The sequence below is a fragment of the Pedobacter steynii genome, assembly GCF_900103665.1.
In the GTDB taxonomy this organism is placed as follows: Bacteria; Bacteroidota; Bacteroidia; order Sphingobacteriales; family Sphingobacteriaceae; genus Pedobacter; species Pedobacter steynii.
This window is the reverse complement of the sequence record NZ_FNGY01000001.1, coordinates 57,672-173,014: the sequence shown is the minus strand read 5'-3', so window position 1 is coordinate 173,014 and position 115,343 is coordinate 57,672. Positions and strand designations below refer to the sequence as shown.

The window sequence follows — 115,343 nt, the reverse complement described above, 5'->3', positions numbered from 1 at the left end:
AGTCCGCCGGTAACTTGGTTCAGCTTATTTCCGGTGTAAGTATAGCTACCCAAGGCCCCGTCTCTATTTAAGGAGACAATATTCCCTATCTCATCATAGGTCAACAGTTCACTCATTACAGTGCCTGTACTGGTTCCACTCAATAATCTGTTTAAATGATCATAACCATAGGTAAATACGTTCGGATAGCTCGTATTACTTCCCCAAAATTGATTTGCAATATTTCCATTAAATTGAGGGGTTGTTCCATCCTGGTATTTCAGATCATAGCTGAACTGAGGAGAACTATAGGTCTTTGTCCAGCCCTTTTCATTATAGGCATAGGTACCCGACTGGAGGAAGTTTGTCGTGTCTGCACTATGTACAGATTTTTTAAACAACTGCCCAAGTTCATTATAATACATTCTATTCAGAGCAATCTCTGCAGCCCCATTGATAGATTCCCAGGTGGCTAATTTCCGCCCCATATGATCCAGGTCATAGCGTCTGGCTATGGTTGTTGTTGCACCATTTCCTACATGGGTACGCGTACTGGCTTTCAGCTGTCCAATGAAATCATAGGTATTTTCCACTACATCGGTACCATTTAAATGGTTCTGGCTTTTACTTTGAACCACCCTACTTTCATCATCGTAATAATTGACCGTTAAAAGCATGGTCGTCGTTCCAAGGATATTTACTTTTGTTCCCGTCAATAAGGTTTTGGTACGGTCAGCGGGCATTTGTTCTCCGGTAGGTGCACCAAAAGTATTTCCAACAAAACTATAATTATCATAATAACTGATCACCTGTGCTTCAGTACTAACCCTTGGGAAAGCAACATTGGTATAGTCCGAGCCAACAGCATCCGGCCTGCTTTCCCAAAGGATATTGGTTATTCCATCAGTACTGACTTCGGTTTGCATGGCTGACCTGGCAAGGCTACTGGTATACAAACCCGTAGTCACCACCCTCGCAAAAGCGTCATATTTACTGTAGTTCCATTTGCCTGATCCTCTTTGAACGGAATCCTGGCTCAGCACGATTTGGTCAAGGACATTGTACACCATATACTCCCAACCTTTTCCGGGAATTTGCTTTTCGATCAGCCTTCTTCGGTCATCGTAATGATAACCATAAATAAAGTTCTTAAATACCGTATCACTTTCCATAAAGCTATTGGTGTCGGAACCATTCTCATTTACTCCCGGAGGTAGTACATAGCGAAGATCACCAAAGTCATCATACACATAGTATGTAGACAAGCTCTTGGTGTCAGTTTCCCACACCCTTTTGAGCACCACATGATCATCAAAATCTTTATATTCATCAACAGTACCTGCGTTTCCGCTTACCCAATTCTCATCTTTGATCTTGGTTTTATATAGTCTTCCAGTCGCATAGTTGGCTGCAGAGGAAGCTCCCGAAGAAGTCACCGTCCACAACTTGACCGGCTCTTCAGCTAGATTTGTTCCATACTCACTCACAACTGTTCGTCCAGTAGTAGCCGTACGGCTAGACGCAGGCTGCCAGGCGTCACCAGGAGCGCCTTGCTCTAAGACCCGGTTTAAAGGACTGGCTTCAAATACCATTACCGAAAAAGGTTTAGTTGTGGCTTTAATACCCGTTGTACCACTAAAAAAACTAGCCTGCCCCGCTCCCGGTGTTAACGCATCTGCCCGGTAACCACCACCATTGCTCACTTCAGCGTATGACTGGTATTTCACTGCCTCCCTGCCAAAAGCATCATAAACCACAGGCTGTACCATATCCCGGAAGCCTGGACTTCCCTGTATGGTTATTGCTTGAAGAGACCGGCCTAATCCGTCAAAATATTGGACTGTCTGATTCACCTCTGAGGTGTTCCGTCCTCCTGCCGCGATATCAGTATCGGTAAAGATACCCGGACGTTTAAAGGTCCTGGTCAAGATGTAATTCTGATTCACACTTACCGAATTTAGAACAGGAACATATTTTTCAAAACTCAGTCCGGTAGTATAGATCCTGACTGTTTTACCTGCCGGTATATAAAAGCCATCTTTTAAGGTTATACTGCCTTTGGCAGTGATTTCAGTTTCATTATTATAAATATTTACAGTCCTATCCTGTTCTTCCTGAGCATTGACATTTACATAAGTAAACATGGAGATTAGTCCTATAAAATAAGTGGTAATTTGATTCTTTCTATTTTCCATCATCAGAGCATTTAAGGCTTATAGTGATAAGTTGTATTTTTCAGAACGTTTCCCTTTTGGTCTTTCACATTCTTCAATCTTTGATATCCATCATACTCATAATATTCAATTCTACCATTAGGATTGGTCTTACTAGTTATCCCCACCAAGGGTTTATATATAAAGGACGTAATCTGTGCATTGGGAAGTCCGGATCTCAACTGGGCCATCTTCTGACGAATAAAATCTTCAGTCACTGAAGCATTGTTAAACTGATCAATCACCCCCTCTCCACCAAGTTTAGTTAATACATCACTATAGCTGGCGTTTACAATCTCTGCAATGGGGTACTGCCCCTTGTACCCCCATAAAAGGGTAGTTGACGGAGCTTTTTGTATACTAAACTCCAATGGATTACCATAGAGATCATATCGTTTGAAAGAAATTATCTTACTTAATGCAGCGTTAATGTGAATCGTTTGATTTTGTAGAAAAACCAGCTCATTTGACAAATTTGTATCTACAGCGTAGTTATTACTGAGTAATGTTGTAGACTGGTTGGTGGTAAAAAGTTCTTCAATAGGCTTATCCAACATATTCTTTTGTACCATAAGCTGATAAATATCTAAGCTGCTTTCCCATGGATATTTTGAAGTTTTACGATTAAGAGTACCACCTTTACTGGAAATTGATTCGACAGTTTTCGGATATGTGATCTTATCCGGGTTATAACTAAATGTTTTTATGTTTATAATTGAATCGGATAATGCATAGGTTATTTGCTGTTCACTTTTCAAGCGATAAATACCTGGATCGATATAATACTTTGCTTCATTGAAAGTAAAATCACTTGCACTAAAATGCTCCGGAAACAGCTGGAATTCCCCGCCCTGAGTACCCCATGGAATAAATTCCGGGAATGCGGGGTATATAGCATGTGTTCCTTCAACCCATGTGTTTCCATCTAAACTTGTTCCAATTCTTCGGTCGATCAACATATTTTGAATTTGACCGTTTGGATCGCTAATCCACTCATAATCATAATTTTTCCTCAAGAGCGGAGAATAACCAGAGCTCGTCTTCAGGTAATTTATTTCTTCCTTAATTTGAGGTCCGTTTTGAAACAGGCTGGAAGTTATTTGTGTAAACTTCTTCTGAAAAAATCTGGGACCTTGTAATTTCGCCACCACATCGTCTTTAAATATAAATTTGACGGTCCTCTTATTTGTTAAGGAGTACTCGGTCACTTCATCGTACCAGAACCCAGATTTACCAAAGTCGTAGCTTGAATAATCAGACAGTCCCTTAATTGTTAACAATCTGTTATAAAGGGCGAAATCACTACCATAAGCGTTATAGGTAAAGTTATAAATCTCGTCAATGAAAGAGTTGAGAGTGGGTATTAATTTTATTCTAGCCAGTCCATTTTCACCGATACCATATTTGTATGACTTCTCTAATTGTAATGAACCATCGTGATGGTAACTTTTCACTGTTTTCACCCTTAGTCCGCCTCCTTTTGTAGGCGTATTCGGAAAATTTGAACTTGGGTCAAAACCTAAATACTGCTCATTAAAACTGAATTGGTGTGGTTCATAATCATAAGTACTATAACCGCCAGTAGGGTAAATTATTTTTTCGAGCATAAATGCCTTCATTGCCAACTCGTCGACAGATTTGTCAGCAAACCCTACGGAAAGACCATTATTTACAGGAGGAAGGTTCTTAAAAGCATACTCCCAATAGTATTTTAAAAATACTTTTGGGACATGAGATTGATTCACTTTCCCATTATAAAAACCCCATAAATCGATTGAAGTACTTCCTTTGCCATATCTATTCGTGTTATATTCAAATTTGTACTTATCATCATTTACTGAAATCTGCTTTAACAGGAACTGATCTTGCTGGGCATTCCACTCTCCATAGGCAAAATCTACATTTTTAATTATACTTCCTGCAAAGTCACTAATCTTTATATTGTTGACCAGAGGTAAGGTCCTACTCAGATAAGAAAAGTCAACGCTTCCTAAAGGAAATTCAATTTTCGTCAGCATTTTACTGTCTGGATTAGTATACTCATCCATATCTATTTTTAACGCAGAAATTGATACTTCAGGACGGCTTTCCGGAGGCTTTGAGTTTGGAGACTCCCCAGCGGCGGGTGTATGTGGTAAACGTCTGCTTTTTAAATCATTTACCGTAGTCGCCACTGACACGAGTGGGGCGGAATTACTTGTATCAAAATTCGCCCAGATAAATTTTATCTTTTGATGGTTTTTTGCTTCTATTTCCCTTAAGAGCCAGGATGTGATAATTATTTCACCATTAGCTTCAACATAGTTGCTTTGGAAGGCATCGAAGGGAGCTCCGAATCTATAGATGGTTCCATCCTCATCCGTCACAGTAATGTGGTCAATAAACTCATAGACACCATGTGCGCTATTAACAAGATCTATTTTAACATAATTCCCGTAGGTGTATGCTTTGAACCCATTTAGCTCCTTCTTTATCAGGAACGTGATTGATTTGTGAGGAAGATTAATGGTAAAAATATCTTTCTGTCCATCATAAAGATCTTCTTTATACAACTGATAAGAAACAAGCTCTCCTTTATCTGAAACCATTCCTTTTAACAAAGAATAGTAATAACTTGTAGAAACCATAGCTGCTTTACCATTATTCCTATTGATCCAATCATTTTGTAGCGTATAGTTATCCTTAAAAGGATATCGTTCATCTGCTCTACCTAATACTTTCCTGGTAATGCGGGGATTGATATTTGACACCCATCCGTATCCATAGGGAAACGGCGTATCAGTAATTGAAATGCCTGAAGTAGAATAGGTCATCTTTATCGGGAGAGAAAAATCCTTTAGCTCTATATTGTATAGATCGATAGGAATACTCACTGTGCCACTACTCAAATTTGGTTCATTTCCTAAATAAGTTGTAAACTTACTCGCTACAGGTGATGGGGGCATCACATTAAACTGCAATTTATTATTGTGTTGAGCAAACACATCGGTTCCTAACAAGCAAACAATAAGAAATATAAAATACTTCATAAATAAGGTGGATATTTGGTTCATAAAAAAATCAGGGGGGGGGGATGGAATATCTAATACTTTCCTTTCTTGTTATCCTTAAACCTGAGTTCGAATAACAATTTGAGAGAAAATGTAATCAAAGTGGAATGCTTGTATGTTTAGCTTATATCCTTCTCTTTATCTTCGTAAAGTGAAATATCGATTTTTGGAATCCCCGTATCGAGCTCAATTTCTGCATTTCCATATTGTCCAAAGACAGAAGCGTCAGGAGGAGGTGTAATCACATTTTTCTGCTCTTTGTTGGTTTGAGGTACTTGCCTTAGACAACTCGCACCATAAATAGCGAGTGCAAATAAGATGAGGTAGCGTATTTTCATTGAAAATTTATAGGGAGGTTATGGTGTATTTTATAGAAGAATTATCAGTAAAGATATTTTCATATAAAAACATGCACCTGGTATAATTCGTGTAAAATCAAAAATTTAATGTTTTCTCTGCATTAATATTAAGTCATAGTTTTAAATAAAGCTCATAATTGGAAAAACAAAATATCAATCCAAATATAATAAACTGAAAATCAAATAAAATAGTCAATTAAAAAAAATTGTTAAAAAAATAAACACAGTTTATGCCATAAAAACAAAAACCCGGAATGACGCTCTGAACTTAATCAGGAACTCCATTCCGGGTCTTCGATATATTTTAGCGTATGAGCTGACTAGCTCATTTTCAGTTTCTTCTCAATGTCATTTACATAAGCTCTGAACGTCTTATCCGTCTGGATCAGATCTTCTACGGTCTGACAAGCATAAATCACTGTAGAGTGATCTCTACCCCCAAAGAATGCACCGATAGTTTTCAATGAAGACTTGGTCATCCCTTTAGACAAATACATCGAGATCTGGCGGGCCTGAACAATTTCTCTTTTACGGGTAGGCGCTTTTAATAAATGTACCGGAACCTCGAAGTAATCACAAACCAGTTTCTGGATATAATCCATGGAAACTTCTTTACTTGTGTTTTTAATGAAGTTCTTCAGCATTGATTTAGCGAGTTGCAAATCAATTTCTTTTTTGTTCATTGTAGATTGTGCCAACAGGGAAACCATTGCACCTTCCAGCTCACGAACGTTGTTGTCAATGTTGTTTGCTACGTATTCTACTACCTCATCAGGAAGGTCGATTCCATCAGCATACATTTTCTTTCTAAGGATCGCAATTCTTGTTTCCAGTTCAGGGATCTGAAGATCCGCAGAAAGGCCCCATTTGAAACGGCTCAGCAAACGTTCTTCCAGACCGGTAAGGTCTTTCGGCGACTTATCTGAAGTAATGATAATCTGTTTGCCCGACTGGTGTAAATGGTTAAAGATGTGGAAGAAAATATCCTGTGTTTTTTCTTTACCGGCGAAGTTGTGAATATCATCCATAATGATGACGTCCATGGCCTGATAGAAATTCACGAAATCATTGATCGTATTGTTTTTCAATGATTCTACGAACTGCTGACAGAACTTCTCGCAGGAAAGGTAGATCACCAGCTTATCAGGTAGGTTCTGTCGGATCTCATTTCCGATTGCCTGTGCTAAGTGAGTTTTGCCAAGACCTGAAGCTCCATAGATCATTAGCGGGTTAAAGGAAGTGGCTCCTGGTTTTGCGGCTACCGCATGTCCTGCCGAACGGGCAAGGCGGTTACAGTCACCCTCAACAAAAGTATCAAAGGTATAGTTCGAATTCAGTTGTGGGTCTACATTCATCTTCTTCAATCCCGGGATCACAAATGGGTTCTTAATATCTCTGTTTACATTTACCGGAACAGGCATTGATTGTTTCCTGTTCGTGGAAGACATGCTTCCGTTTGAAGGCATATTAGTGGTGTATGGTAAAGCCCCATTGGTAGATTTATCCACCACAATATTATACTCCAGTCTTCCTTCTGTGCCAAGCTGCTGCTTAACGGTTTTGCGCAATAACGCTACATAGTGCTCCTCAAGCCATTCATAAAAGAATAAACTAGGTACCTGTACGGTTAAAACGCTTCCATCCAGCTTAAGGGCAGATATCGGTTCGAACCAAGTCTTGTAACTCTGGGCCGGGATATTATCCTTTATGATTTGGAGACAGTTATTCCATACTTGAGTACAAGTGTTTTGCATAGTTCTTCTTTAATTTTTACGGTTTATAATAACTAAAACTGCGGATGGGCCCGTCGTTTTGGGAGTGCGAAGATCATAAAATTTACCAACATTCGGATGGAAAATCTCACCTTTTTCGTAACTCGCTCATTCCTAAAATCATACGGACTGGATAACTTTTGCTTGCTGTGGATAACTCAAAAAATGTGGAATTCGTCAGCGGGAGTTCGGGCGTTTTTTTCGTAATTTACATTTTTAATCTGAGATCTGCAGCAGCAAAAAATTAATCGATAAAAAGGGAATGGCTCACTGGAAAATTGGTATCGCTATGGTTATAGTTTTTTTATTTTCCGGTTGCGGAATTTTTCTCCGGAATAGAAAAACAGACCATGCCGGGCTCGAGCGATACGACTACGATCTGCCCATCATCCTCTACCCTTCCGCAGAACCCGCTTCAAAAAAACTAATCTTTATTCTTTCCGGCGACGGAGGCTGGCTGGATTTTGAAGATGAGCTCGCCCGCCAATTTTCAGAAAAAGGTTTTCATACCGTAGGATTCAATTCCAGGAACTACTTCTGGACACAAAGAACGCCCCAGGAACTGAGTAAAGACATCCTGCTGCTATTAAGGACTTATAGAAGAAAATATAAGGCGTCCGAAATCTACCTCTGCGGCTATTCCTTCGGCGCGGATGTAGTCCCCTTTATTTACAACCGGCTTCCTTTTCGGGCAAAAAGAAGGGTCATATCATTGCAATTACTTTCTCCCTTTGCCAGTACTGCCTTTAAAGTCCATACCGCAGACCTCCTCAACCTGGCCGGAGATGACAAGGCATACAAGGTGATCCCCGAAGTGGAAAAGATCCATATTCCGGTCTTTTGTTATTACGGGCTTGAGGAAAACCCTAAACCGCTGAATGAACTGAAGCTTAAAAATTTCAAAATTAAGCTCCTTCCCGGCGACCATCATTATGAATTCCCTGCCAGTCAAACAATTGTTTCGGAATGTGGGAAATCATTGCCACAACTTCCTTATTGATTAGAAAATTTAGGCTAAATTTGCAGATATGAGTACTGTGGACCCTTCTAATGAAATTTTTGATAAAGTCATATCGTTTATTGAATATACCAATCAAAGCATCTTTCTGACCGGAAAAGCCGGAACGGGGAAAACCACTTTACTCAGAAAAATCAAAGAAACGACTGCAAAGAAGACGGTGATCGTTGCCCCGACAGGAGTTGCAGCGATGAATGCAAAAGGAGTAACGATCAACTCGCTGTTCCAGCTTCCTCCAGGTTCCTTTTTTCCGGGTGATGTGAACCTGGCCAGCTTAAGGGCCGGTGTGGTCTCGATCAAAACCCTGCTCACAGAACTTAACTATTCCAGAGAAAGAAAAAGCTTGCTCACAGAACTGGAACTGATGATCATCGACGAGGTTTCCATGGTGAGATGCGATGTGATTGATGCAGTAGATGCTATACTAAGGATGGTCAGGAAAAATGACGCGCCTTTTGGCGGTGTGCAACTCCTGCTGATTGGCGATTTATTTCAACTGCCCCCGGTCACCAAAAGGGAAGACTGGGAGTTGCTAAGCAAAATATACCCTTCTCCCTATTTTTTTGAAGCCACGGTAGTGAAACAACACCCTTTACTGCAGGTTGAGCTCAAAAAGGTATTCCGTCAAACAGAACCTGAATTTGTAGACATCCTGAACGACATCAGGAACAACCAGATTGGTGATGCCAGACTGGACATTCTAAACCAGCGCTTCGATCCTGATTTTAAACAGGCAGAAGGATCGAATCACATTATCATTACCTCTCATAATGCAGAGGCCAATGCGGTGAACAATGAGAAACTCGATGAACTGGAAGGTGACGATTATATTTTTGAAGGGCAGATAGACGGGACACTCAATATCCAAACCCTTCCGGTAGAACAGTCCCTGCGACTAAAAATAGGTGCTCAGGTGATGTTCATTAAGAACGATACCGGAGAAAACAGAAAATTCTATAACGGTAAAATTGGAAAAGTAAAGTCTATCGCAGGAGAAGAGATCTATATTTCTTTTCCTGATGAGGAAGACCTGCTTTTAGAAAGGGCTTCCTGGCAATCATTTGAATATAAAGCCAATGAAAATCAGGCCATCGTTCAACAGCAGGTAGGAGAGTTTTATCAGTTTCCGATTAAGCTCGCCTGGGCAGTAACGATCCATAAAAGTCAGGGTTTAACCTTTGACAGTGCCATCATCGATGCCGGAAACTCCTTTGTTTCAGGACAGGTGTATGTGGCTTTAAGCAGGGTACGTACCTTAAACGGGCTGATCCTCCGTTCCAAAATCAATAAAGAAAGCCTGCGCTCAAATATAGAAGTGCTGAACTATATGAATACCGGTAATGAGGATGAACTGAGCGAATTGTTATCTTTATCACAGGAAAGGTATATCATTTATTTATTCAGTAATGTGTTCTCTTTCCAGGAGGTAATCGAGTCTTTGAATACAGTGACATCAGACCATGAAATCATGAAGTCTAATGACGCCGAACTAAGGTCAATGATTGGGAGCCTCAACAGGTCTGAAGAAGCCCTTCAGGACCTCTCTTTACGTTTCCAGTCTCAGCTTCGTCAATTACAGAAAGACAGTGGCTTAAAGGACCATAAAGCCATTCATGCGAGAATTGAAGCGGCCTTCAATTACTTTGCAAAAGAGATCAGTCTGCAGGTCATCAATCCCCTGAATAAACAGATCCGCGGAAAACCTAAAAGTAAATCCGATCAGAAACTGGTTCACTTATTCCAGCAGCATCGTTTAGCAGCAGAAAATAAGCTGTATAAAATGCGTACCGCTACAGAAATTGCCGCAGAAGCCAGCAATTGGGAGGATCCACATTTACTGATGAAAAAGATACATGAGTTGCTGAAAAAGAAAATGAGTACGCCCGCAGCTGCACAAAATGCCACTACGATACAGCTGTTTTAGTTGGATAATAGCTCTTCTTAAATACCCGGAAAAAGGCACTCAAGTTGTATTTTCTTTTCACCAGCAAGAAATCGATACAAAACAGAGCAAATCTTACTTTCACAATTTAATTAGCCATGTATAGCCCATCTTCCAGCTTTTTTCCTTCTGGTAGATACAAAAAAACACCCGGCATTAATGTTGAATCATCATTATCAATCACTAAAGCTCCGAGCCCCCTGTATTCCGGCTTTAAAGAATTTGTTAGTAAGAACACGATCTTGCCATCACCAAAAAACACCATTTTATAATTTTCTATAGGTTGTATTTTTGTATTATTTGCCTTTACATCTGCTAATAGTTCTTTCCATAACTCTTTTATATCCGGCTCTTTTTTATATAATGCAACGGCATTTCTGCTTTCCGTTCCAAATTTCAATTTCGCTAACAAATCAGCATTCTTACTTTCATATACACTTGCATATTCTTTATAAAACTTCAGTGTTTTTTGTTCAAGAACCTCCTGATCTAATTTTGTTAAATCCTGTCCTTTACTCCAACCCTCGTTTACATAGGGTACTTCAGCTTTAAAATTAAAAGTAAATTCATAATAGGGTTTCCCAGAGGCAATGAAATGGCCTTTACTATCTGTCAAATTATTATGCTTCATCACTACTTGTTCATCTTCCAGCGTTTGACCTCCTTTGCCATCCATTTTTATGATAGATATGGATATTGAAGTATTGTCTGTTAATGTTATTGAGCTATCCCCCTCGCCATATTCTTCTTTTATCAAATCACCTATGGGATATAAGCGATAGGTTAGCTTTTGCTCTCCACTCTTTAAAATGCCACGGTTTATGTCCAAGGGAGTCGCATAATTAGATAACTTATAATCTTTATGCATAGGATAATCATTGACCAATACCTCTAATACGCAATTACTTTTATTGATACGCATATAGTACATTGGCTCATTAGCATAATGTTTAACGCTTTCAACTAATTTTTGCTCGAAATTAGCAGCATTGATTTCCGGATATTGTATGTTTACAATTTTAGTATCAATCGATTTCCTTTCAGGCCCACAAGCAAGAATCAACATCAAAACACCAAACAGAGCAAATCTTACTTTCACAATTTAATTAGCCATGTATAAACCATCTTCTATGTTTCTACCCTCCGGCAAATAGAGAGATACATTTGGTATAAAAAAGGCCTCATCACCGTCCTTATCTATATAATTAACTCTTAAGGCACCGGCTCCTCTGTTAGGATATTCTAAAGAATTTGATAGTAGAAATACAATTTTTCCCTCACCAAAAAATACCATTTTATAATTTTCAATCGGTTGGATTTTTTTATTCTTATAATCGAAACGATTTAAATAGACTTTCCATAAGTCATCTATATCAGATTGTTTTTTATAAAAAGCAACAGCATTCCTTCTTTCTTCACCAAATTTTAATTTCGCTTGTAAGTCTGTACCTCTGTTTTCATAAATCTTTGCATACGCTTTATAGAATTCTATTGTTTTTTGTTCGAGAACTTTTTGATCTAACTTCGTTAAATCTTGTCCTTTACTCCAGCCTTCATTTGTATATGGCACTTCCGCATTAAAGTCAAAAGTAAATTCATAATATGGTTTACCAGCAGCAACAAATCGGCCTTTATCGTCAACCAAACTTGTATGTTTCATCACAACCTCCTCATGCTCGGTCGTTTTTTCTCCTTTGTTATCCATTCTTATGATCGATATCGAAATTGCGGTATTATCTGTTAAAGTAGTTACGATATCCCCCTCTCCATATTCTTCCTTTATTAAGTTGCCCACCGGGTATAAACGATATGTCAGTTTTTGCACTCCACTTTTTAATATTGCATCATTAATCTCCAATGGTGTTGCATAGTTCGATAATTCATAATCATCATGAACAGGATAATCGTTAATCAATACCTCAAGCACACAATTGCTTTTATTAATGCGCATATAATATAAAGGTTCTTTCGGATAGTGTTTTACACTTTCGAATATTTTCTGCTCAAAATTATTTGCATTGATTTCAGGATATTGTGTGTTCATAATTTTCGTATTTGTCGATTGTTTTTTTTCTTGTCCACAGGCAACAAACAAGTTGACTAATGTTAATATTACTAATGTTCTTTTAATCATGATTTGGGCTCATTTATTATTTTATCATCCAACAAAGATATTTTCTGTCCTTTCGCAACATAGGGCTCCATCAATATAAATGGTGTCGCAGGTATAGTAACACTTTTGCCTTCACGGTCCTTCCCACGAGTTTTAACACTCCCCGACAAAGTCCCCGCAATACCCGAAAAAATCACATTATCCACATAATAAGGTTCGGGCTTCGCATACGTATATTTACGTTCAAAAAACAGGCTGCCATGTATTTCAGCCTTACCATCAGCACGTGCTTCATTGTCTACTACCGGCATTACACCTTTAATAAACGCAGGAGCATAACGCATAATCCAGTCCGTTTTCACATGGTATCCTGCTTTAAGCTCACATGAAGCAACAGCATCTATTCCTTTTTTTCTACCAATAATGCCCTTACTATTATTTACATAATTTTCAAGACTGTCTTTTATGCTGACACTACCTACCAAATGATTGATCATCACTTCGTAATTGGCTTCATACTTTCCTTTTATCGTGATCGTGAAATTAAGTTTTTGCCCTATCTTCTCAAACAATCCATCGATACTATTTTCAATACCTTCTTCCAGATTGTCGATCCCTCTTTTGATATCGTTCGTATTAATAATCGATGGCCCTTTTTTTTCTCCGCCAGTCCCCTGATCACCTGATGCACCTCCGGAAGAACCTCCGGATCCAGTTCCAGACGAACCTGCAGAATTTCTACCTCCGAATTTCTTACCTAATTTCTTCAATAAACTAACGTGTCCAAAAATAGTCATGGCTGTCCGTGCATAGTCAAAGACTTTCGCAATTCCAGTAACACTAGTCACAAGGCTCCCCAGTGTATGTTTGTCTTCATATTGTATCCCAAACAACGGCAGTGCAAATACTTTTTCTGTCTGTACAAAGGCAATCCTTCCATCCGCTTGCTTCTCGTAATAATTGGCTCTTACCACACTGATCTTTGGGGTAATAAACTCAAAGCCTTTTCTCTTCATGGCAATGGTTACATTTCCACCATATTTGCTGGCTGCCGACGCGACTTTTCCAATTTTGGTAGCCGCTCCTTTTCCACGGGTTAAGTATAAGATGATCGCATCCACTAAAACGGAAAGAATAACACAATATATAATCACTGCTTTTGCTATCCAGGGGTATTTAGCGGTATAATCCATAATTACCGCAGGCTTATTTCCACTTTCATCAAAAGTATGATAAGCATGAATCCCGAATCCAAACTTCTGAGCAGTGCTGATAAAATAATCCATGATCATATCCGCCATAAACTTCGTTATGAAATCTGGCAGACCGGAATATTGAAACTTTATAATTTCGACAAGATAAGGGGTCAGGTATTTCAACTCATCGTCCAGGCCATTTTGGATTTTAACATCAATGGCCCTAAAAAAACCTCCTATAGGTTGATCATATTTAAAATGAGTTGCCCAGGCCACATCAGGATGAACATTAATATCCAGGAGATGTCTATAGACACAGGTAGTCAATGGTAAATTTGCCTCAATCGCAGGAGAGGGCAAAAAGTATTCTTTGAAAAAGGCGATGTAATCATTCTCATGCTTATACTTAAAATTCACATCAAATGAAAACGCATCATCTGAGTCCTTTTTAACATTCATGAACCCTGCCTTTTTCAAGGGCGCCAGGTCAAATACCTTCCCCTTATGGTTTGCACATTTACCTGGCGCCTTAGCGCCTAACTCTATCTTTATCGTTTTGTTCTTATCACTTCCACCAGCCAGATAATGCAGATGTATTACATTTTCCTTCTTTTTGCCATTGCGCAAATCAGCTTCATCAAAAACAAGCTTTTGATTCTGTTTGATCGTAATGTATTTGCAGAAACCATAACTCTGATGATTCTTGTCTGCCTGTCCGATTTTTAAAGGCGTTAGATTTGACGGGGTTTTAGTTACTGTAGAAGCAACCTTATTCTTAATCCGTAAAAACCGTGCATGCTCCGTATCCTTATTGCTATCGGTGATGTATTTTCTGTTGGCAGGATCATAAACCTTCACATAAAACTGATCGACAGGGTTTGGCCTGATCACCTGGGCATACCATTTAAAAGTATTGCTCAATTCAAGGTTGATCTCCCCATCAATCACATCCACACTCTTTTGTGTAAATATCACAGGATCATCTGTACCGGTAATGCGCCTGCAAAAATCCACAGATAGATTTACATGTCCGTTGAGTCCTTCGGTCGTTAAATTGAGGTATATGACATCCCCATAAGAAAAAACATGTTCCTTGCGTACATCTTTCCCATCGTTGCTGGTACACCATTTACTGGTTACTATTTTCGGAGGACAATATCCGCTGACAATCAATCCGGTCTGATTGGCCAGGTCTTTTTTATGATACAGGCTTGCTTCTACGTAATATTGAAAAGGACCACAAAGATTCTTCGGAATTTTAATGCCATAGGCATAACCCGCAGGCACTGATTTTTCCAGAATAGTATTTCTTTTTTTCCAGCCCTGGAACATCCAGGTTACAGCCTTCTTCTTATCAGCCTCGGGAGTACTTTCATACCACTGTCCCACCTGAAAAAACACGTCCTGGTCAGGAGCAATGACTACCTTTTGATTCGGAACTGATAGCTCATTTTTTACAATCCCCTGCCCTGTCCATTTTATTTTTTTTACGCCTTTTGCCATTTTGAATCAATTTAAAATCAACTGCTGGTATCAGTTATTCCCTCATGCTTAGCTTCTTTTTTATACATATCCCGGACATCAACCATCGGATTGATCTGGTTATGTACCTCCGGCTCTACGTTTTTAAAGTTTTGCTCAGAAGGCTCAGTAATTTGTCCGTGGTCGGTAAACTCAATACAGTCGGGCGCCCCCATCGGACAGGTAGCCTTGCTTTTTTCTGTAAGAATCTTACCGTCGTTACTTAGCGTTACCGTATCATAAAAACCACTCCATTTTGTAATTACTGCCAGGCAAGGGAGGAAATCAACTCCCGCAGGTTGTTTTTTACATTTACCAAATGTGTTCTTTTCTAATGTTTGTCCAAGTTCTTTGCTTGTGCCAATAAGTTTATCACTACCGTCTTTATCATTCGCATAATGCTTTTTATGTGTTTTCACTTTTAACTTATCCAGTTTTGGCTCTACACTAAAAATGCATTTTACGGTGGCACCTTGCACTACGATGTGTTTTTCGCTCATAATCCTATTCTTTAAAAGGGGACCATCCAGATGATTAGTCCAATATTTGTTTTACACGTGTCCAAAAAGACTTTTGTTTTTCGGCGTTCTGTTCTTCTATGTCAGCAGACAATTGCTGGTGTTGTTCCTCCCCGCTTTCCAGATCCGAAATCATGACCGTAATTTTCGGTACCTGATCTAAGTCCAGACTGTACTCGGCCAATAACGTTCTGATAAAGTTGTTTGCAGGGTCTAAAAAATACTGCACAGTATAACTTCCGGATAACTTGTCTGCAACATCCACAGCTCCGTTAGAAGGGAATTGGAAACCATTTTCAATGTCATTTCCACTGCGGAGATCTATGACCTCAGCAACGCTTGTTATTCTTTTTAAATGGTACTCATCCAAATGTTTTTCCATATAATGTGTTACAGAAAAAGCAATTTCACCGGCATCCAGTCCAAATGGGAAAGTGCTTTCTTTATGAAGGCTAAAATCAGCAGTGTAAACACCATAAATGCCATTAAAATATGACCTTAAAACATAATCATTGCGTAAACTGTTCAACAACAGCCCCTGATCTGAAAGGGTCCTGCTGGTCAGCTCAATGTATTTCCCGATCCATTCACCTGTATACTGTTTACGTAGTTTCAACTGTGCACTTGTCCATCTCCCGATGATTTCATCGAAATTCTTCAGCTCGACCAATTCTCCGGACGCACTGATCACCAATTGTAAAGGGTAAAGTGCACCTGCTGTGATGACCGCAATTTCTTCGGCAACACTGTCTGCCTCTGCATCATTGATATAGGTTGCAGATGTCTTATCCATCTCAAATAAGTGGTACTTTTCGTTGGACCTCAGCAACTTCATACTCATCTCATATTTGATGGTATTTATGGCTCCTGACTTATCAATATGGATTTCAACCCCATAATGAATGGCATTCGGGTTCTCTTTTAAATATAAATAAGGGCTATTCTCCGGAACGCGCTTTTGCAATACCTGTTTTTCTTCCGGTTCCACCTGTTCAAAAAACGTATATCTGGACTTTTTCACAGGAATAATCACCTCCTTTAAATCCGGAAAAAAGGAATCTTCAATTGAATCGAAAGGCTCACAATGTGCATTGTGAAATGTAACCATTTCCTCCACGCTATAGCCCAAGGCAATAGCCACACTTAATAAAGTATCACCTTTCCTGATCTGATATGTGGAGAAATTATTCATATTTATTGTGAAAAAAGGTCATCTGTGATCAACCCAACGCCAAGGTACCATACGAACATGTAAATCATCAAAAGCATCATACAACACAGGATGATAAAGATGAACGCATAACGCATCCAGCTGGTCTTAACTTTCTCAGACAGGAAATGAATGATTAAGTAGGAGACTACAGGAGGAATGCTTAATGGGATGCCGTAATGCAGGAAAATATGTACGATGGAATTAAACGTAAGCTCCGGAACCGCATCATGGAATGCAACGATAAACCAAAGCGTAATGATTAAAGCCGATAGTAAAAACACAAGGATTACCTTATAAATCAGGCTGGGCACTTTTTTCATAATTATTTCTTTTTATAACCTGGATTTTTACCTGAACTAAATGCACCCCGCAACCCGCTTTCTACCCCGGGCCAGAACTTAGTATGACTTAAACTATGTGCTACAGTAGCTAAATATGGAACTCCGCCTGGTCTTACCTTTAATTCAAAATCTTTTTCATCTGCTTTTGTAACCAGCTCCACATGAAATTGTTTCACCAGCGTGGAATACACCGAGATGCTTTTTCTTAGTTTCGTTACCTCATCATCTAAATCACCCGTCACAAAAACCTCGGCTGCATCGAGAACATAATATAAAATGGTCATGTGTACCGGCTTTATAAACTGACTGATCAACCGCATCAGTAATTCCTCGAGGTTGTTCTGTTGTAAAGCGCCGACCGCCCCTTTTATAAATCCATCACATAACCCTTTTTTACCACGGCTATGATAAGGATCCTTATCTGTGATGTCTATAGGGATGATGCTCAAGCCCTTTGCCTGATCTTTTGGCGTCCAGGAATTCAACTCAATGCTATCAGTTAATCCGGTATTGACGGCGAATATCCTCGCCAGCAAGTTCAATATATAACTGTCTTTCACCCCGGTCTTGATGGCAAACAATTCATTAAAAACGCCAATCGCACTCGCTAATTTAATGTCCTGCAAAAACTCTTTACGTCCATAACCACCGGCCCTGTTTGAGCTGTTCCGGACAAAAGTTCCATGCGTCTCATAAGACCAGTGTAAGAACTTATTCAGCAAACTCACAAACTGCTCCCTTTCTTTATCTAAATTAACTTTAACAACGTTAATCGCTTTGATGTACTTAATAAACTCATTGGTTAACACATTAATTGCCTGTAAAGCTTTTGCCGTTTCCCTCCATAAAAAGGGCCCCTCCGTATCGTCATTGATCCATACGTTCAGCAAATGCTTAAATGCCGAAGTATCTACCGTCTTAAAGATATTAAGCCCCTTTTCAAAATTATCAAGATGGAAGCCCTGAAGAAAAACCTCCAGGTTAACTAAACTAAAATCGGCAATCAGCTGCTGTGTTAAATCATATTGATTACGCACATTGATCAGCTGACAACTTTTATGCAGTTTAGCATGATTCAGCTGGTGTTTTTTCCTAAAAAACGGAGTGGATAAATACGTAATGCTCTTTACCTTCCACAATGCCGGAAACCGTTTATCTGTTTCAATCAGATTTGTAAACTGATTGATTACGTTTCCTCCATGAGAGTGACCAATTAAATGTAGATGGACTTCTTTTCTTTTAAAGCCTGTATATACTCTGCCCAGTAAATCCAATAACCGGTCTGCTGCAGCGTTTCGCTCTTCTGTATTATTGTCGCCGGACCAGCTAAAGAAGTTCCCCTCAATATGCAGGTTGAGGTATTGCAGCTTTAGTTCTTTGATATCTGCCCAGAAATTTGCCGGGCTTCCCTGCCAGTATTTGGTGTTTGCCTGATGCTTTAACCCTTCCGTATTAATCGGATCTGTCGTTCCGGCAACAAACATCACTACATCTATGAGCGTTTTATCTCTTGTAGCTTCAGGTATTACAAACCTCGGCTCCTTGAACTTTATATCTCCCATCTGTTTGTTTATTTAGAGGTTATACAAACTTTCTTGTTAGAAACCAAAGCCAGATTCTGGCCCGTTGCCACTATTTCCACCTTCTCTGCAGTGTCTGCAAATGTTTTCGAAGAAGCAATGTAATTCGTCTTTATGGTGATCAATAAATTCTTCGCTGTCTTGTTAATCGCCATATTAAAAAAGGTTTGATTTTTCAGCACTATTGATTTCCACTGTTTTCTCTGAGCTTTCCAGAAGCATGTTTTCCTTAGTACTGAAAATGGTGACTTTCTCCGCATATTGGGTGGACTCCATAGAACCTCTGGTATAGGCTTTCTCTACCATTTCAGTTTTATTATTTGCATTCTCTTTAAAGTCCCCTATGGCGGTCATGCTGATGTCCTGCCCTGCATATTGTGTCATGTTTCGACCCGCGTCAATGGAGATATCTTCCCCTGCACTTTCTGAAATGTTTTTACCCACATTGGTATTCATATTTTCAGTCACATTGATCTGCATATTCTTGCAGTTCAAGGTCATGTTCTCCAATGCAGTAATGGTGATGTTGTTTCCCTTAGTATCTATATGGATGATGTTTTCATGGATATCGGTAATCTTTATCCCCTGCGTGCCTTCACTGTCATCAAATTCAATTAAATGCCCGCTCCGGGTGGTCAGGCTTTTGAGGTGGTTCTTTATCTGCGGACTACTGTCTACATTACTGCGGTGATAAATACTTCCCATCACAACAGGCCTCGCAATGTTACCTTCCTCAAAACCGATCATCACCTGATCGCCGATTTCCGGGATCGCAAAATAACCCCGGTTATTCCCCCTGTCCCCTGTTCCGGCACTTGGACTCACGATGCGCAGCCATTCCGTATGGTCGTTCGTTAAACACTCCCATTTAAAGAGAACCTTAATGCGACCCAGTCCATCCGGATCATTGTTGTCCACCACCTGCGCCAATTGCATATCAGGGTTTGGATTGGCGTAATTTTTAACGAGCAAACGCTCTGTTGTAGACATTACCCCTTCAAAAGTGTTGTTGTATTTGCCGGTCCCGTTTATAGTATGGTTGATGCTGGTGATTAAAAATTTGCCGATACTATCCGTTTTAAAAGATAAGTCCTGCCTGATACTCATGCTGATTTCTGCAATAGAACCTATGCTTAATTGCGGCTGATCACCGCTGGCATGGATCTTCAGCAGCTCAGAAATGCGTGCCTTTTCCTCGTTCTCCACATGATTTTTAATGTCGTTACTATTGTCTATGCGGATAAGTGAAGGCTGATTATAAGTTTTGCTATACATTAAATTCGAAGCTTGTATCGCATGAGTAAGATCCGGCACCCCTTCCACCTTGCCTGCACTTTCGCTGTTCAACATCTGGTCTTGTTTGGAGCTATACATAAACCGTTTGTTTTTTATAGGAGCGGCCTCCATTCCATACTGGAAATTCTGCACATCTCTGCCGTAAAACAAGGCTACTTCTTTCAGCTCCTCCGGCTTACCGAAGTTGAGTTGCCTGCCATCGTAGTAAAACCATTCATGGTATTGGCCGGACAAGCGGTTTAAAAATTCAAAATCGCTTTCCTTATATTGGATCACATAATCTATCGGGGCTTTTCTGCTGGAATTGGCTACAAACCTCAAATCGTTTTGCGGGGTATCTACGGTGGCCAGATTTACGATATCATCGAGGGTTTTATCAAGGTAAGAACCTAAATCTTCGCCCCTGTCTATGAGGATGGTAGGGCTATAACCACTCAGCACCAAAACACCATGGTAACCGTGACTTTGAGCGAGTTCAACTTTAGTAATTAACCCCGCAAAATCCTGTAATTTATTCGCTTCATGCCCAAAGGATATGGTAAAAGCTTTCCCTACATAATCCCTGCTGGTATTCAGGTTAATCAGACCTGGTAACCCCATTTCATCATGATTGATCCTTAATTCAAAATAATGATGCTGGTTAAATTGCTGTTGAAGATTAAAGGAAATAAAATGCAAAATTTCCTTATCCTCTATATTGATTTTTACAATGAGTTTATTTTCCATAACGTAGAATTTGAGCCATTAAAATACCGGCAGAAGCAGTTTCGCGACCGACAGGTTTACAGATCTAATATTGTTTATGCTTTCGGCCAATCATTGATGTGATTAGCAATGCCAACCTTCAGCTTCCGGGAAGAAAGCCTTCCTTTTGCGTCTACGTCAGGATTTAGGGAATAGGCAACATGGAATACATGGTGCTCCTTGCCCGAAAAGTCTAATCTTGCTTTGAAAGCCATAACTTTTGGTTTTAGGTTTATTATACACTACACTGACAAAAATTCTGCCATTATCGTATAATAATCAGGCAAATAACTTTAAAACAACGAAAAACGCTTCACAAAGCCCGTTTAACTTATATAATTTTAAAACAAAGACATTTTATTTTCAAGACTCTAAAGATAACGTATACAGAACCAGACAGATGTCGCGCTTTTTTATTCGTATTTCAGCGCATCAACCGGATTGGTCATTGCCGCTTTATAGGCCTGCCAGCTTACGGTAAGGATCGTCAGTGAGAGCGAGAAAAATCCGGTGAGCACAAACAACAGAACAGGTACATCTATGCGATAAGCGAAACCATTCAGCCATTTGTTCATCAGAATATAAGCGATCACAAAGGCAATCACATTTGCCACCAGAACCAAGCCTACAAACTCTTTGTTCAGGAGCTTTAAGATGCCCGAAGTAGAAGCGCCAAGGACTCTTCTCACCGCAATTTCCCGGGTTCTGACTTTGGCATTATAGGTGGCTAAAGCAAAGAGACCAAGCAAAGCAATACAAAGCGTGGCTATGCTAAACACCTGCATCAATACACCTTGCCGCTGGTAGTCTTTCATGTTTTTAGCGAAAGACTCATCAAGCCAGGTTGACCTTAGCGGGAAACCAGGTTCTACCTTTGCCCACTCTTCAGTGATCTTTTTTAAAGTCTCCTGCGGATTTTCTGCATGGATGCTGAGCAGTAAATTTCCATATTGATACCAACGCTTGCTCACAATAAAATGGGATGGTTTTACGGCGGCCTCAAAGCCCTGATCATTAAAATCTTTAACCACCCCAATAATCCGGTAATTTTCCCCTCCCCGCTCATAAGTAGTGCCTATTGGATTTTTGATGCCAAGTTCTTTTACCAACGACTCATTGACCACTGCCGCTACCTTTGCCGTATCTGCCTGAAAATTTGCATTAGAAAATGCCCTGCCACTCTTCAAAGGAATACCCAGTGTTTCAAAATAATCCAGACCAACATAATAATCCTGTACCATAAGGTTTTGTCCCTGGTAGTTCAGATCCCCGGAACTTCCGCCATTACCCCATGGAGAACGGCTGGAAAGCGTCACCTGCTTTACCCCTTCAATGCGCTTCAGTCTTTGTCCGATTTGTTCAAATTTATCAGCAGACATCTCTTTAATCCGGTCGGTCTGCAGCCTGACAGACAAAACCTGAGCCCTTTGCAGGCCGACATCCTTATTCCGCATAAACTTAAGCTGACTAAACATCACCGCAAAACAAATGATAAAAGTGCAGGTAATCACAAACTGGCTGACCACCAGAACCTTTCTGATAAGTATGCCCCTTGCACTCCGGTCGAAATTCCCCTTCAGTACCTTAGCCGGTAAAAATCCGGAAAAATAAACCGCCGGATATAAACCGGCACAAAGGGTCACCAGAATAAATACAAGACTCACCTGGAATAACAAGGTCAACATGTTTCCGGCACCAAAAAAACTGAGCTGGCTACCTAATAAACTGTTAAAATATGGAAGCAATAACTCTACGAGTGTTAATCCCAATAAAAAAGCACAGGTGGTCTGTAAAAAAGTCTCAAACAGAAACTGAACCACCAGCATATTTTTTTCTACGCCTAATACTTTCTTCACGCCAATTTCACGGGCACGTTTCCCCGCATGTGCAATGGCCAGATTGGTAAAATTGATACAGGCGATGACGAGCAGAAATATAGCTAGCGCCGACAAAACGTACATGGTTGTCGTTTTGCTTTTTCCATAGAAAACAGAACCGGTGTAAACACCGCCAACCGGCTCATAGATCAGTTCTACTTTACTGCTCCTTCCTTCATTCATAATTACCTGTGCCTCAGCTATAGTCAGCAATCCTTTGGTCTTTATGACCTTATTTGCATTCCTGGCAGACCAGCGCGCCTTGGCATCCATAAATAAACGGGTAAGTTTAGGAAGCGCTATATCCGGATCTACCCCTTCTTTTAGCCTGATATAAGAGTTATAGCTAAAATTGCCCCAATGCTCGTCTTTAGGCATAGGCATGGGCGTAATTACATCTGCCCAGAAATGGGTCCGGTTCTTTTCATTGTCCCAAACCCCGGTAATCGTATGCGTTTCTTTCTTTAAACCCAACTTTATGGTCTTTCCCAGTACCTGATCAGTTCCAAATAAAAGCAATGCGGTTTTCTTGTTGATCACTGCACGCTTAGGCTGGTTAAGTGCCGTATTCATATCTCCCTGAAGGTAAGTAAAGGGAAAAGTTCTGAAAAAGGTGCTGTCCGCCTGTCTGACATTCAAGTCATAATAAAACTGTCTGTTGTGCTCGATGACTTCATCGCCCCAGCCGGTAATGCTTGCACTCTCTACATCAGGAGATTTCTCCCGGATCAATGAAATGAAGCTTGCAGGCATGGTTTCCCACCATTCATCTGCAGCACCCACACGAAAATGCACCCCTACTTTATAAACGTTCTTCAATTTTGGAGACCATTTATCATAACCTGTTTCAAAGTTCAGGTACAATAAAATCAGTATAAAACCTGCAAGTCCTAAAGACAGTCCGGCAATATTGATCAATGAAGCACTTCTGTTTTTCCAGATATTACGGAAGGCTATCTTTAAGTTGAGTTTAAACATCAGGTGAAGTATTTATGGGCAAAACGAGTCAGCAATACTTAGAAACCATTTCAATGCCAAATCCTTAAACTGTCCATAAACCCATCATCAGGTGGGTATCCCATGAAAAAAGCGTTCAATACCGAACATTCATTGTTCCATATTGAACGCTTTCGAATTAGCCTTGCTGCTCTTTCTTTTTAACCAGCACACTTACCCTGTACACGAAAATGCCACAAATTAAAACCAGGACAGATACGACCAGGCCAAGGGTATCATAATGTTGCAGCGGACTGCTTTTTGTTTCCTGAGTAACGATCAACCCAGCGCATAAAGCGGCTATTCCACCTGCTACCTGTTGTAGGGAAGCATTCACACTCATAAAAGCACCTCTGTCTTTCATATCCGGAATACTCATCGTTAACGTTGTTGCAGGAATCATCCTGCTCATGATGCCCATAAAAAGGATCATGTTCAATACCACCACTTCCCAAAGTGGAACGGGACTCAGGTTGGTATAGATCAGGATCAGCACCACGGCAAGAACCGATCCTGCGGAAAAGATCATAAACTTATCTACTTTATCACTCAGTTTACCAATCAGGGGCATCATAATGATAGAGGCCACTCCCGTCAGCATGAATACCATTGGCAATTCTGTCTGGGTAATTTTAATGTTATTGATCAGGTAAGCACTTCCAAAGGGCATCAGCATAAATCCGCCGACGCTTAAAAAAGCAGTAGCCAAAAAACCGGTTTGATAAGAACGGTTAGAAACGGCATGCCATAAATGTAAAAAGGCATTTTTATCCGATTGCACAGCAAGGTGCTGGTCGATTGGTTTCACCTTAATCAGAATCGTCAGACCGATCAGGATGGCCAGGCCGACAATCATGAAGAAGGCGGCATGCCAACCCCAGATATTGGCCAGGTAAAGTCCTACCGGAATTCCCAGAATCTGACTGGCCGCAAAAGCCATTTGTACAAAGCCCATTACACGGCCACGTTGATGAACGGCAAAAAGATCGGTCACGATGGTCATGGAGATTGCTCCGATTACGCCACCGAATAAGCCCGTTACAATTCTTGCGCCAAGCAACATTTCATAAGTCGTAGACATGGCACAGCATAAAGTACCGATAATGAATCCGCTATAAAAGAACAATAGCAGCTGTTTACGGTCAAATTTATCTGCAAAACCCGCTGCAAGGATTCCCGATGCACCGGCGCTAAACGCATAAGCAGAAACCACCAGGCCGAAACCTTTTGGCGTGATGGACAATGATTTCATTAGAAAATCGCCCAGTGGTGCCAGCACCATAAAGTCGAGCACAATGGTAAACTGAAGAAAGGCCAACAGGGCGATCACCAGCTTTTGGTAGCCCGAAAAAGGGGCGGCAATATTGATATTTGGATTAGGGAGTATTTGTTCCATTAGAATAATTTAAATTAAGTTAATTCTTCGCACTGGTATCCGTTATGGACCACCAGATTGATGACATCATGTAGTTTCAACTGGGAGGAGACGATCCTCAGGACACAGTCGATATCATCCTGGTCTACTGTCCAATTTGCAATTTTATATTCCTGCATCACTTTAGCGATCAATCGCTTATCTCCTTCGGTACGGATGTCTGTCTTAAAGAGCAGGATATCGTTCATATTAAGTTCCATAGGTTTTGGATTTTAGGTTATTTTTTTAAAGCTTTTAATACGAGATCAAAGGTTCCCCAAAGGACTTCATCGGTTAACACGAATGGTTTGCCGCCCAGGCTTCGTCCTTCATTGTGGAACCGGATCAGGTTATACAAGGGGGCGAAAGCTACAGACCAGTAGGTTTCCAATGGCATTGCTTCTATCTCTCCTCTTTGTACGGCATTGTGCATAAATCTGCCCAAAGTGGATTTAAAGGTTTCTATCAGGCGCTCAAAAATCTTTTCCTGATAAGTGGAGGTTCGCAGTTGTTCTATCATCTGTACGGATAAAGGATTTTCCAACATACATTTTGCCCTGTTTTTCCATTGTTGTCGCAAGCCAACGGCAAAAGTGGCTTCCGGATCGAAATCTTCCAGCATCAAGACACCCATTCTTTCCGTTTCCTCCATCCCAACCTGGAGAATCAGGTCGTCCTTGTCTTTGTAATAAATGTAAAGTGTAGCTACCGAAATGCCACATTCTTTGGCTAATTTACCCATGGTAAAACCCTCGAAACCGACCTTAACGAGCAACTCGATCGCCTTTTCCTTCACTAACTCTACTTTATTTACATCTCTGATACGCATCGCTTTATAATTGAATGTCCAAATATAAATGAATATTCATTTACTTATAATTTATTTGTAATAAATATTTTCAACGGCATAAAAAAAGCCAACGTTGTTCACGTTGGCCCTCTCCTTCCGGATGAACGGTTTAGGTAGGACTCAGACTTCGATCCAGCACCTGTAAGGATACGCCCAATAAGGTTAGGTCTTTCAGAATAAAGAAGTCTGTGATCGGTACTCCTTCCACCGAACGCCATACTCCCGGCGTAGTAAACAGGAAAGAAATGGTGCTGAGGAAGATGAGGACAGACAAGATGCCTCCGATTTTCCCGAGGTTTTTATTCCAGAAGGAAGCAATCAGCAATAATCCAGTTGCGATTTCAAAGACACCAATAAAATTAGATACGCCCTGAAGAGAAGCGATGTTCAACATCCAGCTCATCAGGAAACTATGTTCTACGAGTCCTTTAATGGCATTTGCTTCCGCATGGGTAAATTTAAAGATCCCGATCCAGAGCAGGACAAGGGCAGTTCCGATGACACTAAGGCCATAGCCAAATTTTGAATAATTTTTCATTTGTAAAGATTTGTTTACCTCCTAGTCGGAGGTAAACTGAAATCCTTACAATAAATTTTAAAATTTCTTTTTATCCTTTGATCGCATCTTCCAGACTGGAACCATCCTTGGTCAGGACCTGAAAATGATTTTCTTTGGCCAGTGCCAGCAAATGACTGATAAAATCTGTAGCATTGGGATAAACGCTTTTATCAAACTTTAAGATCGTTTCAATTTTATTTACCGCATTAACGTATTCATCGTTTACTTCTTTTTGATTCATAACTGTTTTTTTATAGGTGAGAATTATATCCTACAAGGTACAAATTCGGCCGTTAAATTCCTGTTACTCATTCCTTAAGCTTTTCACAGGGTTCTCCAAAGCATTCTTCACTGTTTGAATGCTCACGGTAATTCCGGTAACGAGCACCGTCAGCAATCCGGCAAGCACAAATATCCACCATTCTATTTCAGTACGGTAAGGGAAATTCTCCAGCCAGTTGTGCATGATCCACCAGGATAAAGGTGTTCCGATGACTATTGCCAGACCGACCCAACGGATAAATTCCATATTGATCAGCTTCAGAATCTGCCATGGCTTTGCACCTGATATCTTACGGATGGCAATTTCTTTTGTTCTCCGGAGCAGCATCAAACTGGCTATTCCCAGAATTCCCAGGCAGACAATAAAGATCGTCAGCCAGGTAAAGATCATGATGATTACCCCATAGGTGACATCTTCTTTATACTGGCGGTTGAAAAATTCATCCAGGAAAAAGGAATCAAAAGAAGAATCCGGAAAAACACTTTTATATTCCCTCTCCAGCATTCCTGCAATCGCCTTCGCATTGGCGCCCTGAATCTTTACCGAAACATACTGGAAATCCAGCATATTCCATGGGCTAAACATCAGGAATACTACCGGGCGGAAGTTTTCTTTCAGAGAGAGATGGTGATAATCTTTGAGCACACCAATCACTTCATACTTCTTGTTCCCCTGCCCTTCCAGGTTTATAAAACCACCTACAGCCTCCTCTTCATTTTTAAATCCAAAAAGTTTCATCGCACTTTGCGTCAGGATCAGGGAGTTATCTTTATCCGCGCCAAAACTTTTTGAGAAATTCCGGCCTTTGACGATTTTCAATTGATAAGCATCGATAAAATCATAGTCTACCCTGAACATTTCCGTCAGCACCGACACCTTTTCCGGATCATTGTCCCGCTGATTTGCAATAAAGAAATCCACCATTTCTCCAGGAACAGCGCTCGATCTGCTGACCGATTTTACACCGCCAATGGTTTTCATCTTCTCCGTGATCATTTCCAGTTTCCCTTCATAATCATCGGTCTTAGCCGGGGTTTTAAAAACCAGGGTTTGCGTCACATCCGCTCCCAGGTCTTTCCCTTGCATATAATCCATTTGTCTTCTGATGGTTACCGTAGAGACCACCAGTACGATCGCCGCGGTAAACTGGAAAATGATCAGCCCATGGCGTAGCCCTTTCCCCATTCCCACACGGAAAGACATCCTGTTCTTTAAAACTACTGCAATCTTTATCTTCCTCAGTACCAGGATCGGAACTGCACCTGTAATCAGCGTGCTCAGCAGAAAGATCAGAACCAGCAGGCCCCACACCATTGGGCGCTGCCAGAACTGATTGAACATTGGGGAGTAATATAAATCTGTTAAAAAGGGAAGCGCGATGACCATCAGGATCAGAAAAACCGAAACCGCCAGGAAGTTGATGATAAAGGACTCGATAAAGAACTGGATCATCATGTGTTTCATTTTACTGCCCACCAGTTTCCTCAGCCCGATCTCTCCGGCACGTTCAATGGATTTGGAAGTCATGATATTGATGAAATTTACCCAGCCTACAATCAGGATAATGAGGGCAAATACAAAGATAAAACGAACATTCTGTTTGCTCCCTTTCACTTCAAATTCCATAGGTTTTAGCGGATTCAGGTGAATGTCTGACAACGGTACCATATGAATTTCCCAGCTTTTATCCCTCATCGCATCTTCTGTCTTGAACTTTTCTGCCAGGGCCGGAAATTTCTTTTCAATCGTCCGGGCATCTGCTTCGCTGTTTGTCTTCACATAGGTATAAGCGGAATGCATATACCAAAAATCTCTTTCAAACTGGCTGGTACTCGCATAAGAAATGATCATGTCCAACTTCAGGTGAGACTGAGGCGGAAAGTCTTCAAAAACACCACTAACGGCACAGTGGAATACTACTTTTCGCGTCGTAATGTCCAGTACCTTTCCTATGGGATCTGCATCGCCAAAGTATTTTTTTGCTGCTGATGCGGAAATGGCAATCGTATTAGGTTCCCGCAATACCTTTTGAGGATCTCCTTTTAATAAGGGGAAAGAAAAGAAAGAGAAGAAATTACTATCTGCAAACACCACCATTCGCTCCCTGTAGATCTTATCCTGATAGCGAACGATCCGCTCATTGTCTTTAAAATTGATCCTTGTGATGGCTTTAACCTCAGAAAATTCTGCTTTCATTGCTCCGGCATAACCGAAGGAGCTCGTTGCCCAGGAATCCGCTACTGTGCCATTCAGGGTAAAATAAGATTCTGCCCGGTAGATCTGATCACTGTCCGTATGGAAGTCGTCATAATGACTTTCAAAATCCACATAGTTCATCAGGATCACAAAGGCCCCCATAGAGATCACCAGACCAATCAGGCTGATCAGGGTGTAAAACATGTTCTTCCGCAGGTTACGGAGGGCAATTTTTATATAATGCTTTACCATCTTATGCCAATATGTTTTCTGTAACCACTTGTCCGTCCAGCATTCTGATGATCCTATGGCTATACTTCGCATCATGCTCAGAATGGGTCACCATAATAATGGTCGTCCCCTGCGCATTCAGGTCAGTCATCAGTTGCATCACTTCATTGCCATTTACCGAGTCCAGATTTCCTGTCGGCTCATCGGCAAGGATCAGCTTGGGGTCATTCACTACGGCACGTGCTACGGCCACTCTTTGCTGTTGTCCGCCCGACAATTGCTGAGGGAAATGGTTTCTCCTGTGCATCAGCTGCATCCGCTCTAAAACCTCATCGACTTTCTTTTTCCTTTCCTTCTCTTTCAATTTCGTATAGATCAGTGGCAGCTCCACATTTTCAAATACCGTGAGTTCATCGATCAGGTTGAAACTCTGGAATACAAAACCGATGTTTTCTGTCCGCAGGTCCGAACGTTTATAGTCGTTAAATTTCGCCACCTCTGTGCCGTTGAAGATGAAACTTCCGCCATCCAGGTCGTCCAGCAGTCCGAGAATGTTCAACAAAGTGGATTTTCCGCAACCGGATGGTCCCATTACGGCAACAAACTCCCCTTTCTTCACTTCAAATGACAGGTCATTTAAAGCGGTGGTTTCCAGCTCTTCAGAGCGATAGATCTTTTTAAGTTCGGTTATTTTAATCACGGTTCAGCTTTCTTTGTGTGGTTGATTTGCTTGTGCAATTTTATATTATTTTAACTCAGTTTATTCATTTCCTTTTATTAATCTCCTTTCAGGACTAGTTCCTGCATCTCACCGTAGGCTTCGTAACCGGAAATAATCACCCGGTCTCCGGCTACAAGCCCTTGTTTCAATTCATAGAAGTCCGGGTTCTGCCGGCCGATGCTCAGGTCTGCACGATGGGCGGTTTTCCCATCCTTGCTCAGTTTAAAAATCCAGTTTCCTCCGGTTTTCTGATAAAAGCCACCCCGGGGTAACAACAATGCGTTCGTCGCATCGCTCAATGCGAGGCGTACCTGCAGGGTCTGTCCTCTGCGGATACCCTCCGGTGTTTCTCCAACAAATTCCATGTCTACCTGAAACTTCCCTTTGAGCACCTGTGTAAAAATCTTCTTCACCCTCAACAACGTCTTTTTATTGTTGAAGTTAAACTCTGCCTGCAAGCCCGGGAAGATTCTGGAAATGTAATGCTCATCAATTTCGGCACGGACTTTAAATCCGCTGATCACGTCGATCTGTCCAAGTCTTTCTCCTTTGTTTTTATTCTGACCGATTTCTGCATCCAGGGAAGTCAGCTGTCCTGATACCGGCGCCCGTACCGTCAGGTCTTCTACTTTCTTACGCATCACGGCCAGGGCATTTTGTGTACGCTGGAAAGACTGTGCACTTTGATACAGTTCCTGTTTTGTCAGCGTCGAATCCTGTTTCAAAATCTGTGCGGTCAGCTTTTTCTTTCTGACCTGGTAATTGTAGGCAATCTGACTTTTTTTAAATTCCTGTGTGGCAATCATCTTTTGATCGAAGAGCTTTTTATTCATCAGGTAGGTCCTTTCCGCTTCCTCCCAGCTGCTCTCTACATCGGCCATCTGGTTTAATTTCCCGATGGTATTCTGTTGCGCTGCATTCCTGGAGATCTGCATTTGGGTCAGCAGGTTAAATACTGCCGTCTCCTGATTTGCGAGGCTCAACTCGAGGTCCGTATTTGACAGCTTTAAAATGGGATCTCCTTTTTTCAGAAAAGCGCCGTCTTCGACAAACTTCTCTTCCAGTCTCCCTCCTTCTGCAGCATCCAGGTAAATGGAAGTGATAGGCATCACCACCCCATTCACCGGAATAAACTCCTGAAAGGGGCCTTTCTTAATGTCGGCAATGACCAGGTTCGAAAGCTCCACTTTCACCCGGCTTTTACCTGAACCCAACAGGTATCCTGAAGCCATTAATCCGACCATCAGAACGGCTCCTCCCAGGAGGGCTATCCGTTTAAAACTCCAACGCTTTTTTTGTAAAACTGTATCCAAGATCTTATGATTTTAAAAAGGAAAAATCTATTCAGTTTTCTTTCATAAAAGCCGTACCAACAAAACAAGAAACTGTAAACCAACAGATTAAACAAAACACAACAATAACTGTCCGTTCGCATCCGAACAATCACCGTTCGGTTTCGGTACAGTAGTACCGCTTGTTTTTTCAAAAAATAACATTGCTAAGACTGCCATTAAACCCTATACTTGTAATTGCCCTTTTTAAGACAATTCATTTTTATTTATGCAGCTGAAAAACAGATCTATTTTAGTCGTTGATGATGATCCTGATGTGCTCACCGCGGTAAGGCTTTTATTGAATACCGAGGTCGGGGAAGTAGTCACAGAAAAGAATCCTGAACAGCTCCCTTCCTTACTCTCTGCAAAGCACTTTGACCTCATCCTTTTGGACATGAATTTCAAGAGTGCCATTAACAATGGCAATGAAGGTTTTTTCTGGCTGAATAAAATAAAGGCGATGGCGGCGGATACCAAGGTCATCATGATTACCGCTTATGGCGACATTGACCTGGCCATCCAATCTTTAAAAAACGGGGCCGCCGACTTTGTCGTTAAGCCATGGTACAATGAAAAATTACTGAATACCATCACCGAAGCGCTGGATAAAAAAGAAAAAACAAAGGCCAAAGGCTTAGACCATAGTCAGGGTATCGGCAGCGATTTAATCGGTAAATCAGAGGTCATGCAGGAGATCTTTTATAAAATCAGCCGTGTGGCCCCTACTGACGCGAATATTCTCATTCTTGGAGAAAACGGAACCGGTAAAGACCTGATTGCAAACGCCATCCATCAAGCTTCTTTAAGGGCACAAAAACCATTCGTGAAAGTGGATATCGGCTCCCTTACGGAAGGCCTTTTTGAAAGCGAATTATTCGGACATAAAAAGGGCGCCTATACCGATGCGAGAGAAGACCGGACAGGCCGTTTTGAAGCAGCAGATACCGGAACCTTATTTCTGGACGAGATCGGGAACATCAGTTTACAACAACAGGCCAAACTATTGAGCGTGCTGCAAAACAGGCAGGTGATCAAGATTGGAAGTAACGATGCGGTCCCTGTAGACATCAGGCTCATCTGCGCAACCAATGTAGAGATCCGGGAACTGGCAACAGAAAACCGATTCCGCAAAGACCTGATCTATAGAATCAATACAGTAGAAATCATCGTTCCTCCGCTAAGGAAACGTGGAAAAGATATCTTATTACTGGCCAGGCATTTCAGTAAAATTTATGCCGATAAATACTTTAAAACCCAGATGGACTTTGAAGAGTCCGCAATGGATAAGCTCTTAAAGTATTCTTTCCCCGGAAATGTAAGAGAACTACAATATACCATAGAGCGCGCCGTAATTATGGCGGAAGGCCCGATATTGAAGGACACTGACCTCGTTTTCTCTCCTATAGAAACGGTAATCCCCCTCAGCGAAGACCTGAGTTTAAAATCATTAGAGAAGAATGCCATTCTACAGGTGATTGAGAGAAACCGTGGAAACATTACCTGGGCAGCAAAAGAACTCGGCATTACCAGGAACGCATTATACCGCAGGCTGAGCAAATATGACATTTAAGCACCTGATCTGGCGAACAATCTGGAGAATAGTGCTCCTGTTTATCCCCCTTACAGCTGCATCTTATTGCCTCGTACAAGGATGGTTCTCCTGGCTGATCCCTTTATCCATGCTGATCATTTACCTCGCTATCGAAAGCTATAGGTCACAATTAAAAATGTATCGGGAATTTGAACATTTTGTAGAATCGATCCGATATCAGGATTTCTCACTTCATTTTGAGGTGAAGCATGCGCCAACGGAACTGAAGGCGCTCAGAAAAGGATTTAATGACATTAACGCTGCTTTTAAACAGATTTCGAGAGAAAAAGAAACACAATATCAGTATTTAAAGAAGATCCTGGAGTTGATCGATACTGGTATATTATCCTATCAGACAACGAACGGAGAAGTGATCTGGATGAATGAATCTTTAAAAGAGATGCTGCAGATTCCTTATCTAAAAACCATCGCTTCCCTTGCTCAGAGAGATGAAAAGTTACATCAGGAGATCATTTCTTTAAAATCCGGGGAATCTAAAATTGCCGGAATTCAAAACGGGGATCAGACGTTGAAAGTATTGCTTTCTGCGACTGCCTTTCAAACCGGAGCGTTAAAATTTCAGGTGATCGCCTTTCAGAACATCAACGAAGTTCTGGATGAAACAGAAGCAAAGGCATGGCAAAAATTACTGGGTGTATTGACCCATGAGCTCATGAACTCTATTGCGCCCATCTCCTCCCTGGCCGGAACGCTTAAAAGCCGGCTGTCTGCTTTAGAAAGAACTGCGCCTTATACCGCAATTTTTGAGGACCTGGAAATGGGAATCGAAACGATACAGAGAAGAAGTCAGGGTTTATTGAGATTTGCAGAAACGTATAGAAATCTGAATAAAACAACCGCTCCGGTGATGGAACAGGTCCAGGTCAGACCCTTGCTGGAAAACATATACCAGCTGATGCACCCCACACTGCTACAGAAGAATATTGAACTGGAGTTGATTTTAGCAGATGCCAGACTCCTGATCAAAGCAGATCATGCTTTAATGGAACAGGTACTCATTAACCTCTTGTTAAACGCAGTAGATGCCTTAAAAGGTAAGGCCAATCCAAAGATCATACTTTCTGCCGAAAACAATGAAAAGGGTAAAGTGGCCATCAAGGTGACCGACAATGGTTGTGGGATTTCTCCGGAAATGACCGACAGTATATTTGTCCCTTTCTTCAGCACAAAGAAATCTGGTGGAGGGATCGGTCTTCCATTGTGTAAACAAATTATAATGCTCCATCATGGGCAAATCCAGTTCCATTCTGTGGAAGGTTTGGGTTCCAGTTTCATTATCTATTTATAGCCCGTTTTACCGGCTAAATCCATGCGCCATAACAGGTAGGGAACAGCTTAGGGAAATGCCCGAAAATGACCCGGTTTATGGTCGGTGCTTACCCGCCTTTAACACGCTTTCAAGCGTGTCTCCACCGAGTATAGACCGAGTATAGAGCCTGGTTAGAGCGCGTATAGGTAAAACACGGTATTTCGATGTTCCGAAGCTGAATTTTATCTGGTTTTTAGCTTGCTTATTCCGGACAGGACTTTACACAAAATGTGCCCGGTTTCGTTGATATTCCTAATGGATACCTACACCTGCCCGGGAGATATCCCAGCAGCAGGCAATGAGCCAGGGCCGCCGGCATTGGAAACCGCAGCGACCATTTCAGGAGTAGAAACACCCGGCATCGCTCCATGAACAACAGGATACTTCATATCGATCAGTTTTGTGATGCCGGGTGTAGAAAATATTTGTTTAAGGTTGTTCTTTCAGGTTTACATTGGAACTTAAAAAACCCAGGTATTTCTCGTCTTCCCCTTCAAAAATCTCATCAGGATCCAACAGGTAAGCCCTCAGAAGGAACTCCTTTGCACGCTCTTCGTCGGCTTGTTCCAGGAAACATTCTCCCAATCTCAACATGATGAAAGGATTAGAGTATACGTTTTCCTCTACATTGCTTTTTGCAGTCAGGAAGTACGTTAATGCAGTTTCAAAATCATCTTGCAGGAAATAGGCATCTCCTATAGAGGCGTTCAGCCAAACACTTTGAATATAATGGTTTTGTGGTTCAGGAATCATGACCAATGCCTCTTCCCAGCTGGCTACAGCACCATCAAAATCTTCTTCATCCATACAGTCGTTTCCGCTTTCTGAAAGCGCATCAATTTTTTCCAACACTTCATTGGAAAGCTCAGGGAAAGCTCCGTTTATTTCATCTTCGTTCATGATCTGATCTTTAAGTTCTCGCAGCATTCTGAGAATGCTATTTTAATAACTACAATAATCGGGTTTTAGTTTACGTAAAACAAGCAGTGCCCCGTTTTCATATCTATACGTTTTTAGCTTTTAAAGAATTACCTTTGCTGCCATATATATTAATATCACTGTCTTTTGAAAAAAGTTCTTAAAATTACCGGAATAACGATTGCATCTATTGTACTACTCTTATTTATCACGCCTTACCTGCTGCCAAATACCATTTCTAAAGAAGTGGAAAAATGGGTGAATGGAAACATTAAAGGTGAAGTTAAATTCGACAGCAGCAGTTTGTCCTTTTTTAAGCATTTTCCATCCTTAACTTTTAGCCTCCATAATTTCTCCTTAAAAGGTGCGGCACCTTTCCAGCAGGATACCTTGCTCTTTACCAAAGAATTGTCCTTTCGGGTAGACTTACGCACTGTTTTCTCCGATCAGATCAAGATTGACCAGGTCTTCATCGACCAGGCCAACATCAATATCGAAGTAGATGAGAAAGGAAATGCCAATTACAATGTATACGAAAGTAAAACAGATACGACGAAGAAAACCGACAGCAGCGCTACAGGAATAAAGATCGAAGGCATCTTCATTAACAAGAGTAACCTGACGTATAACGACCGCTCGGTACCGATGCTGGTCAGTGCCAAAGGGCTGAATTATTCCGGACAGGGAGATTTAAGCAAAGCGATTTTCGACCTGAAAAGCCAGGCGGCGATCGATACCCTGAATCTTTATTACAATGGAACGCCTTACCTGCTGAACAAAAAGGTGAATGCCAAGCTCCTTACTAAAATCAATACCAGCTCCCTGGATCTGATGTTTGATGAAAATGATTTAAAGATCAACTCCCTTCCCATCGAGTTTGTGGGCCGTTTCTCTTTTCTAAAAGACGGTTACGACATCAACTTTAAAACCAGGGCAAAGGAAACAGACCTGCACAATATTTTCTCGGCCATGCCCCCTGCCCTTGCAAGCCGAATGGAAAAGACCAATATTAAAGGATATGCAGAGATTGACGCTTCTTTAATCGGAAAATACCTTGCAAAAAGTAAAAGCATGCCTACTTTGTCCTTTAACATGAAGATCCGCGAAGGGCAGATTTCTAATCCTAAAGCTCCGGAGTCCATCAGCCACTTATACCTGAACCTGCAAACGAAATTACCCAGTTTAAATATGGACAGCTTATCGGTCAATATGGATAGCTTGTATTTCAATATGGGAAAAGACTATGTCAGCTCGGTAGTGAAATTAAACGGGCTCAAAGAACCGGAAATCTTTATCAAAACACGCGCAGCAATCGACCTTGGCAAATGGGGAAAGATCTTCGGTGTAGACCAGATCAGAGGTCATTACAACCTCGACCTGAATGCGGATGGCAAGTACACCAGAAAGGTAGTCCGCAGTGGCATCAGACAAGTAGATACCGTGATTGCTACGATTCCTAAATTCAGTTTAAAATCTTCTGTAAGTAACGGCTATTTTAAATATGCCTCCCTTCCTGCGGCGATCGACAAGATCAATTTTAGCATGAATGGCCATAATCCGGACGGTAATTACAAGAACACCAAACTGGAAATCACCGACATTAATATTCAGGCGCTAAGCAATTATATCCGTGGTTTTGCGAAAATGCAGACCGCAGAAAACAACCCTATAGATGTTCAGTTAAAATCCATGATCAACTTTGCGGAGATCAAAAACTTCTACCCCCTGAAAGACCTGGAACTGAGTGGAGAACTGAACCTGGACGTACAAAGTAAAGGTGGTTACAATAAGCTTAAAAAGCTGTTCCCGGTCACTTCTGCTACAATTAAACTGGCAAACGGAAGGATTAAAACTGCTCATTTTGATCAGGCACTGGAACAGATTGTGGTAGACGGAACGCTGGTGAACAAAGACGGAAGCCTGAGAGGGACGCAACTGAACATCAAGCCCATCTCCTTTCAAATGGCGGGTCAGCCTTTTATGTTAAAAGCAGATCTTAAAAACTTCGATAACATGAGCTACAATGTTACCTCTAAAGGCACCATAGATATTGGAAAAATGTACCAGTTATTTGCCATCAAAGGGTATAACGTTAAAGGTTCTGTATTTAGCGATGTTTCCTTTAAAGGCTTGCAAAGCGACGCGCTTAATGGCAGGTATCAAAAGCTAAACAACAAAGGACGTGTAGTCGTTAAAGAACTTACGCTGGAATCCGACCTGTTTCCTAAATCTTTCTTCATCAAAAACGGCATATTCTCTTTTGCTCAGGATAAGATGAAATTTGAACGTTTTACTGCCAGTTATGGCAAATCGGATTTTACCATGAATGGGCATTTGGGCAACATCATCAATTATGTATTGTCGGATAAAGCCATGCTTACCGGAAACTTTAACCTGCAAACCAAACAGCTTTTTGCGGATGAGTTTATGGTTTATAATGCAGCTCCTGCTCAACCGGGAAAAGCAGCAGCAGGAAGCGGTGTGATCATTATCCCGAATAATTTAAATGTATCGGTAGTGGCGGATGCTGCCGCAGTATATTACAACGGACTGAAAATTAAAGAGGCAAAAGGAACACTGGCCTTAAATAACGGAACGATGACTCTGAGTCAGACGAGCTTTAACCTGGTGGATGCGCCAATGACGATGGATGCCACTTATAAAAGTTTAAGTCCTAAGTCTGCGGTTTTCGATTACCATATCTCTGCAAAGGAGTTCGACATTTCCAAGGCTTATAAAGAGATCAAGCTCTTCCGTGAACTGGCTACTTCAGCATCCAAAGTAAAAGGTGTGGTAGGTCTGGATTATCAGCTTTCAGGTAAACTGAACAAAGATATGTTCCCTGTTTTCCCCACGTTAAAAGGTGGCGGAACCTTATCTCTAAAAAAGATCAGCCTGATGGGCTTTAAATTTATGAATGCGGTAAGTAAAGCTACCCGTCGTGATAGTTTAAGCAATCCGGACCTTTCTGAAGTCAACATCAAGAGTACGATCAAAAATAACATCATCACCATTGAAAGGTTTAAAATGCGTGTGGCAGGATTCCGTCCGCGTTTTGAAGGCCAGGTGAGTTTTGATGGCCGCCTGAACATCAGCGGCAGACTTGGTCTGCCTCCATTTGGTTTGATCGGAATCCCATTGAGCATTACCGGAACGCAGGATAATCCTAAAGTTGCCCTGAAAAGGAATAAAGAAGGAAAACTGGAAGAAACCGAGGATGATGACAAATAGAAATCAGCGCTTCCAGATATGGGTGTAGATGATGGATTAACTTATTTACTGGAATTACCGGCCATTTATTTATGGCCGGTATTTTTGTTGGAAAACGTTTTGATTACTGTGCTGGTGTTATGGTCAGGACGGTTAATCCAGCAACAGTTTTCTCCCCAGCCCGATGCTCCATATTTGTATAGCCGCAAAGAATGGCTGATCTGCGGGTTAACCAATGTCCTGAATACCATTGTCACGTATATTGGCTACTGGCTATGGAAAAATGGCTTTATCGGAATTAGTGCTGACGTTTCGGGGTTCATTTTATTTGATTTCCTGATCTTGTTCCTGGCGATGGACTTGCTGATGTATGTTTTTCATTATATCATCCATAAAACCTGGTTGTACAAAGCCATACATGGATTGCACCATGAAGCGGTCAACCCCAAACCCATAGACCTCTTTATTTTACATCCATTGGAAACCATCAGCTTTGGCGCGCTCTGGCTCCTGTTGTTACTGTTATCAACGTTTAACATTTATGCGATCATCATTTACCTGATGATCAATGTACTGTTTGGTATGATTGGACATCTGGGTATGGAACCTTTAAGTGCCGTTCTGCGCAACAAACGTTTTTTTAAATACCTGGGGACATCCAGTTTCCATCACCAGCATCATCAGGACATCAGCCATAATTTCGGTTTTTATACGAGCATCTGGGACAGGTTGTTTGGCACGTATAAAGCCTAGGTTTCCCCTCCTGCTGATCTTTCCCTCAACCACCAAAGCTAAATCAGTTAACCTTTGGATTAAAACAGAGAAACCTGTAATTTTCAGGAATCAACAACACCAATAAAAACGCTTATGAAAAATCGTCTGTTCGGGCCCTTCTTTACGGCTATATGCATCTTTGTCTGCCTGCTTTTCTGCAAAACAACCAATGTTATTGGACAAAGCCCGAAAAAGCTTTCAAAAGATGCACTGGCAAACTTATTGGCCTATAAAAAAAGTCCACATAAATTGTTTATTGGTTACCTTGTTGGTGATGGAAATGATCCTGAACCATCCTACAATATGCTCAATGTTCCCGACAGTGTGGACATTATAGAAGGTTTCGCCGGATATGATCAAAACCCCGATCACTGGCGTGCTTTACAGGCAAAAGGAACAAAAATCGTGTATTGCTCTTTCCCTAAAAATGATGCTTATTTTGACGGATCAGTAAAAGATCCTGCAACGAAGGAACCAGGTTATGTTGCCCCTCCCAATTTTGACAATACCAAAGCCAATGCCAGCAGCACCTACAACAATTGGGCAAAGGCGATGTACAACAAATACATTAAGCAAATGGGCTGGGACGGAATAGATGTAGACATCGAAAGAGGCACTTTCGGCAACGATGCACCGGCAACAAATGCGGTTGCGGTATTAACTGCCGTAGCAAGATATTTCGGGCCAAATGCGGAAGCTGGAAACCTGACAAATGCAGGTGTAAAACCGCTTTTTCTTTTTGACACTGATGTGGATACGAAAGATAGTGAACCATTGAGCTATGGCCGGATCTATACACCTTACAAAAGCAATTATGATTATGCGTTGTTTCAATGTTATGTAGGTGGTGCGCGTCGCTGGAAAGGATCTCAGGTAACCGAACTGACTCCTTTGCTTTCTGCCTTCGGCAAGGATAAATTAATTGTCATGACCAATGGAGATGAATGGTTGCATCAGAATGGTGGTCAGGATAGCCCGCCTAATGGGGATGCAAAAGCCACGCAGTGGTTACTGGATATTGCGAAATGGACTAAAGAGAACGATACACAGGGTGTCGGTGCTTATCGGATGAGCAGGGATTATAACCATACGCCACATTTCAAAGTGAGCAGAGAAAGCATTCAAATTATGAATCCTGTTAACTGATGATCAACCCCTTAAACAATAATATTACAGCCCAAATAACATTAATGCAGCCTCCAAACTAAGAAAATTTCAGTTTGTATTCTTTCAACAATAAGTTATCAAATTGGTTTAAAAATTCCTTAAAATTTTGACAATTTGATTTAATTTCATTTAGATCAAGCTTACTAAAAATATCAGGACAGTGAGATGCTTCAAACCTCTTTTTTGATTTAAAAGTTGCATTCTGAAGTTCCTCTTTTGGATTTCGAATCTGCATAGGATTTCTCCCAGGTTTAATCGAGGTTCCATATGCGCTGTTAAAACAATCAATGTCACCAAAGATCAACGCTTCCAGCTCCCATATATTCAAGAGAAAAAGGTGATGTTTTCCTCCACAATGTTCACTTGAAAGTTTAAACCATGCCTTTCTTTTCTCCACTTCATTTCCCTGAGAAGAGAATGCGTCTAAATCGCGAATAAATAGGACAAATTCACCCTGTTTCTTTTCAAGTTCAATCTTAAGCGCATTTCTAAATTTGATAGTTTCCAGCTGCGTTCCACGTATACCGCGTACCAGATTCAAAAACTTAATGCCACTACCATACTGCTTTGATAAAAGATTATTTATTGATGAAGTATCATTAGGATCCTCACCCACAAGTCCTACATTGATCATCCTTCAAGATCTGACATTAGCCAATAATCACTTAGAAAGCCAACCTCATCCATATATGCTTTAGCCTTTTCAATTTGAACTTCATCAAGATTATTCAATACCGTTCCTACCCCACCAACGTATTTTGCAATTAAAATTTTATCAAGTTCTTCCGGATCGAGATGATCAAGAGCTTTGGGCGAGTGAGTAGAAATTAGAAACTGTTTATAGGCAGACTGTTCCTTTAAAAACTGCATAATCAAATTAAACTGATGCGGATGGATACCTAATTCAGGTTCTTCAATAAGTATGAATCCTTCTTTTTTGTCAGTGACCTCTGATATAATGTAGAACATTCGTTTAGTTCCATCAGACATCTGAGACCAAGGTATCCAGCTATTATTTACAAAAAAATCAAGCCTAAGATTTTCAACGACTATTTTTCGTTCATCACGAAATACATTAATGTTCTTGTTAAAACGAATGTTCTGGATTGGACTGAATTTGCGAAGGTTATCGACAATCTCCTCATCCATAGATAACATATCATAAAGATTATCTGCTTGTATAGTTTCAATTAGAAAGTGATCAAACCTAATTCTATCTTCTTCTTCTCCAAGTGCTTCCTGATTAATTGATTCCTCGTATTCCCGATAGTAAGCATTAATAACCTTATGTTCAACCATATAAACAGCTTTCCAAAGAAAAGGGGAATCTAAATCTGTATCCCAAATATCATCCTCCGAACCTAAAGGAATAGTAATTGAACCCGCTCGATCAATCCCTGGCATCGATTCAGGGATAGAAAATTTTAAATATAAAGGAGTTGGCGAAAACTCTGTGAAACATGAGATTAGATTCCGGAGATTTTTACCAGCCATACGTCCTCTATAACGCTTGAATGAATTACGGTTAAGTTCATCGTTATCTGTATCAAAAATAAGTTCGTTGTCAAAGGTCAATTTTTGTGTTATTAAGATCTCCCTTTCTTCATAATCAATGTCATGATTAGACTTTGGAATATTTCGTGTCACCTCGTAGACAAGATCCTTACTTCCTTTTGTACAAAAGACCAAATCCACATGCTTAAAGTTGATCTTTCTATTCGGTCCTACCGACTTCAACGTTTCAACGACCACCTCTAAAAAATTTGATTTTCCAGATCCGTTAGGTCCAATGATCATATTCATTCCCCTTTTTAAATTTACATCAAGAACCTCTATCGATTTATATCCGATAAAATGTCCTGCTTTCAAAAAAGAATAGTTATTAGTCGTTGTTGTATCCATGTGTAATTCAAAGATAATTCATAAAAGGCAAACTACGAGAAATAACCCTGATTAATTAGCAATTAATGACCTACTAAAAAAGTCTCTTTTGCTATCACGTAAATAATCAAGGCTGGAATATTCCAGCCTTGATTATTTGAACCAATGTGCCGCGCAATAATGCCATAATTTCATCACTACCGCGATCAGCATAAAAACGCATAATATCCAAAAGAACAGCATTCTTATCCATCCGATATGAGAAAATAGACGCCTTTTCATCACCTGCCCTTTTTTACACCTTTAATCTCTGATAGTAACTGCGACAGATATCTGCGCATTTCAGACAAATTTTTGCGCAAATCCTGCAATGCTCCTGATCATAGCCGGAACAGACTTCCGCACACATTCTACAGGCCTTTTCGCAATTCAAAAGACGCGCATAATCCATATCCGAACTTAACATCAACAAACTTGCAGTAAGCGCACATACATCTGCATAATCTCTATCTGTAGGCCACCATTTCTTCAACGTTCCGTATTGAATCCTGGAAAAACCTACCGCCGCACAATCTTCACAAACACTGGCGCACAAGGCCAGTGTTTGTTTTAAATCTATGATTTCCTGCTTTTCCAACATCGGCCCTACTCCTCTTCGCTATTTTTCATCTTTGAAAGCAGGTCATATGCACCTTTCAGCACCACTTTATCCCGAGTATCTGTATCTGCAGGGATTTTAACCGCTACATACCCCGCATCACTTACCCCTGCTTCTACCGGAATCATTTTATAGTGCCTACCAGTACCTGTTTCTTTAGGCGCAGCAACCGCTATAAAAATGTATTTCTTTCCCTGGAAATCAACCACAGCACTTTCCTGCAGCGCGACTACCTCATTGCTTCCGGTTTCAATAAAAGCCTTCAGATAAGTTCCGGGAATAAAGCCAGTGCTCCCTTTTGCAATCGCATGTACCGTCACCGTTTTATCGGTATTGATTTCCCCTCCAACCAACTGAACAACCGCTGTTCGTTCCGTATCATCATTGGTCAGCGTAAACCTTACTTTCTGACCTTTCCGAACTTTTGCCGCATCTTTCTCAAAGACATTCAGCTCTACATGCAGGTTGGAATTGTCGACGATCTCGAACATCACATCATTTGGATTCACAAACTTTCCGGTATTTACATTCACCTTCGTGACATAACCGTTAATCGGAGAAAAGATGCTCACCTGACTCCTGATACTTCCTGCAGTCAGATTTCCAGGATTAATATTGATCAGTCTCAATCGTTGCTTTAAAGCATTTTCACGGGCCAGTGCCACCTGATATTGAGATTTTGCCTGTTGCAATACTTTCTGTGCATTCACATTTTGCAAAGCCAAAGTTTGCTGACGCTTATACTCCGAATCGGTCAGCTCCAGCTGACTTTTACTTTCCAGGTAATCCTGCTGCAGCTGAACATATTCCTGGTTTTCCAATATGGCAACCAGTTGTCCTTTCCGAACGGCAGTTCCAGGCAATAATGGAGAAGACCTGACAATCCCGCCCATTTGTGTCGTAATGCTCACCAGATTTTGTGGCGGGACATCAATGAAACCATTCACTTTCAATACACCACTCATGGATTTCATTTCCGGAGATCCTAAAACAATGCCTGCAGATTTAAATTGCTCAGGACTGATTTCTACATTATTTTCCTCCTCCTTCGGCTTCGTTTCTGTGGCCGCCGCCGCAGTACTTTCTGCTGCTTTCTTATTTCCGCAGGCAGAGAGGAATAGGGCCAGTACTACAACCATGGCCATGCTGCTGATATTTTTAACTAGTATTTTCATTTTCTTTCTTTTTATTGGTGTACAAAGCCTGCAAGACAAGCCTCATACACCATTGAGATTATAAACCTATAAGGTATTGTAAGGTGTAAACAGATTGATTGTATTGATTAATCGCCTGGAGATAGCTAAACTGAATCTCCGAATAGGTACGCAAAGCCTGTAAATGCTCTACATAGCCAATCTCCCCATTCTTAAAGGCAATCTGGCTTTGTTTCAGAATCAGGTTCACATTTGGCAAAGCATTCTTTTCATAATAAGCAATGCTTTTTGCGTTCTTCAGCAAATCCTGATCAGCCTGTTTATATTGTGCCTGAAGTCCGGTTTTAAAACCATCAAACTGACTTTGGGCTACTTCCTTTTCTATTTTAGCCGCCTTGATTCTCGCAGAGAAAGGTTTAAAAAACAGCGGCAAGGCGATGCCTGCCTGGATGCCCTGAAAGCGTTTTCCGGCATCATAGAAGCGGTCCTGTCCGTTTACGCTCTGCGTTCCGATGATCGACTGGTTGAAATAGCCGATTGTAAAATCAGGACCCGCTTTCGCTTTTTCCAGCCCGATGGTCCTATCGGCAATAGTTACCTGTTGTAGCTGATAAGCTAACAACGGATTTTTCAGCATCGCACTGTCGTTGCCCCCTTCTTTCCAGTCTTCCTTTCGGAACGACTGTACCGGAAGAACCACCGGCTCAGTAGTATTCATCAATTTTTGCAATTCAGCGGTATAAACTTCAATACTGGATTCGTTCCTTGTCATCTGGTTTTGCACCTCAAAGTATTGCGTCTCTGCAGTTGTTTTTTCTAACAGATTCGTTTCTCCGGCCTGATAACGGAAAGTAGATGCTTTCTTAAAATTGCTGTATACCGAATCCTGACTCTGGTATAATTTCCTGAGGGCAAGCAGATAGGCCAGCTGCGTATAGGCTGTTTTTACCTGATACTTTAGCTCATTCTGCGTCACCGAAAGATTAATCTCCGCGCCTTTAATTTGGGCATCATAGACCTTTTTCTGATTCTTCACGAGACCAGGATAGGGAATCCCCTGCTGAACGCTGATGTTGTTGTCTCTTTTAACCGAGCTGATCTGCCCGTATTGGAAACCAATACTCGTCTTTCCGGGATCAAAAGAGCTTCCTTTCAAGGCTTTTTGCTGATCAATTTGTAAAGCAGAAGACCTTACCGACTGGTTGTTCTGTATCGCAATGGCGATTGCCTGATCCATCGTTATCGGATTTCCTGTTGATTGCGCTTGAGCTCCGGGTGCAAAAAACAGTAAAGCAGCAATGATGGCAATCACGGTCACAGGTACATTGCCTTTCTTCTTAGACTTGAAGCGCTCAAAATAAGTGTACAGCACAGGAAGTACAATCAAGGTGAGGATCGTAGAAGTAATCAATCCGCCAATCACCACTGTGGCTAAAGGCTTTTGAACTTCCGCGCCTGCGGCAGCAGAAATTGCCATCGGTAAGAAACCCAATGAAGCGACTGCAGCCGTCATCAGTACCGGTCTTAACCGGATTGCGGTCCCTTGGAGCACAATTTCATTCAGGTCTTCCAGTCCATTTTTCTTCAACCTGTTGAACTCGGTGATCAGCACAATTCCGTTCAATACCGCTACACCGAACAGCGCAATGAAGCCTACCCCGGCAGAAATACTAAAAGGCATTCCACGAAGCAAAAGCGCAAAAATACCGCCGATAGCGGCCATAGGGATGGCAGAGAAGATCAGCACCGATTGTTTCACAGAACCAAAGGAGAAATAAAGCAATAACAAGATCAGCAACAAAGCCACCGGAACGGCAATAGACAGCCTTTGCTGTGCCTCTTTCAGGTTCTCAAACTGACCACCATAGGTGATGTAATATCCTGCCGGAAGTTTGATCTGCTGATTGATCTTTTGCTCAATCTCTGTCACCACACTGGCAATATCTCTTCCCCTTACATTCAGGCCTACAATGATTCTGCGCTTGGTATCTTCTCTTTGAATCTGGTTAGGGCCAATCTTAAATTCTACATCTGCCAGCTGGTCCAGGGTGACCTGATTTCCATTGGGTGCAGTTACATAGACATTTTTCACATCGTTGATGTCCTGCCTGTTGGCCTGAGCCAGGCGGACCACGAGGTCATACCTTTTCTCTCCTTCGTATACCAAACCCGCAGACTGTCCCGCAAATGCCGTATTTAAGGCCTGATTTACGGTTTCAATACTGATGCCATACTGCGCAATGCGATCTCTGTTGATCTTCACGACAATCTGAGGTAAGCCTGTCGCCTGTTCCAGGTACAAATCTTTTGCACCGCTCACAGAAGACACTATTTTACCTACCTTTTGAGATAAGGCCGTTAACTCCTCCAGGTCATCTCCAAAAATCTTGATGCCAATGTCCTGTCGCACTCCGGAGATCAGCTCATTCGACCTCAGCTGAATAGGCTGAGAAAAGCCGAAGCTTACCCCCGGGATTTGCGCCAGTGCCGCGCCCATCTTTTCCGCCAGTTCTTCTCTGGTGCTGGCACTGGTCCATTCTTTTTTATCTTTCAGGATGACCGTCAGATCGGTGGCCTCCATGGGCATCGGATCAGTGGGGATTTCTGCCGATCCAATCTTTCCAATCACCTCTTTTACTTCCGGGAATTTGTTCACCAGAATACCGGAAGCCTGATTGATTTTGTCAATACTCTGACTTAATGAACTTCCGGTGAGCAGCCTCGTTTCAACTGCAAAATCACCTTCTTCCAGGGTTGGAATAAACTCCCCTCCCATTCTCATAAACAACCCGATACTGATCAGCAGCAGCACTACTGAACTTACAATCACGAGCATTCTCCGTTTTAATGCGCCACGGATCACAGGGGTATAATAACGAAGGAAGAAATCCATCATCTTATCGGAGAAGTTCTTTTTATCAGATACTTTTTTGCTCAGAATGAGGGAAGAAACCATCGGCACATAGGTGAGCGACAGGATAAATGCGCCAATAATGGCAAAGGAAACGGTCTGTGCCATCGGTCCAAACATCTTCCCTTCAATTCCAACCAAAGCCAGGATAGGCAGGTAAACAATCAGGATAATGATCTGACCGAAAGCCGCAGCACTCATCATCCGGACTGCCGATTTTTCTACCTGCTGGTCCATCTCTGCCTGTGTATACGGCCGGCCCAGCTTAGTTCCGCCAAGCATGTGCATCGTTGCTTCCACAATAATGACTGCACCGTCGACAATCAGGCCGAAATCAATCGCCCCAAGGCTCATCAGGTTCCCGGAGACCCCGAATACATTCATCAGCGCAATCGCAAACAACATTGCCAGAGGGATCACGGAAGCCACGACCAGTCCTGCCCTGAAATTCCCCAGGAACAGCACGAGCACAAAGATGACGATTAAAGCCCCTTCGATCAGGTTTTTTGCCACTGTTCCAATGGCACGGTCTACCAGGGAGCTCCGGTCAAGGAAAGGTTCAATCACCACTCCCTCCGGCAGGGTTTTATTGATCCGGTCGATTTTTGTTTTTACCTGCTTCACGACATTGTTCGCATTTGCACCTTTCAGCATCATCACGATGCCACCTACGGCTTCCCGCTGACTGTCTTTTGAAGCCCGTGTTAAGGCGCCATATCTGATCGCATTCCCAATATTCACCTCTGCAATATCTCGGATCAAGACCGGAATGCCATTGCTGTTGTTCTTTACGACAATCTTTCTGATGTCGTCCAAACTACCAACCAAGCCTTCAGATCTGATGAAATAGGCATTCGGTTTTTTATCAATATAGGCGCCGCCCGTATTTTTATTGTTCTTTTCGAGGGCATTGAACACCTCGCTGATGCTCAATCCAAAACTTCTCAGCTTGTCCGGATCAAGGGCAATTTCGTATTGTTTCAGTAAACCGCCAAAGCTGTTTACTTCTGCAATCCCCGGTGTTCCGAGCAATTGTTTACGTACAATCCAGTCCTGAATACTTCTCAGTTCCCGGGCATCGTATTTACTTTCAAAGCCGGGTTTGGCATGAATCACGTATTGATAGATTTCCCCTAAACCGGTTGAGATCGGCGAGATTTCCGGATTGCCCAGCTCTCCGGGGATGTTATTTTTGGCTTCCGCCAGTTTTTCATTGACCTGCTGACGTGCCCAGTAAATATCGACATCGTCGTGAAATACAATCGTGACTACAGAAAGACCGAATCTGGAGATCGAACGTACCTGTTCAATTTCCGGAATAGTGGCCATGGTTTGCTCTACAGGGTAAGAGATTAAACGTTCCACCTCCTGTGTAGCCAGGGATGGACTAAGGGTAATTACTTGAACCTGATTATTGGTAATATCAGGAACGGCATCTATAGGTAACTGTTTAAGGGAATAGACACCCCAGGCAATTAATGCCAGGGTAAATAGTCCGATAACTAACTTGTTATTTATAGAAAACTGAATGATTTTTTTCAGCATCTTATCTAAAATTAGGTTTGGAATAAAAAATGAAAATTGCAGATGCAGGCTATTCCCAAAGAATTGCCTTTAACGCATAATTTTGAAGATTTTTATTAACCTAATTGTGGCGGTTGCCAGATGGAGATGGACGCTGTTTTGATATTCCCGTCCACAAATTCAGCATACGTTCTTTGCGCGGGTAATGGGAGGTATAAGAAGTTTACCTGAACCTTGGTGAAGGTTGGGGTACTGCAGCAGGCACAAACGCAGAAAGGAGAACAGCTGTCTAAACCCTGATGCTCGCTATTGTCTGTATTGCTGGAAATTTTGGAGATACTTGTCGCATTTGATGGTAAATTATTGCCCAAAACATCAGCACAGGGTGTGATACACAATGCAAGGATGACCAGACTTAAAAACCAATTCGCGAACCTCATTCGAGTTATTTTATTCAAAAGTAAGAGAAAACAACGCCTTTCTCTAATTTAATCACACAAAAAGCAGGCCATTAACCGAATAATGGCCTGCTATAAACAAAATTATTTAAGGATTCATGATCTTGATCAAACGTTTCGTTACTGCGTAGTCCGCAGCAATAATCTGATCTGTTTTAGATGGAATATCACGATCTATCGCATAAGAGAACACTCCGCCTTTGGTTCCCTGTGTAGGTTGCCAGCGTGCATAATTGTAACACCTGCTCTGTAAGTTTGGATCCGGATACAATACGTCTCCCCAGTTCGCACCATTCTCTTCGTAGAAAGAGAAACCAGGTAAGAACTTGTCAGGCGTAATGTAAGGAGCATATAAATTAAACGTACTTGTTAAATTGCTGGTGCTTCTTCCGTAAGCCTGTAAGAACGTATAATCGATCAACTTATAAATCGAAGTAAAGAAAGTGGTCGGATTTTGGTTCGTATCGTAAATGAACTTTTTACCTGTTCCGGACCTTGGACCGAAATACTTAGACAAGGCTTTCACTGCGGCAACCTTTTTCGTTAAGGTTGTTCCGGTTGGATTGCTCTCTACGTCGATGTCTATTCCATCCAGGTTATATTCTGTTACCCATTTATCATTAATCGTTTTTGCCCATGCGGCGTAACCTGTAGAATCCTGTCCGCCGGTAGTAGTGGCGCTGTTCAGGTCTCCGATGGTGATGATCACCTTTGTGCCTTTGGTATGCAAATAAGGAACGTAATTCGTTTTCAACACATTCCAGTACGCATTTTCCGGAGGGGTATAATCGGGGAATACCATCACCATGTCCAGGCTATCCGGCAGGCGGCGCATGCTCGTCTTATTTCCGGTTTCGGTCACGCTATCGCGCCAGGTGCGGTAATAACCAACGCTCAGCTGATGTTTGCTGTTCTTGTAATCGATTAAACTTCCGGTGGTTGCTACTTCCGTACCGGTTACAGGTGGGTTCTTCTTGCAAGCCGTTGCAAAGCCCATTAAGGCAAGGCCTATCAGACAAATTTTTAAGTTTTTCATTTTATAGGGAGTTATAGGGTGGATATGATTTTTCTTAAATGCGCTTAAGGCCAGCTTTGTAATGGCGAGCTTAATTTCACACTATCCCCGTATAGTACCGTAGAGAATGAAGACAGGTAGGTGGCCATATTTGTTCCCGGGAGATCATAGGTCAGGTAAACCCCATACCCCTGATTTTTGGTCGATTGCGCCAATGATTTGGCTGTACTTGCACTGGTATTATTGATCCATACTGCAGCAGGGCTCAACAGGCTTTTACCCATTGGAGGAACATTTGGAACAGAAAAACTGCCATAATTTGCATTCCAGCTATAGTTCACATTGTCGCCTACCCTTTGCCCGTTCCACTGTACCCTTGAAGCCGCGGGTCCGTAGTAATAGAAGGTAATCAGTTTTGTCGGCATCAGTTTTCTAAGCTCCTGCACCAGCATCACAAAGGAGCTGTCGTTGGGCTGAGTGGTTCCGTTTTTGCCATACTCCGCATACTCATCATCAAAGTCAATTCCGTCCAGGTTATAAGTGGTTACGGCATTGCTCAGCTGTTGTGCAAAATCTTTTGCAGAAGCACGACTCGTGAAGTTACAGAAGCCTACGCCCTGATGATTGCCCAGGACCGACAACAATACCTTAATTCCTTTATCCTGTAAAGGCTTAATATAGGTTGCTTTGTTGCTCAGTACTTTTGTCACCTTGTCGTTGTTAAACAAGAATGCTTTTTTTGTGACCGCATCGTAATTGATGTTTGCCGCAAAGATGATGGCCAGGTCAAAGAGTTGCTGTCCACCGGTTTTCAGGGTGTAAGCCCCCACATTGAGAATGTTGTTGTTGTTTACTTCCACGTAGCAAACGCTGATGGGGCCGCTTTTGGCAACCGCAGCTGCTGCCGGGGAAGTGGCAGATGCTGTGGATGAACCGGTCACATCCGTTCCATCCACAGGTCCTGTTTTTTTACAGGCCGACAAAAGTAGTCCTGCTGTCATTACCGCCACAAGGCCGTTTAACATGTTTTTGTTTTTCATAGGTTTTTGGTTAGATAGGGTTATGTAATAAAGATTAATTCATCATTCGATGGCTACCGAACGAGGTCGGTCTGCCGGGTTTACTCCCCAGGTTGCTGAAGGTTTATTTCCCATAAACAGGGTCAGCTCCCCTCCTGCTACCAGGTCTTTATGGCGTAAATAAGATTTTGTATAAGGTTTTCCATTTAACAGGGCCTTCTGAATGTATTTATTCTCTTTGCTGTTTCCCTGTACTTGAATGTGGAACTTCTTGTTTCCCGAAAGGGAGATGACCGCATCATTGATTAAAGGAGAGCCGAATACATAAGTTCCATTGGCCGGATTAACCGGATAGAATCCCATCGCAGAAAATACATACCAGGACGACATCTGTCCTAAATCTTCGTTTCCACACAAACCATCAGGTTTGTTGGTATACAAAGAATCGGTAATCTGACGTACCAGACTGGCGGTTTTCCAGGGTTGTCCGGCATAAGCATACAAGTAAGGAATGTGGTGGTTCGGTTCATTTCCCTGTGCATACTGACCTACCAGGCCACTGATGTCCGGAGAACTGCCTGCATCCATTGCGGAGCTCATGCTAAACAGGGTGTCGAGTTTTTTCGTGAAAGGGGCATCACCACCAAACAAGCCGATCAGTCCTTCAGGATCCTGAGGAACCAGCCAGGTATATTGCCAGGCATTACCTTCAGTATAATCATCTTCACGGTGTTTTGAAGCGATTGGGTTAAAAGGCGTTCTCCAGTTTCCATTCTCCAGCTTTCCCCTCATAAAGCGGCTTTGTTTGTCGAAATATTCACTGTATAGTTTTGCTCTTTTACTAAAATATTTATAGTCTTCCGTCTTGTTCATTTTTTTAGCCATCTGGGCGATACACCAGTCGTCAATGGCATATTCCAGCCCTTTTGCTACGGATTCAATCACTTTATCAGATGGGATGTATTGGCTTTTCTGCGCGTATTCAATGCCTTCTACTTTTTGCATCGCAGAATGTTTCATTGCTTCGTAAGCAAGGTTCGCATCAAAGCCTTTGAACCCTTTCAGGTAGGCATCTACAATAATCGGAACGGCATGGTAACCGATCATGGTATTCGTTTCACTGCCCATCAGGTGCCATACCGGAAGTTTACCCTGTTGTTTATAGATCGCCAAAAATGAATTGACCACATCTGATACTTTATCCTGATGCAGGAAAGTAAACAAAGGGTGAAAAGCGCGGTAGGTATCCCATAGGGAGAAGGTGGTATAATTGGTAAATCCGGGTTTACGGTATATCTTTTTATCCGTTCCCCTGTAATCGCCATTGGCATCATCAAAAACAGATGGCGCGATCATCGTATGGTACATCGCGGTATAAAAGGTCTTTTTGGTTTCCTCATCTGCATTGATTTTAACTTTGGAAAGTTCTTTTTCCCATTTGTTATCCGCCGTTGCAACTACCTTGTCAAAATCCCATCCCGGAATCTCTGCGGTAATGTTTGCAAGGGCATTTTCATAACTCACCGGAGAAAGGCCTACTTTAAGTTTTAGCACTTCCTGGCTGATGGATTTGAAGCTTAGTACTGCTTTAACACGTTTGCCTTTAAGTTCCTTTCCATTTGCGCTCCTGCTGCTGCTATCAGAAAGCGAAAGGCTGTTTAATGGCTGAGAAAGTTTAACGGCAAAATAAAGGCGCTGGTCATTTGCCCAGCCTTTAGAATGGCGGTAGCCCACTAAGGTCGTGGCGTCGACTTGTTTCACATAAGTATCTACCGGGCTGTCCCATCCTACTCCTGCATTCAGGTCCAGCATGACATGTGGGTTTTCCTGTTGCTTAGGGAAGGTATAACGGTGAAAGCCTACTCTTTCTGAACTCGTCAGCTCCGCTTTAATTTTATATTTATCAAGGACAACACGATAGTATCCCGCTTTTACGACTTCTTTATCATGAGAAAAAGTGGAAACATAATCCAGTTGTGAAGGTCCTGTTGCCGGCATCACAAGGATATCATTCAGGTCCCCGATTCCTGTCCCACTCAAATGGGTATGGGTAAAACCAATAATCGTATTGCTGGCATAGTTATAACCACTGCACCAGTCCCAACCTTCAAAGACATTGGTTGGCCCCAACTGAACAGCTCCGAAAGGAACGTTGGCCCCAACAAAGACATGGCCATGTGCAGCAGAACCAATATATGGATCTACATATTTGGTAAGTTGTTTCTGAGCAAGGACTTGCTCCACAGAAAACAGAATGCCGAGGCATAAAAGGTGTTTAAGCTTCATTATATTTTTAAATATGGGTTTCATTATTGGCACCTAAGGTACGGATACGGCTCAAAAATTTACAAAATTGTCATGCAGCACCATCACCGGGGGGATGAAGGGTATATGGGGGTATACACGCTGCATGACAAGTATTTCAACAAAAAAAGGTTAGAAAACCGATACGATCAGCTTACCGCTGCTCGTGGTATTGTATCCTGTATAAGTATACGGTGTGGCTGCTCCGTTACCACCGATCAGGTCGTTATCACAACGCCAAACCTTTAGGTTAGGCCCACCATAAGAACTGATGGTAATGTTATAAGTTCCATCAGGAATCAATCCCGTGGTAATGGTCTGGCCGGCATTCAGGTAAAACACCTGTGTCGGTGCTCCGGTGGTGCTCGTTAAAGTAATGGTTGCACCGGTGGTAGTTGACCTGTTGTTCAGGTATACCCCTGTGGCACCCAGACTTTTCTTAGCCAGTTTAATGTTCATCGGCTTTACCGGTAAACTTACACTTGCATTGAGGGCCAGGCAGGATAAAATCATGCTGCTCATTAAGATTAGTTTTCTCATGATGTAATGGTTAAATGGTTTATAAATTGATTAGTTTTTCTTATCCCACCAAAGTTTAGTTCCCCCATTATCTGCACCGTTAAGCAATCCCACTGCTTTCGTTACTTCTGCATTGTTGTTTTTATATTCATCCTCAGAAAACGGCAATCTTCTGATTTGTTTTTCTGTGTTAATCGTTCCACCGCTTTGGTTATTTACGACAGGGAAAATTTTCGGATAGCCGGTACGTCTGAATTCAGACCATGCTTCCTGACCGTCAGGAAAAATAGCAATCCATTTCTGGGTGATGATGCGTTCCAGTTTCTGTTCCATCGTTGCTCCTTCGTCCCATTTAATGGTGGTTTTACTCAATAGCGGAGAGTTGGCCGCCACATTATTTGCCACATTAATCGGATCAGTATATGGTGCCTGAGTATCTGTGTTATTGTTCAGATAAGTGCTGGCATCAGTGCTTCCAAGCGTGTACTGCTCGAAAGATGTTTTTACCCCTTGCTCGTAAAACGACTGGGCACTCCCGCCCATGCTCCAGCCTCTTAATGCACCTTCTGCACGCAGGAAAGCGACCTCCGCAGCACACATATATTGTACCGGCGTATTTTCTTTCAATGTGGAAGAGGAAGAATTCAGGTAGGCATCCGGTTTACCACTAAATGAGATTCCGCTGCGCACGCCCTTATAATCTCCGGGAATCACTTTTGAAGTCATAAAGTACTTAGATAAGCGCGGATCTTTAAAGCCTTTCAGAATCGATTCTGCTGAAGCATTCATCCGGGTATCATTGTAACTTAAATCATCTACCCATAATCCGTTTCGGGTTGGTACTCCCTTGCCCGATTTTACAAGCGCATTATCCCCATTTACCGCAAGCATCCCGTAAGAATTGCTCACTGCTTCTTCTGCTTTCGTCTTTGCCAATGCAGGGTTTGCATAAGCGATGCGAACAGCAAGTCTGAGCTTTAATGAGTTTGCAAATTTGATCCATTGTATATAATTGCCATCATAAACCAGGTCAAAACGGTTCAGTGAATTGTCAGACGGATTTTTAGTCACAAATTCGGTTAGCACTTTGATGGCATCGTCCAGGTCCTTAAAGAACGTATTGTAAACCGTTTCCTGATCATCATAAGGAGTGGCCAATGAACCTGATCCAAATTTAGAATAAGGAATTGGTCCGTAAATATCAGAAACGCGGTGCATCCCTTCTACCTTGATGATATTGGCCACAGCAATGAACTGAGGATTCGCTACCGCACGTTTCGTCACTTCTCTCCATCCATTCATCACCCCATTATAGCCTACTTTAAAAGGCCATAGGTTCCAGCCGTTTTTTAAAGCATAAGTGGAATTATTAGGTCCTCCGAAATCACCGGGAGGTGCAAAATATCCTGAAAAAATATCCGCATTTAAATTTTGCTGGATTTGATAAATATAATCCTCATTCGTTTTGCAATACATGACATTTACCTGCATCTCCGGAATAAATATACCCGATGAAATATTGTCTTTTAACAGGTCTTCTTCCGTTAATCCATTTGGATTAGCATTGTATTTGTCGAAATCTTTTGTACATGAACTCTGTACCATAACAAACGTTGCAGCAAAAATGGCCGCGCTAAGTTTGGTTGTTTTTATTAAGGTTCTCATAATATATGATGATACTAGGTCTTAAAATGTGAAATTTACGTTGAAACCAATGCTTCTTAAACTCGGCATAGAGAAGTAGTCATAGCCCTGGAATCCGTTGCCGGTCAAGGTCACTACATCCGGATCAAACGGTGCTTTTTTATAGATCATCCATAAGTTCCTGCCGATTACAGAAAGCTGTATCTTTTGTATTTTATTGTTAAATACTTTTGCAGGAATCGTGTATCCAAATGAAACTTCACGTAAACGGATATTCGTAGCGCTATAGATATAAGGTGTCAGTTCGGCCGCTATTCTATTGTAATAAGCCTCAGTTGCATCTGCACCTTTAATCATGATTCCTCCCTGATCACGGGAATCTCCCGTTCTTTGCGACATCCCGCGTTTGTCAAAAGTCTGCTCCGTTCTGGAAATCACCTCTCCACCGATACGGCTGTCTACCAGAAAATTCAGGTTAAAGTTTTTGTACCTGAACCCATTGCTCATACTGAGCATATATCTTGGGTTTACATTACCTGCAATGATGTTATTGGTAGCATACTGTGGCAAACCTTTATCATCCAATACCTGGTTTCCACTGGCATCACGAATAAAATCTTTTACCTGAATGTCTCCATAAGATCCACCTTTTCTAACGATAGACGAACCACCTAAGCTAAACTCCTTCACCTCGATAAACTGACCTGTAGCAGGATCTGTGTACGTATAGAGTTCTTTGATTTTGTTTCTGTTGAAAGAGAAATTAACTGTTGGGTTCCAGGTTAATTCTCCAAGTTCTGCATTATACCCCATGGAAAGCTCTAAACCCTGATTCTGAACATCTCCGGCATTCAAATCATAAGTATTGTATCCTACTGTCGGGGAGACATTCACCCTGAAAAACTGATTTACCGTATTCGTTCTGTAATAGGTTGCATTCAAACTCAGTTTGTTTTGAAGGAATTTCAAATCCGCACCGAACTCAAATGATTTACTTCTTTCAGGATTTAAGGTGGTAAAAGGTTTCCCTGTGAAAGGAACGATTGCTCCACCGATAATTGGAAAAGAAGGGTTTGTTGCATACGCATAGTTATCAGGAATTTCGTTACCTACCTCGGCATAAGATGCCCTTAGTTTTGCAAAAGAAATAAATTCCGGTAACTGTGTCATTTCACTAATCACCGCACTTAAGCCTACTGATGGGTAGAAAAATGGTTTTGGCAAAGTCGAGTTCCAGTCGTTACGTCCGGAAACGTCTAAAAACAGGTAGTTTTTATATCCGATAGAGGTGGTTAAGAAAGCAGCCTGAGTTTGTTTTCTATAGGTATTTGGTGTAAATACGATACCCGCCTGCGTCAGGTTCAGGACACTGAAAAAGTTAGGCACTTTAAAAGGATCCAAAGGTCCGTCGATCGTCAAACCGCTGGTCAGGTTGTTGATGATACTGGCACCTGCGGTGGCATTAATGGTAAAATCACCTAAAGCTTTATTGAAGTTCAATAATAAATCGGCGTAAGTCTGACTGTTCAGGTTGTCCAGTGTCGCATAACGTCCGTTTGAGCTATTGGAAACCAGGTTACCAGGCGCTGTCGTCGCAAAGATCTTGTTTTCGCCTTTATCTGTAGAGCGGTCCATTCTCACCCGTCCCTGAAGGTTCAGCCAATCTGTAAACTTATATTTAGCAGTTACAGATCCTACAATACGGCTTCTTTGCGTTTGGAACATGTTGCGTTGGGTAATCCAGTAAGGATTTTGAAGGGACATTCCCTGATCACCATATGGCCAGTTCTGCACGTTTATTTTGCGGACAGGATCAAAAGTTTCAAAATTCTTAGTATCGTCAAAGTTGTAGGAAGCACCCGGGAACAAATAAACGGAGGTGATTGGGTTATAATATTCACCCTGCCCCGGCATGTTCTGAGATTTTTGATAAATGTATTCCGCTCTCGCATCCACACTTAGCTTATCCTCAAAAAAGGAAGTGTTATTTCTGAAAGAGAAGTTGTACCTGTCTAGTTTGTTATTGGGAATAATTCCTTCTGCATTCGTTGCCGCTGCCGAGAAGAAAGATTGGTTTTTCTCTGTACCGCCCGATAAAGACAAAGCATTGGTAAAAGTTTTACCCGTCTGAAAAAAGTCATTGGGCGTATAAGAACTTTGGTTGGCAGTTTTTGCGCCCCAGCCGTTGAAGGTTGGTCCTTCTTCCGGCTTAGCTTTATTGGCTGTTCCATAATTGCGTTGCAGTTCAGGAAGAAGGAAAGGGCTGTCGAATGTAGTGCTGGAATTAAAGTTAACCACTGTTTTTCCCGCTTTTCCTTTTTTAGTGGTAATTAAGATCACTCCGTTAGAGGCTTGTCCACCATACAGGGCTGATGCCGAGGCACCGCTCAATACGCTTACTTCTTCGATATCTTCAGCGTTCAGGTTGGAAATCCCGTCGCCTGCATCACTCAGCTGAAAACCATCACTTTTTCCGTTTCCGGATAAGCTCGGCAAAGGTACCCCATCCACTACATATAAGGCATTGTTATTTCCACTGATGGATTTGTTCCCACGAAGCACTGCTTTGGTTGATCCTCCAGGTGCCGAAGAGTGTGTTAACGTTAAACCGGAAACTTTCCCCGTTAAACTGTTCACAAAACTTGGGTCTTTGACGTCATTCACTTCTTTGGAGCCTAATGTCTGGACATTATAAGTCAATGATTTGGTAGATTTTTTAATCCCCAGGGCGGTTACGACCACCGTTTCCAGGTTTTGTGAATTGCTGTTCAGGACCACATCAATCGTTCCCTGTGCAGCTACGGTAACTTCTTTCACCGTATACCCCACATACGAAAACACCAATACATCGCCTGCTTTGGCGGCTATCGCATATTGTCCGGAAACATTCGTTTGTGTGGCCTGTTGCGAGCCTTTGACCTTTACCGATACGCCTGGCAAGGTCACACCGGCCTCGTCTTTTACAGTCCCTTTAATGGTCTCCTGAAAATGTGATCTGAATTCCATTTCATGATCAGAGGAAATTCTGAGCGTCGGGAAGCTCTTTAATTTATCCGACTTTACACCAGCAAAAAGATTGGCCGAAGCATAAAGTAATAAACACGTCAGTTGTAATGGTTTTCTCATCTCCATTGATACGGTTAGGTTTTATAATTGGTTAGCTATACCGTTTTACCTTAATACATGATAAGGTGGTATAATAGTAGAGACCCCATTTAGAAATAAAATGCCTACAAGGAATTCATTTTTTTTGAAGATTATTTTTAATCCCTATCTTGCAATGGATAATTAGCCTAAAACAAAGCACTTGAAAATCGTAAAGCCTGACTTATCTGGTCTGTGGACAAGGATTTGCGTCGAAGATGATATGAAATCTTTCGAGGCTTTATACCGCGCCCTTGGGGCTAAGCTGTTGAAATTTTCGGTTTATTATGTATCACAGAAAGAAGTAGCAGAAGAGATTGTTTCAGAAGTATTCGTGAAATGCTGGCAAAACAGAAAGGAAAGTACCCATGTCCTTAATCCGGAAACCTATCTGTTCGTTGCGGTTAAAAATCAATCTTTAAAACACCTTAGAAAATATACCAATGTTCATTTGGTGGAGATAGAAGCGCAGCAGGAATTCCAATTTCAGGACAGTACCGACCCTTCAAAGGAATTGGAAAGAAAAGAGCTGCACCTAAAACTGGATACCGCCATAGATACGCTCCCACCTCAGGCCAGGATCGTGTTCAAACTGATCAAAGAAAACGGAATGAAGTATAAAGAGGTGGCCGAGATTTTAAAGATCTCGCCAAGAACAGTACAGACACAGCTTTTCCGGGCAATTACCAAACTGCGGATGCTACTGGGTGCCTATCATGAGCTCGACCATAGAAAAAGCAGCAGCAACGACCTGGTCAACCTGGTGATGCTCTTAGCGATAATGCATTATTTTTTTAACCTTTTGTAGGCAATTTTAGAAAAAAAAGGAACCTTATATTTAACACATAAACAGCATAGATAATACGGTAAAAAATGACTGATCAAAGATTTACAGAATTGCTTGGCAAAAAACTGGCAGATGAGATTTCCATTGAAGAACATAAAGAATTTATGCTTCTGCTGGAAGGAAATGCGGCCTACAGGCAGGAGTATGAATCTTTAAGCAGTTATTTCCAATCCAAAGAAACAGAAGAAGAAGAAGAAGATGCAATGCCCCTTTTTGAAAAAATTAAGGCGAGGATAGAAAATCCGGAATCACCGGAAATCCCGGTTTCAAAAAACAGGTTTGGCAACTGGTACCGCATTGCAGCAATTTTAGCGTTATGTATTTGCTCCTTTGGAGGATATCAACTCTACCATAAAAGAATGGGCAGTCAGGCTGAATACGCTCTGGTCTGGAAAGAAATAAATACCCCAAGCCGTCTGACCTCAAAAATCACCCTGGCAGACGGAACGATCGTGACTTTAAATTCCGAGACCCAGCTGAAGTATCCTGTGGCTTTTAAAGGAGCACACAGAGAAGTTTACCTGACAGGTGAGGCCTTCTTTGATGTTAAAAAAGACGCACAACACCCTTTTATCATCCATACGGAAAAGATAAATATCAAAGTTCTGGGAACAACCTTCGATGTGAAGGCCTATAAAAATGACCCGCATACGGAAGCGACCCTGATTACAGGGGCCATTCAGGTCAGCATGAACGCGCACCCTGAAAAACAAATCCTGCTGAAGCCTCAGGAAAAGTTCAGCCTTCAGCATCAGGCAAAAAATGCTGCTGACTCCCCACTATATAGCATCAGCCCTTTAAATGATACAGAAACTTCATGGATGAACCATAAACTGGTGTTCAAAAATGAGACCTTTGACGTGCTCGCCAACAGCCTTTCCAGATGGTATGGCCTGCAGGTTGTCTTTAAAAATGAAAGTTTAAAAAACAGCAGGTTTACCGGATTCTTTGAAAAGGAAAATATCTCTCAAGCTTTGAAAGCGCTGCAACTTATTGAACCATTTCGTTATAAAATACAAGACAAAACTATTTATATTTACTAATTTGGCAAGCGGAACACGTTCCGGGAACCAGGGATATCAAATATAAATTTATAATGAAGCTAATTGGGTGGATGGTCATTTTCGTGACGCTTGTTGGCTCCTTATCCGGTTATTCGCAATCAGAAAGCGGGGTACAGCATAAAGTAAGCCTCAGCTTTAAATCAGCGGATTTTAAAAAGGTAATTGATGCCATACAAAAGCAAACCTCCTATCATTTTATTTTTAGTGAACGCAAAATCCCTGTAAACAAAATCAATATCCAGGTTAAAGATAAAAATGCCTTAGAGGTTCTTGATCAGATCCTCGCCAATTCCAACTATGCTTATAAGTTACTCCCAAACAATTTAATTGTCATACGCCCCCGAAATGCGGAGGTAAATACCCGAATGCTTAGTGGAAGGGTGCTCAATGAAAACGGACAGGCGCTTCCCGGTACTTCCATAAAGGTGAAAGGGAGTGATTTCTCTACCACCAGCGATGCAAAAGGAGAATTTACCATCCCTGTGTTCCCCAACACCATTATCCAGGCCTCTCAGGTCGGTTATTTTAAGCAGGAAATTCCTGTCGGCGTGCAAAATCAACTGCAGGTTAACCTGATCGCCAAGACAAATGAACTGGATGAAGTGGTGGTCACTGCCCTTGACATCAGGAAAGAAGAGCGAAAAATCGGTTATTCCATATCTACCATTTCCGGCGCAGAGCTGAGCAAGGCCAGAGAATCCAATCTGATCTATGCTTTGGAGGGGCAAATTGCCGGATTAAACATCAGTGGCGTATATGGTGGCCCCTCTTCTTCTGCAAGGATTTTACTCCGTGGTGCTGCCAGCATGAATGCGGGTTCACCCTTATTCGTTGTGAATGGTGTGCCGATAGACAATACGCAAAGAGGAAATGTCAATGAATATGGCGGTGCCGATTACGGCGATGGCATCAGCAATATCAATCCTGATGATGTAGAAACGATCACCGTATTAAAAGGTTCAGCGGCCTCTGCACTTTATGGTGCCCGTGCGGCAAATGGCGTCATCATCATCACCATAAAAAAGGGCATCAGGAATTCGGGTAGCATTGAATACAACACCAATCTTTCTTTCGATAGCCCCTATAAAAATACCGACTTTCAATACGTCTACGGACAAGGAACACAAAACAGAAGACCAGGAAACATTGCCGCAGCTGTAGCTTCCGGATCTTCCAGCTGGGGCGAAAAACTGGATGGCGCCCCAACGATCCAGTTTGATGGAAAAACATACCCTTACAGTGCAGTAAAGGACAACATTCAGGATTTCTACCGTACTGCTCCTGCTTTTACCAATACCGTTTCCCTGAGCGGGGCAAATGAAAAAAGCATGTTCCGCCTCTCGGCCGCCAATCTGGATTATCAATCTATTTTGAAAAACGGACACCTGAACAGGAAAACAGTGAACCTCTTTACCTCCTACGACCTCAACAAACACTTGACTGTTGCTTTCAATGGAAATTACATCAATGAGCACAATAAAAACAGGTCTTACCTGAGTGATGGAACGTTAAATCCCAATTATGGCATTGCCAGTCTGGCCAACAGCGCAAACCAGATTGCCTTATCTCCGGGTTTTGATCCGATAACGGGAAGAGAAATGAGGTGGAACGATGATGAGTATAAAACCAATCCCTATTTTATGTTGAATAAAGGAAGAGACCTTTCCAAACGGAACCGTTTCATTACCTCCACTTCCCTAAAATATAAATTTACAGACTGGCTGTACCTGCAGGGAAGATTGGGCTACGACATCAGCAATGATCAGATTGTGAGCATCATCCCTACCGGGGCCTCATTTTCCATTAACGGACAGGGCGGCTTAAACGCTTTTCAGAAGATCCAGACTTCAGAATTAAACAGCGATATTCTGCTTGCAGTCAATAAAGACATCATGAAAGACCTGAACCTGGATGTTTCTGTTGGTGCAAATTACCGGAACCGGGAAGGTGAATTTTCCGATTCCAAGGGGAACCAGTTCAATACTCCCTACCTGTATACGCCCTCTAACCTCGTGACCAGAACCGATGCCTATACCCTGGCCAGGCTCGTCACCCAATCTGCCTATTACACTTTTGACCTGAACTATAAAAAGTTCCTGAACCTTTCCTCTACAGGAAGGTACGACGTCTACTCTACCCTTCCCGGCAACAACAGAGGACTATTTGTCCCGGGAATTTCCGGAAGCTTCATCTTCTCCGATCTCCTGAAGTCGAAAGCGCTGAGTTATGGAAAAATCAGGGCCAGTTACGCCAAAACCAGTGGTGAACCTGCACAGCCTTATATCACACAAACTTATTATACGACACAAAGTTCTGTAAACGGAACCCCACTTGGAGATTACGACAGGAGCCTTCCGAATTACAATTTAAGGCCATTTACCTTAAACGAATTTGAAACGGGAATCAACCTGCGGTTCTTCAACAACAGGTTAGATCTGGACCTGACCTGGTTTCACAGAAGTACACATAACGAAATTGTGAGCGCTATCCAGTCGGTCACCACCGGATTTACCTCTGCCTATGTGAACCTTGGGAAAACGAAAAATGTAGGTACGGAACTCACCGTTCAGGGGATTCCGGTTGCCGGAGAAAACTTTAAATGGAAATCCGGATTTAACCTCAGTCACATTCACAATGTACTTTTATCCATAGATGGCAGCAGCCGGTATTCCCTTACGGGAACCTATCGCCCCTTAAATGCCAATACGGCAATGGTGGTGGGCAAATCCATTACTCAGATTATGGCTTACGACTATAAAAGAGACCCTAACGGGAAGGTCATTATTGGCAGCGATGGTGTTCCGAAGCGGGGGGAACTAAAGCCAATGGGCTCCACCCTTCCCAGGATTTACGGGGGCTTCAGCAATAGCTTCTTTTATAAAAACTTTAGCCTGTCTTTCCTGGTCGACTTTAAATTTGGCAATAAGATCCTCTCTGCCACGGAAAACTATTCCTATGTTTCCGGGCTAAATAAGGCGACACTTGCCGGAAGGGAAACCGGCGTCATTGCAGCTGGTGTGATGGAAGATGGCAGTGTAAATACCATCAATGTCCCGGCTTACAACTATTATCCGCAGCTGGCCACCAATATCTCTGCACTTTCTGTGTTAAATGGCAGTTTTATAAAATTCAGGCAGGCCACACTGGGTTATGCCCTGCCGGTAAAACTGATTAGAAACACCCCTTTTAGCAGTATCAACATCGACCTTGTCGGCAGAAACCTGTTTACCCTGCTTAAATACACTAAAAATATAGACCCGGAGTCTGAGTTCTCGCCGAAACTCAATTACGCAGGGATTGAAGGTGCCTCATTGCCTTCCACCAGAACCTTTGGCATCAACCTGAATTTTAAATTTAAATAGAGATCAAATGAAACGGACCTTTCTTCTTTACTTAAGTTGCTTCATCGGTGTTTTCTATGGCTGTACCAAGGGAGAACTGGATCGCATCAATACCGATCCGACAAAATCCACACCTGATCATTTCGACCCTAACTTCCTCCTGTCTACCGCACAGTTAAAATTTGCCAATAAAGGATATTATCAGCTGCTTTACCAGAGCACGATGATGCAGCTGCTTTCCTCTACCTATTATTACTATAATAACGGCGATAAATACATCAATGTAGCCAACTTCACCGACTACCAGGGAAGGATTTTTGATGAAGGTTATGCTGAAGCATCCGGCATCCGGGAAATGCAGCGGCTGGCTAAAGAAAAAGATCCCAATGCCTATAAAAACCTGATTAACATCGGGGACATTGTATTTGTCATGATTCTGCAGCGCATCACAGATACCTATGGTGATGTTCCCTATCATCAGGCAGGAAAAGCAAGAGAAGGCATTAAATACCCGGTTTACGATACCCAGGAAGACATTTATGATTCCATGTTAACAGACCTGGAAACTGCGATCAATAACCTTGACCCCGCAGCACCTGGCGTAACTGCTGATCTTTTTTACAAGGGTGACCTTACCAAATGGCGCAAATTTGGCTATTCGCTAATGCTGAGGATTGCCATGAGGCTCACGAAAGTTGATCCGGACAAAGCCAGGATATGGGTAGAAAAAGCCGCTGCCGGAGGCACCTTTTCCGACAATAACGACAATACCTTTATCAGCATGGATGCCTCCAGTTTTAACAGTCAGAATGGGACCTCCCTTGCTTTACGCACGCTTTCCGATTACAGAGAAGTGCGGTGGAGCAAAACCCTGATCGATCAGCTCAGAAATACCGCTGACCCGAGATTATCTGTCATAGGAGAGATTCCAGCCGAGGGCCTTGCGAATAACAACAATCAAAACCTTTCCGGAAATCCCGACCCTGTTCTTCAGAAAGGCCTGCCAAATGGTTATGATTTGTTAGGCGGAACAACAGACATCCGCAACCATCCGGAATACCCCGGGGGAACCGGAAATGGAACTGACATCGCCCCTTTAGGGAAATATTCCCGCCCCAGAACTTCCGTATATCTAAAGTTGGGAGGGCCTATATTTCTAATGACCTATGGGGAGAGTCAGCTGCTCCTTGCAGAAGCAGCAATAAGAGGCTGGAGCATAAAAGGCAGTGCGGCCGAACATTTTAGTAATGGCGTTAAAGCGGCATTACAATCATTGGCACAGGTAGATCCACAAGCCAATATTTCAATGGAAAGGGTCAATACTTATGTCAGGGCCCAGGTGCTGGATGAATCTTCCAAAGAGAAATCTCTGGAAATGATCAATATGCAATACTGGATCAGCACAGGCACGACCTTTAATTTTATTGAAGCCTGGCTCAATTGGAAAAGATCAGGATATCCACGCTTAACTCCTGTCAGCTATCCGGGAAATGTAACCAATGGTACGATTCCACGCAGAATGATTTATTTATCTACAGAGATTTTAAACAACCCGGACCACTATAAAGCGGCTGTTGCAAGGCTTTCCGGCGGCGATGCATTGACCTCAAGAGTGTGGTGGGATCAATAAGATACTGATCGGATAATGATCAGACAACTGACCGGTCAGCGCATCTTTAAGAATTGCAGGTTTTGAAATGTTTGGCTTTAAGTCTTTAGAGATAAAAATGTAATCAATTCGTTCCTTAGCTTCGTTCGGAACATCGCCAAAGACCAGGGAAGGATAACTGTAATCAAAGGCCCGGCGTTTCATAGCCCAGGTATCTATAAAACCTTTTTTTAGCAAGGCATCAATCACACTGTAATCCAGATGGCCATGATTTGCATTGCTGATTTTACTGTTTTCGTCGCTTTTTAACATGGGCATCAGACGTCCATTGCGGTTATAATCCAGGCTATCGGAGGCTGCTAAGCTATTCATATCCCCCAGAATAATTGTCTTTTTCAAGATAGACCAGCGTTGCAAACTATCTGTAATCGTAGCGATTTCTTCCTTTCTTTTCTCATGACTGAAAGGAGATAAGTGTACGGTAACAAAATTCAGGTCTTTGATCTTTACCGCCATAAAACCATGGTGCATGCCTTTTATTACCTTTTTCACCTCCGTAATCGGGTATTTTGAAGAGATCCCCACTGCATATCCTTTTTCTTTAGCCAGTTCCGTATAAGGATGGCCGATGGCTTTACCCAGGTCCTGCAGTTCCCCGGCAGAAATATTGACCAGCTCCTGATAAGCAATTACATCAGCATCCTGTCCTTTCGCCCAGGAAATAAAGCGTTGCTTCAGCTCCTGCTCAGATTCAAAATAATTATAAACGTTATAGGAAATGATTTTCAGTGCTTTTTGGGCCAATAAATTTTGACTGCAAAGGACAAACAGGAACAGGACAATGGCTTTTCTCATGATGACGGGCAAATTAAAAAAATTAAGCGATAAAAAAATATCAGGAAAAAAAATACGTTTAGTAAAATATAACCACATTAATATGTGGCCCTACTAATGTTAGACATCATAAGGGATGGTTTAATTTTAGGAACTAATAAGATTGGGCAGTAATTATAATTTTTGAGAGAGGGAATTATAGTTCAACACATAGGGAGTGAGGACTCGCTGCCCAATCTTAAATATATGCCATCCAGATTAACCGAACAGTTCACTGCTCAGGTACCGGTCTCCCCTGTCACAGGCAATAAATACAATCACTCCGGAACTCAGCTCTGATGCCAGTTTAAGAGAACAGGCCAATGCACCTCCACTACTCATTCCAGCAAAAATGCCTTCTGTTTTTGCCAGTTTACGGGTCATTTCTGTCGCTTCCTTTTGGGAAACATCCATCACCCGGTCTACTCTTGAAGGATCAAATATTTTAGGAAGGTATTCAATTGGCCACCTGCGAATTCCCGGAATCGAAGATTCTTCTGTAGGCTGACAACCGATAATCTGAATCTCCGGATTTTGTTCTTTCAGAAACATGGAATTGCCCATAATACTTCCTGTAGTTCCCATAGAGCTTACAAAATGGGTGATTTTCTGATCGGTATCCCTCCAGATCTCCGGCCCTGTAGTTTTATAGTGCGCCAGGTAATTGTCGGGATTTGCAAACTGGTTCAAAAGAAAATATCCTTCATGTGTTCCTTTTTCTTCGGCGTAGTCGCGGCATACCTCTATCGATTCCAGCAAGGTTACTTTTGCACCATAGGCTTCCATCGTCAGGGTGCGTTCCCTGGTGGAGTTTGAAGGCATGACCAGTTCAATCTCCAGGTCATAGATGCTGGCAATCATCGCCAATGCGATTCCTGTATTTCCACTCGTCGCTTCTATCAGTTTGGTTCCTTTTTTAATATCACCACGTTCAATTGCAGAACGGATCATGTTTAAGGCAGCCCTGTCTTTCACACTTCCACCGGGGTTATTGCCTTCCAGCTTCGCATAAATCTTAACGTCAGGATTGGAATGTAACTTCTGAATCTCTACCAACGGGGTATTTCCGACAAATTCTATAATATTTCCCATAATTAATCTCTATGTTTTGTTTCAATCACTTTAATGGCCGACTGGTGGTATACGGTAGAATGCGAAGGCACGCTTTTGGTCAGCCATACGTTTCCACCAATAATGGAATTGTCGCCGATAACGGTTTCTCCGCCCAGGATCGTTGCTCCGGAATAAATGATCACATGGTCTTCTATCGTAGGATGGCGTTTGGTATTGGCCATATATTTTTCTACACTCAGGGCTCCTAAAGTAACGCCCTGGTATAATTTAACATGATCTCCGATCACCGTCGTTTCTCCGATTACGATTCCTGTTCCATGATCTATATATAAATACTCTCCGATTTCCGCTCCGGGATGGATATCTATTCCGGTTTGGGAATGCGCATATTCGGTCAGGATCCTTGGAATCAATGGGACATCAGATTTCAGCAAAGCATTTGCAATGCGATACATGGAAATCGCCAGGAAGCCCGGATAAGTACGAATAATTTCAAACTCACTTTTTGCTGCCGGATCGCCGCTTAATATGGAAGCGATATCGGTATTCATTTTACGGTACAACTCCGGTAAGCTTTGAAAAAAAGCTTTGGAAATCAATTCATTATTACAATTCTTACAAGCCTTTGTTGCATTTAAAATTTGCGTCAGTTCTCTTTCCAGACCGGAAAACAATCCTTGAATTTCAGCAATCGTATATTTCGTAGCGGTGGAACGTTCCGGATAAATCAGGTCCATCAGGTTCATGGCCCAGGAAGCCACCACCTGGTTGGAAGGAACCGCTTCCACACCCGTTTGTTTATTAAAAATATGAAGATAAAATTCTTCGCTCATCTTAGGTTTTGTTACTGTTTTGTTTGAAATTGTAAAGGAATGAAAATTATTACAAATAAAAACAGAAGACATCCGATTTTAAGAGCGAATATTTAAAGCTATATTCGCCTGGAATCCATTTACATTAAAGCTATTTCCCAGAAATATGTCCGAAACATTTGAAATACTATATTTCTTCAATACCCCTTACAACTCCCTCGTCGAAATTAAACGACGTAATTTTGATTTTGAAACCGATCTTTCCAAAGTATTCTTCTGGATTCTTTACGAAAAGAAAACCCATAGGATCTACCCGCTTCAGTTTATTTCGATGAAAGACGACCTTTTAGGTCAGGAGCGTGTGTTTAAACAAGGTACCTTTTTCTTTAATGAGCAGGAAGGGACTTTATTGAACAGCAGTGATAAAGCGAAAATGATGCTGAAAAGAATGCCAACAACCGCCATGACAAGGCTATTAAAGATCAGAATCGATGAGTTTCTGCTCAGCATTGATAAACAAACAGAAAAACAATTAGAAAAACTGCTGTAGCATGAAAAAGTGGCTTTTGTTATTCCTCATCGTTCCCATTGCATTTATAGCTTGCAACAGAAAGAAAATACACAAAGTAGAGAGAGACATTACCATTACCCCAAAGAATGCCGTGACAAGGCTGGAACTGGACAGTATGCAGATGGAACGCTATATCTCCGGTCAGCAGCTCGGAGACAGTGCCGCACAATACCTGAGAAACTTCTACAACAGCAGGAATTTTCAGTTTGCCTGGGTTGGAGAAAAGGGCCTTACAGAACAAGCCAGGGTATTCTACACCCTGAATAAGGATTATGTTACCGATTTTCAGGACAGTTCTTTGCTGGATTCCGGCTTATACCAAAAAATGGAATTGCTGATGAAACAGGATACCATTTTCAAGAAGGCAGACAGCAGTCTGGCAAATCTGGACCTGCAGTTAACCCGTCATTTCTTCAATTATGTAGCCAATGCTTATGCCGGAAAAGTAGATCCTGAAGTGATACAATGGCACATTCCAAGGAAAAAGCTGAATGCAACCCTCCTCCTGGATTCCCTAATGGCCAATAAAAATACTAAAATAGACGATTGGGAACCCGTAAATCAACAATATAAACTCCTTAAAAAGGAGTTGCTCCGCTATTATACCTTTCAAAAAAGCGGGGAATGGGAAAAGATCAGTTTAGGAAAGCAGAAAAGATATCAACAAGGCGATACCGGGCTGACGGTAAGCATGGTGAGACAACGTTTCATTGCGCTCGGAGATACGCTTTTAAGTGATACCCTTCCGGAGTTTGACCTTGCTTTAAAAACAGCGGTTAAACAGGCCCAACAGCAATTCGGTTACCGCGCCACCGGAAATATCGATGCTTCACTGATCAAAGAATTAAACGTTCCTGTGCAACAACGCATAGAAAAGCTGCTCATCAACCTGGAGCGCATGCGCTGGATGCCGGCAATGCCGGCTGGCAGACGGATCCTCGTCAATATCCCCGACTATCAGCTGCACGTTTTTGAAGATAAAGAAATCACCCTGAGTATGGGTATTGTGGTAGGTAAAGCGGCCAATAAAACGGTGATCTTCAGCAATAAGCTGAGAAATATTGTATTCAGCCCTTACTGGAATGTTCCCGCAAGCATCGTAAAAGCGGAAGTCCTTCCGGCCATGAAAAGAAACCGCAACTACCTGTCCAGTAAAAATATGGAACAAACGGGAACCAGTAACGGATTACCTCAGGTTCGTCAAAAGCCCGGAGATAACAATTCTTTGGGCCGGGTAAAGTTTCTCTTCCCAAACAGTTACGACATCTATTTCCATGATACTCCTGCAAAATCACTCTTTGCAGAAGAGAAGCGGGCATTTAGCCATGGTTGTATCCGTTTGTCGCAACCGGTAAAACTGGCAGAATATCTTTTAGAAGACCAGAAACAGTGGACACCTGCTCAGATCACTAAGGCAATGAAGTCGACAAAAGAGATTTGGGTGGGGATGAAAAAACCAGTTCCGGTGTTCATTACTTATTTCACGGCCTGGATAGATCGGCATGGACGTTTAAATTTCAGGGACGACATTTATGGCCATGATCAGAAGATGGCGGAACAAATGTTCCTGTCTTCTGTAAAAGGATTGACTAAGGCTCCTGCAATCGCGCAACTTAAATCGAAATAAGTCTATTGAATCATTCTTCAAGGGGATTACATAAGGTTTCCTGCACTATCCCCTCAGTAGAAACAAGAAAATAAAGGGCAAAAAAAAACTGCCTTTTTGAAAAAGGCAGTTTTCACAATTTATATTGAGGAAATTTAAATCACCTTAACATTTACTGCATTAAGACCTTTACGGCCTTCTTCAACATCATAAGAAACTTTATCGTTCTCACGGATGTCGGCTAATAAGCCAGTTGAATGAACAAAGATTTCACTTTCGCCCGAGTTTGGAACGATGAATCCGAAACCTTTAGTTTCATTAAAAAATTTTACTACTCCTTCTTGCATTGTATTTTTTATTATAATTAAAGTACAAATGTAATTATAAATAATTGCAATTCAGTTATTTCATAAAATATAATTTCCTTAGTACCTGAATTTCATGGTTATATAAGGGTAATATCCCTCTTTTGAATGCGCCAATTGCGCCTGGATGACAGTCAGAATGGCCGGAGCATAGTAAAGTCCTCCCCCATAACTGTAATGCCAAACATCGGATTGATCGTTCTTTTCCCAGACCCTTCCGGTATCAAAGAAAGCGGTCAGGCCGAATTGACCTGGCAAAATATAGCCGCCAATGTTCGCCACCTTCGCCCTTAGCTCCAGGTTATTGTACAGCATGTGCTGTCCGCCATAACGGAAGGAACGGAAACCGAGCATATTCCCTTGTCCGCCGAGAAAGTTAGACTGATAGAAGGCTTGTTTACCGAAGGTCAGTCCGCCACCAACCCTATCGGTCAGGACAAAGCGCCTGCCCCCACCAATACGGTGATAGAAAGCATAACTGGCCTGAAGCTGTACGGAAGACTCCGCAGCACGGTTTAAACCGGTATAACCGCGTAACTTCGCTTCGATAAAATTACCCGAAGAAGGCAATACATCATTATTCCGGGTGTTCCGGGTAAAGCCCAGCGCCAGACCGGCATACAATTTATCTTCGTCAATAATCGCGCTATCAGGAGAATGCAGGAGGTTGCTGTTGCTGATAAACCGGTCTGCATTGTCATGTTTGTTGAAGCGGTAATATTGAAATGAAGGGCCGAAAGTCCAGACGTTCTTATTTATCCTCCATCGCAATGCCGGGTCCAGTTCATACAAGCTGAACCTAGCCCTGTAATATTTAATGTGTTCCCCATCTTTACGATAAGGGCTTTCATTGCCCAGGCCAAAGAAGTTCTGGGAATTTTCAGGTGCAAAAGCAGTCGCCTGTAAAACGATATCTGCTTTACCTAATGCCTGGAACCATTCGCCGGAATACCTAAAGCTAAACGCATTGCTTTTAAAAGAATGCAGGAAGGAAAAAGAATGGATATTTCCGAAAGGCAGCTTTCTGAAACCCGGGCTCATCATTTTAAAAGACAAGCCCAGGGAAAGCCCGTCGTCCGCATTAAAACCTGCATTGAGTAAGGTCATCTTTCTCGTATACAGATCCGTGGCTACATAATGGGTATTATTGGTATCATTGTCAATGTGTTTGCTCAATCTCGATTCTGCTCCGGAATAAGTAAGGCCCTCTTCCATTCCATAAAATGGAACCCGGCGTTTCGAGTTTACTATATTATAGTGTTTGCTTCCTTCACCGTTCACAATGCGAAGTTTAATGTCGGAGCTTTTGTTGTTTAGCGTCAGGCTATCATTTCCGTCCCTCACATACAAGCGGATTTCTTTCGTTACCCTGGGATCGTATGATCTGCTGAAAATCAAATCTTTCCCTTTCCCGTCTTTAGCCAGCTTATGCATGGTGACCGTCAGTCCCTTTTCCCCGTTATCGGTTACATTGATCAATTCATTTTTATTACTTCCCTGAATGTCTGCGATCCTATTGATAAAATGATAATAGGTATTCATCATTTCGGGCAGTTTCGCTCTTCTTTCTTTCAGTTGAGCCAGCAATTGATCATGGCGAAGCGAATAACCTGGTTCCGGTAATCTCTTGAGCGCCTTTTCAAAAACCTCATCGGTCATGGAAGCGCAGAATTCTTTCACAATTGCATTCCATTGTGCTTCGTCAATCTGTCCGAAGATCCGGTTATAGGTACTTCTGCCTTCCCAGAAAAACCAATTGATGTTTTTCAGGTTCCGTTCATATCCCTGAATCATCGGCAATAACCAGGATGCCTGAGCAAATTTGGGAATCAGTCCCTGCGATAAATAGAACACCTGATCCCGGTCTCTGGGAACGACGATATATTTTAAACCTGTATCTGTCTTTTGAGGAATCCACCTCCACTGGTCTTCATGCCGGTCCCAGTCGCCAAGCAAGGCATCTAAAGCTTTTGCTTTTAATAATAAAGGGGCATTTACACTGTTGTTGTTATTGTCATTTAACTTCTTCAGCATTTTCTCGGTATTGTCCGTATCTCCTGCAGGCTCTCTTTCTTCTAAAAGGCATAAGCTATTTTCGAATACTTCTGCATATTCTCCAAGCACTTCATCCGGAACCACCCATCCGATCATTGGATTGCTATGTGGAATTCCCGCAGCTGCTGCAAAAACAGGCACGACCAACGCAGAGAAAGGTTGTTGTGCCGACATATTGTCTTTGATGATGTCTTTTGCAAAAGTCTGTCTGAGTTCCGCAGGTAAAAGTACCTCCGGATATTTTTCAACCGTTCTCAGCACCCATTCTTTTCCTTGCTTATCTTCCAGGCGTAAGGAGTGTGTCTGATTTCCTCCTCCCCTTTTTATCGGCGTTAGGCCCCCTTTAATCTGTGAAAGACGGATCACCGGAACTGTAGTTTCCTGCGCATATTCCTTCCTGTAATTTTCTCCAAAGAGGAAACGATGAAATTTACCTACTTTATCATAGTCCGGGTAGATCCTGATTTTCAGGGAGTCCTGAGCATGAAGTCCCAGACTCCACAACAATAAAGCAGGAAAGAGCATGTACTTATTCATTTTATACCTTTTTAAATTGTCTGGAGATCCAGACAGCGATGATCCATTGCATTTTATTATCCTCCTTTATTAATCCTTTAATGCTGTATAAAGGTACTTCATAAAGTTATTAAGCCGTATTAACATGTGATAAGAAATATAACAATTTGTTATTAATATTCATTGATGAAATATTCCGCTTTAATAATGAACAAAAAAAACAATAGAACCTTCGTCAGATCTCGCGATATTGAATAGCAATAGGAATAAGCTTGTTTATATCCCCAAACATGGGTATATTAAACAAGGAGTTCGGGGGAACTCAAAATTTGTAGGGACAAGTCATTTTTATAGGAATAAAATAGAACAGGGAGGGGGGTATCCTTTGTCATATTGACACAGCAATAATTCAGGATATGGAACCAAATGAGCTACACAGGGAAATTTTAAAAACCCCACACTGTCCAGTTATGGACCCGGAATTGGTATCGGTATTAACCGAACTTTGTTTCCAGAAAGAAGACATCATTCCTTCAGACCTTCTTTTTGTTTTCGGGTCCAATGTAAAACACAAAGAAATTGCAGATATGATCTGTGACCTTCTGGACAACGGGATTGTCCAGAAGGTCTTAATCACCGGTGGGGTAGCCAACTTCGGAGGCTCCTACTACCATCACAAACCGGAATCAGAAAGCATTTTCTCTTTTATTCCTCCAAAGAAATACGCCGACAAAGAAATTGTGCTGGAGCTACTGTCTAAGAATACGCTTGAAAACGTCACTGAAGCCAGGAAAATCTTTTCCTTTGACCAGGTAAAAAGCATCACTTTTATTTCTCATTCCTATGCTTCTACCAGGGCCGCTTTATCGTTAAAACGGTTCTTTCCTGATGTGAAGCTCTATTGTATTCCTTTTCCATTGCCATCCGATCAGCCAGAATTCCCGGTCAACAGGCAATTATGGTCCAAATCTAAGTATGGACAGAGCCTTGTTCTGGGAGAATACCTCCGGCTGATCACTTATGGCAAAAGGGGAGATTTTCCGATTGAGACGATTCAGGCGTTAATAGATCAGGTTCAGGAACAATTGAAACTCAAAGACAGCTAGTACTTCCAAACCGGGATATCAACATAACTGTCGTTGTACCATTTGATCTTTAAAGGAACCTTGGCATCAGCGATGCTTTCGTCGCTAACATCTTTGCCTGTCCCATAATTGATCTGGGCAAAGGGATTTTTATTGATGTCGAGCACCAGGAGCAAACGGCTTCCTTTGCTTAAATAACGGCTAAACATGCGGGTACCGGAGAAAGGAATACTGCTAATTGCTCCTTCTTTAAGCAGGGTTCTTCGCGTCATGTCTTTCGCATAGCTGGCCCGTCCTAAGAAGTAAGCCAGATGAAAGTACGTTCCATCTGGCATAACTTCATATAAAGTCATACCGATGTCCATATCTTTCTTATTGATATTTGCTTTCAGGACTCCGTTCCATATTCCATCAACAGAAACCGGTTCATTAAAAGGTTCCGAGATAAAATAGAGACCTGCACTTCTATCCAGTTCTTTACCGACAATAGGGTATGGATAATAATCGTTATTATTGCTATGCTGCCGGTCGGCAAAATCTACTTCCTGGGCAGAGAAGGCAAGTTGCCCTGGCTTTTTAGGGAGGAGCATTTGATTTTGTCCCGATTTTTCGGTACTCAGATAAAGCCTCAATACCTGATTGTTCATTTTTTCGATCGATGGGGCATGTTTCCATCTATTTGCCCCCATCACTTCATAATTAATTTTATCCTTTAGCAAAGCAGGTTTAGGCCCGCCTTTCAGCACATAATCCATCCAGTCGTACGTAATCTGAGCGGTACTGATCAGGGCCAGCTGATCGACCTTATAATCCCGCAATACGGGAACACCTCCCCTTTGTGCGCCAAAATGATCATAGGGGCCGATAATGAGGTAATGGTTTGCCTGTTTATTGTATTTATAATGTTCTTTAAAATAACGCAATGCTGAAATCTGTCCATCGTCATAATAGCCGGTAACCGACAAGACCGGAATATTGATCTTCGCAAATTCTTCCTGCCAGGGCACCATATTCTGCCAGTAATCATCATAGGAAGGATGTTGAATCCAGCGTTGCAGCAATGGATTTGGATGTCCCTCGATGCTGTCTATTTTCCGGTAAGCCACTCCGCTATTGTACCAGTTGAGCTGCATATCTCTCCAGTGCTGCTGATCCCGGTAAAGGATTTCATCGAGGTATTTATTATTGCTGACATAAAAACCCCAGCCATAATTGGCATTTAAAAAGATATTATTTTCCATTGGCAGGCCAAAGCCAGGGATGGCCGCTACATAGGGAACAATTGTTTTTAGTGCCGGGTGCAGGTGTTTTGTGGCTGCCCATGCTGCAAAACCGGAATAACTTCCACCGTATATCGCTACCCGGCCATCGGTCCAGGGATGTTTACTTATCCAGTCGACCGCCCCATTTACATCTGTAGATTCCTTTTCATAGGGATTGATCTGGTCAGGGCTCAATGCTTTACCCCTGGAATTCACCACCACACCGATATAACCATGATCAGCAGAACGTTTTGCCTCCTCCAGATTGTTATCATGATCGGCATAAATGGTAAAAAATAATGCTGCAGGCTGTGGTTTTCCAGCTCCTTTTTTACGGACCACAATGGCCGAAAGCTGCATCCCTTCCTTCGTTTTAATCAGCACACTATCCTGAATATCATACACTTGAATAGCTACTCCTGTTGCAGTTTGTGGAACAGCAGGCTTAGGCTGCTGTCCGAAAGCATGGGCAAAAAGCCCCATGCAAACCAAAATTAAATGGATTGTTGTTTTCATATTGATACAATAAAATTTATGATTTCGAGGGCTTAAACCCCATTGATAAGTTTAAATTTAACAGACTGCCTGTCGGATACATCCAGCAGCTCACCGGTTTTCAAACCGATTCGAAGCTTTCCTTTAGGCATTGGAAAGATTTCTTTGATGTAATTCAGGTTAACGATATGGGTTCTGCTGATTCTGAAAAACACCGCTTCATCCAGTTTTTCAGTCAGTTGATTCAGGGAAGTTTTTAAGAATGCTTTCTGAGCTCCAAAATAAAGCCGTGCGTAGTTATCCATCGATTCTATGAGGTAAACCTCGCTTAATTTAACAAAATGACAGCGTTCCCCATCTTTGATAAAAATAGTCCGGTCTGCCGTTAGGGTCCCCTTTTCTGCTTCCTGCTTTTTCCCTTTTTCCATCACCCTTGCTATGGCCAGGGCAAAACGTTCATCTCGGATCGGCTTCATCAGATAATCCAGTGCATTGATTTCAAAAGCTTTAACCGCATACTGATCGAAGGCGGTTGTAAAAATCACTTCCGGCACTTCGGCTAAAGAAGCCAGTAATTCAAATCCGGATTCACCGGGCATCTGGATGTCTAAAAAAATCAGATCCGGCTTTTTACCCTGTATTTCCGCCCTTGCTTCGTCTGCATTTTGCGCTTCCCCTACAAGTTCAAATAAAGGGTAGTCGGATAGGGCCCGTTTCAGCTCTTCCCTTGCAAACCGTTCATCATCGATAATCAGGACTTTAATTATTTTCATGTTAACGGGATTAAGATCGTGGCCAATACGATATTATGGTCGAAAGGCATCAATGCGACACTTGCTTTTCCTTCATACTGAAGCGCTAATCTTTCTTCCAGATTGCGGAGCCCCAATCCCTTATGTCCTGTTTCAGGATCTAAAGCTCCCGGACTCAACACACTGATCTGTAACTCTTCGCCTGCTTTCTTTACGCCTATCCTGACAATCCCTCCATTCTTTTTCTTTGCAATCCCATGTTTGATCGCATTTTCAACCAGCGTATGGATAGAAAGTGGCGGAATCATCACCTCATCCAGTTCCTGATCTGTCTCCATCAGGCTATCCATCCGTTCCCCAAACCTGAGTTTCTCCAGTTCCAGATAGTCTTTTACTAAACTCAGCTCGTCCTTTATTGGAATCAAAAGTACCTGGTTCCGGTAAAGAGAGATCCGCAACAGTTCCGACAGCAGGTCAATTCCACGCCTTGCAGCTTTAGGATCATCAACTACCAGTGCTTTGATATTATTCAAAGAATTAAATAAGAAATGTGGATTGAGTTGTGCAGACAGGTTGATCAGTTGGGTCTCTTTGGCGGCCAGGACAAGCGCCGCATTTTCCTTTGTCGCCCTGATTTCTCTCTTTGCATATAAATAAAGGTGGTAGGCCAGCACCCAGATCGACATCAATCGAAAACCCGTCATAAAAATGTTCATGCCATTATATCTCAAAAACATTTTAAGGGATGAATACATATCTTCCGGATATGCTTTTGCATTCCTGTCTTTCACATAAAAAAAATAATCGTTAATCAGGTATAGCTTTCCACAAATCAACATCATGTATAAAAATGCCAGAACCACAATTGATGGAATGATATACCACATCAGACGGCTTGTTGCCAACTGCCCCCATTGGTTCTTTTTAGCAATACTCCGGTAAATGTGCGTCAATCCAATCCCTATAATCACATCGAATATAAAATGCACCAGTCCTGCGACCGGATTAAAAATACGGCCCAGAAAAAACGCCTGGTATAACCAATAAAAAGAAGCAAGCGACCAGCCAATGAGCTGACACTTCCAATAAAGACTAATTTTACGCTTATTTTCCTCTTGCTTTTCCATAATTCTTAAACAAATATACCAATCCGAATAGCGTATGAAATAAAAAGTACAGGAGCGCAGATATTTGGGGACGAAAGCAGAATTTATCATAAGAATTCAATTCTTATTTCAGTGTTTGAGGAAATCTTTGCACCTTCGTATCACACCAAACCTGAGAATTATGTACCGCAGTATTGAAGATTTCCTGACCACGCGTAAAGAAGAAGAGTCTAGTACCGTTAAAATATTTTCCAATCTTACCGAGGAAACAAAATCAGTAAAAATTCATGAAAATGTACGTTCTCTGGAGCGTCTGGCCTGGCATATGACCCAAACGCTTACGGAAATGGGTAAAAATGCAGGCTTATTTGAGACCGATCTGCTCCATGAGCTTCCCATTCCGGCAAGTCTGCCTGAGCTGATCGAAACTTACATCAATTACAATACGTTATTGATGCGTACGGTAAGGTTAAAATGGACAGACTCCAATCTTGACGACCTGGTGAATATGTATGGCGAAGAATGGAAAAAAGGAAAAATTCTTTCTATCCTGATTGCCCACGAAAGTCACCATCGCAGTCAGATGTCGGTAATTATGCGCATGCTTGGTTTGCCCGTTCCCGGAATCTATGGTCCTTCCAAAGAAGAGTGGATAGCTTTCGGAATGCCTCCTATGGAGTAACCAGTCCTTTTACATCTTCATAAACGAATGCCGGGCGCAGGTCTTTACTTTTAAGCTTAAACGTCACATTGATGAGCTTCAGTCCTTTTACATGTCTGGCCCATAAGCCATGGGCAGGAATTTTTGGACCAAAGGTTTTGATCTCCGGATATTGATCTATGGCTTCGGGAACCATTTGTTTGGCATCTTCTGCGGTTCCTCCTCCGGCAAGGGTAATTTCAATATTCTCTAGTTTTAGATTGGTAATGTCATGACCGGGAACACCCGTGATCAGTATTCCTGTTGGTGGCATCAGCTGCGCATCATCGGCAGCGATTGCTTTCACATTCCTGATGCTTACCTGGTCCAGACTCCCCGTTTGCTGTTTACTTTCTCCTTTCCTGAATACACTTAGCCTGGAACCCAACCTAAACAACATGGGTGTCCTCACATTCTCCATACTGATGTCTGAGATTTCAATATTCCTGATGCTGCCGCCATCTACGGACAGCAGCTTTATGCCGCCATTTTTTGTATCGTAAATATGGCATCCGGAAATTTTGATGTTTTCAAAAGCAGCCATAGACTCCGTTCCTATCTTAATTCCAGCCTGGTTGCTCTTTAAACGCAGGCCCGATACGACAATATTCCTGCAAGCCATTTTGCTGGAAGTGGTTTTAAAGACCAATGCATCGTCACCACTGATAATGTCGCAATCCTTAATGCGTACGTCCTGACAACCGTCAATCCCGATTCCATCATTATGGGCTACGCCAATACTTTCGATTTTAATGCCTTCAATGAGGATTTGTTTGCTCTGGAAATAATGGGAAGTCCAGGCGCCTGCAGACTTAAGCGTCACTCCTGTTACCTTTAGTCCTGTACAGCGGACCATGCGAATTAGAAAAGGCCGCAGGCCCCAGCGTTCTCCCTCAGGACGGGTATCCATTAAGATGTGTTTTGCTTTGATGGCTGATCCCTGCCCATCAATCGTTCCGGCACCTTCAATGCCTATATTCCGCGCATCCACAGCAACCAGTAAAGCCCAGCCCACCTCAATTCCTAACCCTTCGGTAAAAGCATCCATATTTCTGTAATCTGCCAGGTCTGTACTCCCGAGCAATACGGCGTTTTCTTCCAGGTAAAGGGTCACATTGTCTTTCAGGACAATTGTTCCGGAAAGAAATCTTCCGGCAGGAAAAATGACTTTGCCCCCTCCGGTCTGATGACATTCGTCGATAGCTTTTTGAATAGCCACTGTGTTTAAGGTGTTTCCATCACCCTTTGCACCGTGCTTAACAATGCTGACATCTGCTCCTTTTCCGATACCCGCAAAAGCAAGGAAGATCAACCAATAGCTAATGAGTTTTTTCATATTTTTTTATTCTGCAATCAGTTCAAATACAGCACTACTTAAAGGAATAATTTTCCCTGCAGACAGGTTCAAACCAATTTTCATGAGGTAATCACCGGTATAAGATTTCCCATCATCCGGATGTGTCGAAGCCACATCAGGCAAGAGATTGGTCTCCTTGATTTTATATTTTTTTCCCGGGTCCAGACCGGATAACAATACTTTCCCCATATATTCCTTTTTTCTGAAATTGAGGAGATAACTGAACAACACGGCCTTATTTTTTGTCTCATTTACATACATTAAAACCGCTCTGTTTTCTTCATAGGGGGAAACCAGCCGGTATAAATCACCGAACCAGATGACCTCACTCATCCTTTTATAATTTTTCAGTACCGCTGCGCTAAACCGGATTTCTTCAGGACTCAGGTTCTTTACCCGGATGTCGTAGCCCAATTTTCCCATCATTGCCACATCTGTACGAAACTTCAGGGATTGTTTCCCCATTGAAGTTACATGGCTGGAGACCGTAAGTGAAGGAAAAAAATTCAGGTATCCCCATTGAATAAATACCCTTTCCAGGCCATCAGTATTGTCGCTGGGCCAAAATTCCGAGAAATATTTCAATCCGCCGTAATCCACACGTCCCCCTCCTCCTGCACAAAGCATGATGGGCAAATGAGGGTATTTTTTTCGTAGACGTTCCATGATGACATACAGGCTTTTCGTATAATCAATAAACAGGTTACCTTGATTTTCCTTCAGAAAAGGAGAATAGGTATTGGTCAGCATCCGGTTACAATCCCATTTTATGAATGCGATTCCCGGGTTCTGCAGCAACAGGTCATTGACCGTATTGAAGACGAAATCCTGCACTTTTGGGTTGACCAGGTCCAGCACCAGCTGATTTCTGGAATAGGACTCCTCCCGGTTTGGCAGCTTCAAAATCCAATCGGGGTGTTGCTCATACAGCTCACTTTTAGGACTGATCATCTCCGGCTCCAGCCAGATCCCGAATTTCAGGTCCCGGCTTCCGGCGGCTTTAATCAAATGGGCTAGTCCACCGGGAAGTTTCTTTTGATCTACCTGCCAATCGCCTAAGGCTGTTTTATCCGCATCTCTTGGATACTTGTTGCCAAACCAGCCGTCATCCAATAAAAACAAATCAACCCCAAGCTGCTTTGCACCATCGAACAGTTCCACCAGGACCTCCTGATTAAAATCCATATGGGTGGCTTCCCAGTTGTTCAATAAAGTTAAACGCGGCTGTTCTCCATCGGGAACCTCATACTTCCTCGCCCAGCGGTGCAGGTTTCTACTGGCCTGACCTCTTCCTTTATTGCTATAAGTAAAGATAAAAGCAGGAGTTTCAAAACGTTTTCCAGCGGGCAATTTATACTCGGAAGCCCAGGGGTTCATCCCATTGATCATTCTCAGAGAGTTCTGTTGATCAATTTCAAAAGAACATTGAAAATTCCCGGACCAGGCCAGTGTACCAGCGATCAGCTCTCCGTTATTTTCATCTGAAGGTTTATTGAAAGACAAGAAAAAGGCTGGTGCACGGTACATGTGTGCCCTGGTTCCCAATTTACTGTCCAGCACCTTTATTCCGCTGGTCAGCAAACTTTCTTTCATTCTCATTTCCGTCATATAGTCTCCGTCAAACTGACTGAGCCAATATTTTGAAGCTTCAAAATGAAGCATGGAGGAAGCATAATTGCTTAGGGTTACCGGTTTCTTTTCCTGATGTTTAATTTCTGTCCAGGTTTTCAGCACATCATCTTTGAAATAGGCAGAGAAATGAAGTACCACCTCTAGCGGATATTTTGGATCTTTAAGCGTAATCGTAGTAAGACTCAGGTCATCTCCTTTTTTCTCTGTTTTATGGCCAGCATAAACCAAATCCAGAGAGGGATTTCCATCGGCATGAACGATACGAATGGCCGGCTCAAAAAGATCGCCCATTCCGGCGCCAATATAAGCTTCGTGCCGCATAGACTGCAGCAGCTCAGCATCTGCAGGATGACTCGGCTTTTGTCCGAAATAGCTCTGATAGAGCTTTCCATTAGTCCCGACAGTAAAGACAAGCAAACTATTTTTCGTTTCAATAAGCAACTGCGGAGCGGTTCCGGCGACAGCAACCAGGCTGTTAACAAAAAGTAAAACAACAAAAACGTAATGGTATTTCTTCATAAATTCCGGCTATAAATCGGCAATGGTGTGTTTAGAAGCAGTTAATCTTCATTGGCCATGAGCTGATCCGGCAATTTGCGGATTTCATGGAAATAATCAGTTGCTCATATTGGCCGGATGATCAATAATCTCAGCAAAAATTAGAAAAACAACCCGTCTGGAATTCCAGTTATTTCACAAAAGAAGTGCGATAATTTCAAGTTTGTAAATTATTTTCCTTCCCACTGTTGCGTTTTCAAGAAACAAATCGTTTTAATAGAGAAAGTGTTAATGGCCATTAACCAACTACTAATTTTTATAAAAACCTTAAAAATGAAAACAATGACTAATTATTTTTCTCCGATAGCCAAAACTTTAGTATGCGCCTTAACATTAACCTCTATTTTCAGTTCATGTAAAAAAGACAAAGATGTGGTTTATCCTCCAGTGGTAAAACCAGCAGCTCTTACCTTGGTTCATGCCGCAGCTGGTGTTGCTGAGCTTGATTTTTACGTTGACAAAGACAAAGCAAATGCAGCGTCATTTGCTTACAACACTACAATACTTGATCTGAAAATCGCAAAACCTGGTAAAAAAGAATTGAGCGTGACTAAAAAAGGCGTAGCAGATATCCTGGTAAAACTTCCGGTTGAATTCAAAGAAGACAAAGCTTATTCTGCTTTTGTTACTGACAAAACAGCAAGTACGATTGTTTTTGTAGAGGATGATCTTACTGCCCCTGCTGCAGATAAAGCAAAGATCCGTTTCATCAACCTAAGTGCTGACGCAGGAATTCTTGACCTTGCCATCACAGGAAAAGCGGAAGCACTGATTGCTAAAAAGGATTTTAAAGAATTCAGCCCTTTCATCGCTGCTGAGCCAGGTACAGAGATCAATTTTGAGATCAGAGCAAACGGCGCAGCAACTGTTTTAGCGACCCTTCCAAAAGTAACAATCGAAAAAGGAAAGATCTATACCATTTGGGCTAAAGGCCTGAAAACTGCTCCCGCAGCTGATGCATTAGCGCTTGCAGTAATGACCAATAAATAAGGTTAAAAATACTGGAGCTGTCCGGACCTCATTTGCAATCCCATCTGTCGTCCTTAATAAATTAGAACTTCCCCCAGGGCTATGATAAAGCGGACGACAGCATCAAAAATATTAAAAATTTACGGATGAGCGCGTAAGGGATGAGTAAGGACGGCTCCTATTAAAACACAAAAAGGTATCCTTTTATCGGGATACCTTTTTGTGTTTTGTTAAGATTCTACCTCATAATTATCCTGAGGCTGTACCAAAGCAATATGATGTTCTTTAAACAGCGCTCGGCAGGATTTGCCTTTTACCTCGAAATTCGCTAATTCGCCAACTTCCAGGCCAAACAATACTTCAAGAATCCGTACCGTTTCATAAGGAATATCTTTATCATCGCCTAGCTGAAGCTTCCTGTAATTGTGGAAGGTGTTGATAGAAGCCTTGATAATTTCGGGAATAAGCCGCTTAATTAGCTTATGCTGATTGTAAGTTAGCTTTTCCATACATTCATTAATCCTATACTTGTCCATAATCCTGATTTAAAGTGAACGAAGCAGATTCCAATGCACATTGTTTTTTCATACGTTAGTTTTTTTATGGTTAATAAACTACGATTCAAAAAAAACTCTAGAATAAACCCCGCACTCGGCTATGGCCAGGCCGCATATCAGTTACACGGTGGTTTAGACAACGTTGATCTCCAAAATTCAGGTTACCATCCGGGCGAATGGCAGAGTAAGATTATGACAACAATTTTGCTGTTCCTATAATTAACCCCTCTTAGCTCAAAATTAAGTAGTTAAGTTGAAAAATACAATAGAAAATAAAAAAATTAACAGCGCTACGGAAAGAATTTGACATTACCTATCTTTAAATCACAGCCTGAACAACAAAAGGTATGTCAATAATTATTCATCAATGGAATCATCATCAATGGAAAACAAAGAAATCAATCAGCTCATGTCTGATGAAAATGACCACCTGAAAAAGCTTCATCAGATCGTAAAAGACACCATCGAGGAAGAACAGCTTATTGTGAATAATCTGCTGAACCCTCCCGCGGAAATGATCAGTAAAGGGCAGAAAATTTCAGATAAGGTGGCCCGTTTCGGTGGCAGCTGGGTGTTCATCATCTGGTTTTTAATTGTGCTGGTCTTTTGGATCATTTATAATTCTTCGGCCCCTGGGAAAGCAGCCTTTGATCCCTACCCTTTCATCCTCATGAACCTCATCCTTTCCTGTATTGCCGCCTTACAGGCACCCATTATTATGATGAGCCAGAACAGACAGGAGGAAAAAGACCGCATGAGGGGGGAAAATGACTACATGATCAATCTGAAAGCAGAGATGGAGATCCGCAAGCTCCATTTAAAGATGGACCTCTTACTGGAAGAGCAGATCAAAACGATTTACGATACGCAGTCCAAACAATTTTTGCTGCTGGAAGAAATCTGTGAAAAGCTAAACAGACTGGAATCAAAATAAAACCAGGACAGGTTTTCGGGGGGATTACTCGGAAACCTGTTTTAAAAAGGCACTGGAAATGCTCACGTAATCTTTATTAAAGTGATGATCTCCGACAATGGTCAGCACCTTTAATCCGCTCTTTATGAATTTGCTTTTGATCGCATTTCCTTCCCCTGTGCCAAAGATGGAAACCTGATCAGCCGTTTTTATCTTCTTTATTTCGGCAATAACATCATACTTATTTTTTGAACTGCCAAAATTGAGCAGGTCGATCAGGTGAATCTCAAAGTCGGCCGTTACGTCCGGAGAAAGGGAAATCACCGCTTTGAGATCAGCTTTCAATTCCGGGGACAACCTATTGGCCACAAAGGGAACAATGGAAGCACCGAAGGAATAACCGGCCAGAATAAAATTTCCCTTTCCCAGTTCTTCCTTATAATGTTGTATCGCCTTAGCAATCTCCAGGGTACTGTTTTCCGGAGTTTTTGCATTCCAGAAATATTTCTGTGCATCCAGTCCAAGTACGGCAAGCCCCTTAGCTGCCAGGGACTCGGCCAGCGCCTGGTCGAATCCGGTCCAGCCCCCATCCCCGGAAATCATAAAGACCATCGGCAGGTTGCTCTTTTTTGCAGCAGGAATCAAGATTAAAGGCAGGTTCCCGGTGTAAGGTTTAAGCTGTTTATCCGCCATTGCTTTATGCTCCATGGACTTTTGTTCAGTAAATGTCGGAGCGGCCAGTATTTTTTTAAAGGCAGTTTTCAATTCCGGTTGCCAGTCTCCATGATTTAAAAAGCCATGCCCCACGTTAGGTAAGGGAATCAGTTCGGTCATGGGTATCCCTCTCAGGAAAGTCGCCGATGCATCAAATGGACAGGCCAGGTCTTTTTCTCCGTTTAAGACGATAAAAGGTGCAGTCAGACTTTTTGTACTTTCCAAATAATAAGAAAATCCTTTTTTTAACACACGCTGTGTCAACCCATTTCCTCTGCACAAAGGCTTTTTAAGATTGATATCCGGAGAAAAACCCAGAGCAATCGCTCCTCTGAACGTATCAGGTGGCGCTTGCACCAAACTCCCGTAAACGAGCACAGCCCCATAAGAATAGCCCATTAAAACAGGTTTGTGATAATTAACCAGTTTATATTTCTTCTGAACCGACAAGCTCAACTCTTCAAAGTCGGCCGCAGGATAAAGGCATGCTGCAGAGACTTTAGACAAATAATAACCATAATGCCGGGCATCAATCCCAAGCACCAATGCCCCCTCGGCAGCCAGATCTTTCGCCATCACCACTACCGCATCTTTCCAGCCTCCATCACCAGAGACAAACAGCACGACTGAAGTCGGCGTATTTTCAGGATGGTAAACTGTAATTTTACCAAACTTCCCATAAGAAATATGATCAATCACCTCATTGGAAAAGGCAGGAGCACAAAAAAGGATCAGCAACAGAGATATCGTCGTAAGTCTTCTCATTTTTTTAGGGTTTAATGACCTTTGTTAATGCCGCAGGTACCTGTAATAAATCAAAATCATGGTCATAAATCAGATACCTGTTGTGCCATTCCGGAGAGAACTTCTCCTTGGCGGCGCGCATTCCCTTATAGTGAGAAAATGACCGGATCTTTTCATAAGCAAATTTCATAGACCTTTCCGGAAAATTATGAGGGTCAATCAGGCCAGACATCGGCGCAAAGCCCAGGTTTACCGCAGCATATCCATTTTCTTTAAGGTGCTTAAATAAGGCCACCATAATGAAATCTATGATCCCGTTCGGGGCATCAGTAGTTTTTCGAATCAGGTCGTACGTACTTTCATCTTTGACATAATCGGGGATGACATTCAGAAAAGCCACGATCTTTTCTTCGGCATTTTCGACCGTAATGATCGTTTGTTCTTTCAGTTCTTCCCAGCTAAACATGCCCTGGGAAAACACAATCTCCTCCCTTTCTGTCCCTTCCAGCCACTCATCTGAAACAGATTTTAGCTTTTGTAACAAACCATCCTTAATTGGCGCCTCATATACCCGGCTCTGGAACCCCTGATCTGATACTTTCTTCAGCGCATTACGAATAGATTTTTTACTTCCCCCATCCAGAGAAAACCCAAGTAGGTCCAGGACGCCTTCCTGTCCGAGGAAGAGCTTTTTCTTTCCTGTTGAGATAAAATCTTCCAGGCTTTCCTCAGGAACGCGGTAATACAGGCTTTTCATTCCGCTTTCAAAACAATAACGGTCAAAATCTTTGATAAAAGCAGTTCTGATGGCAGGATCACATACCGGACATTCCAGAACTACAGCAAAATTACCTGCGATGCGATAGGCTACAAAACCTTCCAGCGTCTCGCTTGTATAAATCAGCTTATCCCGATAAGTCTTAAAATAGTCGACCGCCGAATTCCCATATTGACTTACCAGTTGCTTCGCCTGCTCAAATTCGGCTTCTTCCGTATCACTTTTCATCATGTATGGCCGGATGAGGGTATAAATTAAAAAAGCAATGGACAGAAAACCACTGATGTTGATCGAATATAGAAAGCCCCTGGCAAAATGGTCCAGAGGTTCCAGGTCATTACTTCCGATCAGGACAAAGTTTTCTAACGTATAACGGATAGATTGCGACCAGCTGAAGTCAATCCCGAAATGGTTTTTATCCAGAAAATAAAAACCTAAGGTTCCATAAATGAGAATCCCCAAAATACTCAGCAAGGTGGTTTGGATGCCAAAAGACCTTAACCGAGAATTGTGTTTCACATAATACTCTTTTCTGGAGCCGATGAGGATCAGGATCACCATCAGGGAAAATACAGCTTCTTCATAATCGATCGCTTTAGTGATGTGTCCGATAAAGGAAAGCAGACAAAGTGCTAAACCAAAATACCAGGCCATCCGCAATCCTTTCAGCATAAATGCCGCTGTGACCAGCAGGAAAAGCCCTGCCACGAGGACAAAATAATTGGATGCCGTAATCGCTTCCATAGGAATGAAATCCTTCAGAAACCTTAACCTTTCATGAATTGCCGGAGTAAGTACAGATACGACATTGACCACCCCCAGCAACAAGAGAAACAAGGCAGGGATCACCCGCATTAACAGTTTATTAATCCGAAAAAGAAAGCTCATTGCCCCCAGTACCATAGGGATCCAGAATTCCATGAAACGGTAAAGAAAAGTAATGGATACGGCTTCCGGTGCAGTGTAGCCCATACGGGTTAGAATAAAGGTCATGGAGGCTTCCACCGCTCCCAGCCCTCTTAAAAAAGGCGAAATGATCAGGAATACGACTGCTACAATATAACTAATGATGGCAATGATCCAGGAAGCTGGAATGTTCAAAGCCAGCATGGCGATATAAATATGAACAATACCCACAACTTCAATCAGGCTGCTATACAAAAATGTAGAGATGAAATGTTTCCGCTCAATCTTGTTGCTCCTGAATTCGGCAGCATAAACTTCAATTACCGGAATATATTTTACGATAAAACGGTAAAAGCTTCCTTTATGGATTACAGAACGGTAAAGTAAGTAAATGCCCGCGATGAGTAAGATTGCGGCAATCAGCCCAAACCACTCTCCATATCCAATACTTCCCTGTAAAATCGCATATATAAATACAGGAATGGCGATCACCAGTACCGATAAGATACCTACAAAACCATAAATAGAAGAAGCAAAATTAATCTGAGATTTGCTTACCCCCTTTTGCTCTATGGGCCCGCTGAAAAATGCCAGAGAAGAAACCCCACCGGCAGGCAAAAAGACGCTGACGAAATTGCGTTTCAAATAAAGCAGGGTACCATCTGCGATAGAAATCTTACTGGATACCGCAGCAAAGGACGAGCGGTACATCATCCCATGGACAAAAACGTAGACCACACTCAGGGCAATCCCGATGGATAACCAAAGCCACCGGGCAGTTACCAGCAATTGTTTAACCTGATGTATTTCTCCGCGTTGCTGTTTAATGAACCAAATGATCAGTCCGATAAAAAAAAGACTGAACACATAGCTGGATATAATTTTTCCATTTTCCCGGAGGAAAGGCACAAAGAATTTAAATCGCTTCATTATTTTTATAGGATAACCAGTACCTGATTTGAGATAAAGGTACGTCTTCTCAAAATAAAAAAGATGAAGAAATCTTCATGTAAAGCCTTAAAAAGGAGCGTCTTCTATAAATTCGATCACCTCACCATTAGGACTATAAACCAGGGAGTTGCTGACGATTACCGGAGGATTTCCCAGCGAAAGTTTCATGGGTTCGATACAGGATATCGCCCCTGCATTCAGACAACGATCATAGGCTGCCTTCGCGTTTTCTACGCTCATCGCCAGGTGTAGTAAAGCTCCTGTAAGAACCTCCTCTCCTTCATTGGCCGCTCGTCCTTCCCTTGGTGCATTCGCCTGCCCGTCAAAAATCTCGATAAAGGTATTTCCATCTGATGATTTCAGCATTGCGGCCTGCCGGATGTTAAATTCCGGTAAAGACCAGGTATGGCTAACCGAAAAATCAAGTGCTTCGGTATAGAATTTTAAGGTCTGACCAAAATCTTTCGCACGGATCGCCAGGTGGTGCAAGCCTTTAATTTTACTGCTATTTGTCATAAATCATGATATTTTTAACCAAATTTACACCCTGTATACTGCAGAAAGTGACACTTACAAAATTGTAAGCAAATGAGAAAGACAACTTCCACGAACTATGAGAATGAACAGGCATTGCATGAATTTTGCAGCGCAGCCTTTACTTTGTCTGTGATCAGTGGCAGGTGGAAACTCACGATCCTGGTTAAATTAATGGAAAGGGACCTCCGGTATGGCGAATTGAAACATGCCATTCCAGGCATTACAGAGCGTGTTTTGGCTTTGCAACTGAAAGCGCTGGAAGAAGATCAGCTGCTGCTGAAAATTTCAGACGATACTTCCGGACATTTACCGATATACAGCTTATCCCCCCTTGGCCGAAGCCTGGAAGCAGTCATCAACAGTCTTTCCGCCTGGGGCACCACACATCAACCAATTCAGACCAGCAGATGAAAGATCCTTACCATAAAATATTGAACCTCTTTCCGGAATACTCCGATGCGGAAGATACCGACAAAGCGCTTATAGAAAGGTTGTTTGAACCCATTGAAGTAAAAAAAGGAACGGTATTGGTGGAGGAAAACACCATTCCAAAATACTTATACTTTACAAATACCGGCTTCGTCAGGGTCTATTACTACCATGATGGAGAAGCCATCACCTGTCACCTGAATTGCCCAAATGGTTTTATCACCTCCTTTGGGAGCTTCATGACGGAAACAAGATCAACAGAAATTGTAGAATGTATCACCCCATGTTCTTTACTCCGGATCAACAAAAAAGACCTGGACCATTTATATGAACAGAGTCCTAAATGGGCGGAAGCCGGCCGTAAGATCTACGACCAGTCTATTGTTTATAATGAGCAACGTACCAGAGATATCCTGACCCTCTCTGCAGATCAGCGGTATTTAAAACTATTGAATGAATCTCCGGAGCTGATCCAGCAGGTGCCCCTGCAGATTATCGCATCCTTTATCGGCATCAAGCCGGAGAGTTTAAGCAGAATCAGAAGACAGCTCATTTCCTAACCCAGGTTAGGTAGATTAGAAATCGGGTGTCCGACCTTTGTTTGATAAAAAATAAACAAATGGAAAATACACCTCTTTCTTTGGTTACCGGTGCCAACGGGCATTTGGGAAATAACCTGATCAGGACCTTGTTGAATAAAGGAATTAACGTTCGCGCTTCTGTGCGTGACTTGTCCAACACCCTCCCTTTTAACGGATTAAAAGCAGAACTGGTAAAAGCCGACATTACCGATAAAAAATCTATGGTAAATGCCCTTGAAGGGGTTCATACCTTTTATGCTGTAGGTGCTTCTTTTAAATTATGGGCTAAAGATCCTGTAAAAGAAATCTACGATGTCAATATGGACGGAACCCGGCTTTGCATTGAAGCGGCAAAAGAAGCAGGCGTCAAAAAAATCGTTTATGTGAGTTCTATTGCCGCATTGGACTATACCCAGCTTCCTACCAGGGAAAGCAATGGCTACAATCCCGACCGCCGGAACTGGTATTACAATTCAAAAAATGACGGAGAAAAACTGGCCTTTGAACTATCGGCAAAACATGGAATAGAATTGGTTTCGGTGATGCCTTCCGCCATGATCGGTCAGACGGCCTTTCCTCCCTTAAGTGTTTCCTATGGCATTTTAAAGCTGGTGCTGAACAAGGAAATCCCGGTAGACACCAAAATTACGTTGAACTGGGTAGACGTTAAAGATGTGGCTGAAGGGCTCTATCAGGCTGCACAAAAAGGAAGAAACGGAGAACGTTACATCCTGGCAAATGAACAATGTATGGGCATTCAGGAAGTGACAGCCATAGCAAAAGAATTATTCCCTGAATTAGGGATTAAAATGCCTGCATCCGTTCCAAAAGGTTTATTGTATCTGATTGCCTGGTTGATGGAAATCAATGGCAAAATTAAAGGACAGGCCCCTTTATTATCGGTAACCGACCTCTCTATGTTCTCTGGTTTACAGCAGAATTTTGACATCAGTAAGGCACGCACAGAATTGGGCTTTAATCCAAAACCTCCCCGGCAGATCGTTGTGGAATCTTTGCAATACCTGATGAATAACAAGACGCTGTTTTTATGATATTGCGGTCCTTAGGACCACAATATCATAAGCCACCTTATTTAATCATTTCTTTCACTTCTCCGCAAGTCAACATCGATTCCCCGTAATAAGGGTTTTTAATGTCCTTTTCATTACTCAACCAGGAAGCACCTTTATCGTTCATGGCCATTGGACAATACTCTACATATATTTCCCCGGTGTTAACACCTGAAGCCTTCACTCTTTCAATAAAATCAGCGCTCAATGCGGCAAAAGCTGTTCTTTGAACTTCAATATCCGCAGCATTACTGATTTTGGTTGCCAATCCAAGTAAAGCGGCTCCATTTCCAAGTTCTTTAGCCCCAAGTTCTATTGCCTGAGCAGCGACTTTTGCTTCTGCTACATCAGCAGCGATCAAGGCGGCACTCAGTTTCAGATAATGGGGATAAACTGCATTTAGCTTATCGTCTTTTAACTGCGCACTACTGGTTTCATTTTTCGTTACTTCCGTTTTCTCTGTTCCATGATTATGGCCTTCATGAGATTCTTCCGCAGGTTTCTGTGTATTTCCACATGCTGCAAATAGCGTTACTGTGGCGAACGTAAAGGCTAGATTTCTAACTGTTTTCATTTTTATTTAATTAATGGTTTCCAATTTTGTTTAATGGTTTATAATTTATGTACTCATTTTAAGGCCTTCAACAGGGTTTTTACCTTTCTTTAAGATGTATTCACTATACAACAGGTAAGCGCCTGTTACCACCACCTGCTCCCCATTCTGCAAGCCGGCAGTAATTTCCACCTGGTTGTAATTCTCCTGACCGGTACTGACCAGTTTTGGTTCAAAGCTGTCTTTGCCTTTTTTAATCCAGACATGCATTCCTTTTCCGTCTCTGATCACGGCGTCTACCGGTAAAGTCAGGACCTCGCTTTTGCTGCCGGAAGGTAGAAATACGTTGGCCTGAGCCCCGGGTTGCCATTGAAGGTTTGGATTTGGAATGCTCCCGCGGATCTGGGTCAGCTGTGTACCGGATTGTAAGGCAGGGGTAATGAAACTGATGGTCATCTCCTGAGGCTGATCCTCCCAGCCCGGGATCACCACCTTTACCCGCTGCCCTTCCTTGATTCCGTTTGCTTCGTTGGGATATACATCGGCTTCCACCCATAAATTCCCATAACCCTCCAGTCGAAGAATCGGACCTCCTTCCGTCACATACTGTCCCTGATTCACGGAAAGTTCCGCTACCACGCCACCTTCAGGAGCAAAGAAGGTGATGTATGGATTTTTTTTCTGTGTATGTTGCAATTGCTGTACCTGTGCGGCAGACTGCCCGTACAACAACAACTTTTGCTTTGCAGATTCCACGATCTGTTTTTCTATCTTTTCTCCGGGAAATTGTTTTTCCTGAGCAACCGCCATCAGGTATTCCTGTTGTAAAGTAGCCAGTTGTTCGGAGTACAACTGATATAAAGGCTGTCCTTTTTTAACGGCTACTCCGGTTTCCCGGATGTATAGCTGTTCGATGCGGCCTGCAATCCGGCTGGAGATATAACTGCTCTGCTCCGGGTCTACCGTTAAACGGCCATTGAGTTGTTTTGCGCCCGATAGGTTATTTACGCCAATCACCATAGTAGTGATATTCGCCAAGGCCTGACGTTTCTCATCCACGGTCAATGCTTTTTCATTGCTGTTCTTTTCGAAAGGCACCAAATCCATCCCACAAATCGGACAAGTCGACATTTCGTTCTTAACCACCTGCGGGTGCATCGGGCAGGTAAAAGTCTGTTTCTTTGCTGCTTTTGCTCCTCCGGTTTTCTTTTCTTCACTGCTGCAGGCGGCAATAAACACCGATGGAACCAGGGTAAGCAGGGCAAATTTTTGTATAAATAGTTTCCGTTCCATATCCTTAATGCTGAATCTTTTCTGTCATTTTAATAAAGCTTTCACTGTCTACCAGATAAGCGGCATTTTTACTGATGTTCCAGGTACTGATGTCTTCCTTGATCTGGACCATCCCCCCAATGGTGATGCCGGCATCGACTACTTTCGGAAGGAACACATTGCCCTCTTTCTTAAAGACCACACGTTTATTTCCCACCGACAGTACCGCTGGCTCCGGCAGCCACCAGGAAGCCGCCAGTAATACCGGAATCCTGGCCGTCAGCAGTTGCCCCGGCTTAATTGTCGGATTTCCCAGGTAAGCCCGTGCAATGGTAAAATTTTCTCCATTTTTGAAAGTGGGCTGAATGAGGCCAATCTCTGCAGCCTGACTTTCCGACTTATCCGCAGTTTTGTAAAAGATGAACTTCTTGCCCTTTTTAATGTGTGCTGCAAAGGCTGCTTTCAGGGAAAACTCCGCCACCAGGCGATCTGAGCTGTAAATGGTGAATAATGAAGCCCCTGCACTTACATATTGTCCTTCCCTCAATAAAACAGGAGAAGCCATAGGTACTGCCACTGCAGGGCTGGATGCGCCCGAAGAAGCTGATCCACTCATGTTGCTCATCCCATCACCTCCTGAAGACGCAGCAACCGATGAAGCCGGGGGGGAACTGGCTGAGGGCGCTGCTGTTTTCTCCAGGATATACCCTGAGGTATTGCTGTATACCGGAATCCTATAACTTGGCTTCCCTGTTTTTAATAAACTGCTGATCCCTGAGGGGGTCATCCCTAAAAGGATCAGGCGCTGTTTTCCCTGTGCAAGCATCATCGGATCATTCCCGCTACGATGAATAAACAGCAGTTCCTGTTGTGCCGCGGCCAGGTCAGGGGAATAAATCTCCATGATCAGCTGTCCTTTTTTAACGGGCTGATAATTGTATTTGACCCATAAACGCTCTATCCTTCCACTCACTTTACTGGAGATGTTATGCTGGTTCCTTGCGTCATAACTCATGACTCCCTGGACTTCTTCGGTAAAGATTTTAGCGCCATATTCCGCCTTAATTACCGGCAAAACTGATACCACCTGTTCATTGGAAGGTTTCAGCAAATGAGAAAGGTTGCTGTCGATTTTCAAAGCCCCCGGATCATGATGCGCCCTTTTTTCCTCTTTGCAGGCGCTGATCAATAGTATACCTGCTGTCCCCAATATCATAAAACTCCGGAAAACCGAAGCTCCGCGCCTAACGATATAATTCTTTCTCATAATCTACGATCATTAAATAAAGTTTAAGTTTCTCCTCCAATACGCTGCTCTGCATCATGGTCAATGCTTCCCAGGTACCGATCACCTCCGGCAGCTCCATCTTGTTCTCCCGGTAGCTGAGGAAACTTACATCCATTGTTTTCTGAAGCGTAGGAATGATCTTGTCTTCCATCGCTTCGATCCGCTTTTGCATGGACTGGATTTCAAACTGCATCCCGTAAAGCATGCCCTGAGTTTCCTGAAGCATGGCTGATTTTTCCTTTTCCATCGCCAGCACCTCATAGGCCATACCTTTGGCTTCAGATTTATACATCTTTGAAGACCATGGCGCGATTGGAATGCTAACCATCCCCATAATGCTAAAAGCCTTAGGCATCATTTTAGTCAATGGTGACATATGGTCAAAGCGGAGTTTAAAGTCCGGGCGACTTTGTTTCTTCATCACTTCAATGTTCAGCTTCATCGAATAAATGCTGTAATCCATTTTCTTGATGTCCTTTCTTACCATCGCCAGACTGCCCGTATCAATCATCACGGCTGGCACATACTGAGGCTGATAAGTGGAGTCTATGACAAAGTCCATATTCCCCGGATTGTTCATCAAACTGTTTAACCAGGCGCGGGATTTGGCCATATCACCTTCCTGCATCCGGATCATGTTCCTGTTTTCCTCAATCTTTGCTGAAGCTTTGTACACACTTCCCAGTTTCGACTGGTTATAAGGATACCTGATCTCCTCGATCTTTTTCATCGTCTGCATAATCTTCTCATTTTTCTGCAAAATGGAGATCTTTTGAAGAGCAATGAGCCAGGTAAAGTACAGGCGTTTGGCTTGTGCTTTATATTCGTTCAGCGTTACTCCCCTGGTGGCATTTTCTATATTGCCTTTAGACTCGATGAACTTGCGGTTGGCATTCAGCTTCACCGGATTGGGAATGTCCTGCTCAAATTGAACCATGACCGAGCCTTTGTCCCGGTCGTCCATCAGCACCTGCCCGGGATAGGGCGTCATAAATGTCCCTACCCCAACCATTGGCGCCATCCATGCGGTGGCCGCTTTACCCAGGTGTTTATAGCTTTCTGCTTTCAGTCCGTAAGACTGTAAAAGTAAATTATTCTGGTCGATCCTGTTCAGGATGGTATCCAGTGAAAGGACTGGTTTTTGCTGTGCCACCGAATAAAAGGGAAACAGGCAAATCAGCCATACGATTCTTTTAATGTTGTACATCATGCACCTCCAATTTTCCATATTTTCTCAATTCATATTCTTTAGACATCAGAAAGATCAGTGGGGTCACCAACAGGATGTGTGTAGAAGAAGTCAACACTCCTCCGATCATCGGCAATACGATGGGTTGCATCACATCTACCCCCACTCCTGTGGCCCACAATACCGGCACCAATCCAAAGAGCGACACACAAACGGTCATCAGCTTTGGCCTTAGCCTTCTTGCTGCACCGAAAATCACATATTCTCTCAAATCTTCTTTAGTAATCGTTTCGCTGGAATTCCCTTTTAATTTGATCAGCTGCTGCATGGCATCATTGAGGTAGATGACCATCACAATTCCCGTCTCGACGGCGATCCCAAACAGGGCGATAAAGCCTACGGCTACTCCAACGGAAAGGTTCACATCCCAAAACCAGATCATATACGCTCCGCCGATTAAGGCAAAAGGAACAGTGATCAGACTCAGGAAAGCTTCCCTGATGGAATGAAAAGCAAAATATAAAGAGAAGAAAATGATCACCAGGACTACCGGAGCAATCCACATCAGGGTTTGCTTCCCTCTGATCAGGTTTTCATACTGTCCGCTCCATTCCAGAAAATAGCCTTCAGGAAGCATTCCTTTTTCTTTATTCAGCTTCTCCATTGCCTCCTGAACCGTGCTTCCCAAATCTCTGTCCCGCACGTTAAACATGACTGCTCCACGGAGGATGGCGTTATCAGAACTGATCATTGGCGGGCCATCTTCAAATTTGACATCAGCAACTGCTGAAAGCGGAACCTCGCCAAATCCCTTGGATTGTACGGGAATACGCTTGATTCTTTCTACGCTATTTCTGTATTCCTGGGCCAGACGCACGCTGATCGAGAAGCGCTGCCGCCCTTCAATGGTATTGCCGATCGTTGCTCCACCCAATGCTGTTTCCACGATTTGATTGACATCATCTACATTCAGTCCATAACGGGCCAGTTCGTCACGTTTAACATCGATAGAAAGGTATTTACCACCGGTAATCGGTTCTACAAAAAGATCACTTACTCCTGCAGTACCTTCCAATGCGGCCTTTACACGCTCAGAAACAGAAGCAATCGTATCCAGATTTTGTCCGAAAACCTTAATCCCTACATCTGTACGGATTCCGGTAGCCAGCATATTGATCCTGTTAATGATCGGCTGTGTCCAGCCATTCACCACTCCGGGAATCTGTAATTTGGCATCCAGTTCATTGATGATGTCTTTTTTAGTGATTCCTTCCCTCCATTCTTTTTTAGGTTTCAGGGTAATGATCGTTTCGATCATACTGATCGGGGAGTTATCAGTTGCCGTACTCGCCCTCCCCGCCTTACCCAAAACCTTGTCCACTTCCGGAACAGATTTAATGATCTTATCCTGAACCTGCAGGATCCTTTTAGCTTCTGCATTGGAAACATCAGGTAAAGTGACCGGCATAAAAAGAATGCTTTGTTCGTCCAGGGGAGGAATAAATTCTGTTCCCAGATTTTTCAATAAGGGAATGGTGATCAACAAGGCAATGATATTTACTGCCAAAGTCGTTTTTCTCCAATTTAAAACCACCCTGATGACTGGCTCATAGAACTTTTCCAGTACCCTGTTTACAGGATTCGCATTGTCCGGTCTGAATTTACCCTTCATGAAAAAAGAGATCAGTACCGGTGCAAGGGTAATCACGAGTAAGGCATCGACGATCATAATGAAAGTCTTGGTAAACGCCAGGGGATGGAATAATTTCCCCTCCTGCCCCGTCAGCATAAATACCGGAAGGAAAGAGGTAATAATGATGACCGTGGCAAAGAACACGCCCCTGGACACCTGTTTACTGGATTTGGTAATCACCGCAAGGCGATCTTCTTCCGTAATCCAATCCGGAGATTTACGGAATCTATTTTTTATCCACTTGATCATGACTCTGTTGTTTTTTGTTGACCCTGTTCCCAGATCGCATAGCGCTCTGCAAGATGTTTGTACGCGTTTTCACTCATGATAATCCCATTGTCGACGATGACACCAATGGCCAGGGCAATTCCGGTCAGCGACATGATATTAGAGGAAATATTAAAAGCATTCAGCAGGATGAAACTCGCTGCAATGGTGATTGGGATCTGAATGATGATGCTCAAAGCGCTTCTCCAGTGGAAAAGGAAAATGATGACAATGATCGAAACGACGATCATTTCTTCAATCAGTGTATGGGTGATGGAATCTACGGCTTCACTGATCAACTCCCCACGGTCATAGACAATATCGAATTTAACACCCTTGGGCAATCCTTTCGACACCTCTTTCATTTTGGCCTTCACCTTCTCAATTACCTCAGCAGCATTCTCACCATAACGCATCACGACAATCCCACCTGCACGTTCTCCTTCACCATTCTGGTCAAAGATCCCCAGCCTTGTTTCGCCGGTCATCTGTACTGTAGCAAGATCTGAAATCCGGATCGGCGTTCCGTTCTGATTTTTCACCGGAATGTCTGAGATTTCTTTAATTGATTTGAGGTATCCGGAAGTCTTAATGATATAGCCCATATCACTCATTTCAAACTTTCTCCCTCCGGATTCATTGTTATTGCTTCGTACCGCTGCAATCACCTCCGGGGCAGATAGCTTATAATAAAGCAGTTTATTTGGATCTATAGAGATCTGATATTGTTTTTGAAACCCTCCAAAAGAAGCGATTTCACTCACTCCGGGAACGGTTTGCAAAGCAAACTTCACATACCAGTCCTGGATAGCCCGTTGTTCCCCTAGGTCCATATCGGGAGCATCCAGGGTGTACCATAACACATGGCCTACCCCTGTTCCATCCGGCCCCAGTTGTGGGGCAACCCCATCAGGCAGGGTCTTCGATATCGTACTGATTCTCTCCAGCACCCTTTCTCTCGCCCAATAGACATCCACATCGTCTTCAAAGATGACATAGATAAAACTCATTCCGAACATGGAAGAACCACGAACATACTTGATCTTAGGAATCCCCTGCAAATTGGTGACCAGCGGATAGGTGACCTGATCTTCGATCAGTTGCGGTGAGCGGCCCATCCATTCTGTAAATACAATCACCTGGTTTTCTGACAGGTCAGGAATCGCATCTATGGGGTTTTTCTTAACGGCATAAATGCCCCAGACAAAAAGCCCTAAAGAAAGCACCAGCACAACAAACCGGTTGCGCATTGACCATTCTATAATTTTATGTACCATTTCTTTGTGTTAATGATGGTGATATTGATTTGAACTAGTGTTTTTTCTGACCTTTAACCGGAAGCCTTTCTTCTCCTTCACGCTCATACTGGCAACATCCATGAAGCTTGTTATAGGCTTCATCAGTAGCTTTAAACTTTGGGGTATCGTAACCTGCCGCGGCTACCTTTTTCTGTATTTTTTCGTTGGTGATTTTAGCAGTATCGTAACTTACCTTCAGTATTTTTGTCTCCGGGCTCCAGCTTGCAGCGCTTACACCAGGAACCTTTATTGCGGTTTCAATTGTTCTTTTACACATGGTACAGTTGCCACGCACTTTAATACTGTCTGTTTTAGATTGCGCAAATACAGCAATGCTCAGGAAGGTCAATACGACCGTCGATAGGAATCTCAATGATTTCATAATCAAGTTTATTTAAGAAAATGGGTTTAATAAAAAATGGGTTACAGCAAAGCCATAACCAGGACGCGAACGCGTCTGGAAACGAAAGAAAAGGGTATTATATTCTGTAGGTACAGTTTTTCAGGAAGACGGGAATTTTATTGCCGTCAGGAGGTGCATTGCTCAATGCTTCCCTTGTAATTTTTACAGGGATCTCCGGTTTATAATTTACAAATAAAGAAGAAGGCAGGATTATCGCCGATGAAGCAGCATTAAACTCGTAAACAGGCACATTCGCCTTTTGAGATTTATCAACTTTTGGTTGTTGTTTTTCATCCTCACAGCATGACTTCGCCTTTGGCTTAGCGGTTTTTTTAGGCATTCCGCAAAGACCACAGGTATCTTTATTTTGCTGATCCAAACCCCAGCTCACCAACTCCCCCATACAGTAATGGAAGTGCAGCGTCGCCCCACTGGAAATACCCAGATAGAAGACAGCAAGTATGGTTAACAGAGTTCTTTTCATTTAAGATACAAAGTTTAAAAATTGCAGGTTTATATTTTTATATAATTATGGGATTATTTTATAAAATTCTGAGCTCAGGGAATTAGTATGATTTTCCCCGTGCTCTTTCTGCTCTCTAAAAAATCATGGGCATCTTTGCCTTCAGAAAGTTTAAAGGTACTGGGCTCGGGCAAAACAATTTGTTTGGTCCTGATCCACTCAAACAACTGCCCCGCTCTTTTGATACGTTCTGTTCTGGAAGTCAGATAGCTCCATAGGTCTCCGCCGGTAAGAGTTTTAGAACCATCCATCAGCATTCTCGGGTCGAAAAAAGCAGGATCATCCCCAGCCTGAAGGTAATCATCTCTTTTCTCAAAGTGTCATTTTAAATTTTGTCGATAGCCGTCCGTCCCGGGCTTCCTGCAGATTTAAATTTACTCGGGGAAAGTCCGGTAATAGATTTGAATTGAGCAGAAAGATGTGAACTGCTGCTATAACCCATTTTCACGGAAATCTCATTGAGGTTCATTTCTCCATATTCGATCAGTTCCTTTACCTTTTCAATTTTCTGATGGATGATAAACTTCTCTATAGTTAGCGATTCTGAATCGGAAAACAACCTGCTCAAATAAGTATAATCCTTGTTTACACCGGAAGAAATCAGACTTACCATACTTTGATCGAGATTGGCCAGGTCAGAATGATGAACGAGCTCGATGATCACATTTTTTACCCGCTCTACGAGCTGATCTTTTTCTTTATCGATCAATTCAAAGCCCAGCATTTTCAGTGAGGTCCCAATATTTTCTAATTGTAATCCTTCCGGATCGGGATAGATTTGTACTGTTCCCAGGGTAATATCAGAGACCAGGAAATTTAGTTTTTCCATTTGTTCGCGCACCGCAACTATACAACGGCCGCAAACCATATTTTTTACGTGTAATAACATGAGTATTCAAGCTTGATTAAAAATTCAATTCAGATGATGGCAGCAGCGCGCAAATGGCCTCGGCTCCCGGAAAATCGGATTTGAATCAAATCAGCAATACCCTGTTTGAAATATAAAGTGGTGTTTTTACATCAGGTGGCGGTCCGGTATCCAGCTGCCATTTTTTAGCGTTGATCAGCTTTTCTGAAAGGACTAAGCCTGGAAAGGAATCCTGAATAGGGCTGAGCAAAATACTGGGCGCAGTTAATTGTACTGATGCCGTTCTCTTAATGTTCTCTTTGATCACATACTCCCCATGTTCATCACAACATTTGCAATCTTTATCGGGCGCACAGGATTTGCCATGCTTACCTGATTTGTCATGATGTCCTGCAGTGTTTTCAGCCGTAGCATGGTGTGTCCTTTTTTGAACGAATAAGGATTGACCGGAACAATGAAGCATACACACAAACAGACCTGTGGTTAACATCAGGTAAAATGCGGCAAAACTTAAGGCTCCAATTCTTTTCATTTTAGGAATAACAAAGGCTATTGTGTTCCCGGCAAAGATGCTAAATAAATCAGGAGAAACCTGAAGTTCAGGTTTCTCCATTTAAATTTACATCATTATGCAGCTAATTGTCAATCATTTATATTTTCTCAGCTGCATATCCAGCTTTGTTTAAAGTATCTTTAATCACCTGAGCGTCCAGAGATTCATTCCCTTCTACCGTAAGGATTTTGTCGGGACTCGTGGTATCTACTTCCCATTTAGAGATTTCCGAAAGATTATTTAAGTGTGGCGTCACGGTTGCGATACAACCTTCACATTTGATCGTGGTTTTGAATTTTAACGTTTCCATTTGAATTATTTAATTATGATTGATATTGATTAACTTAATTTTGAGAGTTTTAACCTCAGGCTGTTTCCAACTACAGATACAGAACTCAGGGCCATTGCCGCTCCTGCGATCATGGGGTTTAACAAGAATCCGTTGAAAGGATAAAGTAAACCCGCTGCAATAGGAATTCCGATCAGGTTATAGATAAATGCCCAGAACAGGTTCTGGCGAATCGTACGCACCGTAAGTTTAGAAAGCCTTAATGCTTTAGGAACCTGTTGCAGATCTGAAGAAACCAGGGTAATCTTCGCCACATCGATGGCAATATCAGAACCTTTTCCCATGGCAATTGAAACGTCTGCCTGGGCTAAAGCCTGACTGTCATTGATCCCGTCACCTACCATGGCTACAACTTTCCCCTGCGCTTGTAATTCCTTTACAAAATCTGCTTTATCGGAAGGTAGAACTTCCGCTTTGAAATGCTCAATTCCTGCCTGTCTGGCTACTGAAGACGCGGTCTGCTGATTATCGCCGGTAAGCATATACACTGTTATGCCCTGATCTTTTAAGATGGCAACCGCTTTAGCTGAACCTGCTTTGATCTGATCCGCGATCGCTACAATCGCCAGTACCTGCGTCGCATTGGCCAGGTAAATCACCGTTTGTGCCTGTTCCTGCAAAGCCAATACTTTACTTTCTATTTCTTTAGCAACAGTAATCCGTTGTTCTTTTAAAATTTTGTGGCTTCCTGCCCAGTATTTATCGCCATTGAATACGCCTTCTACTCCTTTACCTGTTAAGCTTTCAAAGTCAGTGATCAACGCGGGCTTTATACCCGATTCTTTTAAGTAGCTTACAATGGCTTCGGCAAGCGGATGCTCGGAAGCATACTCCAGGGCCATCAGGATTTCCGACAATTGTGCTTTTTCTTTAGGCAGGTTTGTCGCCCATTCCAGCATAGTAACTTCTGGCTTTCCTGCCGTGATGGTCCCTGTTTTATCCAGGATCACTGCATTTACTTTGTAGCCTAATTCCAGTGCTTCTGCATCTTTAATCAGAATTCCGCTTTCGGCACCCTTTCCTATTCCGACCATAATGGCTGTAGGTGTTGCCAGTCCTAACGCACAAGGACAGGCAATCACAAGTACAGTCACCATTGCCAAAAGCCCATGAGTAAAAGCATGTTCTCCTCCAAAAACCAACCATGCACCTAAAGTCAAAACGGCAATCAGCATCACTATAGGAACAAAGATCCCTGCAATCTTATCGACCAGCTTCTGTACAGGCGCTTTTGAACCCTGTGCATCCTGAACCAGTTTTATAATCTGTGCAAGCATGGTTTCTCCACCTACCTTTTCTGCTTTAAAGCGGAAAGTTCCTTTTTGATTGATCGTTCCTGCAAAGACTTTATCACCCTCCGTTTTGGAGACGGCTACAGGCTCTCCGGTAATCATACTTTCATCCACAAATGAATTGCCCGAGTAGACGACGCCATCGACAGGAATCTTTTCTCCTGAACGGACCATCAGCTGATCTCCAATATGCACATCAGACACCGGAATTTCCTTTTCTCCATCTTCCGTAACCAGAAGTACTGTTTTCGGCTGTAAGCCAATGAGTTTTTTAATAGCTGAAGAAGTATTCGATTTTGCTTTTTCTTCGAGTAGTTTTCCGAGCATGATAAAGACAATCACCACTGCTGCAGCTTCAAAATATACATGAGGATGTAGTCCTCTGGAATGCCAGAACTCAGGATAAAAAGTATTGAATACACTAAAAATATAGGCTATCCCTGTACTCAGGGCCACCAATGTATCCATATTGGCCTTTCCATGCTGCGCTTGTTTCCAGGCATTGATGAAGAAGTTTCGTCCAAAAATAAAAAGGATTGGCGTGGTCAATGCCAGCATATAATAATTGCCATTAGGCATATCCATAAAGAACATTCCAATAATGACTACAGGTAGTGCAAGAATAGAAGAAGCAATCATTCTCTTTTTCAAAGATTCATAATTGTTCTTTTGCAGTTCTTCCTGTTTCTCTTTGGCTCCCTCGCTTTCCAGAATCAGGTCGTAGCCGATAGACTGTACCACTTTCTGAAAGGTTGCAGGTTGTACCTGATCAGGGTGAAAAGTTATTTTTACAGATTGAGTGGCATAATTCACTTCCGCATGATCCACCCCTTCCTGAGCACCAATCATCGATTGGACACTCGTCGCACAGGAAGCACAGGTCATTCCTAAAACGGGCAAGGTGAGGGTCTCTATATTTTCTTTCATGACGTATCTTGTTTTTATTCTAAGACAAAGGTACCTCATGGAGCTTCCAACAGTTTTACATGATTTCGGGAAAGATTTATATAATATCAGTGAAACGAATAAAATGGCGAGTCCGGTTGTCCTTCGGTCATTGCTCAAACTCAATCCATATGAACTACAAGCTAAATCCGCAGTGAGTCCACGTTTATACGTAAAAACGTGGACTCACCCTGGACTCACCGTGGACTCATTCTGAAGACATATCCGACCAATATTAGTGGCATTCAAAGCGAATCCGGTAAAAACAACGTTACATATCTACCGATAACAGGCTGATAATTAATCAAATCACCAAACAATTTCAATCGTTCAATGGTTTATTTATCAAGCTTTCTCATTGAAATTCTGCCAGTTCTAATTATCCGTACTATGACAAAGATTAATATGTGTTTTGAGCATCAGGTTGCAGTGAAAGCTTTCTTTGTGAACAGAGATAAAATAAAGGATCCTGCAATCATAAAATACCTCAGGAGCGATCCTGATGGCATTTTGGAGATTCCATTGGATGGAATAGAAAAAGGAAAATGGAAGATGACCCTGGAATGGACTTATGAAGAAAAAGACTATTCTCTGGTGAAGAACATCGTCATACCTGTCCCCGAAAAGGCAGCACTTTAACAAGGAAGCCCCGGCGCGCTACTTTTGCTGTTGCATTACTTTAGCCATATCGTAAAAATTCATGGTTTTGTCCGGGTAATTGATCTCTACAAAAAAGTACTTCAAAAATTGAAACCCTAAGATTCCTGAAATGTTCATTTTTTTATCAAAATCAGGCATTACATTTAAACCCATTCCAATTTGTTCCATATTTAAGCCACCGATCATAAAGCTTTTAAGCTTACCTCTGCGAACTTTTCCGCCATTACCACTCCCCTCGGTCATGTTTACCGCTCCTGTTTCCTTCCAGATCGCCGCAATCTCATTTTCCAGACCATGATCCACCACATTATCTGTGGAACCGGTATCCATTACAAACTGATAAGTTTTATCTCCAATGTTTGCTTTTACTACCGGAAAACCATTCGTCAATTCAAAGGGCAGATGAATGATGGGGGGAATGTCTTTAATCAACGGAGATTTAACCGGTTTCTTATTCAATTGTAGTTCCCTGCCGGCAAAGTTCATCATCAAATGATATTCTTTAAAAAAGGAACTGCCAATCAATCCCAGAACCTTCTCTGCCGTTCCCGTTTTAAGCTGACTCATGTTAAAAGCAGGAAAGCTTTGGTTTTCCAGTTTCAGGTTTTCCCATTCCAGTTTTTCCAGTTTCACTTTGTCCATGCTAACTGCACCACCCATCCCCTTCATTTGCTGGCCACTGGATACCGATTTAAAATATTCGGAGTTGAGCAGGATAAAGCCATTACTTCCCGTATCTACGAGTAAAAGCCCTTTTTCTCCATTAATGACTACTTCCACGAACATTAAACCGCCTACAAATTTAAACCCGGATTTAATCTGATCCGGCAATACCTGCGACTTGCTCCTCAGCTCCTTCGGTGCTTTCTCCATTTCGGATTTAAAAGAATGGAGACGGTCGTGAACAGCGAACAATTCCAACGATGATCCCAGCATCAGACCTAGAAAAAGAACATTACGCGTCTTTACATTTTTTGATAAATACATATTTAGTTGATCACAATTTTAGGGGTAACATTAGACGATAAAGTTCTCTTCAAAAACTCTTCGGGACTGATATCTGGGTAGTTTGGCTTATTTTTTCGCATAATCCCTAATGCGGTAGCCGCATATTCCAATGCTTTTGCCCGATCCTCATTATAGGCATATAATTTACTTAAGGTCTGGTTCAGCAGGTAATCTGAAGTATGGGAATGGCTGGACAACACAGACAACGCCAGTTTATTGTCTTCCTGATTTGTGCCTTTCCTGGCAATCAACAAAGCCAATTGCGCAGATTGCTGCATGTCTGGTTTTGAGCCATAGTTTGCCAAAACTTCTTTAGCTTTTAAATAGGCCTGATTCTCATCCAGCATTTTAAGAATGGATGCAGCATGAAAAGCCGTCAGAAAATCTGCGGTGTCGGGCGCATAAAACTGTCTAAAATAACCAGACAAGCCAGCCTCATCGATGCGATAGCTTTTCTGGTTGTCTTTTCCTACCTCGACCTTAAGTGCTCTGGACATGATCTCCGCATCCACAACTTTCTTTAGGTAACCCGCTGCTTTTTCCTTCCCGATAGCAGCTGCCAGCTTTTCCTTATTTTTCAGGAGTGTCATGAAATATTTACTGCTGCTCCCAGTCGTCATAAACATCATCATTTGAATACTTTCTAAGGAAAACTTATCTTTTTGAAGGCCAAGAAAATCATCCGCAACAACGGCAAGCTGAGGATCTCCGGCAGCAGCCAGTTTCCGGACATAGGCCTGTATAAATTCAGCAGACCGATCCCCCTTACTGTACCTGTTTTTAAACGACAACATTTGTTGAGCCGGGTTCAGTGCGTCTTTCCCTATGGCGATAAAACCGGCAGGTTTCAGCCCCCCTCCGCCAGCTTTATGAATCAGCTTACCATGCTCATCAAAAAACAGATAACATGGATAAGAATTGATCTGATAGGTCTTTTCAAACATCGCCGCATCTGCATACTGACCTTTTTTTACCGCATCGTCTGTTGCGGTTTTATCCATCTGTAACTTAAAGCTGATGAAATTGACATTGAAGAAATCGCCGACCTCTTTAACCGGAAAAACATCTTTGTCCATTTGTTTACAAGGCCCACACCAGGTAGTATAACTATCCACAAAAATGGCTTTCTTTTCTTTTTTTGCCTTAGCCAGAACCTCTTTCCAACCAGGCACATTTTCGAAGTTAATGCCTTGGGCATAAGTAAGACCTGTGACCATACTAAGGATCACTACAAGTATTCGTTTCATGAGCTTATAATTTTTTTGTGTGTGTTTAGCATATTTTAAAAACCAACCCCGAAGGAGGGGGAGCTCCCCCAGGGTAGTTTTAAAGAAAGCTGGCATCAAAATGTATTCATCATCCCTGAAGAAATTCCTGCCAGGCACAGCCTAGTAGTAACGGCTGTATTTACGTGACACCAAAACACATAAAACCCCAAATGGCTGGATGATGAAATTCATAAATCGGACAACTCTTATTATTTCCAGGGTATTGCCGGATTAAGTGTATTGTATTTATACTTTACCTCAGTAATTTTTCCAAAATTTTCATACTTAGAGAAATAAGTACCTCCGGCAAACGAGCCTGTAGGGTTTATGGTAAAGAAGAATACCGCACCTGAGTTTCCCGATTTGTTGTTGACCACGGCAAAAAGCTGAGTTCCGTTTGTCATTAACTGATCAATGGATACGTTCGTTTGATCGAAAGTATAGACCACCCTGGCCGCATCATTGGTAAAATCGTAAGCGTAGATCTTGTTTTCAGAAGCATAATAGGTCAATGGGTTATTTGATGCATTGACATAGGCTGTTGCGGTAGAAAATCCCGGAGCTGTCACTTCCTTCACACTTTCACAATAAGTGGCCAGGGACTTATAAAATCCAAATTTATAGAGAAATACCTTCCCTGTTTGATTGTCTTTGCAATAAGCTAAAGGCTTTAAAGAACCGAAATTCGCCGCCCCGGGGCTTGTTGTAGAAGCCATGTTATGGTCAAAAAGCAGGCAGGATTTATTTCCGATATTCTCTACATCAAAGGCATCTGCAGGATTCTTAATAATAGACTGCATTTTCCCGGCAGACTTGTTGTACTTTAAGAAACGGTGATTGAGGTCATCATATACAAAAACATAAGTACTCATGATCAGCGACTTTGTGGCCTTATAATCACCGGAAGCCCGGTAACTAAACATCAGTGGCGCACTGATCGAGGTCGTGGAATGTACACTCCCATTATTGATCAGGTAATTGTTTGTCCCAAAAAAATCCTGATAAATCACAGATGGTGCATAAGCACTCTGGGCATCAAAAAACCAGGCCCGGATGTCCTGAAGAAAACCAAAGCTTGGCAACAGGGTATAACCACCGGTTTTTCTGAACACATATAACAATCCGCTGGCATTGGCTGCCGACTGGATCATGGTCATTCCCGTAGCTTCCCGCAGACTGATGGTATTGTTGGCAGAAAAAGCACCCCAAAAAATCTCCGGTTTGGTATTGTTCAGAATCACATCAATATCCTGAATACCACCAGCCTTCTCATTCAGGACCAGAAAGCCCTGTGAGGCTTTTGCTTTGACATTAAGGCCATAGCTACTGCTCCTGATGACACTTGATTTTACATCTTTTACTTCCAGAAGAACGGTATAAAGCCCGATTGGCACCTGGACAACATACATCAGATTTTTCTCCGAAGAGATCTTTTTTATCGTGGTATCTCCTGTCCTTGCTCTTTGGGGGATCAGCTTCCAGCTATATTCCAGTTGAGTGCTATCCCCTGTAAATGTCATCCGGGGATTGATCTTCAGGCTATCTAACTGAGAAAGGGAATAGTTATCCTGATTGTAAGTAACCGGTTCGATGTTGAGTACATCCACAGGCCTGAGGTCATAGTTTCCTTTATCCTTATAACAAGAGGAAAACAGGGTTCCGATAAGGGAAAGCAATATAAGTGAAGAATGAAATCGTTTCATTTTTTTTATCAGTTAACAGGTTAAGGGAATATGACATTTAAACCGTTCTCATCCTTCAATGGATAAGTAAATGGATCATCAGCAGCAGGCTTCAATATCCTTGAATTCAAATCGTCCAGGACTGACCTGAGTTTCAATTGAAAATAAGCGAATTTTACCCCTGAAAAAATATATCGGGTAGGATCTTCCAGTGCAGTGGTTGCGGCAAAATTGATTTCAGGAAAACCGAGTTGATACAGTATAAAGCGATGTTTGGCTTTAGAATATGTACCAAAGTAGCGCAGCATCTTTGTGTCCCAGTCTATCGGTTTTACCATGAAATTGAAAAACGCGACTTTGCATTTCAACTGTTTGCTCAGGCCTGGCTGGAAATCTTCAGAGGCAATAATTTTAAAGGAAACTTTCTTCCTGATGGTTTCCAGGTCTTTGGTCTTGCGAAGGATCAGCTTAAAAACACCCTTAAATTCTCCTGCTTTAATGATCCCCTTTCCAAAATCAAAATCAATACCTTGTACTGCAGAAGATTCTTCCGCAATGGCAGCAACTTTAAATTCACGGTCTCTGTTTACTGCTCTTCCCGTTACATCAACAGGAAGAAAAAGGGTATCGCTTTCCAGATTTCCTTTTGATGCAAAAGAGAAATCCAGACTGTCAATATAGGGTGGCGGATTGGGGATATTTAACCTGGAAAACTGGACCCGGTCTCCCCCATCATAAAGTTTCACCTCTTCCTTCTTGCAGGCAGACAGCAGGAGTAAAGTTATTGCGGTGATATATATCGGTTGTTTCATTGTCGTTTATTTTTAGTTCATGGTGATCAGAGAAGCGCTTATCTTGCGCCGTAGATTTTTTCATTTTCCGGCAAAGGAAGCACATAGCTTTTGACAGACATCTGTGCAACAGGACTGTCTTCTATATGATTTGCGTTGATCCTTTTATAATAGTAGAAAAGCTGGCCTTCCATAAAAAATTCTTTACGGTATTCCTTTCTGATCTCTGTCTGCAGGTCGGCATTGTCCAGAATGGGTAAAAGTCCTCTGTTGGCCACTACGGTATTGAGGTAAGTTAAGGCTGTTGCCGGGTCTGCTGCTGATTCAGCAGCGATATAATACATTTCCGTTAAGCGCATCAATGGGATATAATTCCTTTGTAAACTCAGCGTCGTCCCTTCGTCTGCAAGATCCTGATACAGGAATTTATGTGAAATCAGGAAACCCTTAATAGGCTGCATCATCGGCGACTTAAACCGGATGTCGGTAACCTGGTCTCCAAAAATGTTCCCTTTGAGTTTGGCTTCCTGCGTAAAATAATACGGGGCACTGACGGTCAGATTGGTTTTAGGCTCCAATACGGAAAAGGCTCTTGCTTCAAAAGGTTCGCTATATAAGGAAAACAAATGTTCCGGATGAAAACTACGGTCAAGATTAACCACAGTTCCGGGCAGCATCAGAAAGATCTGCTTTGCGTCGATCACTTCCTTCGCTTTCGCAAATGCAAGTAATTTATTCCCCATGTAAAGATAAATCCTTGCTTTAAGCCCTTTTGCAGCATATAAATTCATCCTCACTTTACGATCCGCCACTCCCCTTTGGTTGATGACGTCTCCGGTCATCAGGTTTTCTGCCTGATCGAGATCGGCCAGTGCTTTGTTCAGAATTTCTTCTACCGTCGATAATGGCGTAATGGTACGTCCATAGGCGGTCACATATGGCATGTATTTTTGATCGTCTTTTGCGATATAAGCAGGTGCAAACATGCGCAACAGGTCAAAATGCAGGTATGCCCTCAGTGCAAGCGCCTCTCCTTTGATCAGTCCGTATTTATTCCCGGAGAAGATTGCTTTTTTTGCGTCTATATTTTCCAGAATGGCATTGACCTGGGCAATGGTGTTAAACTGCTGTAACCATACCCTATCGATCATTGACCGGAATTGCTCTGTTTCATAATCCAGGTTTTCTACCGGTTTCAGCAGCCTTGCCGCCAGATCAGAAGAACTTCCTACAGAATAATCAGAGGCCATCACGCTCAGCATCCCAAAAGTAAGCTCCCTGCCATAGGTCGCCTCTTTAGTCATGGATACATAAGCGCCAACCATGGCTTCATTGAACCCCTGCTCTGTGGAAAAAAGTTCCGTTTGTTTCAGATCTGTTTTCGGCTCTACGTCCAGCCATTTCTTACAGGAGCTGAGGGCCAGTACTGCCAGCAGGAATACAGGCAGGCATCTGTTTTTTAATAATTTCATTTTGCTAAATATTTTTTGATTGATAAGACCATTAGAAAGTAACATTTGCCCCGAATGAGATCCTTTGTGCAAAAGGGTATTGCGTACCACGTTCAATCCTGATGGTAGAGAAACGAGCTACATCATTCATGCTCAGGCTGAAACGAAGGGTCTGCATGTGCAGACGTTTCATCAGCGCAGTGTTGTTTAAGGTATACCCCAGGGTGATCGCTGAGATCGTCATGTAATTGTTTTTCTGAACAAAACGGGAAGTAGATCCAACCCTGTTTCCGCCTCTGTTTAAGGCAAAAGCACTGTATTTCGCTTCATCACCCGGCCTTGCCCATTTGGATTCATACGCTCTTTCATCCACATTGTTCAGACTGATGTCAATGTCTTCCACCTTAGAGAGTAAGGTAGAATTGTACAGGTATCCGCCCACCGAATAACTTGCGGCAATGACGGCATCCCATCCTCTATAGCTAAAATTGGTTCCAAAACCTCCTGAAACAACCGGCCGCTCATCCGCAATGGCGATCTGGTCCGCAGCTCTCCAGTCACTGCCGATACTGCCATCCCGATACCGGAAAATTTCATTCCCTGTAGCCGGATCAATACCAAGCGAAGGCAAGGCATAAATGGCAGATCTTGAACTTCCTTCAGTAAAAATATTCGGTGGCAAAGTCGATTTTGCATCGCTGTCAAATGTATATTGCATGGCATCCAGGATCACCTTATTCCGCTGTTTCATGGCATCTGAGATCTTGGATATTTTGTTTTTATTTGCACCGATATTCCCCCACATTCCAAGTCTGACTTTGTTAACTCCTCCGGGAAGCAACCTCAGGTTTAACCTGATGTCAAAACCATTGTTACTCAGCTCTCCGATGTTATCCGTAAAACTTGAAAACCCAGTGGAAGGTGCGAGTGTAATGCTTTGTAAGAGGTTAGACGTCTTTTTCAAATAGTATTCTGCATTGATGGTCAAAAGAGAACCAAATAAGCCCATGTCCAGGGCCACTTTCTGCTGACGCGTGGTTTGCCATTTCAGGTCTGAATTTCCAAGACCCTGAATTAATGCCCCGAAATCACGGTCGTAAATATTATCGGTGTTGTACTGGTATTTCGTCATCGCCTGATAAGGCGCAAAATTCTGACTCGCCGTTTCTGCAATTGCTCCGGTTAGCCTCAATGAACTGAAGAAATTCAAATTTTGAATGAAAGACTCCCGGTGAAGGTTCCAGCCCAATCCTGCCGACCAGACCGGTGCATATTTTTCATTTGATCCAAACTGCGAGGAACCATCGAGTTTAAAGGAAAGGTCTACAAAATAACGGCTGTCATAAGCGTAGTTAAAGGTAGCAAGGAGCCCTGCCAAACGGCTGGTATTGTCCAAACCTCCCGGACGGGAATTCTCCCTGTATTGCTTGGCAAAAGCAAGTTCGTCCATTTTTGGATTCGGAAATCCCTGTGCCTGTACCCTGGTCACGCTGGAAACGGACTCCTTAATATTGAAACCTGACTGCAGGTAAAAACTGTGTTTATCAGCGATCAGCTTACTAAAAGTCGCAAAAAGAGCGCCCTCATATCCAAAAGAATTCGTATTGGAAACATCAAGACTTCCACGCAATGCATACGCAGCCTCCAAAGGGGAAACATTTAAGAAGCTGGAATGATTAGCGGGTTTGAAATCCTTCGTATCTGAATACCGTTTAGATAGCCCCAGGGTAGCCCTTAAACGGAACTCATCATTCATCTTCCATTCCGCAGAAAGGTTATTGACGATCTCCGTGTATTTGCTTACATTCTGGGTATTAATCGTCCCATCGTACAAAGGGTTGACAATATAACTTCCCCGCTGTCCATCTGTTAAGGTCTGCTCATAAAGTACCGGCGAGTCTGCCCCTCCGACTCCCGGAATCGGAAAATAAGGTTTTGCATCTACAAAAGACTGAAAGCTGCCATATGGCGTGGCCGTCCCTTTGGTATTGGCTACCTGAAGGTCATTCCTGAACAAAAAATCACCGGTATTATAGTTGAACAACATATTTCCCTGATAATTATTGCGGGAAGAACCTTTCATAATTCCAGGATTAAGTGCCGCAGAAAAACCGACGCTGTATTTAAAGGACTGCTCGCCACCATCTAAGGTGAGGGAATGGCGTTGTTCAAGTGCGGTTTTTAAGGGCTGTGATAACCAGTAAGTATCTGCACCGCTTTTCAGTAAAGAAAGCCGGTCGTTGTACAACTTTTGTTGTGCGATATGCTCGGCAGGCGAAGTACGGCTATACAAGCCAACTCTTTCTTCAAACTCCAGCAAGCGTGCCGCATCGAGCATGTTATAATCTCTTAAATCCGGAATCACCATATTGGAACTTAGTGCATAAGTGGCCCTGAGTTTACCTGAGGCAGGAGATTTGGTCACAATGACAACTACCCCATTTGCAGAACGAGTACCATAAATAGCAGAAGCAGAACCGTCTTTCAATAAAGTCAAAGATTCGATCCTGTTCATATCCAGGTCAATGATTCTTTCCAGAGAGGTTTCAAAACCATCCAGAATGAATAAAGGCAGATTTGGGTTGCCATAAAAAGCAGCGCGAAGATCACCACTGGCATAGCTTTCGGAAAGGTTATTTCCTCCACGGATCTCGATATTCGGCATAGAATTCGGATCTGAACCCAGCAGATTGTTGTCTATAATCCGGAAGGAAGGATCTAATAAACCCAGTCCCTGCAGGATATTTCCCGAACTCAGTTTCATCAGTTCCTGCCCGGTAAAGGTGGTCGAGCTTCCGGTATAAGTATCTTTTTTGCGTTCCGAAATCCCCGTCACTACGACCTGGTTCAGCTCGGAAATCTCTTCCTTCAAGAAAGTGCTGATCGTGGTATTTTTACCGACCAGTACTTCGGTCCGCATAAAACCGATATAAGATAAAATGAGGATCTCTTTCTCTGCCGCCCTGATCCGGTATTTGCCTTCTGTATCAGACATCGCCGACCGCCCCGGATCTCCTTTTACACGGACAGATACGCCTGGCAAAGGCTTTTTCAAATGATCGATTACCGTTCCTGAAATCTGGTTCAGGCTTACGGCTCCGGTTTCCTTTTCTATGACGGCAACTTTAGCCTTTACCGCAATCATGGTTCCATCCTGCTTAAATTTCAGGAAGACTTTCTGCTCCAGTTCCACAAGGACATCCTGAATCGTACGGTCTTTCTTTTCAAAACTGATCAGTTCCTTTGTGTCAAGCTGTACGGCATTGTAATAGAACTTTACTTTATAGACCCTTTCTATTTGCTTAAAAGCATTTTCAATCGTGTTTTTTTTAAAGGACAGGGATTTCTTTTCCTGTGCCCCTGCACTGTGCGCTAAGATGAAAAATACGGCAATAAAGGTCACACCTATCCTGCAGCAGGTTTTTAACCCATGCCGCAGCAGGTCCAGTAGGATTTTATTCATAATTTGGTTAGTGGTGGTTGTGTGTTTGGTTTATAATGTGGATTAATTGAAATCGATGATGACTTTATCCTTTTCTATTTTGAAACTGCAATCAGTGGCGAAGCAGAAGATATTCAGGACACGTTCCAATGGTTCATTTTCATAGGTTCCGGAGAATTTGCCGGCAGACTGCTGTTTACCGCGAATTTCAAAAGGAACGCCATACCAGTCCTCCAAGGCGCTGACTACGGAACTAAAGCTGGTATTGTTAAATTTAAGCTGCCCTTTAATCCAGGATTCACGCGATGGGACATCGAAGGTTTCCTTCTCCATCAGGTCTACGGATCTGTTGAGCATCACCATCTCTCCGGGACCGATAATTTCGGGGTTGTTGTCTGTTTCAGAAGAATAGGATTTCTGAACTTTTAGCTTACCGGTTAACAGTTCCACTTGTTGTCCCGATTCATGAGGATAAGCACGCATAAAAAATGAAGTTCCCAATACGGTTGCTTTCATATCAGAAGATTCAATGACAAAAGGAAGGGAAGCATTAGGGCTGACTTCAAAATAAGCAGCACCTAATAGTACCAGTTTACGGCTGTCTTTATTGTAAAGATGAGGAACTTTAAGTACACTATTTGAGTTGAGAATCACCTTGGAATGGTCAGCCAAAGTTACTGTTAAACGTTCTCCAAGGGGAGATTTATAAATGCGATATCGCTGTTGTTCCTGTTGAACTGCAAGTTCCGCCTTTTCTTTCTTCTGATACTGATCAAATAGCACCACCCCCATCACCAATAAAACCGAGGCCGCAGCTGCATACCAGATCCGGTTAAGGGAAGGTGATTTTCTTATTTTTACCGAAGCTGAAGTCTCCTCTATTTTCAAGTCTTCATACTGAGCCCTAACCAGGTCTTTAAATTCCTGTACTGCGATTTTCTCTTCCCTGCTTTTCAGCATCAGATTCAGGGCAATCACCAGCTTAGCGGCTTCGGCTACCTGTGCTTCGTTTTCCGCTGACGCTTTCGCGTAATTCTGCCAGCGAAGTATATCTTCCTCATTACTTTTATGGCAATAATTGACAAACGTCTGGTCTAATATGATTTCTTCAAGTGTATACATCCCTGTCTCTTTTCATACTAGACGGAATAAGGTCTTTTTTTTACCATGAAAATTTCAACT

91 protein-coding genes and 1 pseudogene (1 of these 92 only partly in view) are annotated in these 115,343 nt (G+C 42.4%); 21 read left to right on the top strand and 71 right to left on the bottom strand.

Features of this window, described 5'->3' with window-relative positions:
* The 4 genes from BLQ87_RS00605 to dnaA all read right to left on the bottom strand — a co-directional run.
* Positions 1-2,177, bottom strand: the 5' portion of a protein-coding gene (locus BLQ87_RS00605) for a DUF6443 domain-containing protein (protein WP_083361628.1). 1,192 nt of this gene lie to the left of the window's left edge; the window shows 2,177 of its 3,369 coding nt (coding positions 1-2,177); it begins with the start codon at positions 2,175-2,177; its stop codon lies off the left edge, out of view.
* Between the two features lie 8 nt (positions 2,178-2,185).
* Entirely contained in the window at positions 2,186-5,221 is a 3,036-nt protein-coding gene (locus BLQ87_RS00600; protein ID WP_143010292.1) for a hypothetical protein, read from the bottom strand.
* A gap of 140 nt (positions 5,222-5,361) precedes the next feature.
* Positions 5,362-5,580, bottom strand: coding sequence for a hypothetical protein (locus BLQ87_RS00595; protein WP_074603976.1), 219 nt, complete (start codon positions 5,578-5,580; stop codon positions 5,362-5,364).
* A 341-nt stretch (positions 5,581-5,921) separates the two neighbouring features.
* A complete protein-coding gene (dnaA, locus tag BLQ87_RS00590; RefSeq protein ID WP_074603975.1) occupies positions 5,922-7,355 on the bottom strand; it encodes a chromosomal replication initiator protein DnaA in 1,434 nt (477 codons plus the stop codon).
* A gap of 307 nt (positions 7,356-7,662) precedes the next feature.
* Between dnaA and BLQ87_RS00585 the strand changes: the two genes are divergently transcribed.
* Positions 7,663-8,373: an AcvB/VirJ family lysyl-phosphatidylglycerol hydrolase gene (locus BLQ87_RS00585; protein WP_176832984.1), complete on the top strand. Its 711-nt coding sequence runs from the start codon at positions 7,663-7,665 to the stop codon at positions 8,371-8,373.
* A 28-nt stretch (positions 8,374-8,401) separates the two neighbouring features.
* Positions 8,402-10,315, top strand: coding sequence for an ATP-dependent DNA helicase (locus BLQ87_RS00580; protein WP_074603973.1), 1,914 nt, complete (start codon positions 8,402-8,404; stop codon positions 10,313-10,315).
* A 106-nt stretch (positions 10,316-10,421) separates the two neighbouring features.
* Here BLQ87_RS00580 and BLQ87_RS00575 read toward each other — a convergent pair whose 3' ends face one another.
* From BLQ87_RS00575 to BLQ87_RS00495, 19 genes are all read right to left on the bottom strand, one after another.
* Positions 10,422-11,432, bottom strand: a complete 1,011-nt coding sequence (locus BLQ87_RS00575; RefSeq protein ID WP_143010291.1) for a hypothetical protein — start codon at positions 11,430-11,432, stop codon at positions 10,422-10,424.
* A gap of 3 nt (positions 11,433-11,435) precedes the next feature.
* The gene (locus tag BLQ87_RS00570) at positions 11,436-12,467 is read right to left on the bottom strand and encodes a hypothetical protein (protein ID WP_074603971.1); all 1,032 of its coding nucleotides are present in this window, start codon (positions 12,465-12,467) and stop codon (positions 11,436-11,438) included.
* Entirely contained in the window at positions 12,464-15,145 is a 2,682-nt protein-coding gene (locus BLQ87_RS00565) for a hypothetical protein (protein WP_074603970.1), read from the bottom strand. The genes BLQ87_RS00570 and BLQ87_RS00565 overlap by 4 nt, the downstream gene beginning before the upstream one ends.
* A gap of 17 nt (positions 15,146-15,162) precedes the next feature.
* Positions 15,163-15,663, bottom strand: a complete 501-nt coding sequence (locus tag BLQ87_RS00560) for a DUF4280 domain-containing protein (RefSeq protein ID WP_074603969.1) — start codon at positions 15,661-15,663, stop codon at positions 15,163-15,165.
* A gap of 34 nt (positions 15,664-15,697) precedes the next feature.
* Positions 15,698-16,873 carry a hypothetical protein gene (locus tag BLQ87_RS00555; RefSeq protein ID WP_074603968.1) on the bottom strand — a complete coding sequence of 392 codons (1,176 nt, stop codon included), beginning with the start codon at positions 16,871-16,873 and terminating at the stop codon, positions 15,698-15,700.
* Between the two features lie 2 nt (positions 16,874-16,875).
* Entirely contained in the window at positions 16,876-17,214 is a 339-nt protein-coding gene (locus tag BLQ87_RS00550; protein ID WP_074603967.1) for a hypothetical protein, read from the bottom strand.
* A gap of 2 nt (positions 17,215-17,216) precedes the next feature.
* Positions 17,217-18,797, bottom strand: a complete 1,581-nt coding sequence (locus BLQ87_RS00545) for a lipase family protein (RefSeq protein WP_074603966.1) — start codon at positions 18,795-18,797, stop codon at positions 17,217-17,219.
* A gap of 8 nt (positions 18,798-18,805) precedes the next feature.
* Entirely contained in the window at positions 18,806-18,970 is a 165-nt protein-coding gene (locus BLQ87_RS33655) for a hypothetical protein (protein WP_172664781.1), read from the bottom strand.
* Between the two features lies 1 nt (position 18,971).
* Positions 18,972-20,837 (bottom strand): type VI secretion system Vgr family protein, encoded by a 1,866-nt coding sequence (locus BLQ87_RS00540; protein WP_074603965.1) that lies wholly within the window; start codon positions 20,835-20,837, stop codon positions 18,972-18,974.
* Positions 20,838-20,911: 74 nt separating this feature from the next.
* Positions 20,912-21,070 carry a hypothetical protein gene (locus BLQ87_RS33650; protein ID WP_172664780.1) on the bottom strand — a complete coding sequence of 53 codons (159 nt, stop codon included), beginning with the start codon at positions 21,068-21,070 and terminating at the stop codon, positions 20,912-20,914.
* A gap of 198 nt (positions 21,071-21,268) precedes the next feature.
* Positions 21,269-23,710 carry an ABC transporter permease gene (locus BLQ87_RS00535; protein ID WP_074603964.1) on the bottom strand — a complete coding sequence of 814 codons (2,442 nt, stop codon included), beginning with the start codon at positions 23,708-23,710 and terminating at the stop codon, positions 21,269-21,271.
* A 157-nt stretch (positions 23,711-23,867) separates the two neighbouring features.
* On the bottom strand, positions 23,868-25,124 hold the full coding sequence (locus tag BLQ87_RS00530; protein ID WP_074603963.1) for an MFS transporter: 1,257 nt from the start codon (positions 25,122-25,124) through the stop codon (positions 23,868-23,870).
* 14 nt (positions 25,125-25,138) lie between these two features.
* On the bottom strand, positions 25,139-25,363 hold the full coding sequence (locus tag BLQ87_RS00525; protein ID WP_074603962.1) for a hypothetical protein: 225 nt from the start codon (positions 25,361-25,363) through the stop codon (positions 25,139-25,141).
* A gap of 17 nt (positions 25,364-25,380) precedes the next feature.
* Positions 25,381-25,971, bottom strand: coding sequence for a TetR/AcrR family transcriptional regulator (locus BLQ87_RS00520; RefSeq protein ID WP_074603961.1), 591 nt, complete (start codon positions 25,969-25,971; stop codon positions 25,381-25,383).
* Between the two features lie 130 nt (positions 25,972-26,101).
* Positions 26,102-26,530 carry a DUF417 family protein gene (locus tag BLQ87_RS00515; protein ID WP_074603960.1) on the bottom strand — a complete coding sequence of 143 codons (429 nt, stop codon included), beginning with the start codon at positions 26,528-26,530 and terminating at the stop codon, positions 26,102-26,104.
* Between the two features lie 70 nt (positions 26,531-26,600).
* Entirely contained in the window at positions 26,601-26,792 is a 192-nt protein-coding gene (locus tag BLQ87_RS00510; protein ID WP_074603959.1) for a hypothetical protein, read from the bottom strand.
* A gap of 63 nt (positions 26,793-26,855) precedes the next feature.
* On the bottom strand, positions 26,856-29,282 hold the full coding sequence (locus tag BLQ87_RS00505; RefSeq protein WP_074603958.1) for an ABC transporter permease: 2,427 nt from the start codon (positions 29,280-29,282) through the stop codon (positions 26,856-26,858).
* A gap of 1 nt (position 29,283) precedes the next feature.
* Entirely contained in the window at positions 29,284-29,961 is a 678-nt protein-coding gene (locus BLQ87_RS00500) for an ABC transporter ATP-binding protein (RefSeq protein ID WP_074603957.1), read from the bottom strand.
* Positions 29,962-30,038: 77 nt separating this feature from the next.
* Entirely contained in the window at positions 30,039-31,295 is a 1,257-nt protein-coding gene (locus BLQ87_RS00495) for an efflux RND transporter periplasmic adaptor subunit (RefSeq protein WP_074603956.1), read from the bottom strand.
* Positions 31,296-31,542: 247 nt separating this feature from the next.
* Here BLQ87_RS00495 and BLQ87_RS00490 point away from each other — a divergent pair, with 247 nt between their 5' ends.
* Both BLQ87_RS00490 and BLQ87_RS00485 read left to right on the top strand, forming a co-directional pair.
* Entirely contained in the window at positions 31,543-32,886 is a 1,344-nt protein-coding gene (locus BLQ87_RS00490; RefSeq protein WP_074603955.1) for a sigma-54-dependent transcriptional regulator, read from the top strand.
* On the top strand, positions 32,876-34,216 hold the full coding sequence (locus BLQ87_RS00485; protein ID WP_074603954.1) for a sensor histidine kinase: 1,341 nt from the start codon (positions 32,876-32,878) through the stop codon (positions 34,214-34,216). The genes BLQ87_RS00490 and BLQ87_RS00485 overlap by 11 nt, the downstream gene beginning before the upstream one ends.
* A 284-nt stretch (positions 34,217-34,500) precedes the next feature.
* On the opposite strand, the gene BLQ87_RS00480 is transcribed toward BLQ87_RS00485, so the two are convergent.
* A complete protein-coding gene (locus BLQ87_RS00480) occupies positions 34,501-34,632 on the bottom strand; it encodes a nitronate monooxygenase (RefSeq protein ID WP_262502363.1) in 132 nt (43 codons plus the stop codon).
* A 34-nt stretch (positions 34,633-34,666) separates the two neighbouring features.
* Entirely contained in the window at positions 34,667-35,164 is a 498-nt protein-coding gene (locus BLQ87_RS00475) for a tetratricopeptide repeat protein (RefSeq protein WP_083361625.1), read from the bottom strand.
* A gap of 138 nt (positions 35,165-35,302) precedes the next feature.
* On the opposite strand from BLQ87_RS00475, the gene BLQ87_RS00470 reads away from it, so the two are divergent.
* The 3 genes from BLQ87_RS00470 to BLQ87_RS00460 all read left to right on the top strand — a co-directional run bounded on the left by BLQ87_RS00470 (position 35,303) and on the right by BLQ87_RS00460 (position 40,285).
* Positions 35,303-38,386, top strand: a complete 3,084-nt coding sequence (locus BLQ87_RS00470) for an AsmA family protein (protein WP_074603953.1) — start codon at positions 35,303-35,305, stop codon at positions 38,384-38,386.
* Positions 38,387-38,404: 18 nt separating this feature from the next.
* On the top strand, positions 38,405-39,118 hold the full coding sequence (locus tag BLQ87_RS00465) for a sterol desaturase family protein (RefSeq protein ID WP_074603952.1): 714 nt from the start codon (positions 38,405-38,407) through the stop codon (positions 39,116-39,118).
* Between the two features lie 114 nt (positions 39,119-39,232).
* The gene (locus BLQ87_RS00460) at positions 39,233-40,285 is read left to right on the top strand and encodes an EndoS/ChiA family endoglycosidase (protein ID WP_074603951.1); all 1,053 of its coding nucleotides are present in this window, start codon (positions 39,233-39,235) and stop codon (positions 40,283-40,285) included.
* A 58-nt stretch (positions 40,286-40,343) separates the two neighbouring features.
* Here the strand turns inward: BLQ87_RS00460 and BLQ87_RS00455 are convergent, their stop codons facing one another.
* The 12 genes from BLQ87_RS00455 to BLQ87_RS00405 form a co-directional block, all read right to left on the bottom strand.
* Positions 40,344-40,940, bottom strand: a complete 597-nt coding sequence (locus BLQ87_RS00455) for a DUF4276 family protein (protein WP_074603950.1) — start codon at positions 40,938-40,940, stop codon at positions 40,344-40,346.
* Positions 40,937-42,208, bottom strand: a complete 1,272-nt coding sequence (locus tag BLQ87_RS00450) for an AAA family ATPase (RefSeq protein ID WP_074603949.1) — start codon at positions 42,206-42,208, stop codon at positions 40,937-40,939. The genes BLQ87_RS00455 and BLQ87_RS00450 overlap by 4 nt, the downstream gene beginning before the upstream one ends.
* Positions 42,209-42,482: 274 nt before the next feature.
* Complete coding sequence (locus tag BLQ87_RS00445) at positions 42,483-42,827, bottom strand: four-helix bundle copper-binding protein (protein WP_074603948.1); 345 nt, start codon at positions 42,825-42,827, stop codon at positions 42,483-42,485.
* Positions 42,828-42,832: 5 nt separating this feature from the next.
* Positions 42,833-44,020: an efflux RND transporter periplasmic adaptor subunit gene (locus BLQ87_RS00440; protein ID WP_074603947.1), complete on the bottom strand. Its 1,188-nt coding sequence runs from the start codon at positions 44,018-44,020 to the stop codon at positions 42,833-42,835.
* A 58-nt stretch (positions 44,021-44,078) separates the two neighbouring features.
* Positions 44,079-48,455: a CusA/CzcA family heavy metal efflux RND transporter gene (locus BLQ87_RS00435; RefSeq protein WP_074603946.1), complete on the bottom strand. Its 4,377-nt coding sequence runs from the start codon at positions 48,453-48,455 to the stop codon at positions 44,079-44,081.
* A gap of 95 nt (positions 48,456-48,550) precedes the next feature.
* Positions 48,551-48,874 (bottom strand): DUF6660 family protein, encoded by a 324-nt coding sequence (locus BLQ87_RS33405; protein ID WP_143010290.1) that lies wholly within the window; start codon positions 48,872-48,874, stop codon positions 48,551-48,553.
* A gap of 106 nt (positions 48,875-48,980) precedes the next feature.
* Positions 48,981-49,928, bottom strand: coding sequence for an endo-beta-N-acetylglucosaminidase family protein (locus BLQ87_RS00430; protein WP_083361624.1), 948 nt, complete (start codon positions 49,926-49,928; stop codon positions 48,981-48,983).
* A 44-nt stretch (positions 49,929-49,972) separates the two neighbouring features.
* The gene (locus BLQ87_RS00425; protein WP_216857755.1) at positions 49,973-50,947 is read right to left on the bottom strand and encodes an endo-beta-N-acetylglucosaminidase H; all 975 of its coding nucleotides are present in this window, start codon (positions 50,945-50,947) and stop codon (positions 49,973-49,975) included.
* A 42-nt stretch (positions 50,948-50,989) separates the two neighbouring features.
* Positions 50,990-53,212: a GH92 family glycosyl hydrolase gene (locus tag BLQ87_RS00420; RefSeq protein WP_074604877.1), complete on the bottom strand. Its 2,223-nt coding sequence runs from the start codon at positions 53,210-53,212 to the stop codon at positions 50,990-50,992.
* 150 nt (positions 53,213-53,362) lie between these two features.
* On the bottom strand, positions 53,363-53,770 hold the full coding sequence (locus BLQ87_RS00415; RefSeq protein WP_074603945.1) for a hypothetical protein: 408 nt from the start codon (positions 53,768-53,770) through the stop codon (positions 53,363-53,365).
* Between the two features lie 30 nt (positions 53,771-53,800).
* The gene (locus BLQ87_RS00410; protein ID WP_074603944.1) at positions 53,801-55,414 is read right to left on the bottom strand and encodes a RagB/SusD family nutrient uptake outer membrane protein; all 1,614 of its coding nucleotides are present in this window, start codon (positions 55,412-55,414) and stop codon (positions 53,801-53,803) included.
* Between the two features lie 21 nt (positions 55,415-55,435).
* Positions 55,436-58,519, bottom strand: a complete 3,084-nt coding sequence (locus tag BLQ87_RS00405) for a SusC/RagA family TonB-linked outer membrane protein (RefSeq protein ID WP_172664779.1) — start codon at positions 58,517-58,519, stop codon at positions 55,436-55,438.
* A gap of 181 nt (positions 58,520-58,700) precedes the next feature.
* On the opposite strand from BLQ87_RS00405, the gene BLQ87_RS00400 reads away from it, so the two are divergent.
* From BLQ87_RS00400 to BLQ87_RS00385, 4 genes are all read left to right on the top strand, one after another.
* On the top strand, positions 58,701-59,345 hold the full coding sequence (locus BLQ87_RS00400; RefSeq protein ID WP_143010289.1) for an RNA polymerase sigma-70 factor: 645 nt from the start codon (positions 58,701-58,703) through the stop codon (positions 59,343-59,345).
* A gap of 65 nt (positions 59,346-59,410) precedes the next feature.
* Positions 59,411-60,427: a FecR family protein gene (locus BLQ87_RS00395; protein ID WP_074603941.1), complete on the top strand. Its 1,017-nt coding sequence runs from the start codon at positions 59,411-59,413 to the stop codon at positions 60,425-60,427.
* 53 nt (positions 60,428-60,480) lie between these two features.
* A complete protein-coding gene (locus BLQ87_RS00390; RefSeq protein ID WP_143010288.1) occupies positions 60,481-63,810 on the top strand; it encodes a SusC/RagA family TonB-linked outer membrane protein in 3,330 nt (1,109 codons plus the stop codon).
* Between the two features lie 7 nt (positions 63,811-63,817).
* Complete coding sequence (locus BLQ87_RS00385; RefSeq protein WP_074603940.1) at positions 63,818-65,419, top strand: SusD/RagB family nutrient-binding outer membrane lipoprotein; 1,602 nt, start codon at positions 63,818-63,820, stop codon at positions 65,417-65,419.
* On the opposite strand, the gene BLQ87_RS00380 is transcribed toward BLQ87_RS00385, so the two are convergent.
* The 3 genes from BLQ87_RS00380 to epsC all read right to left on the bottom strand — a co-directional run bounded on the left by BLQ87_RS00380 (position 65,396) and on the right by epsC (position 68,178).
* Complete coding sequence (locus BLQ87_RS00380) at positions 65,396-66,253, bottom strand: endonuclease/exonuclease/phosphatase family protein (RefSeq protein ID WP_172664778.1); 858 nt, start codon at positions 66,251-66,253, stop codon at positions 65,396-65,398. The genes BLQ87_RS00385 and BLQ87_RS00380 overlap by 24 nt on opposite strands.
* Positions 66,254-66,490: 237 nt before the next feature.
* Positions 66,491-67,363, bottom strand: coding sequence for a cysteine synthase CysM (cysM, locus tag BLQ87_RS00375; RefSeq protein ID WP_074603938.1), 873 nt, complete (start codon positions 67,361-67,363; stop codon positions 66,491-66,493).
* Positions 67,364-67,365: 2 nt separating this feature from the next.
* Entirely contained in the window at positions 67,366-68,178 is an 813-nt protein-coding gene (gene epsC, locus BLQ87_RS00370) for a serine O-acetyltransferase EpsC (protein WP_074604875.1), read from the bottom strand.
* Between the two features lie 145 nt (positions 68,179-68,323).
* Here epsC and BLQ87_RS00365 point away from each other — a divergent pair, with 145 nt between their 5' ends.
* Together BLQ87_RS00365 and BLQ87_RS00360 are read left to right on the top strand one after the other, a co-directional pair.
* Positions 68,324-68,707 (top strand): hypothetical protein, encoded by a 384-nt coding sequence (locus BLQ87_RS00365; protein ID WP_074603937.1) that lies wholly within the window; start codon positions 68,324-68,326, stop codon positions 68,705-68,707.
* A 1-nt stretch (position 68,708) separates the two neighbouring features.
* Complete coding sequence (locus BLQ87_RS00360) at positions 68,709-70,355, top strand: L,D-transpeptidase family protein (RefSeq protein WP_074603936.1); 1,647 nt, start codon at positions 68,709-68,711, stop codon at positions 70,353-70,355.
* Between the two features lie 134 nt (positions 70,356-70,489).
* Here the strand turns inward: BLQ87_RS00360 and BLQ87_RS00355 are convergent, their stop codons facing one another.
* Together BLQ87_RS00355 and BLQ87_RS00350 are read right to left on the bottom strand one after the other, a co-directional pair.
* Positions 70,490-70,681, bottom strand: a complete 192-nt coding sequence (locus tag BLQ87_RS00355) for a cold-shock protein (RefSeq protein WP_062549601.1) — start codon at positions 70,679-70,681, stop codon at positions 70,490-70,492.
* A 78-nt stretch (positions 70,682-70,759) separates the two neighbouring features.
* Positions 70,760-73,291 carry a BamA/TamA family outer membrane protein gene (locus BLQ87_RS00350; protein WP_074603935.1) on the bottom strand — a complete coding sequence of 844 codons (2,532 nt, stop codon included), beginning with the start codon at positions 73,289-73,291 and terminating at the stop codon, positions 70,760-70,762.
* A gap of 449 nt (positions 73,292-73,740) precedes the next feature.
* Between BLQ87_RS00350 and BLQ87_RS00345 the strand changes: the two genes are divergently transcribed.
* The gene (locus tag BLQ87_RS00345) at positions 73,741-74,376 is read left to right on the top strand and encodes a YdcF family protein (protein ID WP_172664777.1); all 636 of its coding nucleotides are present in this window, start codon (positions 73,741-73,743) and stop codon (positions 74,374-74,376) included.
* On the opposite strand, the gene BLQ87_RS00340 is transcribed toward BLQ87_RS00345, so the two are convergent.
* The 3 genes from BLQ87_RS00340 to BLQ87_RS00330 are packed head-to-tail and all read right to left on the bottom strand — an operon-like array spanning position 74,373 to position 77,991.
* Positions 74,373-76,133 carry a CocE/NonD family hydrolase gene (locus BLQ87_RS00340; RefSeq protein WP_074603933.1) on the bottom strand — a complete coding sequence of 587 codons (1,761 nt, stop codon included), beginning with the start codon at positions 76,131-76,133 and terminating at the stop codon, positions 74,373-74,375. The genes BLQ87_RS00345 and BLQ87_RS00340 overlap by 4 nt on opposite strands.
* Positions 76,134-76,165: 32 nt before the next feature.
* Positions 76,166-76,885: a LytR/AlgR family response regulator transcription factor gene (locus BLQ87_RS00335; RefSeq protein ID WP_172664776.1), complete on the bottom strand. Its 720-nt coding sequence runs from the start codon at positions 76,883-76,885 to the stop codon at positions 76,166-76,168.
* Entirely contained in the window at positions 76,882-77,991 is a 1,110-nt protein-coding gene (locus tag BLQ87_RS00330) for a sensor histidine kinase (RefSeq protein ID WP_074603932.1), read from the bottom strand. The genes BLQ87_RS00335 and BLQ87_RS00330 overlap by 4 nt, the downstream gene beginning before the upstream one ends.
* Before the next feature lie 160 nt (positions 77,992-78,151).
* On the opposite strand from BLQ87_RS00330, the gene BLQ87_RS00325 reads away from it, so the two are divergent.
* Complete coding sequence (locus BLQ87_RS00325) at positions 78,152-78,652, top strand: DinB family protein (RefSeq protein WP_074603931.1); 501 nt, start codon at positions 78,152-78,154, stop codon at positions 78,650-78,652.
* Here BLQ87_RS00325 and BLQ87_RS00320 read toward each other — a convergent pair.
* Both BLQ87_RS00320 and BLQ87_RS00315 read right to left on the bottom strand, forming a co-directional pair.
* A complete protein-coding gene (locus BLQ87_RS00320; protein ID WP_074603930.1) occupies positions 78,642-80,006 on the bottom strand; it encodes a glycoside hydrolase family 28 protein in 1,365 nt (454 codons plus the stop codon). The genes BLQ87_RS00325 and BLQ87_RS00320 overlap by 11 nt on opposite strands.
* Before the next feature lie 6 nt (positions 80,007-80,012).
* A complete protein-coding gene (locus BLQ87_RS00315; RefSeq protein ID WP_074603929.1) occupies positions 80,013-82,178 on the bottom strand; it encodes an alpha-galactosidase in 2,166 nt (721 codons plus the stop codon).
* A gap of 312 nt (positions 82,179-82,490) precedes the next feature.
* Between BLQ87_RS00315 and BLQ87_RS00310 the strand changes: the two genes are divergently transcribed.
* A complete protein-coding gene (locus tag BLQ87_RS00310) occupies positions 82,491-83,207 on the top strand; it encodes a DUF4397 domain-containing protein (protein ID WP_074604873.1) in 717 nt (238 codons plus the stop codon).
* Between the two features lie 209 nt (positions 83,208-83,416).
* Here BLQ87_RS00310 and BLQ87_RS00305 read toward each other — a convergent pair whose 3' ends face one another.
* A complete protein-coding gene (locus BLQ87_RS00305) occupies positions 83,417-83,722 on the bottom strand; it encodes a hypothetical protein (protein ID WP_074603928.1) in 306 nt (101 codons plus the stop codon).
* Between the two features lie 388 nt (positions 83,723-84,110).
* On the opposite strand from BLQ87_RS00305, the gene BLQ87_RS00295 reads away from it, so the two are divergent.
* Positions 84,111-84,677 (top strand): DUF1003 domain-containing protein, encoded by a 567-nt coding sequence (locus BLQ87_RS00295; protein WP_245723764.1) that lies wholly within the window; start codon positions 84,111-84,113, stop codon positions 84,675-84,677.
* Between the two features lie 24 nt (positions 84,678-84,701).
* On the opposite strand, the gene BLQ87_RS00290 is transcribed toward BLQ87_RS00295, so the two are convergent.
* From BLQ87_RS00290 to BLQ87_RS00280, 3 genes are all read right to left on the bottom strand, one after another.
* Positions 84,702-86,135 (bottom strand): AcvB/VirJ family lysyl-phosphatidylglycerol hydrolase, encoded by a 1,434-nt coding sequence (locus BLQ87_RS00290; RefSeq protein ID WP_074603925.1) that lies wholly within the window; start codon positions 86,133-86,135, stop codon positions 84,702-84,704.
* A 4-nt stretch (positions 86,136-86,139) separates the two neighbouring features.
* Positions 86,140-88,728 (bottom strand): phosphatidylglycerol lysyltransferase domain-containing protein, encoded by a 2,589-nt coding sequence (locus tag BLQ87_RS00285; protein WP_083361621.1) that lies wholly within the window; start codon positions 88,726-88,728, stop codon positions 86,140-86,142.
* Between the two features lie 87 nt (positions 88,729-88,815).
* Entirely contained in the window at positions 88,816-89,265 is a 450-nt protein-coding gene (locus tag BLQ87_RS00280) for a VOC family protein (protein ID WP_074603924.1), read from the bottom strand.
* Positions 89,266-89,337: 72 nt separating this feature from the next.
* Here BLQ87_RS00280 and BLQ87_RS00275 point away from each other — a divergent pair, with 72 nt between their 5' ends.
* From BLQ87_RS00275 to BLQ87_RS00265, 3 genes are read left to right on the top strand one after another with little or no spacing between them, the layout of a single operon-like run.
* Positions 89,338-89,697 carry a winged helix-turn-helix transcriptional regulator gene (locus tag BLQ87_RS00275; RefSeq protein ID WP_074603923.1) on the top strand — a complete coding sequence of 120 codons (360 nt, stop codon included), beginning with the start codon at positions 89,338-89,340 and terminating at the stop codon, positions 89,695-89,697.
* A complete protein-coding gene (locus BLQ87_RS00270) occupies positions 89,694-90,275 on the top strand; it encodes a Crp/Fnr family transcriptional regulator (RefSeq protein ID WP_074603922.1) in 582 nt (193 codons plus the stop codon). The genes BLQ87_RS00275 and BLQ87_RS00270 overlap by 4 nt, the downstream gene beginning before the upstream one ends.
* 59 nt (positions 90,276-90,334) lie before the next feature.
* Positions 90,335-91,348, top strand: coding sequence for an NAD-dependent epimerase/dehydratase family protein (locus BLQ87_RS00265; RefSeq protein WP_074603921.1), 1,014 nt, complete (start codon positions 90,335-90,337; stop codon positions 91,346-91,348).
* A 37-nt stretch (positions 91,349-91,385) separates the two neighbouring features.
* Here the strand turns inward: BLQ87_RS00265 and BLQ87_RS00260 are convergent, their stop codons facing one another.
* The 13 genes and pseudogenes from BLQ87_RS00260 to BLQ87_RS00200 all read right to left on the bottom strand — a co-directional run bounded on the left by BLQ87_RS00260 (position 91,386) and on the right by BLQ87_RS00200 (position 103,841).
* The gene (locus tag BLQ87_RS00260; RefSeq protein WP_074603920.1) at positions 91,386-91,940 is read right to left on the bottom strand and encodes a DUF3347 domain-containing protein; all 555 of its coding nucleotides are present in this window, start codon (positions 91,938-91,940) and stop codon (positions 91,386-91,388) included.
* A 45-nt stretch (positions 91,941-91,985) separates the two neighbouring features.
* Positions 91,986-93,212: an efflux RND transporter periplasmic adaptor subunit gene (locus BLQ87_RS00255; RefSeq protein WP_074603919.1), complete on the bottom strand. Its 1,227-nt coding sequence runs from the start codon at positions 93,210-93,212 to the stop codon at positions 91,986-91,988.
* A 4-nt stretch (positions 93,213-93,216) separates the two neighbouring features.
* Positions 93,217-94,458 carry an efflux RND transporter periplasmic adaptor subunit gene (locus BLQ87_RS00250; protein WP_074603918.1) on the bottom strand — a complete coding sequence of 414 codons (1,242 nt, stop codon included), beginning with the start codon at positions 94,456-94,458 and terminating at the stop codon, positions 93,217-93,219.
* Complete coding sequence (locus tag BLQ87_RS00245) at positions 94,436-95,689, bottom strand: TolC family protein (RefSeq protein WP_245723763.1); 1,254 nt, start codon at positions 95,687-95,689, stop codon at positions 94,436-94,438. The genes BLQ87_RS00250 and BLQ87_RS00245 overlap by 23 nt, the downstream gene beginning before the upstream one ends.
* On the bottom strand, positions 95,673-97,610 hold the full coding sequence (locus tag BLQ87_RS34135) for an efflux RND transporter permease subunit (RefSeq protein WP_074603916.1): 1,938 nt from the start codon (positions 97,608-97,610) through the stop codon (positions 95,673-95,675). Before BLQ87_RS34135 ends, BLQ87_RS00245 begins: the two co-directional genes overlap by 17 nt.
* Entirely contained in the window at positions 97,607-98,905 is a 1,299-nt protein-coding gene (locus BLQ87_RS34130) for an efflux RND transporter permease subunit (protein WP_074603915.1), read from the bottom strand. The genes BLQ87_RS34135 and BLQ87_RS34130 overlap by 4 nt, the downstream gene beginning before the upstream one ends.
* A 34-nt stretch (positions 98,906-98,939) precedes the next feature.
* Positions 98,940-99,308, bottom strand: coding sequence for a heavy-metal-associated domain-containing protein (locus BLQ87_RS00230; protein ID WP_074603914.1), 369 nt, complete (start codon positions 99,306-99,308; stop codon positions 98,940-98,942).
* A gap of 97 nt (positions 99,309-99,405) precedes the next feature.
* Positions 99,406-99,813 (bottom strand): HYC_CC_PP family protein, encoded by a 408-nt coding sequence (locus BLQ87_RS00225; protein WP_074603913.1) that lies wholly within the window; start codon positions 99,811-99,813, stop codon positions 99,406-99,408.
* A 74-nt stretch (positions 99,814-99,887) separates the two neighbouring features.
* Positions 99,888-100,118: pseudogene (locus BLQ87_RS00220) on the bottom strand (zinc-binding dehydrogenase); the annotation flags it as partial.
* A gap of 59 nt (positions 100,119-100,177) precedes the next feature.
* The gene (locus tag BLQ87_RS00215; protein ID WP_245723761.1) at positions 100,178-100,681 is read right to left on the bottom strand and encodes a helix-turn-helix domain-containing protein; all 504 of its coding nucleotides are present in this window, start codon (positions 100,679-100,681) and stop codon (positions 100,178-100,180) included.
* A 145-nt stretch (positions 100,682-100,826) separates the two neighbouring features.
* Positions 100,827-101,333 (bottom strand): HYC_CC_PP family protein, encoded by a 507-nt coding sequence (locus BLQ87_RS00210; RefSeq protein WP_074603911.1) that lies wholly within the window; start codon positions 101,331-101,333, stop codon positions 100,827-100,829.
* A gap of 37 nt (positions 101,334-101,370) precedes the next feature.
* Positions 101,371-101,583: a heavy-metal-associated domain-containing protein gene (locus BLQ87_RS00205; RefSeq protein WP_074603910.1), complete on the bottom strand. Its 213-nt coding sequence runs from the start codon at positions 101,581-101,583 to the stop codon at positions 101,371-101,373.
* Between the two features lie 29 nt (positions 101,584-101,612).
* On the bottom strand, positions 101,613-103,841 hold the full coding sequence (locus BLQ87_RS00200) for a heavy metal translocating P-type ATPase (protein WP_074603909.1): 2,229 nt from the start codon (positions 103,839-103,841) through the stop codon (positions 101,613-101,615).
* A 408-nt stretch (positions 103,842-104,249) separates the two neighbouring features.
* On the opposite strand from BLQ87_RS00200, the gene BLQ87_RS00190 reads away from it, so the two are divergent.
* Entirely contained in the window at positions 104,250-104,498 is a 249-nt protein-coding gene (locus tag BLQ87_RS00190; protein ID WP_074603907.1) for a hypothetical protein, read from the top strand.
* 18 nt (positions 104,499-104,516) lie between these two features.
* On the opposite strand, the gene BLQ87_RS00185 is transcribed toward BLQ87_RS00190, so the two are convergent.
* The 7 genes from BLQ87_RS00185 to BLQ87_RS00155 form a co-directional block, all read right to left on the bottom strand.
* Positions 104,517-105,506 (bottom strand): aspartyl protease family protein, encoded by a 990-nt coding sequence (locus BLQ87_RS00185; protein WP_074603906.1) that lies wholly within the window; start codon positions 105,504-105,506, stop codon positions 104,517-104,519.
* A gap of 2 nt (positions 105,507-105,508) precedes the next feature.
* Positions 105,509-106,774, bottom strand: coding sequence for a thioredoxin family protein (locus tag BLQ87_RS00180; protein ID WP_172664775.1), 1,266 nt, complete (start codon positions 106,772-106,774; stop codon positions 105,509-105,511).
* A 230-nt stretch (positions 106,775-107,004) separates the two neighbouring features.
* Entirely contained in the window at positions 107,005-108,498 is a 1,494-nt protein-coding gene (locus BLQ87_RS00175) for a PKD-like family lipoprotein (protein ID WP_074603904.1), read from the bottom strand.
* 20 nt (positions 108,499-108,518) lie between these two features.
* Positions 108,519-109,289 carry a DUF4843 domain-containing protein gene (locus BLQ87_RS00170; protein ID WP_074603903.1) on the bottom strand — a complete coding sequence of 257 codons (771 nt, stop codon included), beginning with the start codon at positions 109,287-109,289 and terminating at the stop codon, positions 108,519-108,521.
* Positions 109,290-109,327: 38 nt separating this feature from the next.
* Entirely contained in the window at positions 109,328-110,740 is a 1,413-nt protein-coding gene (locus BLQ87_RS00165; RefSeq protein WP_172664774.1) for a RagB/SusD family nutrient uptake outer membrane protein, read from the bottom strand.
* Between the two features lie 31 nt (positions 110,741-110,771).
* Positions 110,772-114,182: a SusC/RagA family TonB-linked outer membrane protein gene (locus BLQ87_RS00160; protein WP_074603901.1), complete on the bottom strand. Its 3,411-nt coding sequence runs from the start codon at positions 114,180-114,182 to the stop codon at positions 110,772-110,774.
* Positions 114,183-114,224: 42 nt separating this feature from the next.
* A complete protein-coding gene (locus tag BLQ87_RS00155) occupies positions 114,225-115,283 on the bottom strand; it encodes a FecR family protein (RefSeq protein WP_074603900.1) in 1,059 nt (352 codons plus the stop codon).
* Between the last annotated feature and the right edge of the window lie 60 nt (positions 115,284-115,343).

Coding starts and splice junctions, on each gene's coding strand:
- BLQ87_RS00285 (WP_083361621.1), bottom strand. CDS start 88,728: ATGAAGCGATTTAAATTCTTTGTGCCTTTCCTCCGGGAAAATGGAAAA.
- BLQ87_RS00530 (WP_074603963.1), bottom strand. CDS start 25,124: ATGGAACAAATACTCCCTAATCCAAATATCAATATTGCCGCCCCTTTT.
- BLQ87_RS00210 (WP_074603911.1), bottom strand. CDS start 101,333: ATGGAGAAACCTGAACTTCAGGTTTCTCCTGATTTATTTAGCATCTTT.
- BLQ87_RS00390 (WP_143010288.1), top strand. CDS start 60,481: ATGAAGCTAATTGGGTGGATGGTCATTTTCGTGACGCTTGTTGGCTCC.
- BLQ87_RS00340 (WP_074603933.1), bottom strand. CDS start 76,133: ATGAAAACAACAATCCATTTAATTTTGGTTTGCATGGGGCTTTTTGCC.
- BLQ87_RS00465 (WP_074603952.1), top strand. CDS start 38,405: ATGGGTGTAGATGATGGATTAACTTATTTACTGGAATTACCGGCCATT.
- BLQ87_RS00580 (WP_074603973.1), top strand. CDS start 8,402: ATGAGTACTGTGGACCCTTCTAATGAAATTTTTGATAAAGTCATATCG.
- BLQ87_RS33405 (WP_143010290.1), bottom strand. CDS start 48,874: ATGAGGTTCGCGAATTGGTTTTTAAGTCTGGTCATCCTTGCATTGTGT.
- BLQ87_RS00380 (WP_172664778.1), bottom strand. CDS start 66,253: ATGAGAAAAGCCATTGTCCTGTTCCTGTTTGTCCTTTGCAGTCAAAAT.
- BLQ87_RS00200 (WP_074603909.1), bottom strand. CDS start 103,841: ATGAAAGAAAATATAGAGACCCTCACCTTGCCCGTTTTAGGAATGACC.
- BLQ87_RS00190 (WP_074603907.1), top strand. CDS start 104,250: ATGACAAAGATTAATATGTGTTTTGAGCATCAGGTTGCAGTGAAAGCT.
- BLQ87_RS00155 (WP_074603900.1), bottom strand. CDS start 115,283: ATGTATACACTTGAAGAAATCATATTAGACCAGACGTTTGTCAATTAT.
- BLQ87_RS00535 (WP_074603964.1), bottom strand. CDS start 23,710: ATGTTTAAACTCAACTTAAAGATAGCCTTCCGTAATATCTGGAAAAAC.
- BLQ87_RS00505 (WP_074603958.1), bottom strand. CDS start 29,282: ATGGTAAAGCATTATATAAAAATTGCCCTCCGTAACCTGCGGAAGAAC.
- BLQ87_RS00260 (WP_074603920.1), bottom strand. CDS start 91,940: ATGAAAACAGTTAGAAATCTAGCCTTTACGTTCGCCACAGTAACGCTA.
- BLQ87_RS00270 (WP_074603922.1), top strand. CDS start 89,694: ATGAAAGATCCTTACCATAAAATATTGAACCTCTTTCCGGAATACTCC.
- BLQ87_RS00485 (WP_074603954.1), top strand. CDS start 32,876: ATGACATTTAAGCACCTGATCTGGCGAACAATCTGGAGAATAGTGCTC.
- BLQ87_RS00565 (WP_074603970.1), bottom strand. CDS start 15,145: ATGGCAAAAGGCGTAAAAAAAATAAAATGGACAGGGCAGGGGATTGTA.
- BLQ87_RS00585 (WP_176832984.1), top strand. CDS start 7,663: ATGGTTATAGTTTTTTTATTTTCCGGTTGCGGAATTTTTCTCCGGAAT.
- BLQ87_RS00355 (WP_062549601.1), bottom strand. CDS start 70,681: ATGCAAGAAGGAGTAGTAAAATTTTTTAATGAAACTAAAGGTTTCGGA.
- BLQ87_RS00160 (WP_074603901.1), bottom strand. CDS start 114,182: ATGAATAAAATCCTACTGGACCTGCTGCGGCATGGGTTAAAAACCTGC.
- BLQ87_RS00185 (WP_074603906.1), bottom strand. CDS start 105,506: ATGTATTTATCAAAAAATGTAAAGACGCGTAATGTTCTTTTTCTAGGT.
- BLQ87_RS00440 (WP_074603947.1), bottom strand. CDS start 44,020: ATGAAAATACTAGTTAAAAATATCAGCAGCATGGCCATGGTTGTAGTA.
- BLQ87_RS00280 (WP_074603924.1), bottom strand. CDS start 89,265: ATGACAAATAGCAGTAAAATTAAAGGCTTGCACCACCTGGCGATCCGT.
- BLQ87_RS00415 (WP_074603945.1), bottom strand. CDS start 53,770: ATGAGAAAACTAATCTTAATGAGCAGCATGATTTTATCCTGCCTGGCC.
- BLQ87_RS00350 (WP_074603935.1), bottom strand. CDS start 73,291: ATGAATAAGTACATGCTCTTTCCTGCTTTATTGTTGTGGAGTCTGGGA.
- BLQ87_RS00335 (WP_172664776.1), bottom strand. CDS start 76,885: ATGAAAATAATTAAAGTCCTGATTATCGATGATGAACGGTTTGCAAGG.
- BLQ87_RS00250 (WP_074603918.1), bottom strand. CDS start 94,458: ATGAGAAAGAATTATATCGTTAGGCGCGGAGCTTCGGTTTTCCGGAGT.
- BLQ87_RS00295 (WP_245723764.1), top strand. CDS start 84,111: ATGGAATCATCATCAATGGAAAACAAAGAAATCAATCAGCTCATGTCT.
- BLQ87_RS00360 (WP_074603936.1), top strand. CDS start 68,709: ATGAAAAAGTGGCTTTTGTTATTCCTCATCGTTCCCATTGCATTTATA.
- BLQ87_RS00175 (WP_074603904.1), bottom strand. CDS start 108,498: ATGAAACGATTTCATTCTTCACTTATATTGCTTTCCCTTATCGGAACC.
- BLQ87_RS00450 (WP_074603949.1), bottom strand. CDS start 42,208: ATGGATACAACAACGACTAATAACTATTCTTTTTTGAAAGCAGGACAT.
- BLQ87_RS00365 (WP_074603937.1), top strand. CDS start 68,324: ATGTCCGAAACATTTGAAATACTATATTTCTTCAATACCCCTTACAAC.
- BLQ87_RS00515 (WP_074603960.1), bottom strand. CDS start 26,530: ATGAAAAATTATTCAAAATTTGGCTATGGCCTTAGTGTCATCGGAACT.
- BLQ87_RS00550 (WP_074603967.1), bottom strand. CDS start 17,214: ATGAAAAAAGTGCCCAGCCTGATTTATAAGGTAATCCTTGTGTTTTTA.
- BLQ87_RS00320 (WP_074603930.1), bottom strand. CDS start 80,006: ATGAAAAAACTCATTAGCTATTGGTTGATCTTCCTTGCTTTTGCGGGT.
- BLQ87_RS00215 (WP_245723761.1), bottom strand. CDS start 100,681: ATGGAAAAACTAAATTTCCTGGTCTCTGATATTACCCTGGGAACAGTA.
- BLQ87_RS33650 (WP_172664780.1), bottom strand. CDS start 21,070: ATGGCTTTCAAAGCAAGATTAGACTTTTCGGGCAAGGAGCACCATGTA.
- BLQ87_RS00445 (WP_074603948.1), bottom strand. CDS start 42,827: ATGTTGGAAAAGCAGGAAATCATAGATTTAAAACAAACACTGGCCTTG.
- BLQ87_RS00475 (WP_083361625.1), bottom strand. CDS start 35,164: ATGCTGCGAGAACTTAAAGATCAGATCATGAACGAAGATGAAATAAAC.
- BLQ87_RS00315 (WP_074603929.1), bottom strand. CDS start 82,178: ATGAAGAAATACCATTACGTTTTTGTTGTTTTACTTTTTGTTAACAGC.
- BLQ87_RS34135 (WP_074603916.1), bottom strand. CDS start 97,610: ATGATCAAGTGGATAAAAAATAGATTCCGTAAATCTCCGGATTGGATT.
- BLQ87_RS00305 (WP_074603928.1), bottom strand. CDS start 83,722: ATGGACAAGTATAGGATTAATGAATGTATGGAAAAGCTAACTTACAAT.
- BLQ87_RS00410 (WP_074603944.1), bottom strand. CDS start 55,414: ATGAGAACCTTAATAAAAACAACCAAACTTAGCGCGGCCATTTTTGCT.
- BLQ87_RS00460 (WP_074603951.1), top strand. CDS start 39,233: ATGAAAAATCGTCTGTTCGGGCCCTTCTTTACGGCTATATGCATCTTT.
- BLQ87_RS00170 (WP_074603903.1), bottom strand. CDS start 109,289: ATGAAACAACCGATATATATCACCGCAATAACTTTACTCCTGCTGTCT.
- BLQ87_RS00490 (WP_074603955.1), top strand. CDS start 31,543: ATGCAGCTGAAAAACAGATCTATTTTAGTCGTTGATGATGATCCTGAT.
- dnaA (WP_074603975.1), bottom strand. CDS start 7,355: ATGCAAAACACTTGTACTCAAGTATGGAATAACTGTCTCCAAATCATA.
- BLQ87_RS00540 (WP_074603965.1), bottom strand. CDS start 20,837: ATGGAAAATAAACTCATTGTAAAAATCAATATAGAGGATAAGGAAATT.
- BLQ87_RS00510 (WP_074603959.1), bottom strand. CDS start 26,792: ATGAATCAAAAAGAAGTAAACGATGAATACGTTAATGCGGTAAATAAA.
- BLQ87_RS00520 (WP_074603961.1), bottom strand. CDS start 25,971: ATGCGTATCAGAGATGTAAATAAAGTAGAGTTAGTGAAGGAAAAGGCG.
- BLQ87_RS00525 (WP_074603962.1), bottom strand. CDS start 25,363: ATGGAACTTAATATGAACGATATCCTGCTCTTTAAGACAGACATCCGT.
- BLQ87_RS00180 (WP_172664775.1), bottom strand. CDS start 106,774: ATGAAACGAATACTTGTAGTGATCCTTAGTATGGTCACAGGTCTTACT.
- BLQ87_RS33655 (WP_172664781.1), bottom strand. CDS start 18,970: ATGGCGATTAACAAGACAGCGAAGAATTTATTGATCACCATAAAGACG.
- BLQ87_RS00325 (WP_074603931.1), top strand. CDS start 78,152: ATGTACCGCAGTATTGAAGATTTCCTGACCACGCGTAAAGAAGAAGAG.
- BLQ87_RS00430 (WP_083361624.1), bottom strand. CDS start 49,928: ATGAAAAACTTAAAAATTTGTCTGATAGGCCTTGCCTTAATGGGCTTT.
- BLQ87_RS00310 (WP_074604873.1), top strand. CDS start 82,491: ATGAAAACAATGACTAATTATTTTTCTCCGATAGCCAAAACTTTAGTA.
- epsC (WP_074604875.1), bottom strand. CDS start 68,178: ATGAGCGAAGAATTTTATCTTCATATTTTTAATAAACAAACGGGTGTG.
- BLQ87_RS00265 (WP_074603921.1), top strand. CDS start 90,335: ATGGAAAATACACCTCTTTCTTTGGTTACCGGTGCCAACGGGCATTTG.
- BLQ87_RS00420 (WP_074604877.1), bottom strand. CDS start 53,212: ATGAAGCTTAAACACCTTTTATGCCTCGGCATTCTGTTTTCTGTGGAG.
- BLQ87_RS00435 (WP_074603946.1), bottom strand. CDS start 48,455: ATGCTGAAAAAAATCATTCAGTTTTCTATAAATAACAAGTTAGTTATC.
- BLQ87_RS00545 (WP_074603966.1), bottom strand. CDS start 18,797: ATGGGAGATATAAAGTTCAAGGAGCCGAGGTTTGTAATACCTGAAGCT.
- BLQ87_RS00205 (WP_074603910.1), bottom strand. CDS start 101,583: ATGGAAACGTTAAAATTCAAAACCACGATCAAATGTGAAGGTTGTATC.
- cysM (WP_074603938.1), bottom strand. CDS start 67,363: ATGGGAAATATTATAGAATTTGTCGGAAATACCCCGTTGGTAGAGATT.
- BLQ87_RS34130 (WP_074603915.1), bottom strand. CDS start 98,905: ATGGTACATAAAATTATAGAATGGTCAATGCGCAACCGGTTTGTTGTG.
- BLQ87_RS00560 (WP_074603969.1), bottom strand. CDS start 15,663: ATGAGCGAAAAACACATCGTAGTGCAAGGTGCCACCGTAAAATGCATT.
- BLQ87_RS00425 (WP_216857755.1), bottom strand. CDS start 50,947: ATGAAAAACAAAAACATGTTAAACGGCCTTGTGGCGGTAATGACAGCA.
- BLQ87_RS00225 (WP_074603913.1), bottom strand. CDS start 99,813: ATGAAAAGAACTCTGTTAACCATACTTGCTGTCTTCTATCTGGGTATT.
- BLQ87_RS00290 (WP_074603925.1), bottom strand. CDS start 86,135: ATGAGAAGACTTACGACGATATCTCTGTTGCTGATCCTTTTTTGTGCT.
- BLQ87_RS00455 (WP_074603950.1), bottom strand. CDS start 40,940: ATGATCAATGTAGGACTTGTGGGTGAGGATCCTAATGATACTTCATCA.
- BLQ87_RS00245 (WP_245723763.1), bottom strand. CDS start 95,689: ATGATGTACAACATTAAAAGAATCGTATGGCTGATTTGCCTGTTTCCC.
- BLQ87_RS00275 (WP_074603923.1), top strand. CDS start 89,338: ATGAGAAAGACAACTTCCACGAACTATGAGAATGAACAGGCATTGCAT.
- BLQ87_RS00330 (WP_074603932.1), bottom strand. CDS start 77,991: ATGGAAAAGCAAGAGGAAAATAAGCGTAAAATTAGTCTTTATTGGAAG.
- BLQ87_RS00555 (WP_074603968.1), bottom strand. CDS start 16,873: ATGAATAATTTCTCCACATATCAGATCAGGAAAGGTGATACTTTATTA.
- BLQ87_RS00255 (WP_074603919.1), bottom strand. CDS start 93,212: ATGGAACGGAAACTATTTATACAAAAATTTGCCCTGCTTACCCTGGTT.
- BLQ87_RS00385 (WP_074603940.1), top strand. CDS start 63,818: ATGAAACGGACCTTTCTTCTTTACTTAAGTTGCTTCATCGGTGTTTTC.
- BLQ87_RS00395 (WP_074603941.1), top strand. CDS start 59,411: ATGACTGATCAAAGATTTACAGAATTGCTTGGCAAAAAACTGGCAGAT.
- BLQ87_RS00570 (WP_074603971.1), bottom strand. CDS start 12,467: ATGATTAAAAGAACATTAGTAATATTAACATTAGTCAACTTGTTTGTT.
- BLQ87_RS00595 (WP_074603976.1), bottom strand. CDS start 5,580: ATGAAAATACGCTACCTCATCTTATTTGCACTCGCTATTTATGGTGCG.
- BLQ87_RS00230 (WP_074603914.1), bottom strand. CDS start 99,308: ATGAAATCATTGAGATTCCTATCGACGGTCGTATTGACCTTCCTGAGC.
- BLQ87_RS00345 (WP_172664777.1), top strand. CDS start 73,741: ATGGACCCGGAATTGGTATCGGTATTAACCGAACTTTGTTTCCAGAAA.
- BLQ87_RS00405 (WP_172664779.1), bottom strand. CDS start 58,519: ATGAGAAAACCATTACAACTGACGTGTTTATTACTTTATGCTTCGGCC.
- BLQ87_RS00165 (WP_172664774.1), bottom strand. CDS start 110,740: ATGAAATTATTAAAAAACAGATGCCTGCCTGTATTCCTGCTGGCAGTA.
- BLQ87_RS00600 (WP_143010292.1), bottom strand. CDS start 5,221: ATGAAGTATTTTATATTTCTTATTGTTTGCTTGTTAGGAACCGATGTG.